The 114,115-nt window shown below is 73.6% G+C and carries 97 protein-coding genes, 2 pseudogenes and 2 riboswitches (1 of these 101 cut by a window edge); of the genes and pseudogenes, 49 read left to right on the top strand and 50 right to left on the bottom strand.

Annotation, left to right across the window (positions count from 1 at the left end; genetic code table 11):
- Positions 1 to 193, top strand: the 3' portion of a protein-coding gene (panD, locus tag HG542_RS05100; RefSeq protein WP_171078815.1) for an aspartate 1-decarboxylase. The gene continues 224 nt to the left of window position 1, outside the view; only the last 193 of its 417 coding nucleotides appear in the window; its start codon lies beyond the left edge, outside the window; its stop codon occupies positions 191 to 193.
- A 228-nt stretch (positions 194 to 421) separates the two neighbouring features.
- Here the strand turns inward: panD and HG542_RS05095 are convergent, their stop codons facing one another.
- The 4 genes from HG542_RS05095 to HG542_RS05080 form a co-directional block, all read right to left on the bottom strand.
- Positions 422 to 1,132, bottom strand: coding sequence for an alpha/beta hydrolase family protein (locus HG542_RS05095; protein WP_171078814.1), 711 nt, complete (start codon positions 1,130 to 1,132; stop codon positions 422 to 424).
- Positions 1,133 to 1,204: 72 nt separating this feature from the next.
- Complete coding sequence (locus HG542_RS05090; protein WP_171078813.1) at positions 1,205 to 2,368, bottom strand: MAB_1171c family putative transporter; 1,164 nt, start codon at positions 2,366 to 2,368, stop codon at positions 1,205 to 1,207.
- A complete protein-coding gene (locus HG542_RS05085) occupies positions 2,365 to 2,904 on the bottom strand; it encodes an ImmA/IrrE family metallo-endopeptidase (RefSeq protein ID WP_171078812.1) in 540 nt (179 codons plus the stop codon). Before HG542_RS05085 ends, HG542_RS05090 begins: the two co-directional genes overlap by 4 nt.
- A 109-nt stretch (positions 2,905 to 3,013) precedes the next feature.
- The gene (locus HG542_RS05080) at positions 3,014 to 3,454 is read right to left on the bottom strand and encodes a helix-turn-helix domain-containing protein (RefSeq protein WP_171078811.1); all 441 of its coding nucleotides are present in this window, start codon (positions 3,452 to 3,454) and stop codon (positions 3,014 to 3,016) included.
- Positions 3,455 to 3,699: 245 nt separating this feature from the next.
- Between HG542_RS05080 and HG542_RS05075 the strand changes: the two genes are divergently transcribed.
- Both HG542_RS05075 and HG542_RS05070 read left to right on the top strand, forming a co-directional pair.
- Positions 3,700 to 4,749, top strand: coding sequence for a ParB/RepB/Spo0J family partition protein (locus HG542_RS05075; RefSeq protein ID WP_227725500.1), 1,050 nt, complete (start codon positions 3,700 to 3,702; stop codon positions 4,747 to 4,749).
- Between the two features lie 308 nt (positions 4,750 to 5,057).
- Positions 5,058 to 7,373 carry an AfsR/SARP family transcriptional regulator gene (locus HG542_RS05070; protein WP_229922618.1) on the top strand — a complete coding sequence of 772 codons (2,316 nt, stop codon included), beginning with the start codon at positions 5,058 to 5,060 and terminating at the stop codon, positions 7,371 to 7,373.
- A 284-nt stretch (positions 7,374 to 7,657) separates the two neighbouring features.
- Here HG542_RS05070 and HG542_RS05065 read toward each other — a convergent pair whose 3' ends face one another.
- From HG542_RS05065 to HG542_RS05045, 4 genes and pseudogenes are all read right to left on the bottom strand, one after another.
- Positions 7,658 to 8,572 (bottom strand): ribokinase, encoded by a 915-nt coding sequence (locus tag HG542_RS05065; RefSeq protein ID WP_171078809.1) that lies wholly within the window; start codon positions 8,570 to 8,572, stop codon positions 7,658 to 7,660.
- A 13-nt stretch (positions 8,573 to 8,585) separates the two neighbouring features.
- Positions 8,586 to 10,453, bottom strand: a pseudogene (locus HG542_RS34725) (ABC transporter permease/substrate-binding protein).
- A gap of 22 nt (positions 10,454 to 10,475) precedes the next feature.
- The gene (locus HG542_RS05050; RefSeq protein ID WP_171078807.1) at positions 10,476 to 12,095 is read right to left on the bottom strand and encodes a sugar ABC transporter ATP-binding protein; all 1,620 of its coding nucleotides are present in this window, start codon (positions 12,093 to 12,095) and stop codon (positions 10,476 to 10,478) included.
- 28 nt (positions 12,096 to 12,123) lie between these two features.
- The gene (locus tag HG542_RS05045) at positions 12,124 to 13,125 is read right to left on the bottom strand and encodes a LacI family DNA-binding transcriptional regulator (RefSeq protein ID WP_171078806.1); all 1,002 of its coding nucleotides are present in this window, start codon (positions 13,123 to 13,125) and stop codon (positions 12,124 to 12,126) included.
- Between the two features lie 291 nt (positions 13,126 to 13,416).
- On the opposite strand from HG542_RS05045, the gene HG542_RS05040 reads away from it, so the two are divergent.
- The gene (locus tag HG542_RS05040) at positions 13,417 to 14,196 is read left to right on the top strand and encodes a SigB/SigF/SigG family RNA polymerase sigma factor (RefSeq protein WP_171078805.1); all 780 of its coding nucleotides are present in this window, start codon (positions 13,417 to 13,419) and stop codon (positions 14,194 to 14,196) included.
- A gap of 51 nt (positions 14,197 to 14,247) precedes the next feature.
- Positions 14,248 to 14,448 (top strand): hypothetical protein, encoded by a 201-nt coding sequence (locus HG542_RS05035; protein ID WP_171078804.1) that lies wholly within the window; start codon positions 14,248 to 14,250, stop codon positions 14,446 to 14,448.
- A gap of 59 nt (positions 14,449 to 14,507) precedes the next feature.
- On the opposite strand, the gene HG542_RS05030 is transcribed toward HG542_RS05035, so the two are convergent.
- Positions 14,508 to 14,747, bottom strand: a complete 240-nt coding sequence (locus HG542_RS05030; protein ID WP_171078803.1) for a chaplin — start codon at positions 14,745 to 14,747, stop codon at positions 14,508 to 14,510.
- Between the two features lie 300 nt (positions 14,748 to 15,047).
- Between HG542_RS05030 and HG542_RS05025 the strand changes: the two genes are divergently transcribed.
- Positions 15,048 to 16,529, top strand: a complete 1,482-nt coding sequence (locus HG542_RS05025; protein ID WP_171078802.1) for an SDR family oxidoreductase — start codon at positions 15,048 to 15,050, stop codon at positions 16,527 to 16,529.
- Here the strand turns inward: HG542_RS05025 and tsaD are convergent.
- Entirely contained in the window at positions 16,508 to 17,572 is a 1,065-nt protein-coding gene (gene tsaD / locus HG542_RS05020; RefSeq protein WP_171078918.1) for a tRNA (adenosine(37)-N6)-threonylcarbamoyltransferase complex transferase subunit TsaD, read from the bottom strand. The two genes, HG542_RS05025 and tsaD, sit on opposite strands and share 22 nt — an antisense overlap.
- A gap of 157 nt (positions 17,573 to 17,729) precedes the next feature.
- Between tsaD and cbiE the strand changes: the two genes are divergently transcribed.
- The gene (gene cbiE / locus HG542_RS05015) at positions 17,730 to 18,974 is read left to right on the top strand and encodes a precorrin-6y C5,15-methyltransferase (decarboxylating) subunit CbiE (RefSeq protein ID WP_171078801.1); all 1,245 of its coding nucleotides are present in this window, start codon (positions 17,730 to 17,732) and stop codon (positions 18,972 to 18,974) included.
- Positions 18,971 to 19,723: a precorrin-4 C(11)-methyltransferase gene (gene cobM, locus HG542_RS05010; RefSeq protein ID WP_171078800.1), complete on the top strand. Its 753-nt coding sequence runs from the start codon at positions 18,971 to 18,973 to the stop codon at positions 19,721 to 19,723. Before cbiE ends, cobM begins: the two co-directional genes overlap by 4 nt.
- A 50-nt stretch (positions 19,724 to 19,773) precedes the next feature.
- Here cobM and HG542_RS05005 read toward each other — a convergent pair whose 3' ends face one another.
- The gene (locus HG542_RS05005; RefSeq protein ID WP_171078799.1) at positions 19,774 to 20,889 is read right to left on the bottom strand and encodes a cobalt-precorrin-5B (C(1))-methyltransferase; all 1,116 of its coding nucleotides are present in this window, start codon (positions 20,887 to 20,889) and stop codon (positions 19,774 to 19,776) included.
- Between the two features lie 149 nt (positions 20,890 to 21,038).
- Here HG542_RS05005 and HG542_RS05000 point away from each other — a divergent pair, with 149 nt between their 5' ends.
- Entirely contained in the window at positions 21,039 to 21,788 is a 750-nt protein-coding gene (locus HG542_RS05000; protein ID WP_229922617.1) for a cobalt-precorrin-6A reductase, read from the top strand.
- A gap of 207 nt (positions 21,789 to 21,995) precedes the next feature.
- Here HG542_RS05000 and HG542_RS04995 read toward each other — a convergent pair whose 3' ends face one another.
- From HG542_RS04995 to cobG, 3 genes are read right to left on the bottom strand one after another with little or no spacing between them, the layout of a single operon-like run.
- Positions 21,996 to 23,504 carry a precorrin-2 C(20)-methyltransferase gene (locus HG542_RS04995; RefSeq protein ID WP_171078797.1) on the bottom strand — a complete coding sequence of 503 codons (1,509 nt, stop codon included), beginning with the start codon at positions 23,502 to 23,504 and terminating at the stop codon, positions 21,996 to 21,998.
- On the bottom strand, positions 23,501 to 24,154 hold the full coding sequence (locus HG542_RS04990; protein ID WP_171078796.1) for a precorrin-8X methylmutase: 654 nt from the start codon (positions 24,152 to 24,154) through the stop codon (positions 23,501 to 23,503). Before HG542_RS04990 ends, HG542_RS04995 begins: the two co-directional genes overlap by 4 nt.
- Positions 24,151 to 25,443, bottom strand: coding sequence for a precorrin-3B synthase (gene cobG, locus HG542_RS04985; protein ID WP_229922616.1), 1,293 nt, complete (start codon positions 25,441 to 25,443; stop codon positions 24,151 to 24,153). Before cobG ends, HG542_RS04990 begins: the two co-directional genes overlap by 4 nt.
- 125 nt (positions 25,444 to 25,568) lie before the next feature.
- A riboswitch (cobalamin riboswitch) is annotated at positions 25,569 to 25,691 on the top strand.
- 35 nt (positions 25,692 to 25,726) lie between these two features.
- Between cobG and cobN the strand changes: the two genes are divergently transcribed.
- From cobN to HG542_RS04940, 9 genes are all read left to right on the top strand, one after another.
- A complete protein-coding gene (gene cobN / locus HG542_RS04980; RefSeq protein ID WP_171078795.1) occupies positions 25,727 to 29,323 on the top strand; it encodes a cobaltochelatase subunit CobN in 3,597 nt (1,198 codons plus the stop codon).
- A 94-nt stretch (positions 29,324 to 29,417) separates the two neighbouring features.
- Positions 29,418 to 30,074, top strand: coding sequence for a Crp/Fnr family transcriptional regulator (locus HG542_RS04975; protein ID WP_171078794.1), 657 nt, complete (start codon positions 29,418 to 29,420; stop codon positions 30,072 to 30,074).
- A 111-nt stretch (positions 30,075 to 30,185) separates the two neighbouring features.
- Positions 30,186 to 31,055 (top strand): hypothetical protein, encoded by an 870-nt coding sequence (locus HG542_RS04970; protein ID WP_171078793.1) that lies wholly within the window; start codon positions 30,186 to 30,188, stop codon positions 31,053 to 31,055.
- On the top strand, positions 31,052 to 33,118 hold the full coding sequence (locus tag HG542_RS04965) for an amino acid adenylation domain-containing protein (RefSeq protein WP_171078792.1): 2,067 nt from the start codon (positions 31,052 to 31,054) through the stop codon (positions 33,116 to 33,118). The genes HG542_RS04970 and HG542_RS04965 overlap by 4 nt, the downstream gene beginning before the upstream one ends.
- A 32-nt stretch (positions 33,119 to 33,150) precedes the next feature.
- Entirely contained in the window at positions 33,151 to 33,999 is an 849-nt protein-coding gene (locus HG542_RS04960) for a hypothetical protein (protein WP_171078791.1), read from the top strand.
- Complete coding sequence (locus tag HG542_RS04955; protein WP_171078790.1) at positions 33,996 to 34,199, top strand: hypothetical protein; 204 nt, start codon at positions 33,996 to 33,998, stop codon at positions 34,197 to 34,199. The genes HG542_RS04960 and HG542_RS04955 overlap by 4 nt, the downstream gene beginning before the upstream one ends.
- Positions 34,196 to 34,855 carry a restriction endonuclease gene (locus HG542_RS04950; RefSeq protein ID WP_171078789.1) on the top strand — a complete coding sequence of 220 codons (660 nt, stop codon included), beginning with the start codon at positions 34,196 to 34,198 and terminating at the stop codon, positions 34,853 to 34,855. The genes HG542_RS04955 and HG542_RS04950 overlap by 4 nt, the downstream gene beginning before the upstream one ends.
- Positions 34,856 to 34,887: 32 nt before the next feature.
- Positions 34,888 to 36,147 carry a VWA domain-containing protein gene (locus tag HG542_RS04945; RefSeq protein ID WP_171078788.1) on the top strand — a complete coding sequence of 420 codons (1,260 nt, stop codon included), beginning with the start codon at positions 34,888 to 34,890 and terminating at the stop codon, positions 36,145 to 36,147.
- Complete coding sequence (locus HG542_RS04940; RefSeq protein ID WP_171078787.1) at positions 36,147 to 36,881, top strand: hypothetical protein; 735 nt, start codon at positions 36,147 to 36,149, stop codon at positions 36,879 to 36,881. The genes HG542_RS04945 and HG542_RS04940 overlap by 1 nt, the downstream gene beginning before the upstream one ends.
- Before the next feature lie 68 nt (positions 36,882 to 36,949).
- On the opposite strand, the gene HG542_RS04935 is transcribed toward HG542_RS04940, so the two are convergent.
- Positions 36,950 to 37,912, bottom strand: coding sequence for a trypsin-like serine peptidase (locus tag HG542_RS04935; protein WP_229922615.1), 963 nt, complete (start codon positions 37,910 to 37,912; stop codon positions 36,950 to 36,952).
- Between the two features lie 190 nt (positions 37,913 to 38,102).
- On the opposite strand from HG542_RS04935, the gene HG542_RS04930 reads away from it, so the two are divergent.
- Positions 38,103 to 38,495 carry a hypothetical protein gene (locus HG542_RS04930; RefSeq protein WP_171078786.1) on the top strand — a complete coding sequence of 131 codons (393 nt, stop codon included), beginning with the start codon at positions 38,103 to 38,105 and terminating at the stop codon, positions 38,493 to 38,495.
- Positions 38,492 to 40,618, top strand: coding sequence for a hypothetical protein (locus HG542_RS35745; RefSeq protein ID WP_171078785.1), 2,127 nt, complete (start codon positions 38,492 to 38,494; stop codon positions 40,616 to 40,618). Before HG542_RS04930 ends, HG542_RS35745 begins: the two co-directional genes overlap by 4 nt.
- 84 nt (positions 40,619 to 40,702) lie before the next feature.
- On the opposite strand, the gene HG542_RS04920 is transcribed toward HG542_RS35745, so the two are convergent.
- Positions 40,703 to 42,511, bottom strand: a complete 1,809-nt coding sequence (locus HG542_RS04920; RefSeq protein ID WP_229922614.1) for a CDP-glycerol glycerophosphotransferase family protein — start codon at positions 42,509 to 42,511, stop codon at positions 40,703 to 40,705.
- 183 nt (positions 42,512 to 42,694) lie between these two features.
- Here HG542_RS04920 and HG542_RS04915 point away from each other — a divergent pair, with 183 nt between their 5' ends.
- From HG542_RS04915 to HG542_RS04905, 3 genes are all read left to right on the top strand, one after another.
- Positions 42,695 to 43,189 (top strand): helix-turn-helix domain-containing protein, encoded by a 495-nt coding sequence (locus HG542_RS04915; RefSeq protein ID WP_171078784.1) that lies wholly within the window; start codon positions 42,695 to 42,697, stop codon positions 43,187 to 43,189.
- A 74-nt stretch (positions 43,190 to 43,263) separates the two neighbouring features.
- Positions 43,264 to 43,869, top strand: coding sequence for a hypothetical protein (locus HG542_RS04910; protein ID WP_373313133.1), 606 nt, complete (start codon positions 43,264 to 43,266; stop codon positions 43,867 to 43,869).
- A complete protein-coding gene (locus HG542_RS04905) occupies positions 43,859 to 45,073 on the top strand; it encodes an MAB_1171c family putative transporter (RefSeq protein WP_227725520.1) in 1,215 nt (404 codons plus the stop codon). Before HG542_RS04910 ends, HG542_RS04905 begins: the two co-directional genes overlap by 11 nt.
- 558 nt (positions 45,074 to 45,631) lie before the next feature.
- On the opposite strand, the gene HG542_RS04900 is transcribed toward HG542_RS04905, so the two are convergent.
- Both HG542_RS04900 and HG542_RS04895 read right to left on the bottom strand, forming a co-directional pair.
- A complete protein-coding gene (locus tag HG542_RS04900) occupies positions 45,632 to 46,219 on the bottom strand; it encodes a YIP1 family protein (protein ID WP_171078781.1) in 588 nt (195 codons plus the stop codon).
- Positions 46,220 to 46,302: 83 nt separating this feature from the next.
- Positions 46,303 to 47,808 (bottom strand): APC family permease, encoded by a 1,506-nt coding sequence (locus HG542_RS04895; protein WP_171078780.1) that lies wholly within the window; start codon positions 47,806 to 47,808, stop codon positions 46,303 to 46,305.
- A gap of 157 nt (positions 47,809 to 47,965) precedes the next feature.
- Positions 47,966 to 48,183, top strand: a riboswitch (cobalamin riboswitch).
- 31 nt (positions 48,184 to 48,214) lie between these two features.
- On the opposite strand from HG542_RS04895, the gene nicT reads away from it, so the two are divergent.
- Positions 48,215 to 49,336, top strand: a complete 1,122-nt coding sequence (nicT, locus tag HG542_RS04890; protein ID WP_171078779.1) for a Nickel transporter NicT — start codon at positions 48,215 to 48,217, stop codon at positions 49,334 to 49,336.
- A 53-nt stretch (positions 49,337 to 49,389) separates the two neighbouring features.
- Positions 49,390 to 50,373 (top strand): NAD-dependent epimerase/dehydratase family protein, encoded by a 984-nt coding sequence (locus tag HG542_RS04885; RefSeq protein ID WP_171078778.1) that lies wholly within the window; start codon positions 49,390 to 49,392, stop codon positions 50,371 to 50,373.
- Positions 50,374 to 51,054: 681 nt separating this feature from the next.
- On the opposite strand, the gene HG542_RS04875 is transcribed toward HG542_RS04885, so the two are convergent.
- Both HG542_RS04875 and HG542_RS04870 read right to left on the bottom strand, forming a co-directional pair.
- A complete protein-coding gene (locus tag HG542_RS04875; RefSeq protein WP_171078777.1) occupies positions 51,055 to 52,167 on the bottom strand; it encodes a sensor histidine kinase in 1,113 nt (370 codons plus the stop codon).
- On the bottom strand, positions 52,164 to 52,892 hold the full coding sequence (locus HG542_RS04870) for a response regulator (protein ID WP_171078776.1): 729 nt from the start codon (positions 52,890 to 52,892) through the stop codon (positions 52,164 to 52,166). Before HG542_RS04870 ends, HG542_RS04875 begins: the two co-directional genes overlap by 4 nt.
- 123 nt (positions 52,893 to 53,015) lie before the next feature.
- On the opposite strand from HG542_RS04870, the gene HG542_RS04865 reads away from it, so the two are divergent.
- Genes HG542_RS04865 through HG542_RS04855 form a run of 3 tightly spaced genes read left to right on the top strand, consistent with a single transcriptional unit; the run spans position 53,016 to position 54,951 of the window.
- A complete protein-coding gene (locus tag HG542_RS04865; protein WP_227725525.1) occupies positions 53,016 to 53,699 on the top strand; it encodes a glycosyltransferase family 2 protein in 684 nt (227 codons plus the stop codon).
- A complete protein-coding gene (locus HG542_RS04860) occupies positions 53,696 to 54,316 on the top strand; it encodes a TIGR04282 family arsenosugar biosynthesis glycosyltransferase (protein ID WP_308111021.1) in 621 nt (206 codons plus the stop codon). Before HG542_RS04865 ends, HG542_RS04860 begins: the two co-directional genes overlap by 4 nt.
- A complete protein-coding gene (locus HG542_RS04855; RefSeq protein ID WP_171078774.1) occupies positions 54,313 to 54,951 on the top strand; it encodes a class I SAM-dependent methyltransferase in 639 nt (212 codons plus the stop codon). Before HG542_RS04860 ends, HG542_RS04855 begins: the two co-directional genes overlap by 4 nt.
- A gap of 76 nt (positions 54,952 to 55,027) precedes the next feature.
- Here HG542_RS04855 and HG542_RS04850 read toward each other — a convergent pair whose 3' ends face one another.
- Entirely contained in the window at positions 55,028 to 55,366 is a 339-nt protein-coding gene (locus HG542_RS04850) for a winged helix-turn-helix transcriptional regulator (protein WP_171078773.1), read from the bottom strand.
- A gap of 104 nt (positions 55,367 to 55,470) precedes the next feature.
- On the opposite strand from HG542_RS04850, the gene HG542_RS04845 reads away from it, so the two are divergent.
- Both HG542_RS04845 and HG542_RS04840 read left to right on the top strand, forming a co-directional pair.
- Complete coding sequence (locus HG542_RS04845) at positions 55,471 to 56,352, top strand: NAD(P)-dependent oxidoreductase (RefSeq protein WP_171078913.1); 882 nt, start codon at positions 55,471 to 55,473, stop codon at positions 56,350 to 56,352.
- A 113-nt stretch (positions 56,353 to 56,465) separates the two neighbouring features.
- Positions 56,466 to 57,299: a MerR family transcriptional regulator gene (locus HG542_RS04840; RefSeq protein ID WP_171078772.1), complete on the top strand. Its 834-nt coding sequence runs from the start codon at positions 56,466 to 56,468 to the stop codon at positions 57,297 to 57,299.
- Between the two features lie 9 nt (positions 57,300 to 57,308).
- On the opposite strand, the gene HG542_RS04835 is transcribed toward HG542_RS04840, so the two are convergent.
- Positions 57,309 to 57,890: a nucleosidase gene (locus HG542_RS04835; RefSeq protein ID WP_171078771.1), complete on the bottom strand. Its 582-nt coding sequence runs from the start codon at positions 57,888 to 57,890 to the stop codon at positions 57,309 to 57,311.
- Positions 57,891 to 57,996: 106 nt separating this feature from the next.
- On the opposite strand from HG542_RS04835, the gene HG542_RS04830 reads away from it, so the two are divergent.
- Positions 57,997 to 58,350 (top strand): VOC family protein, encoded by a 354-nt coding sequence (locus tag HG542_RS04830; protein WP_171078770.1) that lies wholly within the window; start codon positions 57,997 to 57,999, stop codon positions 58,348 to 58,350.
- 18 nt (positions 58,351 to 58,368) lie between these two features.
- On the opposite strand, the gene HG542_RS04825 is transcribed toward HG542_RS04830, so the two are convergent.
- Positions 58,369 to 59,361: an ArsR/SmtB family transcription factor gene (locus HG542_RS04825; RefSeq protein ID WP_227725529.1), complete on the bottom strand. Its 993-nt coding sequence runs from the start codon at positions 59,359 to 59,361 to the stop codon at positions 58,369 to 58,371.
- 83 nt (positions 59,362 to 59,444) lie between these two features.
- Between HG542_RS04825 and HG542_RS04820 the strand changes: the two genes are divergently transcribed.
- A complete protein-coding gene (locus tag HG542_RS04820) occupies positions 59,445 to 60,356 on the top strand; it encodes an oxidoreductase (protein WP_171078911.1) in 912 nt (303 codons plus the stop codon).
- Between the two features lie 184 nt (positions 60,357 to 60,540).
- Positions 60,541 to 60,981 carry a VOC family protein gene (locus tag HG542_RS04815; protein WP_171078769.1) on the top strand — a complete coding sequence of 147 codons (441 nt, stop codon included), beginning with the start codon at positions 60,541 to 60,543 and terminating at the stop codon, positions 60,979 to 60,981.
- A gap of 30 nt (positions 60,982 to 61,011) precedes the next feature.
- Here the strand turns inward: HG542_RS04815 and HG542_RS04810 are convergent, their stop codons facing one another.
- Positions 61,012 to 61,410, bottom strand: coding sequence for a hypothetical protein (locus tag HG542_RS04810; RefSeq protein ID WP_171078768.1), 399 nt, complete (start codon positions 61,408 to 61,410; stop codon positions 61,012 to 61,014).
- Positions 61,410 to 62,573: a molybdopterin-dependent oxidoreductase gene (locus HG542_RS04805; RefSeq protein WP_229922613.1), complete on the bottom strand. Its 1,164-nt coding sequence runs from the start codon at positions 62,571 to 62,573 to the stop codon at positions 61,410 to 61,412. The genes HG542_RS04810 and HG542_RS04805 overlap by 1 nt, the downstream gene beginning before the upstream one ends.
- A gap of 115 nt (positions 62,574 to 62,688) precedes the next feature.
- On the opposite strand from HG542_RS04805, the gene HG542_RS04800 reads away from it, so the two are divergent.
- From HG542_RS04800 to HG542_RS04770, 6 genes are all read left to right on the top strand, one after another.
- A complete protein-coding gene (locus HG542_RS04800) occupies positions 62,689 to 64,083 on the top strand; it encodes a glycosyltransferase 87 family protein (RefSeq protein ID WP_229922612.1) in 1,395 nt (464 codons plus the stop codon).
- A gap of 378 nt (positions 64,084 to 64,461) precedes the next feature.
- Positions 64,462 to 64,821, top strand: coding sequence for a TcmI family type II polyketide cyclase (locus tag HG542_RS04790; RefSeq protein WP_171078764.1), 360 nt, complete (start codon positions 64,462 to 64,464; stop codon positions 64,819 to 64,821).
- Entirely contained in the window at positions 64,818 to 66,341 is a 1,524-nt protein-coding gene (locus tag HG542_RS04785) for a cation:proton antiporter domain-containing protein (protein WP_229922611.1), read from the top strand. Before HG542_RS04790 ends, HG542_RS04785 begins: the two co-directional genes overlap by 4 nt.
- A 72-nt stretch (positions 66,342 to 66,413) precedes the next feature.
- Positions 66,414 to 66,851 (top strand): MarR family winged helix-turn-helix transcriptional regulator, encoded by a 438-nt coding sequence (locus tag HG542_RS04780; RefSeq protein WP_171078763.1) that lies wholly within the window; start codon positions 66,414 to 66,416, stop codon positions 66,849 to 66,851.
- 339 nt (positions 66,852 to 67,190) lie between these two features.
- Positions 67,191 to 68,270 carry a sensor histidine kinase gene (locus tag HG542_RS34710; RefSeq protein ID WP_171078762.1) on the top strand — a complete coding sequence of 360 codons (1,080 nt, stop codon included), beginning with the start codon at positions 67,191 to 67,193 and terminating at the stop codon, positions 68,268 to 68,270.
- Complete coding sequence (locus HG542_RS04770; protein ID WP_171078761.1) at positions 68,267 to 68,950, top strand: response regulator; 684 nt, start codon at positions 68,267 to 68,269, stop codon at positions 68,948 to 68,950. Before HG542_RS34710 ends, HG542_RS04770 begins: the two co-directional genes overlap by 4 nt.
- Here the strand turns inward: HG542_RS04770 and HG542_RS04765 are convergent.
- The 7 genes from HG542_RS04765 to HG542_RS04735 all read right to left on the bottom strand — a co-directional run bounded on the left by HG542_RS04765 (position 68,907) and on the right by HG542_RS04735 (position 74,041).
- Positions 68,907 to 69,365, bottom strand: a complete 459-nt coding sequence (locus HG542_RS04765) for an SRPBCC family protein (RefSeq protein ID WP_171078760.1) — start codon at positions 69,363 to 69,365, stop codon at positions 68,907 to 68,909. The two genes, HG542_RS04770 and HG542_RS04765, sit on opposite strands and share 44 nt — an antisense overlap.
- Positions 69,362 to 69,655: an acyl carrier protein gene (locus HG542_RS04760; protein ID WP_171078759.1), complete on the bottom strand. Its 294-nt coding sequence runs from the start codon at positions 69,653 to 69,655 to the stop codon at positions 69,362 to 69,364. The genes HG542_RS04765 and HG542_RS04760 overlap by 4 nt, the downstream gene beginning before the upstream one ends.
- Positions 69,656 to 69,724: 69 nt before the next feature.
- A complete protein-coding gene (locus HG542_RS04755; protein ID WP_171078758.1) occupies positions 69,725 to 70,972 on the bottom strand; it encodes a beta-ketoacyl synthase N-terminal-like domain-containing protein in 1,248 nt (415 codons plus the stop codon).
- The gene (locus HG542_RS04750) at positions 70,969 to 72,255 is read right to left on the bottom strand and encodes a beta-ketoacyl-[acyl-carrier-protein] synthase family protein (protein WP_171078909.1); all 1,287 of its coding nucleotides are present in this window, start codon (positions 72,253 to 72,255) and stop codon (positions 70,969 to 70,971) included. Before HG542_RS04750 ends, HG542_RS04755 begins: the two co-directional genes overlap by 4 nt.
- Positions 72,255 to 72,650: a cupin domain-containing protein gene (locus HG542_RS04745; RefSeq protein ID WP_171078757.1), complete on the bottom strand. Its 396-nt coding sequence runs from the start codon at positions 72,648 to 72,650 to the stop codon at positions 72,255 to 72,257. Before HG542_RS04745 ends, HG542_RS04750 begins: the two co-directional genes overlap by 1 nt.
- 9 nt (positions 72,651 to 72,659) lie before the next feature.
- Positions 72,660 to 72,992 (bottom strand): antibiotic biosynthesis monooxygenase family protein, encoded by a 333-nt coding sequence (locus HG542_RS04740; RefSeq protein ID WP_171078756.1) that lies wholly within the window; start codon positions 72,990 to 72,992, stop codon positions 72,660 to 72,662.
- Positions 72,989 to 74,041, bottom strand: a complete 1,053-nt coding sequence (locus tag HG542_RS04735; protein WP_171078755.1) for a methyltransferase — start codon at positions 74,039 to 74,041, stop codon at positions 72,989 to 72,991. Before HG542_RS04735 ends, HG542_RS04740 begins: the two co-directional genes overlap by 4 nt.
- Positions 74,042 to 74,156: 115 nt before the next feature.
- Here HG542_RS04735 and HG542_RS04730 point away from each other — a divergent pair, with 115 nt between their 5' ends.
- The 4 genes from HG542_RS04730 to HG542_RS04715 all read left to right on the top strand — a co-directional run bounded on the left by HG542_RS04730 (position 74,157) and on the right by HG542_RS04715 (position 77,765).
- Entirely contained in the window at positions 74,157 to 74,498 is a 342-nt protein-coding gene (locus tag HG542_RS04730) for an antibiotic biosynthesis monooxygenase family protein (RefSeq protein ID WP_171078754.1), read from the top strand.
- The gene (locus HG542_RS04725) at positions 74,491 to 75,783 is read left to right on the top strand and encodes an NAD(P)/FAD-dependent oxidoreductase (protein ID WP_171078753.1); all 1,293 of its coding nucleotides are present in this window, start codon (positions 74,491 to 74,493) and stop codon (positions 75,781 to 75,783) included. Before HG542_RS04730 ends, HG542_RS04725 begins: the two co-directional genes overlap by 8 nt.
- Positions 75,780 to 76,826 (top strand): methyltransferase, encoded by a 1,047-nt coding sequence (locus HG542_RS04720; protein ID WP_171078752.1) that lies wholly within the window; start codon positions 75,780 to 75,782, stop codon positions 76,824 to 76,826. Before HG542_RS04725 ends, HG542_RS04720 begins: the two co-directional genes overlap by 4 nt.
- A gap of 75 nt (positions 76,827 to 76,901) precedes the next feature.
- Positions 76,902 to 77,765: an Fpg/Nei family DNA glycosylase gene (locus tag HG542_RS04715; RefSeq protein ID WP_171078751.1), complete on the top strand. Its 864-nt coding sequence runs from the start codon at positions 76,902 to 76,904 to the stop codon at positions 77,763 to 77,765.
- Positions 77,766 to 77,837: 72 nt separating this feature from the next.
- Here the strand turns inward: HG542_RS04715 and HG542_RS04710 are convergent, their stop codons facing one another.
- Together HG542_RS04710 and HG542_RS04705 are read right to left on the bottom strand one after the other, a co-directional pair.
- The gene (locus tag HG542_RS04710; protein ID WP_171078750.1) at positions 77,838 to 79,280 is read right to left on the bottom strand and encodes an amino acid permease; all 1,443 of its coding nucleotides are present in this window, start codon (positions 79,278 to 79,280) and stop codon (positions 77,838 to 77,840) included.
- A gap of 93 nt (positions 79,281 to 79,373) precedes the next feature.
- Positions 79,374 to 81,707 (bottom strand): GH92 family glycosyl hydrolase, encoded by a 2,334-nt coding sequence (locus HG542_RS04705; protein WP_171078749.1) that lies wholly within the window; start codon positions 81,705 to 81,707, stop codon positions 79,374 to 79,376.
- Between the two features lie 161 nt (positions 81,708 to 81,868).
- Between HG542_RS04705 and HG542_RS04700 the strand changes: the two genes are divergently transcribed.
- Positions 81,869 to 83,425 (top strand): acetolactate synthase large subunit, encoded by a 1,557-nt coding sequence (locus HG542_RS04700; RefSeq protein ID WP_176606240.1) that lies wholly within the window; start codon positions 81,869 to 81,871, stop codon positions 83,423 to 83,425.
- 234 nt (positions 83,426 to 83,659) lie between these two features.
- Entirely contained in the window at positions 83,660 to 84,316 is a 657-nt protein-coding gene (locus tag HG542_RS04695) for a (2Fe-2S)-binding protein (RefSeq protein WP_171078748.1), read from the top strand.
- Here the strand turns inward: HG542_RS04695 and HG542_RS04690 are convergent.
- Complete coding sequence (locus HG542_RS04690; RefSeq protein ID WP_171078747.1) at positions 84,295 to 84,969, bottom strand: PAS domain-containing protein; 675 nt, start codon at positions 84,967 to 84,969, stop codon at positions 84,295 to 84,297. The genes HG542_RS04695 and HG542_RS04690 overlap by 22 nt on opposite strands.
- Positions 84,970 to 85,084: 115 nt before the next feature.
- On the opposite strand from HG542_RS04690, the gene HG542_RS04685 reads away from it, so the two are divergent.
- Positions 85,085 to 88,219: a cytochrome P450 gene (locus HG542_RS04685; protein ID WP_171078746.1), complete on the top strand. Its 3,135-nt coding sequence runs from the start codon at positions 85,085 to 85,087 to the stop codon at positions 88,217 to 88,219.
- A 114-nt stretch (positions 88,220 to 88,333) separates the two neighbouring features.
- Positions 88,334 to 89,155 carry a class I SAM-dependent methyltransferase gene (locus HG542_RS04680; RefSeq protein WP_171078745.1) on the top strand — a complete coding sequence of 274 codons (822 nt, stop codon included), beginning with the start codon at positions 88,334 to 88,336 and terminating at the stop codon, positions 89,153 to 89,155.
- Here HG542_RS04680 and HG542_RS04675 read toward each other — a convergent pair.
- Genes HG542_RS04675 through HG542_RS04645 form a run of 7 tightly spaced genes read right to left on the bottom strand, consistent with a single transcriptional unit; the run spans position 89,152 to position 104,289 of the window.
- The gene (locus HG542_RS04675) at positions 89,152 to 89,904 is read right to left on the bottom strand and encodes an SDR family NAD(P)-dependent oxidoreductase (RefSeq protein WP_171078744.1); all 753 of its coding nucleotides are present in this window, start codon (positions 89,902 to 89,904) and stop codon (positions 89,152 to 89,154) included. The two genes, HG542_RS04680 and HG542_RS04675, sit on opposite strands and share 4 nt — an antisense overlap.
- Entirely contained in the window at positions 89,901 to 90,962 is a 1,062-nt protein-coding gene (locus HG542_RS04670) for a class I SAM-dependent methyltransferase (RefSeq protein WP_171078743.1), read from the bottom strand. The genes HG542_RS04675 and HG542_RS04670 overlap by 4 nt, the downstream gene beginning before the upstream one ends.
- Positions 90,959 to 92,128, bottom strand: a complete 1,170-nt coding sequence (locus tag HG542_RS04665; protein WP_171078742.1) for a glycosyltransferase — start codon at positions 92,126 to 92,128, stop codon at positions 90,959 to 90,961. Before HG542_RS04665 ends, HG542_RS04670 begins: the two co-directional genes overlap by 4 nt.
- Positions 92,125 to 92,913, bottom strand: a complete 789-nt coding sequence (locus tag HG542_RS04660) for an alpha/beta fold hydrolase (RefSeq protein ID WP_171078741.1) — start codon at positions 92,911 to 92,913, stop codon at positions 92,125 to 92,127. Before HG542_RS04660 ends, HG542_RS04665 begins: the two co-directional genes overlap by 4 nt.
- Complete coding sequence (locus tag HG542_RS04655) at positions 92,910 to 93,209, bottom strand: acyl carrier protein (RefSeq protein ID WP_171078740.1); 300 nt, start codon at positions 93,207 to 93,209, stop codon at positions 92,910 to 92,912. The genes HG542_RS04660 and HG542_RS04655 overlap by 4 nt, the downstream gene beginning before the upstream one ends.
- Positions 93,206 to 97,531: a beta-ketoacyl synthase N-terminal-like domain-containing protein gene (locus HG542_RS04650; protein WP_176606248.1), complete on the bottom strand. Its 4,326-nt coding sequence runs from the start codon at positions 97,529 to 97,531 to the stop codon at positions 93,206 to 93,208. The genes HG542_RS04655 and HG542_RS04650 overlap by 4 nt, the downstream gene beginning before the upstream one ends.
- Positions 97,532 to 97,569: 38 nt before the next feature.
- Positions 97,570 to 104,289, bottom strand: a complete 6,720-nt coding sequence (locus HG542_RS04645) for a type I polyketide synthase (protein WP_171078739.1) — start codon at positions 104,287 to 104,289, stop codon at positions 97,570 to 97,572.
- A 189-nt stretch (positions 104,290 to 104,478) separates the two neighbouring features.
- Here HG542_RS04645 and HG542_RS04640 point away from each other — a divergent pair, with 189 nt between their 5' ends.
- Positions 104,479 to 106,575, top strand: coding sequence for a glycoside hydrolase family 3 C-terminal domain-containing protein (locus HG542_RS04640; RefSeq protein ID WP_171078738.1), 2,097 nt, complete (start codon positions 104,479 to 104,481; stop codon positions 106,573 to 106,575).
- 8 nt (positions 106,576 to 106,583) lie between these two features.
- Here the strand turns inward: HG542_RS04640 and HG542_RS04635 are convergent, their stop codons facing one another.
- The 6 genes from HG542_RS04635 to egtA all read right to left on the bottom strand — a co-directional run bounded on the left by HG542_RS04635 (position 106,584) and on the right by egtA (position 111,707).
- The gene (locus HG542_RS04635; protein ID WP_171078737.1) at positions 106,584 to 106,796 is read right to left on the bottom strand and encodes a dodecin; all 213 of its coding nucleotides are present in this window, start codon (positions 106,794 to 106,796) and stop codon (positions 106,584 to 106,586) included.
- 75 nt (positions 106,797 to 106,871) lie between these two features.
- Complete coding sequence (locus tag HG542_RS04630) at positions 106,872 to 107,357, bottom strand: universal stress protein (RefSeq protein ID WP_171078736.1); 486 nt, start codon at positions 107,355 to 107,357, stop codon at positions 106,872 to 106,874.
- On the bottom strand, positions 107,354 to 108,328 hold the full coding sequence (gene egtD / locus HG542_RS04625; protein WP_171078735.1) for an L-histidine N(alpha)-methyltransferase: 975 nt from the start codon (positions 108,326 to 108,328) through the stop codon (positions 107,354 to 107,356). Before egtD ends, HG542_RS04630 begins: the two co-directional genes overlap by 4 nt.
- A gap of 30 nt (positions 108,329 to 108,358) precedes the next feature.
- Positions 108,359 to 109,099, bottom strand: a complete 741-nt coding sequence (gene egtC, locus HG542_RS04620) for an ergothioneine biosynthesis protein EgtC (protein WP_171078734.1) — start codon at positions 109,097 to 109,099, stop codon at positions 108,359 to 108,361.
- A complete protein-coding gene (gene egtB, locus HG542_RS04615; protein ID WP_171078733.1) occupies positions 109,099 to 110,430 on the bottom strand; it encodes an ergothioneine biosynthesis protein EgtB in 1,332 nt (443 codons plus the stop codon). Before egtB ends, egtC begins: the two co-directional genes overlap by 1 nt.
- Positions 110,430 to 111,707: an ergothioneine biosynthesis glutamate--cysteine ligase EgtA gene (gene egtA, locus HG542_RS04610; protein WP_227725554.1), complete on the bottom strand. Its 1,278-nt coding sequence runs from the start codon at positions 111,705 to 111,707 to the stop codon at positions 110,430 to 110,432. Before egtA ends, egtB begins: the two co-directional genes overlap by 1 nt.
- A gap of 159 nt (positions 111,708 to 111,866) precedes the next feature.
- On the opposite strand from egtA, the gene HG542_RS04605 reads away from it, so the two are divergent.
- Positions 111,867 to 113,171, top strand: a complete 1,305-nt coding sequence (locus HG542_RS04605) for a cytochrome P450 (RefSeq protein WP_229922609.1) — start codon at positions 111,867 to 111,869, stop codon at positions 113,169 to 113,171.
- Here the strand turns inward: HG542_RS04605 and HG542_RS04600 are convergent.
- Together HG542_RS04600 and HG542_RS04595 are read right to left on the bottom strand one after the other, a co-directional pair.
- The gene (locus HG542_RS04600; protein WP_171078731.1) at positions 113,149 to 113,904 is read right to left on the bottom strand and encodes a bestrophin-like domain; all 756 of its coding nucleotides are present in this window, start codon (positions 113,902 to 113,904) and stop codon (positions 113,149 to 113,151) included. The genes HG542_RS04605 and HG542_RS04600 overlap by 23 nt on opposite strands.
- A 21-nt stretch (positions 113,905 to 113,925) precedes the next feature.
- Positions 113,926 to 114,115: pseudogene (locus HG542_RS04595) on the bottom strand (hypothetical protein); the annotation flags it as partial.

Genomic DNA, 114,115 nt, shown 5'->3' with positions numbered 1-114,115 from the left:
CGCGCGGCTGGTCAGCCCGGGGGACCTGGTCATCGTCATCGCCTACGGGTCCATGGACGACGCCGAGGCCAAGGCCTTCGAGCCGCGTGTGGTCTTCGTCGACGAGAACAACAAGGTGGCCGACCTCGGCAGCGACCCGGCCGCCGTGCCGGAGGGATCCGGGCTGCTGCGCGGGGACCGGGTCGCCGGCTGACGTCTTACGGGGGCTCCGGGGTGGCTGCGCCCCGTAAGCCGGGCGCCCCGTAAGGGGCGCGGGGAACTGCGCGATCGGCCACGACGCGCCCGCAGCCGGCGTCCCCGGGGCTGCGCCCCGGACCCCAGGGGTGGCGTGTCGGCTGCGGGCCGGTGGGGGCTGGTCGCGCAGTTCCCCGCGCCCCTGACGGGGCGCGGCCCCCCCGGCTAGAGCCCCCGGAAACCTCGCTCAGACCCCCAGCGCCACGTCCGCGATCACCCGCGCCGTCACCGCCGCGGCCTCCCGCACCGCCGGGTCCCGGCTCTCCCGGCAGCGCCGCGCGGCAGGGTCGTATGCGGTCATGATCACCCCGGCGTGGTCGGCGGGGATCTCCGTCAGGTCCGCCTCCCAGCCGTGCTCGGCGAGCGCGGCGCGGAACTTCCGCGAGTACGCCACGTCCTCCAGCGTGTCCTGCGTGCCGTGCACCAGCCGCACCGGAACCGGCGCGTCCGCCGCCCGGCCGGCGGTCAGGTCGTCGAGGAGCACCGTTCCCGTCGTGCGCGCCGGGCGGTCGTACTGGGCCGCGATGCCCACGACCGCCGCGGGCCGCCAGCCCCCGGCCGTCTCCGGGCGCAGCGCGACCCCCACCGCGGCCGGGGCCCCCGCGGACCAGCCGGCGAGGACGAGCCGGCCGCCGGCGGCGTGGTCGCGGGCGAAGGCCAGCGAGTCCAGGAGTTCGGCCCGGCCGCCGTCCGCCGCGTCCGCGCGCCAGTCGGGCACGAGCACGACGACGCCCCGCGCGGCCACCGCCCGTGCCAGCGGCCCCATCACGTCCCGCTCGTCGGGCCCGCTGCCGTGCCACAGCAGCACCGTCGGCGCGGCGGGGGCGGTGACGCCCTCGGGGCGGTGGATGTCAACGGACTTGCCGAGCGAGGTGGTTGCGAGCTGGGGCTCCGGCACTGTGGTCCTCCCGGTCGGATGGTGATCGTCGGCAGGACGCTATCAACGTCCTGCACCAACGTCCCGTCCGCGTCAGCGGAACGCCTCCGCCACCCGCACCAGCCAGGCGGTCTCCGCCGCGAGGTCGGGGTGCGCCGGGCAGTGGTCCAGGGCCCCGGACTCCTCGGCCGGCACGGTGCGGCCCTGCGCCCGGGCCGTCAGCGCCGCCCTGATCCGTACCGCCTCGGCGTGGGCGCTGAGCGCGTCCCCCGACAGGCCCGCCCGGCTGCCCTCGCGCAGGGCCTCGGCCACGGTCTCCGGCGCGGCGTGGGCGCGCAGGGCGAGCTGCCCGTCGCGGATCTCGATGACCCTGCGGTAGAGGCGGAACTCCAGCTGCCGCACCGCCAGCCGGTCGGCGAGCGCACTGCGCGCGGGCGCCAGCGCGATGGAGGGGACGGCCCGGTGCAGCGCCGACCACAGGGGGTACAGCCGGCGGTGGCGCCGGTAGGCCGTCACCCAGCGCCCGGCCGCGGCGACCCGCGGCCCCCAGCCCGGCAGCGTCCAGCCCACCAGGGTCAGCGCGGAGCCGACGTCCCCGCACACCCAGGCCGTGGTCTCCCACGCGCGCAGGTCGAAGCCGAAGGCGATGCCGAGGATGTTCCCGGCCCGGACGGCTCCGTAGCCGAGGGTCAGGAACGCGCCGGCCGCCGTGACCAGCAGACCCCGCCGCAGCCAGGTCCGCCCGGCCACCCGGGCGTAACCCGAGCAGGCGCGGACGACGTTGATCTCCCCGGCCAGGTAGATGCCGATGTACACGGACAAGTAGGCGATGTAGTACGGGTCGTGGACGTAGTAGAGCGTGAAGTCCTTCGGCCGCTGCCGGGCCGGGGTGAGCAGGCAGAAGAGCACGACCAGCGCCGCAATGGCCGTGGCGCAGAAGGCCAGTTGCCAGCGGACCAGCCGCCGTGCGGTCTCCGGCGGGCGCGCCCAGTGGGTGAGTACGGTCTGCTGGCCGACGATCAGGGCGACGACGCAGCTCTGCGCCAGCAGCGCCGCGATGTTGGGCACTCCGGCCAGCCGGTCGACCAGCACCCACACGTACGGCAGCGAGACGAAGAAGCTCAGCCCCGACAGCGCGAAGACCGCGCACAGCGCGAGCAGGGCGCGGTCCCCCGGATTCCGGCGCAGGGCACGGCATTTGTAGAACAGGCCCGCCCAGGCGGCGACGGCGCCGAGCAGGTGGAACGCAGGTATCACAGGTCGTCCTGGGGGGATGGTGCGGTGCCGCGCAGCGACCGGTCCAGGCGCTGCACGCTGTCGGCCGCCTCGCGCGGCACGGTCCAGTTGCGTTCGAGAGGGGGCCTGTTGGCCTCCTGGAGGATCAGCGACGCGACCATCTCGGCCTCCTGTTCCTCGGCCGAGGTGTAGTACGTGCGGGCCAGGACGCCCTGGACCATCCGCGGGTCGAGTGTCGGAAGCAGCAGCCGGGACGTCTCCTCGCCCAGGACCCCGTTCTCCTTGTGCCCGCAGATCACGTGCCCCAACTCATGGGCGATGATGTGTTCTTGGTGGAGCTGGCTGGTGTCCTGCTCGTAGAAGATGTAGTCGACGTCCGTGGCCGAGATCCACAGTCCGCAGGGCCCGTCCACGGGCAGCCGGACCGGTTCCAGGCGGATGGGGCGGCCATGCCGCTCGGCCACACGCCCGCACAGTTCCCAGATGTCGAACGGCGACGGAATGTCCAGGCTGCGGACCAGCTCCAGGCTTCGCCGGTGCAGCCTCTTGAAGTTCACGGCGTGGTCCCCCGTATCTGTCCCATGGCCGCCGTGTCCGTCCCGGCCTGCTCCGCCGGGGCGATCACGGCTCTTCGAGAGGGAGCCCGGGCGGGCCCCGTGGAAGCCGCTAGGAGTGCCTCTCGGGCGGAGCGGTCGGCAGACCCTCCAGTTCCCGTACGCGCTCGATCACTTCGTTGATCGAGTGCAGGCTCTCGGGGGAGAGCCCGGCCGCCCGCAGGGCGACGCGCTGCACCTGGGTGTCCCGCAGCGCCACCAGCAGTCGGAGGTCGGCGTTGACGGCGGCCGTGACCCGGTCGTCGAAGAAGTACGCCGGAGGCACGCCGAAGAACTTCGCGAGCGCCTCCACGTGACGCAATGTCGGGTTGTTCCGCTGGCCCTTGCGCAGCAGCCAGATGTAACTGCCGGAGATCGGCACGCCACCCGCCGTGATCGTGCGGGCCACCTCTTCGGTGGTGTACGGCTCCCGGCCGGCCGGCACCACTGTCCGGAAAAGGTGATTCAGCTTGTCGGCGAGCGTGTGCTCGGCCGTGGTGTCCGGTTCGTTCATGATTCCACCTCCCTCCCCGCGGTCAATCTAGCGTAAGGGTCGCCGGGCAGGTCCATGTGACCGCGTCCGTAATGCGGTTGACAGCGGTGGCGGTCGCTCCATAGCGTCCTGGTGGCGACTGGATCGACTGGTGTTGGACGCCCTGCTCCGGCGATCAATCACCAGTTGGCGGGGGGCGGTTTCCAGGCTTCCCCCCGCCGCGCGGTCCCGTCGCCCGGCAGAGGTTCTTCTGGATGGGGGATGTCGTGACGACGTGTGGACAGACGACGACAGCAGAGACGGCCGGCGAGGCGGAGGACGGGACGGAGGGCGGCTGCACGGGCGGACTGGAGGCGCAGCGGACGGTCGTGCTCCCGATCGGTTCCCTGCGGCCCTCGCACTCGCCCCGGGTGGCGGGCGAGGATCCCCGGCACGTCCAGACGCTCGCCGGGGCCGAGGGCCCGCTCCCGCCCATCGTGGTGCACCGCGCCACCATGCGCGTCGTCGACGGCATGCACCGGCTGCGGGCGGCCCGGCTGCGGGGGGACGAGCGCATCACGGCCCGCTTCTTCGACGGCAGCGAGGACGACGCCTTCGTCCACGCGGTCCGCCTGAACACCCTTCAGGGGCTGCCGCTCACCCAGGCCGACCGCGCGGCCGCCGCCACCCGCATCATCCACACCCACCCGCACTGGTCGGACCGGCTCATCGCCTCGACCGCCGGGCTCTCCGCCAGCACGGTCGCCTCGCTCCGCAAGCGCGCCGCGGGCGAGGCCGTGCAGGTGAACGCCCGCACCGGCCGGGACGGGAGGGTCCGTCCGCTCAACGCGGCCGAGGGCCGCCGCCGCGCCCGCGCCCTGATCGAGGCCAAGCCGCAGGCCACTTTGCGCGAGATAGCCGACGTCGCGGGCATAGCCCTCGGTACCGCGCGGGACGTGCGCGAGCGGATGCGCATGGGCCAGGACCCGGTGCCCAAGAAACTGCGCGACGCGGAGAGCCGGCTCGCCGCCGAGATGACGTTACACGGGCCCCGCCGCCCCGCCCCGGTGACACCGAAGGCCACCGCCGACGGCACGCCGGACGAGAGCGGCGGCGCCCCTCTGCCCAAGCTGCGCAAGGACCCCTCGCTCCGCTTCACCGAGGGCGGCCGGACCCTGCTGCACCTGCTGAGCGCCAACGCCATGGGCGGTGAACGGTGGCGCCGACTGCTGGAGAGCGTGCCCGCCCACCGCCGCACGATGGTGGCCCAGGCCGCCCGGCACACCGCCGAGACGTGGCTGCGGTTCGCCATCGAGCTGGAACGCAGAACCATGTGACGGGCCGTCGGCCAGGGGGTGTTCGGTGGATCATCCATCATGCGGCACCACGGCGCCCCGAAGGGGCGCGGGGAACCGCGCGACCGGCCACGACGCGCCCGCAGTCGAGGTTCTCGGGCTTCGCCCCGGCCCCCTGGGCTGCTGTCGGCTGCGGGTCGCCGGTGGCTGATCGCGCAGTTCCCCGCGCCCCTTCGGGGCGCGAAGGTCCGCCGGACAGGCCCAGGGCACGGGGGAACCACCCCGCGGGTGCGCCGCCCCGCGGGGAACGACGGTGCGCGGCCGCCGGGCCGCGGACGACGGGGGCAGACATGAGCGAACTCGGCGACACCACGGCCGTACGGCGACAGGACGGGCCCCGGCCGCAGGAGGTGAGCGTCACCCTCCTCGGACCGCTCTCCGCACGCGTCGGCGGCAAGCCGGTCGGCATCGGCAGCCGCGCACAGCGCACCGTTCTCGCCCTGCTCGTCCTGGCGGACGGGCGGGAGGTGTCCGCCGCCGAACTCGCGGCCGCCCTGTGGGACGGCCGGCCGCCGGCCTCGGCGCGGACCCGCACCGCCCTGCACGTCCTGGCCCTGCGCGCGGCGTTCCGCGCCGCGGGCCACCACGGCCCGGTCGTCCTGGGCGGCCCCGAGGGCTACCGGATCCCCGCCGGCACCGTCCGCGCCGACGTCGGCACCTTCGACGCCCTGGTCACCGCCGCGCGCGACGCGGCGGGCACGGGCGCGTTCGACGAGGCCGGCCGGCTCTACCGGAGCGCCCTCGACCTGTGGCACGGGCCCGCGCCGGCCGGGGCGGGCCGGTTGTGGGCCCGGCACCTGGAGGTCTGCGCGGCCTGGAGCGGCGCCGAACTCGAAGCCGGCCGCCACCGGCAGCTCGTCCCGGCCCTGACGGCCGCCGTCCGCGACCATCCGCTGCACGAACAGCTGCGGCACAACCTCATGCTGGCGCAGCACCGTTCGGGCCGGCATGCCGATGCGGCCGAGGAGTTCCGCGTCTGGCGGCGCCGCTGCACCGCGGAGCTCGGCCGCGAACCCGGACCGGCCGTACGGGCCCTCTACTACACCGTCCTGCGCGAGGCACCGCCGGCGCCTCGGAGGACCGGGCCCGGACCGGCCGTACGGGCCCGTGTCGCGGCGGCCCAACTTCCGCCGGACGTCGTGGCGTTCACGGGGAGGGCGGCGGAACTGCGAAGCCTCGACACGCTGCTCACCGGCAGCAGCCGCGCGGCGGTGGTCACCGGCCCCGCCGGATCGGGCAAGAGCGGGCTCGCCGTGCACTGGGCGCACCGCTCCGCCCCGGCCTTCCCCGACGGCGTGCTCTCCGCGGATCTCGCGGCATACGACGAGGGCCCGGCCGCCGCCCACGCCCTGATGGGCCGCTTCCTGCGCGCCCTCGGAACTCCTGTCCCGGAGGACCCGGCAGAGCGCGCGGCGTGCTACCGGGCGACGCTGGCGCGCCGCCGCGTCCTCGTCCTGCTCGACAATGCCCCCGATCCCGCCTGGATGTTGCCGTTCCTGCTGGACGGCGGACCCGGCCGGGTCCTGGTCACCAGCAGGCGGCAGGCGGATCACCGGGCCGTGGCCCGGGGCGCCGTCCTCGTCGGTCTCGGCGCGCTGCCCGCATCGGAGGCGGCCGCGCTCGTCGGCCGGATCGCGGGGGAGGAGCGGTGCGCCGCCGAACAGGAAGCGGTGCGGCGGCTGTGCGCGCTGTGCGACGGCCTGCCGCTCGCACTGCGCATCGCCGCGGGCCGCCTGGCCGCCCGGCCGGAGTGGTCCGTCGGCCTGCTGGCAGGCCGTCTGGCGGACGAGAGGCGGAGGCTGGACGAACTCTCCCTCGGCGGGCTCGACTTGCGCACCGGCTTCGGACGCAGCTACCACCGCCTGCCCGCGGAGGCGGCCCGGGCCTACCGCACGCTCGCCCTGCTGGACACGCCGGACGTCACCGCCTGGGCCGCGGGCGTCCTGCTGGGCGTGCCGGCGGCCGCGGCGGAGGACCTGCTGGAACGGCTGGCCGCGGAGAACCTGCTCATGGATACGGGCACCGAGCGCTACCGACTCCCCGGTCTGCTGCGGCTCTACGCGCGCGAACGCGCCGAGACGGAGGACGCGGCCCACGACCGCCAGGAGGCGCGTGACCGCGCCGGCGCCCTGCTGTTCGGGACGCGGGGCGGCGAACGGCGCGAGGCGGTCCGCGCGCTGTGCCGGCTGGCCGGCGCCCACGCTGCGCAGGAGCGTTTCGCCAGGGCTGCGGCCGTGTACCGCCAGGTGTTGCGGCTGGCACGCGAACAGCACGACCCGGCGGGGGAGGCGGCGGCCCTGCTGGGCCTGGGCGAACTCGCGGCGGCGGACGGTCACTTCGGCGAGGCGGACCGCCGCCTGCGGGCGGCGCTGGCGGCTTCGGCGAAGGCGGACGACCTGGCCCTGACGGCCAGGGCCCACCTGGCTCTGGGGCGCCAGTGCCGCACCCTGCACCGCCCGGCCCTGGCGGGCCGCCACCTGGACGCTGCGCTGCGGGCGTACCGCGCACTGGGCTCGCTCCCGGGCGAGCTGGCGGCCTCGGAAGAACTGGCCCTCCTGGACACGGAACCGTCACTGAACCTGGTCCCGCGCCAGGCGGTGCGCTGAGCGCTCGCTGTCGGGCGCGGGGGCGCTGCCGTTCGGCTGCGGGCCGGCTTCGCTTGCTCGCGCAGTTCCCCGCGCCCCTGATGGGGCGCAGAGCGTTGTCGTTCGGCTGCAGGTCGGCCTGCGTTGCTCGCGCAGTTCCCTGCGCCCCTTGCGGGGCGGGGATCCGCGAATCGCGTCCCGAATCGTGCCCCGTCAGGGGCGCGGGGAACTGCGCGAGCAACCACGACCGGCCCGCAGCCGAACGACAACCCCGGGGGCCCCGGGGGCACCGCCCCGGGAAGCGCCTAGGACCGTGAAACCTCCTCCGCCCCCGGATACGACGGCTGGGCCCCCGCCCGCGTCACCGCCACCGCCCCCACCCGCACCGCAAACCGCGCCGCCTCCTCCAACGAGGCCCCCCGGGCCAGCCGCGCCGCCAGCGCGCCCGTGAAGGCGTCACCGGCCCCGGTGGTGTCCACCACCTCGACCTTCACCCCGGGAATGCGGACCGCGTCGGCGACCCCGTCGAGGACGAGCGCCCCCTCGCCGCCCAGCGTCACCACCACCGACCGCGCCCCGGACTCCCGCAACACCCGCGCCCACTCGGCGGGTTCCCCGCCCGATACCCCCGACAACAACTGCGCCTCATGCTCGTTGACCACCAGCGGATCCGCCGCCGCCAGCAGCTCCGCACGCAGTGCGCCCGGCACGGGCGACGGATTGAGCACCACCCGCGCCCCGGTCTCGCCGGCCACGGCCACCGCCGCGGCCACCGTCTCCTCCGGCACCTCCCACTGCAGCGACACCACGCGCGCCGCGGCGACGGCGTCCCGCGCCGCCCGCACGTCCGCCGCCGACAGGCGGGCGTTGGCCCCCGGCGAGACCACGATCTGGTTGTCCCCGTCGGGGCCGACGACGATCAGCGCCGTGCCCGTCCGCGCACCCGGCTCCACCAGCACGTGCCGCAGCTCCGTGCCCGCGGCCCGCTGCGCGTCCAGCAGCAGTTCCCCGAACGCATCGTCACCGACCTTGGCCAGCAGGGCCGTTCGCGCTCCGAGCCGGGCCGCGGCAGCGGCCTGGTTGGCGCCCTTGCCGCCCGCGGACTCGACCAGGTCCGTGCCCGGCACGGTCTCGCCCGGCCCCGGACGGCGGTCCACCCGGACCGTCAGGTCCGCGTTGGCGGAGCCGATCACCAGCACGTCGTAGTCGCGGTCCTGCATACCTCGCCCATCCTCACTTGTCGAACTGCGCCGCGTTCTTCGCCGTCACCAGCACGACCGGCACCTTCACCTGCTGCGGCAGCTTCTCACCCCGGGCCGCCCGGACCGCCCACGCCACCGCCTGCCTGCCGAGCAGCTCCGGCTGCTGGGCGACGGTCGCGGTCAGCGTGCCCGCGCGGACCGCCGCGATGCCGTCCGGGGTGCCGTCGAAGGCCACCACCTTCACCGACGTCCCCGCGGCCCGGCCGAGCGCCTTGGCCGCGCCCAGCGCCATCTCGTCGTTGGCGGCGAACACACCCGTGACGTCCCGGTGCGCCTGGAGCATGTTGGCCATCACGTCCATGCCCTTGGTGCGGTCGAAGTCCGCGGGCTGCCGGGCGACGACCCGGATGCCGGGATAGGCCTTCATGCCCTCCTCGAACCCCTTGCCGCGCTCGCGGGCGGCCGAGGTCCCCGGCTGTCCTTCCAGGAAGGCCACCTTCCCCCTGCCGCCGAGCGCCTCGGCCAGGGTCCGCGCCGCCAGCCGCCCGCCCGCGACGTTGTCGGAGGCGATCGTCGAGTCCGCACCGGGCCCGTTGACGCCCCGGTCGAGGGAGATCACCGGCACCTTCGCCCGGCGGGCCACCCCCACGGCGGGGACGGCAGCGTCGGAGTCGACCGGGTTGATGACGGCGGCCTTCACGTCCTGGCTGGTGAACGTCTCCATCTGATTGATCTGCTGCATGGGGTCGTTCTGCGCGTCCGTGATGTTGATCTTCAGGCCGCGGGCCTTCGCCTCGACCTGCGCGCCCTTCTTGATGCCCACGAAGAACGGGTTGTTCATCGTGGACAGCGCCAGCCCCAGATCCGTGTGCCCGCCCCGGTCGCAGCCCGCCAGGGCGACGGTGCCCAGCAGCACCGCGGCCAGCACACCCGCCCGGCCCCTCACCGCGCGCTCCGGCGGCGCAGCGTGTCCAGGAGCACCGCGACGGCGATGACCAGTCCCGTGGCGACCTGCTGCCAGAAGGCGGAAACGCTCAGCAGGTTGAGGCCGTTGCGCAGCACCGCCAGGATCAGGGCCCCGATGAGCGTGCCCGACGCCTTGCCGGAACCGCCCGACAGGCTCGCCCCGCCGATCACCACGGCGGCGATGGCGTCCAGTTCGTAACCGACCGCGGCCTGCGGCTGCGCCGAGGTCAGCCGGGCGGCCAGGACGATGCCGGCCACGGCGGCGAACAGCCCGGAGAGCGCGTAGATCACGAGCTTCCGGCGCCGCACGTCGATGCCCGACAGCCGGGCCGCCTCCTCGTTGCCGCCGATCGCGAACATCGCCCGGCCCGTGTACGTACGCGCCAGGACCAGCGCCGCGATCAGCCCCATCGCGGCCATCACCAGCACCGGGACCGGCAGCCAGCCGCCCAGCGTGTCACCGAGCCTGCCGACCGACGACGGGACGGCGACGGGGGAGCCGCCCGAGATCACCAGGGCCAGGCCGCGGCCCACCGAGAGCATCGCCAGCGTGGCGATGAACGCCGGGAGCCTGCCGTACGCGACCAGGGCACCCGATATCAGGCCCGCCCCCGCGCCCACCGCGAGCCCCAGCAGCACGGCGAGCCACACGGGCAGGCCGCCGCTTGCGGCGGCCCATGCGACGACGGTCGCCGAGAGCGCGGCCACCGAGCCGACCGACAGATCGATGCCCGCCGACACGATGACGAACGTGACGCCGAAGGCCAGGATCGCCGTCACCGACGCCTGGACGCCGACGTTGAGGAGGTTCTGCCCGTTCAGGAAGTCCCCGGAGAGGGCGGCCATCACCACGACCAGCGCGGCCAGGCCGCCCAGCGGCCCGTTGCGCAGCACCGCCTTCGAGAACCACTGCCCGGGTGTGTTCCCGGGCATCCGCACCACCGCGGCCTGTGCCTCAGCCGACATCCGAGCCCTCCATCGCGCTCTGCATCCGATCGCCTGCGTCCGTGCTGTTCGTACGGTTCATGCCGTCCGTACCGTCCGGCGGCCGCACCGCCAGCTCTATCACCGCGTCCTGCGTGGCCCGTTCGCCCGACAGCTCGCCGACGAGCCGTCCCTGGGCCATCACCAGCACCCGGTCGCTCATACCGAGGACCTCCGGCAGATCGCTGGAGATCATCAGCACCGCGCAGCCCGCCGCCGTGAGGTCGTTGACGAGCCGGTAGATCTCGACCTTCGCCCCGACGTCGATGCCGCGCGTGGGCTCGTCGAGGATCAGCAGCCGGGTCCCCGCCAGCAGCCACTTGCCGATGACGATCTTCTGCTGGTTGCCGCCGGACAGAGTGCGCGCGCTCTGCCCGAGCCCGCTCATCCGCACCTTCAGCCGCCCGGCCACCTCGGCGGCCGCGCGCCGCTGCGCGCCCCGGTCGACCAGGCCGGCCCGGGTGTCGCGGCGCAGCCGGGCGAGGGTCAGGTTGTCCTGCAACGAGGCGTCCAGCACCAGCCCCTGGGCCTTGCGGTCCTCCGGTACGAGCCCGAGCCCGGCCCTCATGGCCGCCTGCACATCGCCCGGGGGCAGCACCGCGCCGTCCACCTCGACCGTCCCGGCGTCGTACCGGTCCACCCCGAACAGCGCGCGGGCCACCTCGGTGCGGCCCGCCCCCACCAGCCCGGCCAGGCCGACCACTTCACCGGCCCGGACCTCGAAACCGACGTCCCGGAAGACCGGCCCCTTCCCCGCGCCGCCGCGCGTCAGCCCGCGCACCCGCAACAGCGGTGCGCCCGGCGCTCCCGGGCGCTCACGCGGATACTGCTCCGCGATGTCACGGCCGACCATGAGCCGGATCAGCTCGTTCTCCCCGGTGGAGGCGGGCACTTCGGCCACCGAGCGGCCGTCCCGCAGGACGGTCACCCGGTCCCCGAGGGCCGCGATCTCCTCCAGATGGTGGGTGATGAAGATGACCCCCGTGCCGCTCGCCCGCAGCTCGCGGACGATGCCGAAGAGGGTGCCGACCTCCTCGGAGGTGAGCACCGCGGTCGGCTCGTCCATGATCAGAACGCGGGCGTCCAGGCTCAGCGCCTTGGCGATCTCCACCATCTGCAGCTGGGCGATGCCCAGTTCGCGCACGGGCACGGTGACCGGCACGTCCAGCCGCACCCGGCGCAGCAGTTGTGCGGCGCGGGTGTGCAGGGCGCGCCGGTCGATCAGACCGAGGCGGGTGCGCGGCTGGCGGCCGAGGAAGAGGTTCTCGGCGACGGTCAGGCCGGGGACGAGGTTGAACTCCTGGTGGATCGTGGCGATCCCGAGCCGCTCCGCGTCCTGTGCCGAGTGGATCGCCGTCTCCTGCCCGTCCACCAGGATGCGGCCCTCGTCGGGGCGGTGGGCGCCGGAGAGCATCTTGATGAGCGTGCTCTTGCCGGCGCCGTTCTCCCCGAGCAGCACGTGCACCTCGCCCGCGCGCAGACTCAGGTCCACGCCGTCCAGGGCGCGTACGCCCGGGAAGGACTTGGTCACCCCCGCCACGCGCAGGAGTTCACGGCCGCCGTCCGGTACGTCGTCGTTGACGCCCGTCATGCGCTGCCCCTCTCTTGGGTGTCGTCTGTCAGTGGACGGGAGGCTCTCCGCAGGAGCGGCGGACCACGAGCCGGGTGGGCAGCAGGACGGACGGGGCCTCGCGGCCCTCGATCCGCTCCAGCAGGGTGTGCACGGCGGCCCGGCCCAGCTCGCGCGTGGGCTGCGCGACGGCGGTCAGCGGGGGATCGAGGTGGGCGAACCAGGCCACGTCGTCGAAGGCCACCAGGGCCAGGTCGGCGGGGATCCGCAGCCCGCGGGCCCGCACCTCGTCCAGGGCGCCCAGGGCCATCAGGTTGTCGGTGGCCAGTACGGCGTCCGGCGGCCCGGGCAGGTCCAGCAGCCGGCGCATCATCTCCCGGCCGCCGGCCGGGCTGAGGTCGGGCGAGGCCGCGATCCGCTCCGCGGGCAGGGCGATCCCGTGCCCGGCCAGCGCGGCACGGAACTGCTCCAGCCGCTCGTCCCCGGTCGGGGTGCCGGCGGGCGCGACGATGACCGCGGGCCGGTGCCGGCCCAACGCGGCCAGATGCGCGGCGAGTTCGCGCAGGGCCGTACCGCCCTCGGCGCGCACGCAGGGCGCGGCGATGCCGGGCAGCGCCCGGTCGAGCAGGACCAGGGGAGTGCCGGAGGCGACGGCCTCGTGCAGCATCGACGAGCCCGTACCGGCGGAGCTGACCATGAGCCCGTCGATGCGGCGGTCGAGGAGGGTGCGGATGTAGTCGTCCTGCTGCCCGGGACTCTCGCCCGCGTTGCCGATGATCAGGCTGTAGCCGAGCCGCCGCGCCTCCTGCTCGACGGCGTCGGCGAGCTCGGTGAAGAAGGGGTTGCGCAGGTCGCTGATGACGAGCCCGAAGGTCCGGGTCCGCGCGGTGCGCAGGGCGCGGGCGACCACGTTGGGCCGGTAGCCCAGCTCCGCGACGGCGGCCAGCACCCGGTCCCGGGTCTCGGCCACCGGGGCGCGGCCGTTGAGCACGCGGGAGACGGTGGCGACGGATACGCCGGCGCGCTCGGCCACGTCCTTGATGTTCGCCATGGGGCCTTAGGTAATCGATTACACGGGCGGTGCGTCAAGACGGCGCGGTTGTAACGCACGTCACGGAATGCACTGTGGGTAATCGTCCGGACGCTCCGAGTCGCGCCGCATTCCGACCGGGCGCATGCTGGGACGACCGCGGCCGTTTGCGGCCGAGCCGCAAGGGCAGCCGCACTCATGCGCCCCGCAGGGGCGCGGGGCTGTTACATCATGCGGCTCCGCCGCGTGGGCGCGACGAGCTACATCCGGCCCGCAGCCGAAACGCCCCGCAGAAGCGAGGGGACAGTGACGATGTCCGAGTCGACACAGGAAGCCTCACCGGAAGCCTCACCGGCCGCCGACACTTTCCGGCGCCTGAAGTCCCTGCCCCCCGGCGCGGAGCGCGACCGGCTGCGCCAGGAGGTGATCGCCGCCTGGCTGCCCATGGCCGAACGCATCAGCCTGCGCTACCGCAAATGCGGGGAGAGCATGGCGGACCTGCGGCAGGTCGCCGCACTGGCCCTGGTGCACGCGGTCGACCGCTTCGACCCGGGTCTCGGCTTCGCCTTCGAGTCCTTCGCCGTCCCCACCATCAACGGGGAACTCAAGCGCCACATCCGTGATCACGTCTGGTCCCTGCACATCCCGCGCCGGGACCAGGAGCTGCGGGCCACGGTCCGCGCCGCCCGCGCCCGGCTCGAGCAGCGGGGCCGCCGGGCCCTGGTCACCCTCCGCGAACTCGCGGCGGAGACCGGGCTGTCCGAGGCGGAGGTGCGGCGCGGGCTCGACGCGGACGGGGTGCACCACACGCTCTCCCTCGACCAGTCGGTCGCCCCCGGCGAGGAGCTCCCGCTCGCCGACACGCTGGGCCAGCGCGACGGAGCCCTGGACCTGGTCGTCGACCGGCAGGCCCTGAAACCGCTCCTGGACGCCCTGCCCGAGCGCGAGAAGTACGTGCTGTACTGGCGTTTCTTCGGCGATCTCACGCAGCAGCAGATCGGCCTGCGCCTGGGGGTCTCCCAGATGCAGATCTCCCGGATCCTCAGCCGCACCTGCGCCGACCTGCGCCGCCAGCTGCTCGCCCCGGCCTGACCGCCGGGCGGACCGGAACCATTCCCACTCCAGACAGGCCAGGCGCACGTCATGGACGAACACCACACGCGGCTGACCCGCGACCTGCCGCCGATCGTCGACATACCCGACCTGCCCGGCGCCAAGCGGCCGGAGCCGTCCCGCGCCGCCGGCGGGGACCGCGAGCCGGCGGCCGGGCCCGGACATGCCAGTGGCGCCCATCAGGAGGTCGATGGGCGCCACGAACGCGCGGGAGAGGGCTCCGGCGGCTGACTGTGACCCTCTCCCGCGCGGTGCGCGCGCCCGGCTGTGACGCGCGCTCGGTGGGTGGCTCAGCTGTTGACGCAGGTGTTGCCGAAGGTCGGGTTGAGCAGACCGACGATGTCGATGGCGTTGCCGCAGATGTTCAGCGGGATCTGGATCGGCACCTGGATCACGTTGCCGGAGACGACGCCGGGGGAGCCTACGGCCGCACCCTCCGCGCCGGAGTCGGCGGTGGCGATGCCCGTGGCGCCGGTGACGGCGACGCCTGCGGCGGCGGTCAGCAGGGCTGCCTTGGCGATACGCGACATGGTTAAACCTTTCTAAGGGGTGTTGAGAGGCAATTGTGACCGGCGATTCCGGACGAGTTGGTCCAATTTGTGCTCTACAGCGCCTAATTAACCCGGAGAGCCCAATAAGTCTGATGTGATGCACGGGGTTTGAGAACCGTGTGGTGGGGGTGGGGCGGAGGGGTGTGCGGAGCCGGGGTGGTCGCATGGAGTGACATGAGCCTGTCATCACCTTCGGCGGGTTTGGCGCTCCCGCGCCTGCCTACGTACCCTGCACAGAAGCTTTGATTCGAACAAACGGACTGGGATAAGACAGCGGCGATGACGGTCACTGAAGAGAGCCGCGGCGGGGCGCACGGGGCAGCCGGGCAGGCGGGCATCGACCCGGAGCGGATGGCGATCTGCCTGAGCGTGCTCGAGGAGCTCGACGAACTGCCCGTCGACCACCCCGACGCGATCACGGTCCGCCGGGCCACCTCCGGGATCTACCGGACAGTCAAGCAGCGCCGCCGCCAGGAGCGCCGGGCCGCCAAGACCGCCCACGACAAGGCGGTCACCGAGGCCACGGCCACCGGCGCCGCCGACCGCATCGACGACGAGACCCGCGGCATCCCGCTCGCCGCCACCGCCGCCACGCAGATCGTCGGCATCCTGGAGCGCCCCCGCTCCTGCTACATCTGCAAGGACCGGTACACCGAGGTCGACGCCTTCTACCACCAGCTGTGCCAGCCCTGCGCCGCGGAGAACCGCGCCCGCCGGGACGCCCGCGCGGACCTGACCGGCAAGCGCGCCCTGCTCACCGGCGGCCGCGCGAAGATCGGCATGTACATCGCCCTGCGGCTGCTGCGGGACGGCGCGCACACCACCGTCACCACGCGCTTCCCCAACGACGCCATCCGGCGCTTCAAGGCGATGGAGGACAGTGCGGACTGGCTGCACCGGCTGAAGATCGTCGGCATCGACCTCCGCGACCCCGCGCAGGTCGTGGCGCTGGCCGACTCCGTCGCCGCCGAGGGCCCGCTCGACATCCTGATCAACAACGCGGCGCAGACCGTGCGCCGCACCAACGCCGCCTACAGCGAGCTCATAGCCGCCGAGTCCGCCCCGCTCCCGGCCGGCGAGCTGCCGGCCCGCGAGATCTTCGGCGCCTTCGGCAGCGGCGCGCAGCCCGAGCTGCCCGGCCCCGCGGGCGGCAACCACGACGGCCTGACCCCGCAGTCCCTCACCGAGCTCGCCCTGACCAGCGGCTCGGCCTCCCTGGCCCGGGTCGAGGCGGGCACCGCGATCGACGCGGGCGGGCTCGTCCCCGACCTGGACGCGACCAACACCTGGATCCAGGCGGTCGGCGAGGTCGACCCGGTCGAGCTGCTCGAAGTGCAGCTGTGCAATGTCACGGCACCGTTCGTCCTGGTCAACCGGCTGCGGTCGGCCATGGCGGCCTCCCCGGCGCGCCGCAAGTACGTGGTCAACGTCTCCGCGATGGAGGGCGTCTTCAGCCGCGGCTACAAGGGCGCCGGCCACCCGCACACCAACATGGCCAAGGCCGCGCTCAACATGCTCACGCGCACCAGCGCGCAGGAGATGTTCCAGACCGACGGCATCCTGATGACCAGTGTCGACACGGGCTGGATCACGGACGAGCGGCCGCACCCGGACAAGGTCCGGATGGCGGAGGCGGGCTTCCACGCCCCGCTCGACCTGGTCGACGGCGCGGCGCGGGTCTACGACCCGATCGTGCGCGGCGAGCAGGGCGAGGACCTCTACGGGTGCTTCCTGAAGGACTACCGGCCCGCCAACTGGTAGGAGCCGGGCGCCGCCGGGTGCAGCGACGCGTACTCCAGCGGCGCCGACGGGTCCACCGTCAGGTCCAGCGGCGCCGGTTCCGCACCGGCGCGCACCAGCAGGTCGCCCACGGCCGCGATCATCGCCCCGTTGTCGGTGCACAACCGCAGCGGCGGGACGCGCAGTTCGACCCCCGCGGCGGCGCACCGCTCCTCGGCCAGCGCCCGCACGCGGGAGTTGGCGGCCACGCCGCCGACCACCACCAGGGTGCCCACCCCGTGCTCCGTGCAGGCGGCCACCGCCTTGCGTGTGAGCACGTCGGCCACCGCCTCCTGCAGGGAGGCCGCCCCGTCCGCGACGGGCAACGGCCGCCCGGCGGCTCGGTGTTCCTCGGCCCAGCGGGCGGCGGCCGTCTTGAGGCCCGAGAAGGAGAACGTGTAACGGTGCTCGCGCCGTGTGGTGAGCGGCCGCGGGAACGGCACCGCCCGCGGGTCGCCCTCGCGCGCGGCGCGGTCGACGGCGGGGCCGCCCGGATAGGGCAGGCCGAAGACGCGGGCCGCCTTGTCGAAGCACTCGCCGGCCGCGTCGTCGAGGGTGTCGCCGAGGTGCACGATCGGGTCGCGCGCCAAGTCCCGTACGAGCAGCAGCGACGTGTGGCCCCCGGAGACGATCAGCACCATGCAGGGGTTCGGCAGCGGGCCGTGCTCCAGTGTGTCGGCGGCCACATGCCCCGCGAGGTGGTGCACCCCGTACAACGGCACGTCCAGCGCGTAGGCCAGGCCCTTGGCGGCCGCGACGCCGACCTGGAGTGCGCCGGACAGGCCGGGGCCCGCCGTCACCGCGACCGCGTCGATATCGCTCATCGCCAGACCCGCGTCGGCCAGGGCGGCGCGGACCACGGGCGCGGCGGCGTGCACATGGGCCCGGGCCGCGATCTCGGGAACGACCCCGCCGAAGCGCGCGTGCTCGTCCATGCTGGACGCGACCGCGTGCCCCAGCAGCCTGCCCTCCCGGACGAGACCGGCGCCGGTCTCGTCGCACGACGACTCGATCCCCAGCACCACCGGTGCACGCTTCACGCCAGACCTCCTGCTCAATGCTCGTAATTGCACATCATATGCAACAAGGGGGTGACAAGGTGCCCGGCTGTGGCTCCGTCGCCGCAGGTCAGTAGAGTTCCCGTGCCCGTCCTGCCCGCAGCCGTACCCGAGGTGAGCCCCCGTGAGCCAAGTCCCCGTCACCGTCGTGGGCATCGGCGCCGACGGCTGGCCGGGCCTGGCCGCCGCCTCGCAGGAAGCCCTGCTCCGGGCCGACGTGCTCGTCGGCGGCCCCCGCCAGCTCGATCTGCTGCCGCCCGGCTGCGCGGGCGAGCGGGTCGCCTGGCCCTCGCCGCTCCGCCCCGCCGTGCCGGGCCTGCTGGCCGCGCACGCCGGGCGGGAGGTGTGCGTGCTCGCCAGCGGCGACCCCATGTTCTTCGGCATCGGCCGCACCCTCGCCGAGATCGTCGGCGCCGAGCGGCTGCGCGTGCTGCCCCACCCCTCCTCCGTCTCCCTCGCCTGCGCCCGGCTCGGCCGGCCGCTGGAGGAGACCGAGGTGCTCAGCCTCGTCGGCCGCCCGATCGGCGCCCTCTCCGCCGCCCTGCACGAGGGCCGCCGGCTGCTCGTGCTCAGCGCCGGCGCCGGCACCCCCGCCGACGTCGCCGCGCTGCTGCGCGAACGCGGCTTCGGGCCGAGCCGGTTGACCGTGCTGGAGCAGCTCGGCGCCGCGTCCGAACGCCGCCTCGACGGAACCGCCGACGACTGGCCGCACCCGCCGGGCGATGCGCTCAACGTCATCGCGGTGGAATGCCGCCGTGCGCCCGGGGCACAACGGCTGCCGCTCACCCCCGGCCTGCCGGACGAAGCCTTCGAGCACGACGGGCAGTTGACGAAGCGTCATGTACGGGCCGTGACGCTCGCGGCGCTGGCCCCCGCCCCCGGCGAGCTGCTGTGGGACATAGGCGGCGGCTCGGGATCCATCGGCATCGAGTGGATGCGCGCCCACCGCACCTGCCGGGCCGTCACCGTGGAACGCGACCGCGTACGGGCCGCGCGCATCGCCCGCAACGCCGAGACGCTCGGCGTCCCGGCGCTGCGGGTCGTCACCGGCGCCGCCCCGGAAGCGCTCGCCGAACTGCCCGTGCCCGACGCGGTGTTCATAGGCGGCGGGCTCACCGCACCCGGGCTGCTGGAGGCCTGCTGGGACGCGCTCCCGCCCGGCGGAAGGCTGGTCGCCAACACCGTCACCCTCGAGTCCGAGGCGCTGCTGACCACGTGGTACCGGCGCCACGGCGGCGAGTTGACACGCATCGCCGTGTCCCGTGCCGTCCCCGTCGGGGGGTTCACCGGCTGGCGGCAGGCCATGCCGGTCACCCAGTGGTCGGTGGTCAAGTCCGCATCACCCGAACAAGGAGAGACCGACGCATGACCGTGTACTTCATCGGCGCCGGCCCCGGTGCCGCCGACCTGATCACGGTGCGCGGCGTGCGAACGCTGGCGCGGTGCGGGGTCTGCCTGTACGCGGGCAGCCTCGTGCCGCGCGAACTCCTCGCCGAGTGCCCGCCGGACGCCCGGCTCGTCGACACCGCCCGGCTCGATCTCGACCGGATCACCGAGGAGTTCGTCCGCGCCCACGAGGCCGGCCACGACGTGGCCCGGCTGCACTCCGGGGACCCGTCGGTCTTCAGCGCCGTGGCCGAGCAGATGCGGCGGCTGGACGCTGTGGGCATCCCGTACGAGATCGTCCCCGGCGTCCCGGCGTTCGCCGCCGCGGCGGCGGCCCTCGGCCGTGAACTGACCGTGCCGACCGTCGGCCAGACCGTCATCCTCACCCGCATCGCCCGCCGGGCCACCCCGATGCCGCCCGGCGAGGACCTCGCCACCCTCGGCCGCAGCGGCGCCCTGCTCGTCCTGCACCTCGCCGCCCGCTACGCCGACGAGGTCGTCGCCGAGTTGCTCCCGCACTACGGGCCCGACTGCCCGGCGGCCGTCGTCGCGATGGCCAGCCGGCCGGACGAACTGGTGCTGCGGGGGACCCTGTCGGGGATCGCGGACCAGGTGAAGGCCGCCGGTGTCCTGCGGACCGCGGTCATCATCGTCGGCCGCACGCTGGGTGCGGAGCAGTTCCCGGACAGTTACCTGTACTCGACGGACCGGGAGCGGTGCGGGCAGGACTGACGCCCCGTAAGGGGCGCTGGGGGGACCCCCAGAGGTGCCCCCAGCGCCCCTTACGGGGCGCGGCCCACGATCGTGCCGGCGCGGTCGATGCAGATGACGTCCACCGCGACCGGTGCACCCCGCAATACCGCCAACGCCTCGTCGCGGGCCGTGGCGGCGACGAGGTCGCCCAGCGGGATGCCGCGGGCCGCGCACTGCTGCAGGGCGTCCAGGCCCGTGTTGGCGGCGGCGACCGACTCCGCCAGGGCCTCGTCCGCACCGCCCCGGCGGGCGAGTTCGGCGAGGAAGCCCTTGTCGACCTGGGAGCGGGACGAATGCAGGTCCAGGTGACCGGCCGCCAGTTTGGACAGTTTCGCGAAGCCGCCCGCGATCGTGAGCCGGTCCACCGGGTGGCGCCGGATGTACTTGAGCACCGCGCCCGCGAAGTCGCCCATGTCCAGCAGCGCGTCCTCCGGCAGGCCGTGCACGGCCACCGCGACCTTCTCCGAGGTCGAGCCCGTACACCCCGCCACATGCCGGCGGCCCGCCGCGCGGGCGACGTCCACGCCGCGCCGGATGCTGTCGATCCAGGCCGAGCAGGAGTACGGCACGACGATGCCGGTCGTGCCGAGGATGGACAGCCCGCCCAGGATGCCCAGGCGCGGGTTCCAGGTGGAACGGGCGATCTCCTCGCCGTCGTCGACCGAGATCTCGATCTCGACGTCGCCGGTGCCGCCGTGCCGCTCCGCCACGGCCGCCACGTGCTCGCGCATCATCTGCCGGGGCACGGGGTTGATCGCGGGCTCGCCCACGGCCAGCGGCAGCCCGGGCCGGGTGACCGTGCCCACGCCGGGACCGGCCCGGAACACCACGCCCGAACCGGTCGGCAGAGCACGGACGGTGGCGCGCACCAGGGCGCCGTGCGTGACGTCCGGGTCGTCGCCGGCGTCCTTGACGACGGCCGCCATCGCCCGGCCCGCACTCTTCTCCTCCCTGGCGAGCGCGAACGCCGGCGTCTGCCCCTTGGGCAGGGTGATCGTCACGGGGTCGGGGAACTCCCCGGTGAGCAGCGCCGTGTACGCGGCCGTGGTGGCCGCGGTCGCACAGGCACCGGTCGTCCAGCCGTGCCGCAGCCCGGTGTGCTGCAGCTGCGCGGTGCGCCCGCCCTTTGCCTTGCCGTCAGCCACGGGGGCCTCCCGAGCCCCGGAGGGGCGCCGGGGGTACCCCCGGCGGTAGTTGGGGGAGGAACTGCGCGACCAGCCACAACCGGCCCGCACCGGACCGCTTACGCTGGGGCGCCGACCCAGCACCCACGGAAGGGCAAAGTGTGAACGGCGTGCGCCACGTCCTGATCCTCGGCGGTACCACCGAGGCGCGGCAACTCGCCGCCGAGCTGGTCGCAGACCCCACGCTGCGGGTCACCAGCTCGCTCGCCGGCCGCGTCGCCCGGCCCCGGCTGCCGGCGGGCGAGGTACGGATCGGAGGGTTCGGGGGACCGGAAGGCCTGGCCCGCTGGCTGCGCGAGCAGCAGGTGGACGCGCTCATCGACGCCACCCATCCTTTCGCCGGCACGATCAGTTTCAACGCGGCGCAGGCGGCCGCGGAGGTCCATGTTCCCCTGCTGGCCCTCCGCCGCCCCGGGTGGGTCGCGGGGCCGGGGGACGACTGGCACGACGCCGCCTCCCTGGAGGAGGCGGCCGATGCGCTGCCCGCGCTGGGGGAACGGGTGTTCCTGACCACGGGGCGGATGGGACTGGCGGCTTTTGCGCACCTCGAGGATATGTGGTTCCTCGTGCGCTCCGTGGACCCCCCGGAGGGTACGGTGCCGCCGCGGATGGAGGTGCTCCTGGACCGGGGCCCGTTCACGGTGGAGGGGGAGCGGGAGCTGCTGCGACGGCACCGGATCGATGTGCTGGTGACGAAGGACAGCGGGGCGGCGGCGACGGCCGCGAAGCTGGTGGCTGCGCGGGCGGCGGGGGTGCCGGTGGTCGTGGTGAGGCGGCCGCCGGTGCCGGCCGGGGTACCGGTGGCCACTGACGTGGCCGGGGCGGTGGGGTGGCTGCGCCCCGTCCCCAGCGCCCCGTAAGGGCGCGCCCCGTACCCAGCGCCCCGAAGAGGCGCGGGGAACTGCGCGACCAGCCACGGACTGCCCGCAGGTGACGCACCACCTTTCGGGTCCGGGGCGGAGCCCCGGGGACGTCGGCTGCGGGTGTGTCGTGGTTGCTCGCGCAGTTCCCCGCGCCCCTTACGGGGCGCACCCGTGACGGGGCGCCCACGGGGGGCGGAGCCCCGGCTATCGTTCGGGGTACCGCCTCGGGGTCCACACGATTTCCTCGCCGGAGGCGCCGGCGCCCCGCCGGACTGTCCGCGTCTGCGTCGACCCCACGATCAGAATCGTCCGCATGTCCACCTCCTCCGGCACCAGTTCGCCGAGGCGGACGATCCGTACGCTCTCCTCGGGGCCGCCCACGTCGCGCCCGAGGACCACCGGGGTCTCGGGCGCCCGGTGCTCCAGGAGGACGTCCCTGGCCTTGCCCACCTGCCAAGTCCGGCTGCGCGAACCGGGGTTGTACAGCGCCAGCACCAGGTCCGCGGCGGCCGCCGCGCGCAGGCGTTCCGCCACGACCTCCCACGGCTTGAGGCGGTCGGACAGCGAGACGACCGCGTAGTCGTGGCCCAGCGGGGCGCCCGCCCGGGACGCCGCCGCGTGGGCGGCCGTCATGCCGGGGACCACGCGCACCGGGACCTCGTGGTACGGACCCTCCGAGGCGACCTCCAGGACCGCGGTGGCCATGGCGAAGACGCCGGGGTCGCCGGAGGAGACGACCGCGACCCGGCGGCCCTGCCGGGCCAGGTCCAGGGCGAACTCGGCGCGTTCGGACTCCACCTTGTTGTCCGAGGCGTGCCGCTGCTGCCCGGGGCGCACCGGCACCCGATCCAGGTAGGTCGTGTAGCCGACCAGGTCCTCCGCGGCCGCCAGCGCGCCCCGCGCCTCCGGCGTCAGCCACAGCGGCCCCGCCGGGCCGAGCCCGACGACGGTGACCTCGCCCCGGCCGCCCCCGACAGGCTCAGCGCCCACGCGACTCGGCAGCACCGCCACCGAGAAGTACGGCACCGACTCCGGGTCCACGTCCGCGACCCGGCCCGTGCGCTCCCCGCTCATCGTCGCGCGCTCCACGTACCGCGCCTCCGCCAGGCGGCCCGAGCGCTCCAGCGCGCCCTTCACCGCGGGGAAGGTGCGGCCGAGCTTCATCACGACCGCCGAGTCGGTGGCGGCCAGGCGGGCCGTCAGCTCCTCCTCGGGCAGGGTGCCCGGAAGAATCGTCAGCACCTCCTCGCCCTCCACCAGCGGCTCGCCGAGCCGGGCCGCGGCCGCGCTCACCGAGGTGACGCCGGGGACGACCTCGGTCGGGTAGCGGTGGGCCAGCCGCTTGTGCATGTGCATGTACGAGCTGTAGAAGAGCGGGTCGCCCTCGGCGAGCACGGCCACGGTGCGCCCGGCGTCCAGATGCGCGGCCAGCCGCGCGGCGGCCTCCTCGTAGAACTCCTCCATCGCGCCCCGGTATCCGCCCGGGTGGTCGGTCGTCTCCGTGGTGACGGGGTAGACGAGCCGTTCCTCGATGTGGTCGGGGCGCAGGTGGCGTTCGGCGATGGTGCGCGCGATCGAGCGGCCGTGCCGGGCGCTGTGGTAGGCGACGACATCGGCGGCGGCGATGACCTCGACCGCCCGTACGGTCATCAGGGACGGGTCGCCGGGGCCGAGGCCCACTCCGTAGAGCCGTCCGGGCTTGTGCTCGCTCACTCTTCCTCGCTCGCTATCGCATTGATCGCGGCCGCGGCCATGGCACTGCCACCGCGCCGCCCCCGCACCACCAGGTACTCCAGCCCCAACTGGTTGTCCGCCAGCGCGTCCTTGGACTCGGCGGCACCGATGAAGCCGACGGGTATCCCCAGCACGGCCGCCGGGCGCGCTGCGCCCTCCGCGACCATCTCCAGCAGGCGGAACAGCGCGGTCGGCGCGTTGCCGACGGCCACCACCGCGCCGTCCAGCTTCCCGCGCCACAGCTCCAGGGCCGCGGCGCTGCGCGTGGTGCCCATGCGCCGGGCCAGTTCGGGCACCGACGGGTCGGCGAGGGTGCACAGCACCTCGTTGTCCGCGGGCAGCCGCTTGCGGGTGACCCCGCTGGCGACCATGTTGGCGTCGCACAGGATCGGCGCACCCGCGCGCAGCGCCTCGCGGGCGCGGGCCACGACCTGCGGGGACCAGGCCAGGTCGCGGACGAGATCGGTCATCCCGCACGCATGGATCATGCGCACGGCCACCTTGCTCACATCCGGCGGCAGTCCGCCGAGGTCGGCCTCGGCGCGGATGGTGGCGAAGGACTGGCGGTAGATGGACGCGCCGTCCTTGTCGTAGTCGAACACTGTGCCCTCGTCGCCCTCGTCGTTCATCGTGTGGTGGTACGGGCCGTCGCCACCGCGCCGGCCAGGTCTGCTGACGGCACCGTCACCGGTGCCGTCTCCGTCGCCCCGTCGCGTATGGCGATCCGGTAGCCGTCGTCCGTCGCCAGGACGTCCACCCACCGGCCGTCGGTGGGGTGGCCGCAGCGCCGCTCGCACCCGGACCAGTACACGGGCAGGGGCTGCCCGGACGCGGAGTGCGCGAGGCAGGCCGCCGCGTCCGCCCGTACGTCCGCACGGGACTTGGCGCATCCGGGACGGCCGGCGCACGCGCCCGCGCGGTGCCAGGCGGAGTCGGGGGACGTGACGAGTCCTGCTGCCGCGAGGGCCGCCAGGCGGGCGGGGGCCTCGTCGGAGGGGAGGCCGGGGACGACGATGCCGCGCCAGGGGGTCACCCGGAGCTCGCCCGTGCCGGCGGCGTCGGCCGTCTCGTGCAACAGCCGCCACTGACCGGTGCTCAGGCGGCCGAGCGGGGCCGTGACCGACAGCGCGGTCCGGCCGCCGGGGCCGGGGACGAGCCCGGGGGCCGTGGGGGCACCCGGCCGCGGAGTCCTCTCGGCCGGCTCGGCGGAGATGCCTTCGGCGATGAGCCGCTGTCCCAACTCGCCGAGGCGCGGCCGCTGTCCGGCGGGGAGTTCGGCGATGCGCCAGGCGGTGCTGCCGGTGCGGCGGCGTTCGTCCAGGAACCACTCGGCCGCGAGCACGGCCGCGCGCGGGGCGTGTGCGGCGGGGATGCGCAGGCAGGAGCCGGCCGCCGCGTAGGAGAGCAGGGCGTGTCCGTCGTCCGTTGCGATCAATGTCACATCGGGGGCGAGGGCGGCGATATCGCCGCGGCCGTCGTCCAGACCGAAGAGGAAACGTCCGGAAAGTTGAGTGATGTTCGGGTTCGTACAGAGGAGCCGGTCCAGTTCGCGGACCCAGGCCTGGACGTCGGCGGAGGCCGGGCCGTCGAGGCCGCAGAGGGGGGAGGCGGCCACGTTCCGTACCCGGTCGTGCTGTTCGGAGGGCAGCAGGCCCGCTTCGCGGAGGCGGTTGCCGAGTTCGGCGCCGCAGGCATCGGGGAGGCCGCGGAGCTGGATGTTGCCGCGGGAGGTGAGGTCGAGGTGCCCGTCGCCCAGTTCGTCGGACAGCCGTGCCAGGGCAGCTGCCTGACGGGACGTCAGGAGTCCGCCCGGCAGCCGGACGCGGGCCAGGGCGCCGTCGTCCGCGGTGTGCAGCCGGACCGCACCGGGGCAGCGGTCGTCGCCGGTGCGGGCAGGGGGAGCGGAGGGGGCGGGCATGGCGGCGAGCATACCCACGGCGGGGGGTGCTGACGCGGTGCCGGTCGGCTGCGGGCCGGTGGGGGTGCTCGCGCAGTTCCTGTGCCCCTTACGGGGCGCCCCCGTTCGCGGCGCGCCCCCGCTAGTATGACCACGCCAGCGACGGCGACAGAGGAGGAAGCCGGTGTGATTCCGGCACGGTCCCGCCACTGTGAGCGCGGCGGTGAGACGCCGGGCGAGTCAGGAACTCCCGCCGTCCACACGACCACCCGGGGCGCGGACCCCGAGGAAGGCCCGCCGCAGCATGCGCATCCTCCTCCTGTCGACGTCCGACACCGACCTGCTCAGCGCCCGCGCGGCCGACGGCCCGGTCACGTACCGGCTCGCCAACCCCGCACGGCTCGCGCTCGAAGAACTGCCCGCACTGCTGGAGGGCACCGACCTCGTCGTCGTACGGCTTCTCGGCGGTGTCCGCGCCTGGCAGGAAGGGCTGGACCTGCTGCTCGCGGGGGACCGGCCCGTGGTCGTCCTCACCGGTGAACAGGCGCCCGACGCCCAGCTGATGGAGCACTCGACCGTGCCCATCGGCATCGCCGCCGAGGCCCACGCCTACCTCGCCCATGGCGGGCCCGCCAACCTCGGCCAGCTCGCGCGGTTCCTGTCCGACACCGTGCTGCTCACCGGCCACGGCTTCGAACCGCCCGCCGCCGCCCCGTCCTGGGGCGAGCTGGAGCGCACCCCGAAGGCGGCGAACCCCGACGGCCCGCTCGTCGCCGTGCTCTACTACCGCGCCCACCACATGAGCGGCAACACCGCCTTCGTCGACGCCCTCTGCGGCGCCGTCGAGGACGCCGGCGGCCGGGCGCTGCCGCTGTACGTCGCCTCGCTGCGCGCCCCCGAGCCCGAACTCCTCGACGCCCTGCGCGCGGCCGACGCCGTCGTCACCACCGTGCTCGCCGCGGGCGGCACCCGGCCCGCCGACGCCTCGGCCGGCGGCGACGACGAATCCTGGGACGCCGGCGCCCTCGCCTCCCTGGACGTGCCCGTCCTGCAGGCCCTCTGCCTGACCGGGCCGCGCAGCGCGTGGGAGGAGAACGACGAGGGCCTCTCCCCGCTCGACTCCGCGACCCAGGTCGCCGTGCCGGAGTTCGACGGGCGCATCATCACCGTCCCGTTCTCCTTCAAGGAGGTCGACGAGGATGGCCTGCCCGCCTACGTCGCCGACCCCGAGCGCGCCGCCCGCGTCGCCGGCATCGCCGTGCGCCACGCCCGCCTGCGCCACATCCCGGCCGCCGAGAAGCGGATCGCCCTCGTGCTCTCCGCCTACCCCACCAAGCACTCGCGCATCGGCAACGCCGTCGGCCTCGACACCCCCGCCAGCGCCGTCGCCCTGCTGCGCCGACTGCGCGCGGAAGGCTACGACTTCGGTGACGAGGAGGTCCCGGGTCTCGCGTCCGGCGACGGCGACGAGCTCATCTACGCCCTCATCGAGGCCGGCGGCCACGACCAGGACTGGCTCACCGAGGAGCAGCTCGCCCGCAACCCCGTCCGCATCCCGGCCGCCGACTACAAGCGCTGGTACGACCGACTCCCGGCAGAACTGCGGGAGGCCGTCGAGGAGCACTGGGGCCCCGCGCCCGGCGAGATGTTCCTCGACCGCAGCCGCAACCCCGAGGGCGACATCGTGCTGGCCGCACTGCGCCGCGGCAACCTGCTGATCCTCATCCAGCCGCCGCGCGGCTTCGGCGAGAACCCCATTGCCATCTACCACGACCCCGACCTGCCGCCCTCGCACCACTACCTGGCCGCCTACCGCTGGATCGCGGCCTCCCGCGAGGACGGCGGCTTCGGCGCCGACGCGATGGTGCACCTCGGCAAGCACGGCAACCTGGAGTGGCTGCCCGGCAAGAACGCCGGCCTCTCAGCCGCCTGCGGACCCGACGCCGCCCTCGGCGACCTGCCGCTCGTCTACCCCTTCCTCGTCAACGACCCCGGCGAGGGCACCCAGGCCAAGCGCCGCGCCCACGCCACCCTCGTCGACCACCTCGTGCCGCCCATGGCCCGCGCCGAGTCCTACGGCGACATCGCGCGCCTGGAACAACTTCTGGACGAATACGCCCAGATCTCCTCCATGGACCCGGCCAAGCTCCCGGCCATCCGCGCCCAGATCTGGACCCTGATCCAGGCCGCCCGGCTCGACCACGACCTCGGCATGGAGGAGCGCCCCGGGGACGACGGCTTCGACGACTTCCTGCTGCACGTCGACGGCTGGCTGTGCGAGGTCAAGGACGCCCAGATCCGCGACGGCCTGCACGTCCTGGGCAGCGCCCCCACCGGCCCCGAGCGCGTCAACCTGGTCCTGTCCATCCTGCGCGCCCGCCAGATCTGGGGCGGCACGGCGGCCCTGCCGGGCCTGCGCGAGGCGCTCGGACTCGACGAGTCCGCGGCGACGCGGACGGGCGCGGACGAGGCGGAGGCGCAGGCGCGCGCGTTGGTGGAGGCGATGGAGGACGCGGGCTGGGACCCGGCGGCCGTGCCGGCCGGACACGGTGAACAGGTGGCCGCCGTCCTGGACTTCGCGGCTCGCGAGGTGGTCCCGCGGCTGGCGGCGACAACCGCCGAACTCGACCACGCCGTCCACGCGCTGAACGGCGGTTTCGTCCCCGCAGGCCCGTCGGGGTCCCCCCTGCGCGGCCTGGTCAACGTCCTGCCGACCGGCCGCAACTTCTACTCCGTCGACCCCAAGGCCGTCCCCAGCCGTCTCGCGTGGGAGACCGGACAGGCCCTCGCCGACTCCCTGCTGGAGCGCTACCGCACCGACAACGGCGACTGGCCGATGTCGGTCGGCCTGTCCCTGTGGGGAACGAGCGCCATGCGCACCGCCGGTGACGACATCGCCGAGGCTCTCGCCCTGCTGGGCGTCCGGCCGGTGTGGGACGACGCGTCGCGCCGTGTGACGGGCCTGGAGCCCGTCCCGCTCGACGAGCTGGGGCGTCCCCGCATCGACGTCACCCTCCGCATCAGCGGCTTCTTCCGCGACGCCTTCCCGCACGTCGTCGGCCTGCTCGACGACGCGGTACGGCTGGCCGCCTCGCTGGACGAGCCCGAAGGGCGGAACTTCGTCCGCGCCCACGCCCAGGCCGACCTCGCCGAGCACGGCGACGAACGCCGCGCCACCACAAGGATCTTCGGCTCCCGGCCGGGCACCTACGGCGCCGGGCTGCTCCAGCTCATCGACAGCCGCGACTGGCGCACCGACGCCGACCTCGCCGAGGTCTACACGACCTGGGGCGGCTACGCCTACGGCCGCGGTCTCGAAGGCCGCCCGGCCCGGGCGGAGATGGAGAGCGCGTACAAGCGCATCGCGGTCGCCGCCAAGAACACGGACACGCGCGAGCACGACATCGCCGACTCCGACGACTACTTCCAGTACCACGGCGGCATGGTGGCCACGGTCAAGGCGCTCAGGGGCACCGCCCCCGAGGCCTACATCGGCGACTCCACCCGCCCGGAGACGGTCCGCACCCGCACCCTCGTCGAGGAGACGTCCCGCGTCTTCCGCGCCCGCGTGGTCAACCCCCGCTGGATCGAGGCCATGCGCCGCCACGGCTACAAGGGCGCCTTCGAACTCGCCGCCACCGTGGACTACTTGTTCGGCTACGACGCCACCACGGGTGTCGTGCCCGACTGGATGTACGACAAGCTCGCCCAGACGTACGTCCTCGACCCGGAGAACCGAGCCTTCCTCCAGGAGGCCAACCCCTGGGCCCTGCACGGCATCGCGGAGCGGCTGCTGGAGGCCGAGAGCCGGGGGATGTGGGCCAAGCCGGACCCGCAGACCCTCGCGGGTCTGCGGGAGGCGTTCCTGGAGACGGAGGGGGACCTCGAAGAGGGTTCGTGACCGGTGTGGTTGCTCGCGCAGTTCCCCGCGCCCCTGACGGGGGCGCGAGCAACCACGACGAGCCCGCAGTCGACGCACTCTAGAGTGCTGCCCCATGGAGGTACTGGGGGTTGCGCTCGCACAGTTGACGGGGGACGTGCTGTGGCGGGCTCTCGTCGGCGAGGGTTCGTTGCGCCGGCACCGAGCCGGGGACGTGCTGCTGAGGCAGGGCGACCCCGGTACCCACGTCCTGGCCGTCGTCGAGGGCGTGGTTAAGGTCGAGCGCACCGAGCGGGACGGACGGAGGCGGGTGCTGGCCTTCCGCGGCGCGTCCGACGTGGTCGGCGAGGCGGCGGTGCTGGAGGACGGCGAGGCCCGGCTGGCCTCCGTATCGGCCATCTCCGGCTGCACGGTGTCCGTCATCACCAAGAACCGCTTCACGCGCTTCGTGGACGAGCACGGATTGTCCACGACCCTGACCCGGCACGCCCTGACCCGCCTGCGCGAGGCCGACCGGGCCCGGGCCTGCTACGGCGGCTCGCGCGAGCGCATGGCCGAGGCACTGCTCGCATTGGCCGCCGCCGCGGGCGACAGTGTGCCCGAACTGGCCGTCACCAGGGAGGACCTGGCCCTGTATCTGGGGGTCTCCCGCAACACGGTCAGCGTCCGGCTGCGGGAGATCGGCTCCGGCATCGTCAGCGCGGAGCGCAAGAGCATCGTCATCCACGATCCGGCCGGCCTGCGGGCGGTGGCGAGCGGCCACGACCGCTGACCGCGTGACGACCGTCACGTGCACTGTGCACGCGCAGTGCACTCCGCAGACCTCTGCCGCAGCAGCCTTGAGGGCGCCCGACAAGGCCCTTGAGCAGCAGAGGAGTTGCCCGTGTCCGAGAATGTCACGTCCCATCCCACCCCCGCGCCGTGGAGCGTCAGCCGTGACCTGCCGCCCTACCGCGGCATCCTCGCCGTGGACGCCAAGGACTTCACCGGACGGCCTGCCGTCGAGCACGTCGCTCTCACCACGATCATCCCCGAACTCCTCGGCCAGGCCTTCGAGCGGGCCGGGCTCGGGCAGGTCTGGCAGGACCGGAAGTTCGCGAACAACACCGGCGACGGCTACGTCCTCGGCTTCGACCCCGTGGTCCTGCCGCGGATCATCCATCCCTTCCTGGCCGAACTCCAGGAACTCCTCACCGACTACAACATCCACGCCACCGGCACCCGGCGCCTGCGCCTCCGTGCCAGCCTGCATGTGGGCCCGCTGCCGGACTCCGGTGCCCCCGGCGACGGCAACGGCACCCCGCGCAACGACACCCACCGGCTGCTGGACTCCCGCCCGGTCCGGGCCATGCTCGCCGCGTCGAGCGAGAGCATCACCCAGGTCGCCGCGATCCTCTCCCACCGGGTCTTCGAGGACGCCGTGCTGTCGGGCTACACCCGCCGCCATCCCGACCACTTCCTCGAGGTACCGGCCACGGTGGAGGGCAAGGACTTCCGCCAACTGGCGTGGCTCTACGTGCCCACGCCCTCCGGCAGCCTCTACGACCGGCGGATCCTGGGCGAGGCCGGGCCCGGCGCGCCCGCGCCCGCGCCGGCTCCCGACAAGCGGGGCGCCGAACCGGAGCCGGAGCCTCGCCGGCAGGGCAACACGATCAACAGCCACAACAACCGTGGCTTCTTCAACACCGGTGACGTACAGGGCGGTCAGCACGCCCACTTCGGGCGGGACGCGGGCGACGAGGCGGGCCGATGACCACGACGGCCGAGGCCGAGCAGACGCAGGCGGACCGCGACTTCGTCCAGCGTTACACCAACATTCACATCTGGAATCGCGGATTCGTCAGCGTCGCGGACCTGGTGCAGGGCGGACAGCACCTCGGAACGGGCGGCGACGGCCTCACGGCCGGAGTGTTCGCGCAGACGGAGTCGGTCGAGCTGCGGGAAGGCCCCATCTCCGCAGAGCAGACGGCACTGGCCATGAAGGGCTTCGCCGAACCGCCCTGGTTCGCCGCGGCCGTGGAGAGGCTGGACAGCCGCGTGGTCTTCCTCGTCGGCGAGGAGGGAACCGGACGGCGGACCGGAGCGCTCAACCTCCTGCAGAGGTACACCAGAAGCTTCGACCTGCGCGCTGTCGAGGCCGACGCGGACCTGACCGGGTGGGACGCCGGGAGCACGCAGGCCCGTGGCTACCTTGTCGACGGCCTTCTGGAAACGAGAGTCACCGGCCTGGACGCCATTGCTCTGGACAGGCTGAAGGCCGAACTCCGGCGCGCCGACGCCTGCATGGTCATCGTCGTCCGGACGACGCCGGGCATCCTCGCCCACGTCGGCGACCGACTCCACACCGAGCCCGTACGCGTCGTGCCGCCGCCCTCGCGCATGGTCTTCGATGCGTGGCTCGCTGCGACCCTCCCCGGCCCCGGCCAGGCCGAGGCGGCTCTCGCCGCCCTGCCGGACGGGCTGTTGGACGAGATCCTCAAGCCTCATCTGGCCCCCGCCCAGGTCGTCGAGATCGTCACCGAAGTCGTCCGGACCGCACAGGGCGAGACACGTGCCGGCAGTCTGCGGGAACGCCTGAGTTTCAACGCGGCCGAACGGGCACCGCAGTTGCTCGGTGCGGTCCGGGGGCGTCCGGAGGACCTTGCCCTGCTGCTGTCGACGTGTGTCTTCGAGCACTTTGACCAAGCGATCGTCGAGGAGGAGGCGGAACGTCTGCTGGCGCTCGCCGCAGGTCGGCTGCACGCGAGCGGCTGGGACCCCGAGCCCGACCTGCCGTCCGCCGCAGGCGGTTTCGCGTTCGCGCGGACACAGCGGGAACGCCTGACGGCCATCGAGGCCTACCGGGCACGCGAGCACGTGCGCAGCACGTCGACGTACAGCTATGTCACCGAGCCTGTGGTCTTCGTCCGCCACCTGCAGGGCCGGGCCCTCCTGGAGCACGTCTGGCGCGAATACCGGGAGGCGAGCGGCCTGCTGGTCGAATGGCTCCGGCAGACACCGGCCGCGGACGGCCGTGCCGACCGTGCAGGATTCATCCTGGGGCAGTTCGCACAGTGGAGCTCAGGCCACCGGGCGCTCGAACCCGCCGAGGAGCTCGCACGATCCGCAAAGCCGGGCGACTGGCGGATGGCGGCCCGTGCGCTGGGCGCCGCTTCGACCCACCCCGTACTCGCCACCGCCATCAAGGCCCGGCTGCGCGGCTGGAGCCGCAGCCCCGTCGTGGCCCGGCGCTGCACCGTCGCCCTGGCCTGTGCCACCGAATTCGGCCTGGCGCGGCCCGAGACCGCGCTGCGACTCCTGCACGCCGTCCTCACCGGGGCAGGTGAGGAGTCCTCCGCCGTCGAAACCGCCGTCCGCAGCGCGCTGGTGGCCCTCTTCGCCGAAGAGGCGAACCGCACCCGGTTGATCACCACTCTCCTCCAGTGGTCGCGCTCGCAGAGCACCGCCGAACGCCGCGCGGCCAGTGCCACCGTCGCCCAACTGCTGCGCGCTGCCGCGCCATCCGGGGAAGCCGGGGAGTGGTGGACCCGCCACCTGCTCTCCGACAGCACACAGTCTCCGGGTCTGGAGCTCATCCGCACCGCCCTCATGGAGCCCGCCGCCTTCGAGACCGCCCGCGCAGCGCTCCTGGACTGGCAGCGGCGCGCCGGCACGGACCCGCAGCGTGCCCGCGTCGTGGAGCACCTCACCGACCGGCTCGCGCCGCACCTGCGCGGCGGGGTCCTCCGCCTCTTCGCCGACCTCGAGCGGGCACAGCCGGCACCCGGCAGCCGCAGAGCGGCCCGGGCCCTGGCCGACTGGCGCGCCTCCTTGTAGCGACCGTAGCGACCGACAGAGAAAGGCCGACCATGGCCACCATCACCTACCTCCCTGCACCCGCAGATGCCGCAGGCCAGTTGTGGACCCGGGCGTCGCACGGCCCCCTCCGCGAGCTCCTGCGCTTCCGGCTCTCGCGCCGCCGGCACACCGCCCTGGTCCTGACCGACGGTGAGCACCGCGCCGTGTCCGAACCCGGCGGCCGCATCCCGCTGCTGAAGACCGTCTTCGGCGGCTACACCGAGGCCTACCTGGTCGACACCGCGCCCCGGACCGGCAGCTGGCAGATGCCCGTCGGCACCGACCCCGTCGCCCTGGAGATCGCCTGGTGGGTGGCCGACCCCGCTCGCGCCGTCGTCACCGGCCACCGCCCGGCGGACCCCTGGGGAGCCGTCAGGCATCACCTGGACCGTCTGATCGAGGACACGGTCATGCGCGGCGGCGCCACCGGGCAGGACCTCACTCCGCAGTACGTGCTCGAACTGCTTGCCCAGCCGCGGGTGCTGGAGGATTCGGGCCTGGCCTGCTGCGCCGCAGGCACCCAGAGCGCCGATGTCTTCGCCGGAACCGGCGCGGACCGGGACGCCCCGCCCCTGCTGTGGTCGCCGCAGCGCCGCGAGGAGTACGAGTTCTACCTCCAGGCCGTCCGCACCGGCCCCGACGCCCTGGCCGCCCTGTGGCTCCTGCGCCACCCGGACGAAGTGCGCCAGGTCCTGGAATGGGTGACCGCCCACCCTCGCCCCGCTCCGCACGGAGGCGGGCACGACGCGACCGTCCTGGCCCTTCTCGAACAGCTCTCCGAGGAGGAGCGCGCGCAGCTGGCCAAGGCCACAGCCGAACGCGTCCGGGCGATGACGGCACCGGAAGGAGACATGGGATGAACAAGGACGGCTACTACTACCGCCGGGGCCACTGGGTCCGCGTCCCCAGCGGTCCGCCGCAGCGCCGGCCGGGCGGCGCCTGGATCGCGCTGGCCGTCGCGGCCGTCGTGGGCTGGGGGCTGCTCAACGGCGGTACGGAGGACGGAACCCCGCACGCCCCGGCCCCGCAGCCGTCCGCCCCTGCGACGGCGTCGCCATGACCGGCCGCCTGTGGCGGATACGCCCCCGCCTGCCCCGCACCGGTACCGAGACCACTGCGGCGCTTGTCGCTCTCGTCTTCCTCGCCTTCATCGTCCGCCGGACGGCGAGCATCGTCGCGGAATCGGGGCCGGGCGTCTGGCTGTTGCTGCTCTGCGGTGTCGGCTGCTGCGGTCTGGCCGTGGCCGTCCGCAGGTCCCGCCGCCGTGCGACCGACCGGGAGCGGGCAGGCCGGCTCGGCCGGTTGCGGCTGCCGCTGGCCGTCATCGACGCCCTGACGCCGACGGAGTTCGAGCTGGCCGTCCGGGACTTGATGATCCGTGACGGGATCAGCGCCCGGCACGTCGGCCGTCAGGGCGACCAGGCCGCCGATGTCATCGGCAGCGATTCCGCAGGGCGGGTGATCGTCGCACAGTGCAAGCACACCACGCGCGGCGGGCGGGTCGGTTCGCACGTGTTGTACGAGGTGAAGGGCACCGCCACACCCGTGCACGGTGCCGACGTCGCCGTCGTGGTGACCAACGGGGGCCTCACACGCGACGCCAGGGAATGGGGCGACCGGCACGGCGTGCACTGGATCGACCGCGACCGGCTGCGGGCCTGGGCCGAACACGGGAGTTCCCTGCAGGAGGTGCTGGGGGCCGCGCACCCGTTTTGAGTGCGCCCGCCGCCCGCCCCTAGGATCCTCGGATGATCATCACAAGACGGCTCGCGGCGGGTGCGTGTGCCCTGCTCGCCGCCCTGGCCGGGGGCGTGGTGCCGGCGCACGCCGCCGACGGGCCCCCGAAGGACTCACCGAAGGTCGAGCTGGTCCTCGATGTCAGCGGCTCGATGAGCACGCGTGACATCGACGGCGGTTCCCGCATGTCCGCCGCGCAGCAGGCGTTCGACGACGTCATCGACGCGCTGCCGGACGGCGTGCGGCTCGGTATCCGGACCCTCGGTGCCACCTACCCCGGTGACGACAAGGAGATCGGCTGCAAGGACAGCAAGCAGCTCTACCCCGTCGGCAAGGTGGACAAGACGGAGGCCAAGACGGCCGTCGCCACCCTGCGGCCGACCGGATGGACGCCCATCAGCCTCGCGCTGCGCGGCGCCGACCAGGACCTCGGCACCGACGGCGGCACCCGCCGCATCGTCCTCATCACCGACGGCGAGGACACCTGCGGCCAGCCCGACCCCTGCGAGGTGGCCCGTGAACTGGCCGCCAAGGGGAACCACTTGACCGTTGACACCCTCGGCCTGGCCCACGACGACAAGACGCGTGAGCAGCTGAGCTGCATCGCCGAGGCCACCGGCGGCACGTACACCACGGTGCGCCACCGCAAGGAGCTCACCGGCCGCGTCAAGCAGCTCGTCCGCCGGTCCGAGACCCCTGTCGAGACCGTCAAGCCCGTCCAGGGCGCCAACGAGTGCGCCACCGCGCCCGAGCTCGGCGCCGGTGTCTTCGCCGACCGCGAGCAGTTCGCCGAGCACCGCTGGTACCGCGTGAAGGTGAAGTCCGGTCAGGAGCTGCGGGCCTCGGCCAGTGTGGCGGCGGACCGGCAGGTCGACCGGGACTACGGCGTGCTGCTGAGAGCCGTCGGGGAGGACGGGCAGGAGCTCGTCCGGGGATCCGACGCCGGTAGCGGCCGTACCGATGTGATGGCCACAGGTCTGCGCTACGCGACGGGCAAGGCGAAGAAGAACGGTGACCAGGGCGCCAGGACGGTCTGCCTGGAGGTCTCCAACTCCTTCTCGGCGCCGCCCTCCGTCAAGCGTGACCCGGGCCTGCCCGTCGAACTCGCCGTGGATCTGGTGAAGTCCCCCGACAACCCCTCCGACCTGGCCGCCTTCGGCCTGGGCCGGGGCTGGATCCTGCTGGCCGTGCTCGGCGTCACCGGTCTGCTCGCCGGACTGCTGTGGGGCTGGCTGGCCCGCTGGCGCGTCGCGGTGTGGAGGGAGAACTGATGACTCGGCAGATCTTCGGGCGCATGCGGCGGACTGCGGCCGCCGCGCTGGTCGCCGGAGCGGCACTGTGCACCGCTGCCCCGGCCGCCGTCGCCGACGACGGTGCGCCGTCCGAGGCCGGTACGTCCTTCCGTACCGCCACGCCCGTCAAGCCGGGCGTGAAGGCCACGGCCCAGGGCACCACCGGCGACTATCTCTACTGGCAGTTCCCCGCCGGGGCCGGCCAGCAGGTCACGGCCACCGCGACCGTGACACTGCCGGAGGCGTCCGTGCGGACCGGCGCGGCCACCTGGCAGCTCGACGTCTTCGACGGACTGCGCCGCCGCCAGGCCTGCGCCTCCGGCGAACCGACGAAGCGCGCGCAGCGCCAGGACGCCACGGTGACCCTGACCTGCACGCTGCGGACCGTACGGCCGTGGGCCGAGCGCTGGTCCAACGACCCGCTGCCCGGCGCCTACTACGTGCGGCTCACGGTCGGCGACGCGCCCGCCCCGGACATGGGTACGCCCGTGCGCGCCGAGCTCCAGGCGACCGCGAAGGACGCCGGGGGAGCCGAGGCCGGGGGCGGTGAGCTGGGTGCACCGCTGCACGCCGCGGCCGTGGCCGAGCCCGACGGCGGCTGGAACGGCAGCTGGTGGTCGGACCGCTGGGCGTGGACCGTCGGCGGTGCCGTCCTCGCCGCGCTCGCGGCCGTCGGCGGCTACACGCTGACGCGCCACCCGCACCGGCGCTGAGGGCGTCAGGCTGTGAGGGGGTGAGGGGCAGTGCCGGTGCGGCACTGCCCCTCACCTCTTTCACGGCGTCACGCGTGAGCCGGCGGTGCGCCGTCGACCGCGTCCAGGTACAGGTCGAGCAGCGCGTCGTCGAAGTACGAGCTGTAGGAGATGTCCGGGGTGTCACCGCCGGTGTGGTACCCGCCGATGACCCCGATCAGCTCGTAGCCCCAGGAGCCCCGCACCAGGAATGGGCCGCCCGACGTGCCGCCGACGTACCCCGCGCACGCGATCTCCAGGAAGTCGCCCGGCGCGGCCGGGTCGGTGCTGGTGTAACGGTGCGTCGAGGAACGGCAGTCGAGGGGTTTGGGGTACTTCGCATCGCTGCTTCCCGGGTATCCGATCAGCCGGACGTCCTCGTGCCGGTACCCGGGGTGGAAGGAGAGGTCGAACCCGCCGACGGCCTCCTGCACGTCCTCGCCGTCCTCGCGCTCCCCGAGCCGCACGACCGCGAAGTCCCAGCGCGCACCGCCGTTCGTGCCGAGGTCGTAGTAGCGCTGGTCGATGTAGATGAGCTCGACCGGGAAGATGCCGTGCGGCTTGAGGCCGTCGTGGTACTGCGGCACGAACGAGAAGTGCTTCTTGGGATCGGGCGAGCGCAGGCAGTGGGCGGCGCTCACGACCAGGTCGCGGTGCGGACTGCGCACCACGGTGCCGCCGCAGAACCGGCCGGTGTTGTGGCCGTCCGTCCAGAAGAACGTGCCCACTTGCGGAATCCCGTTGAAGGGGTGGCTGGGCGGTACCGGCTCCGCGGCGCCGGTGCCGGTGTGCTCCGCGCGGCGCCCGTCGAGGGCGGGGAGGGCGGCCTCCATGCGCTCGGCCGTCCAGTAGTCGCCGGCCGCGCGGGCGGCCGCACGCGTGTGCGGCGCCCCGCCGGTGGTCTGCGCGGCCGGGGCGGCCTGCGCGGCCGGGGCGAACGGGGCCGTCAGCAGCAGGCCGAGGAACAGCGCGGTGAAGCCGCGTATGGCCATGGGTCTTCCGGTGCGTCTCATGAACGGTTTCCTCCCTGGTGCGAGGACAGTCGGATGAGGCGAGCGTGCCATCGTCCTACGCGGGGGAGGCGGGTGACGAGAGCCCGGCACGACAGGATTCACCGGGACGCCGCACAGGGCCTGTCCGAGGGGCGCGGTAGCCTGAGCCCGACAGGAGCTGTTCGGGCTGCTCGGGTGGGGGAGTTGACTGATGGTCGATCCGGTGTCCTTGGGCGCGGTGACCACTGCGGTGACGGCTGCGGCGGGTTCCGTGGGGACGGAAGCCGGCCGCCAGGCGTGGGAGTCCCTGACGGGCCTCGTCCGCCGCGCGTTCGGCCGCGGCCGCGAGGATGAGGGCGACAGCGGCACGCTGGTGCTGCCGCTCGACCCGCAGGACCGCGAGCAGGTGCAGGAGCTGTCGGCACTGATCTTCGGTCAGGCCCGGCAGGATCCGCGGTTCGCCGCGGAGTACCGGGAGTGGGAGGAGCGGGCGGCGCGGCTGCAGGTGTCGGTGGACAACAGCCGGGTGACGAACACGGTTTCGCGGTCGCGGGTCGGCGGGCCGCTGATCCAGGGGAAGAACGTCACCTGGAACGGCAAGTGAAGGACGTACCGTCCGTACAGTCCTGCAATCACGTCGAGGGCAGCACGGCGGAAATCATCGTGCAGGCAGGCGGAGACGTCGTCCTCTACGACCAGCGCGGTACCGCCGAGCCGCCGACACCACATGAAGTGCCCGGCTGTACACCGCTGTTCGTCAACCGTGACGGCGAACTCCTGGACCTCGGCGAATGGCTGGTTCCCGGCAGCGGGCCGACCCGGATCATCGTCGTCAGCGGCCTGAAGGGCATCGGCACCAGCAGTGTCGTACGGCGCTGGGTGGAGCTGCAGCCCGGCCGCTATCCCGGCGGGGAGGTCTACGTCGACTTCGCCGCGCTGCGCGGGCCGTCCGGCGCCTGCGACGTTTCGGAAGGGCTCGCGCAGTGCCTGCGCACGGCCTTCGGCGTGACGAAGGACTTCCTTCCCGCGACGCTGGCCGAGCGCACGAACCTCTACCGCACCCATGCCGCCCGGGGCGGGCCCCTTCTGGTCGTCCTGGACGACGTCACCCAGCCTGCGCAGATCAGGCCCTTCATACCGGCCGCGCCCGGCAGCGCGGTGCTCGTCACCAGCAGCCGACGGCTCGACGAACTCGTCGGGGACGGCGCCCGGCTGATGCCGCTCAAGCCCCTCGACGCGGCAAGCGGCGTGCTCCTGCTGGCAAAGGTGTGCGGCGAGGACAGGGTGGCGGCCGAACGCGAGGCTGCCGAGCGGCTCGTGGAGCTCTGCGGCGGGCTGCCCATCGCGCTGACGATCGCGGGCACGAGGCTGGCGCGGCGCCGTCGGCTCGGTCTCGCCGCGCTGGCGGACGAACTCGCCCAGGAGGACGGCCGGCTGGCCGCTCTCACGGGCGGCGAACGCAGTGTCTCGGCCGCAGTCTCCTTGACGTGCAGCGACCTGCCGGCGGAGGCGCTGCGGCTGTACCGCAGGCTCGCCCTGCTCCCGGGCCGGGGCTTCGACGCGGAGACCGCGGCCGCGCTGAACGGGTGTTCCGTCGCCACCGCGGAGGCCCTGCTGGAAGAGCTCGACGACGCAAGCCTCTTGGAGGATGCCGTGGGCGATTTCCGGTACACCCTCCACGACCTCGTGCGCCTGCACGCGCGCAGCCTCGCGGAGCAGGACGAGCCGGAAGAGGAGCGGCACGCCGCGGTGCGCCGGGTCATCGACCTCCACGTCGTCCGGGCGGCATTCGCCGACCGCGCGATCATGGGCAAGCGGCTGCGGATCACCGACCACGACATCGTCCTCGCAGGGCACGAAGACCCTTTCACCGGGCCGGGGGCACGCGATGCCGCGCTCACCTGGCTGGAGGCCGAGCGTGCGGACCTGCTCGCCGCGGTACGGGTCGCCCACGCCCGCGGCCTCGACCAACAGGCCTGGCAGCTCGCGGAATCCCTCACCGCGCTCTACTTCCACCACCGGCACCTCGCCGACTGGATCGAGTCCGGCACCCTGGGCGCCGACTCCGCCGCTCGCCTCGGCGCCCGTGACGCCGAGGCGAGGCTGCGCAGCCTGGTGTCCCGGCCGTTGATGGACGTCGGCGATGCGGACCGAGCCCGGGAGCAGATCGAAAAGGCCGTCGAACTCGCCGAGGAATCCACGCATCCGGTACTCCGTGCATCCGTCCCCGAGTTCGCCGGACGGTACTGGGACCACGTCGACCAGGCCCGGGCGCTGGGCTGGTACGAGCTCTCCCTCCAGCGCAACATCGAGGCCGACGAACCCCGGGGCGCCGCCCTCGCCCGGCTGTTCATGGGCAGCACGCTGCTCGCCTCCGGTGAGCACGAACGGGCCGTGGCCACCCTGCAAGAGGCCTACGGGCAGCTCGACGGGCTCGGGGACGCCCGCATGGCCGGCCGGGCGCTGGCGGCTCTGGGCCATGCATACGACAGCCTGGGGCGGGAGGACGAGGCCGTGCGCGCCCTGGAGCGCGCGGCGGACATGCTGAACGCGACGCAGGCCGTGTACTACGAGGCCCAAGTCCGCGAGGAATCGGCCGACATGGCCCGGCGCCGTGCCGACCGTGCGGCCGAGCGTCGCCATGTGGCGCGGGCGCTGGAGATCCATGAGGCGGGCGGCAGCCGTCGCGCCGGCGAGCTGCGCAAGCGGTTGGACGGTTTGGCGTAGTGCGTCGACTGCGGGCTCGTTGTGGCTGGTCGCGCTCACGCGGCGGAGCCGCATGTGTAACCGCCCCGCGCCCCTTCGGGGCGATCACTCCCGAAGTGTTACGTCCACCCCATGCCGGCCCACACGCAGCGTCACCGTTCCCGCGAGGGGACGCTGTGCCCGGAACCGGGCATAGACCACCGCCCCCGCCAAAGACGCATCCGCGGTCGTCGACTCCACCACGCGGCCGTCCCGAAGCACCGCCACCGAGCAGCCGTCCGGTGCCGGCACGCACGCCAACAAGGCGCCCGGCAGCTCGTCCAGCAACCGGCGGGCCCGCTGCACCGCAGCGTCCGCCGACCCGGCCCGTACCCGTGACGTGATCACGGACGCGTTGGTGAGCTGCCGCAGGTCCCGTTCCTCCTCGTCGCAGGAGAGGTGGCCGAACTCCGCCTCCCCTTCCCCCTCGTCCTGGTCGCCCCCGGCTGCTACAGGCCATCGCCGTACCGTGACGGCCTGTTCGGCACCGGATGTGCGGACCCACATCGCCGTCACCTCACCCGGACCGGTCTCCGGTACCGGCCACCGGTGCAGCGGCGGCGCGCCCGCCGCATCCGGTTCGGGCAGCTTCATCAGTTCGTACAGCGCCGACCGCAACTGCTCGAGGGACCGGCCCGGTTCGGCGAAGGCCCCGTTCGCCACCTTCGTGATGCGCTCCGCATCGTGCTCCGCCACCGCCCGTTCCAGCTGGGCCGCGAGCGGGGCGTGCGGGTCGAGGCGCGGGGTGATGCGGCCCAGTTCCGTCATAGGGGTGCCGGGCACGGACTCCTCGCCGAATGCGGCGAGGAACAGTGGAGTGCCGAGTGCCGCTCCGTAGAAGGTGACCGAGCCGTGGTCGCCCACCAGCACGTCCGCCGCGAGGAGTGCGGCCTGCCAGCCGCGGTGGGGCGGTATCAGCAGCAGCCCGGCGTCCAGCGCCGCCGCCTCCACGGCGCGGATCTGCCATGTGCCGTGTGCGGACCAGATGTTGGGGTGCAGCACGGCGGCCACACGGTACTCGTCCAGCGGCAGTTCGCCCAGCAGCCGTTGCGGAAGCAGCGGGTCCGTGCCCAGCAGGGACTGTTCTCCCCACGTGGAGCTGACGAGCACCAGCTTCCGACCGTCCTGCAGCCCGAGCTCCTCGCGGTACCGGGTGCGCAGCATCCGTGACGCCAGAAGGCGGTCGTGGCAGGGGTCGCCGATCAGGAAGGTGCGGTCCGCCAGCGCCGGGTGGTGTTCGGCGAGTTGGCGTATCTGGTCGGGGTGGGAGACCGCGTGCCAGGCGCGGTCGTCGTCCATCACCCCGGAGAGCCGCCGTCCGGTTCCCCGGGCGTCGGGCACGAGCTTGTGGAAGCCGACGCCGTGCGGGAGTACGAGGACGGGGCAGTCGACTCCGGTCAGGTCGATGTTCTCGCTCGCGGAGACGACGAGGTCGCACGCGGTGCGCGAGAGCTGGCTCCAGGGCATGACCCGGGCGCCTGCCGCGTGGAGGAGGCCGAGGACGCCGTCACCGAAGGCGGAGGTGGGGTCGAAGGCGAAGACGACGTCGACGCGCGGGTCGGAGCGGAAGAGTGCGGGGAGCACTTCGAGGAGCCGTACGGCCGAGGTGACCGTGCGCGCCGCCGCGACCAGGACGCGGCGTCCCCCGAAGGTCCGCCACCGCCGGGCGTCGGCGCCCACCGGCACCCGCAGGTCGCCCGGCTCGCGGCTCGCGGCTCGCGGCTCGCGGCTCGCGGCTCGCGGCTCGCGGCTCGCGGCTCGCGGCTCCTGCATGCTGCCTATACCGTCCTGCACGGTGACCCGCAACCCCTTCCGCCCCGCCCCGCCGCGCTGCCCGGCGTCCTGCGGCTCACCGTAGACGAATCCGGCCCGCACCCATCCTCGGCCCCCGCCCTCAACCCCCGGTTAAGTCCTTCACCTGCTCGTAACCAGGGGCGGGCTAGTGCTCCCCGCGCATCCCGTGGCACGATGCCCATCGCGGCCTGTCCGGGCTTAACTGGCCGTGAAAGACGGTAGGGCGGCAGGACAGCAGGGCTCGCACGAACGGGGACGGGGCAGATGGCAGTCGGGGGGGAAAGGCCGGACAGGACGGCACGTGAAACGGGCAGTCCGCTCGCGCAACGGCTCAACTACCTGTTCGCGAACATGCACCCGCCGGGGGCGCCGTACACCAACGGGCACGTGGCCGAGGAGATCAGCCGCGGGGCCGAGGAGTACGGCGGCGTCACCCTGACCGAGCAGTACTTGTCGATGCTGCGCAACGGCAAGCGGGCCAACCCGAGCCCGGACGTGCTGCGGGCGCTGGCGAAGTTCTTCGCCGTGCCCGTCGGCTATCTGATGGGCGACCTGTCGGCCTCCCAGGCCGCGCGGGTCGAGGAGGAGGTCCGCTTCCTCGTCGCCATGAGGGATCAGCGCGTACGGGCGATCGCCCTGCGGTCGGTGGGGCTCCCGCCGGAGGTGCAGGACAGCCTGACCACCATCATCTGCCAGTTCCGGCAGCAGATGAACCTCCCCGCCGACCCGCCGGGCACGGGGGGAGGGGAACACCCTTGACCGTCACGGCAGAAGCGCACGAGGAGCGGCTCTTCACGTACTGGCGGCGTACCGAGGACGAGGACGGTGCAGGCATGCGAGTGGGGCGGATACGACGGCGGTGCAAGCAGCTCATCCATGAGCTCGCGCTGCCCGCGTCGGCCGATCTCCAGGGCATGTGCGATGCCGTCGCGCGCCATGTGGGCCGGCCCATCCACCTGGTGCCGATGAGCCTCGACGGAGTCGTCTCCGGCATGACGGCCACCACGGACGACGCGTTCTGGATCGTCTACGAGCAGAAGACCTCCCCCTGGCACCAGGTGCACATCGTGCTGCACGAGATCGGCCACCTGCTGCTGGGCCACGACCAGGACCCGGCCGTCACCGAGGACGCGCTCAAGGTATGGACCCCGTCCGTCGACGTCGCCACCGCCATGCGCCGCATGGGCCTGACCATGGGCCTCGCCCGCCACCACTGCTACGACAACCTCACCGAGCGCGAGACCGAGATCCTCGGCACGCTGCTGATGGAGCGCGTCGTGCCCCCGCCGCCGGGCCAGGAAGCCCTGTTGGAGGGGCCGGCGGCCGAACTCGCCGCCTCGCTCGGACCCGCCCTGCAGCACGTGCGCAAGCAGCTCCGCGAGACCGGCGGCCGCGAGACCGGCGGCCGGGGCACGGAAGGCGGTGCCGGTGTTCTTTGACGCGCTCTACCTCACCTTCAGCGCCGTCACCTGGGCCATCGTCGGCTACAAGGCCCGCGCCTGGTTCCGCGACCGCGGCAACGTCGACCTGGGGCTGACCGCCCTGATGACCGCGGGCGTGCCCGTCGTCTTCCTGTTCTCGGCGCCCAGCGTCTACCGTGCCTTCGACCGGCTGACCGGCGTGGCCAACCTGGCCATGGTGTTCCTCTATTCGGCCGTCGTGCTGTTCGCCTCCGGCGCCACCGTGCTGCTGCTGCGCTGGACCAGCCGCGGCGACGAGGAGGCCCACACCCGCGCCGCCGCCCGGTCCTGGTTCGCCGTGGCCGTCGTCGCCGTGGCCTGGGCAGCTGCCATTGTGTGCTTTGCGGTCGGACGCCCCGACGCCGTCGAGCACCCGCGCGACTTCAGCACCGCCTACGCCGACGCCCCCGGCGTCGTCGCCTTCCTGGTGCTGTACCTGGCCGTCTTCGGGACGAGCCTCGCCGGACTCGGCTGGCTGTGCCCGCGCTACGCCCGCCGCATCGGCCGCTCCTGGCTCTCCAAGGGGCTGCGGACGCTCGCCGCCGGCTGCTGGCTGGGCCTGCTGTACTGCCTGTGCAAGCTCACCGGCTTCGTGCTCAGCTGGGCCGGTCACGAGGCGTACTGGCTCTCCAACGGCGTTGCGCCGATGAGTGCTTCGGTCGCCGCACTCCTGGTCCTGCTGGGCTTCTCGCTGCCGGCCCTCGGCCCCCGGGCGGCCGCCTGGCGCCGGCTGCGCCGGCTGCAGCCGCTGTGGGAGGAGGTCACCGCCCATGCCCCCGAGGTCACCATCGAGGAGTCCCGCTGGTCGGGCCGCTGGCCGTTCGCCGATCTGGAATGGCGCGCCAACCGGCGCATGGCGGAGATCCGGGACATCCAGCGCGGCATCCGGCGCCATGTCGAGCCCATGACGCTCGACGTGGCCCGGCGTCAGGCGCAGGACGCCGGGCTGGACGAGCGCCGGCTCGCCGCGGTCGTGGAGGCGGCGGCGCTCCGCCGCGGCCTGGCCAACCAGGTCACCGGGCACGTCGCGACGCCCCACGCGGAGAGCGTGGTGATGACCGTCAGCGCCGATCCGGCCGAGGAGCACGAGCATCTGGCCCGCGTCGCGGACGTCTACCACGACCCGCTGGTGGACTCCGTGCTCGCCGAACTGCGGGAGATCAGCGCGGCCCGCCGTCCCTGACGGCGCGGCACCTGGACGAGGCGGCCCTGGACGGGGGTCAAGGCCGCCTGCGCCACAGGCCGGTGCCGGGGTTCGTACGCACGTGTACGGATCCCGGCGCCGGTCGGTGCGCCTCCGCGCCCGACCCGTTGCGAGGCCGCCCGGAACCGCTGCCGGAGCTGCGAACGAATCCGGACGGTCTCTGAGCGGCTGTCGAGGAGTCGGCCCGCCGGTGAGGGCCCGTTGCGCCGGCCGGCTGCCGCTTCTCGCCGGAGGGCGTCGAGAACGGCGGCGTTCCCCGTTTTGGCCGGTGAGACGGTGCTGCCGTCACTCGACCCGGCCGATCCGGAATGCTTCCGGAAGCCGGAACTCGGCGTTCCGGGAGATCAGTTGAGACGGCGCCCGGCCATCCGGACGTGTGGCCTGATTTCGCTCCCTGTCCGCCGGTTATCGACAAAGCGAACAGGTTTTTGGTGCATAGCCCATCCTTGATGAGGTAGAAATGTTCTCGAGCCCGCCCGGTGTGCATCCCCCGTCGCACCGGGCGGGCCTTCGCGCACCGGACCGCCGCACGGTCCGTCAGGCGCTTCCCGGCGGGAACTTGAGAAGGGCCACCGCCGCCACCATCTGGATCGCCACCGAGGCCACGGCCTTGTGGGTGGGCAGGTGGTGCTGACCGCGGATCAGCAGCGTCGCGATCACACAGCCGAAGGCCGCGGTGACGGACGCCGCCGCCCGCACCGGCACGGAGTCCACCGGCAGCCAGGTGCTGAGGAACAGTCGCGGCAGGTCCGTCGCCCAGAAGACGACGGCGAACAGGCCGGTGGTCGGCGCGAACCGGCCGTTGCCGCCCAGGCGCCGCGCGATGGCGTGGGTGACGGCGCCGAGGAACAGGGTGGCCACCAGCGTCACCCCGGAGGCGATGGCCATGGCCTCCAGGGCGAGGACGGGGCTCACGCCCCACTGGACCCAGAAGGAGTCCTTGCCCAGCGTCCCCAGCGCCCCGCACAGCAGGCTGAGGAACATGGCCGCCCCCCAGACGCTCCGGTCCCGGGCCTCGTCGAGAACGTCGACGGGCCGGTACCAGAGCCCGAATATGAGGCGGTGCCAGAGCAATCGGCGCGGGGAGGCAGCGGGTTTGGCGGCAGGAGCGGAGGTCACGGGCATGGGTGCCGTTTTATCACCGTTCGGCCACGAAGCCGCTGTCGGGCCGGACAAAGGTGATCAAGGCGGGCGGCCGGCGCGCCTCTTCAGGCCTGAGCGGGTTCCGTGGTGCCGGGCTCGTCCTCGGGATCCGTACCCGCGGCGGAGGAGTCCAGGTACTCCTCGCTGATCTCCCGCGGCCCGAACGGCCACACCTTCTCGTACGCCGCCCACAGCACGAACGCCACACAGCCCGCCGCGACCCACACCAGGGACCACTCGATGGGGTGCCGTCCCGGGGAACTGCGGTCCGCGTAGCCGTAGATGACGATCCAGCCCACCGCCGCGACCACGCTGGGCAGCGGGTAGAGCCACATCCGGTACGGCCGCCGCAGGCCCGGCTGGCGGCGGCGCAGCACGGTGGCGGCCAGCACCTGCGACAGCGCCTGCACGATCACCATGACGGTGGTCAGCAGCTGGATCAGCGTGTTGAGGTCGGTATGACGCCCGATCAGGAAGCCGATCGCGCCGATGATCCCCATCGTCACCAGCGGCAGCACGGGGAAGCGGTGCCGCGGGTGCAGGGTGCCGAAGGGGCGGAAGAAGACCTTCTCCCGCGCCGCGTCGTAGGGCACCCGGGAGCCGCCGAGCAGCCCGGTGAAGACCGAGGCGAAGGCGGTGACGAGGATCAGCACGGTGACGGCGTCCGCGGCGCGCCTGCCCCAGGTGCGTTCCAGCACCGCCGAGGCCACGGAGGAGCCGGCCGTGGAGTTCGGGTCCAGCATCTCGTGCCAGTCGACGACCCCGAGAGTGCCGATCTGCAGCAGCAGATAGACCGTCATGATGCCGAAGATGGACCACACGATGGCGCGCGGCAGGGTGCGCCCGGGGTCCTTGATCTCGGCGCCCATGTACGCGGCCGTGTTGTAGCCGCCGTAGTCGTAGATGCCGATCGTCAGGCCCGCGGCGAAGCCCAGCCAGAAGTGATTGGTCGTCACGGCGAAGGCGTGGGCGGGGTAGGTGAAGGCGAGATGGGGGCTGAAGTGGCTGAAGGCCGCGATGATGACGAGGATGATGGAGAGGAGCATCACGGCCCACAGCACGGCGGTGATCCGCGCGATGTTCTCCACCCGCCGCCACAGCAGCGCGACGACCACCGCGATGAACACCAGCCCGGTGACGTCCCCTTGGGTCTGCGTCATCCCGGGCCACAGGTAACCGAGGTACTGCACGAAGCCGATGACACCCGTGGCCATCGCGAGCGGGATGAAGAGCATGGCCGTCCAGACGAACAGGAACGGCATCAGCTTGCCGGTGCGGTACTGGTAGGCCTGTCGCAGATACACGTAACTGCCGCCCGCGCCCGGCAGCGAGGCCCCCAGCTCGGCCCAGATCAGCCCGTCGGCGAGGGCCAGCACGGCGCCCGCGACGAAGCCGATGACGGCCTGCGGCCCGCCGAAGGCCGTGACCATGAGCGGAATGGTGACGAACGGTCCTATCCCGCACATCTGGCTCATGTTGATGGCCGTCGCCTGGAACAGCCCGATGCGGCGCTCGAAGCCGGGCTCCGGTGCGCCGGACCTGGACCTGTGGTCTCTGTCTCCTGCTGCCATGGCTGATCAGCCTCTCTCGTCGCCCACTGCTGCACTCGTAGCACCGGCCTCCGTGACCGTCCATCACCTGCGGACCTCCGCACAGAAGTGTCGGTACCCGTTCCGCTGCATGGGCATGGCAATTCCCACATCTTTGCCACCGCGTGAGGTCAGGGCGCTAGGGTGGCCCGGCCGTGGTGTTCGGGAAGACCGGTGACGGGCCCTTGTGGTCCCACTCCGGAGCGGCCCTCGCCACTGTGATCGGGGAGCTTCCGCCCCCTTCCGCACGCCCCTCGGGGCGCGCGGTGCCACTGGCCGCATCCGGCGGCCGGGAAGGCAGGGGCGGGCGCGTGCGCACCCGTAAGCCAGGAGACCGGCCACGGCATCTCACGAACTGATCCACGAGGTGCTGGAGCGTGACCCGCAGATGACTCTGCCCACCGGAACCACAGAAACCCCCCGTACCGCGCCACCATCCTTCGCGTGGCGCCGCCAGGACACCGTGCGCACCGCCGCACTGCTGGCCGTCATAGCCGGCCTGCACGTCGCCGCCTTCGGCGTGCTCTTCCTGCTCGTCGCCCCCCACCACTACACGGTGGACTCCAAGGTCTTCGGCGTCGGACTCGGCATCACCGCCTACACCCTCGGCATGCGGCACGCCTTCGACGCCGACCACATAGCCGCGATCGACAACACCACCCGGAAGCTGATGGCGGACGGCAAGCGTCCGGTCTCGGTCGGCTTCTGGTTCGCACTCGGGCACTCCAGCGTGGTCGTCGTGCTGGCCGCCCTGGTCAGCGGCGGCACGCACCTGGCCGGCACGCTGATGAACGAGAGCTCCACCACCCACCAGACGCTGGGCGTGATCGGCACCAGCATCTCCGGCGGCTTCCTCTACCTCATCGCCGCCCTCAACCTCATCGCCCTCGCAGGCATCCTGCGCATCTTCCGCGCCATGCGCGAGGGCCGCTACGACGAGGCCGAGCTGGAACAGCAGCTGGACTCGCGGGGCTTCATGAACCGCATCCTCGGCCGCTTCACGCGCTCCATCACCCGCCCCGGCCAGATGTTCCCGCTGGGTTTCCTCTTCGGGCTCGGCTTCGACACCGCCACCGAGGTCACCCTCATGGTGATGGCGGGCAGCGGTGCGGCCGCCGGCCTGCCCTGGTACGCGATCCTGTGCCTGCCGCTGCTGTTCGCGGCCGGGATGAGCCTGTTCGACACGCTCGACGGCACGTTCATGAACTTCGCCTACCAGTGGGCGTTCTCCAACCCCGTCCGCAAGGTCTACTACAACCTCACCATCACCGGACTGTCCATCGCCGTCGCCTTCCTCATCGGCACCATCGAACTCGTCGGCGTCCTGCACGAGAAGCTCGGCCTCGACGACGCGGTCACGGGCTGGATCTCGGGCCTCGACCTCGACAACGTGGGCTTCGTCATCGTCGGCCTGTTCGTGGTGGTGTGGGCGGCCGCGCTCGCGTACTGGCGCTTCGGCAAGGTCGAACAGCGCTGGGAGGCGCGGGGCGCGGGTCTTACGGACCTGTGACGGAACGCCCCGGGGCGGTGCGCGGCCGGTGATCGGCTTCTAGCGTCGACGCCATGCGTGTACTCGTCACCGGAGGCGCGGGCTTCATCGGCTCGCACATCGTCAGTGCCCTCACCGCCCGTGGGCACGAGCCCGTCGTCATGGACACCGGGCTCGTGCCTGCGGACGACGTCCGCGATCCCGCCGCCGTGGCACGGGCGTTGAAGGGCGTCGACGCCGTGTGCCACCAGGCCGCGATGGTCGGCCTCGGCAAGGACTTCGCGGACGCGCCCGCGTACGTCGCCTGCAACGACCTCGGCACGGCGGTGCTGCTGGCCGGCATGCACGAGGCGGGCGTACGGACCCTGGTGCTCGCCGGGTCGATGGTCGTCTACGGCGAGGGTCGCTACGAGTGCGCCGTGCACGGCCCTGTCCGGCCCGGCCCGCGGGATCCCCGGGCCCTGGAGGCGGGGCGCTTCGAACCGCCGTGCCCGCGCTGCGGGCGGGAGTTGGCACCCGGCCTCGTCGCGGAGGACGCGCCGCCGGACCCGCGCAACGTGTACGCGGCGACCAAGGTGGCCCAGGAGCACCTGGCGGCGTCCTGGGCCCGCGCGACGGGCGGCAGCGCGGTGGCGCTGCGCTACCACAATGTGTACGGGCCCGGGATGCCGCGCGACACGCCGTACGCGGGTGTCGCGTCGTTCTTCCGCTCGTCACTTGCGCGGGGAGAGGCGCCGCGCGTCTTCGAAGACGGCTGTCAGCGGCGGGACTTTGTGCATGTGCGGGATGTGGCGGGGGCCAATGTGCTTGCGCTGGAGGCGGATTCGCCCGGCGGTGAGCTGCGCGCATACAACTGCGGCAGCGATGATCCGCGCACGATCGGGGAGCTGGCGCATGCGTTGTCCGCGGCGTGCGGGGGTCCGGAACCGATGGTGACGGGGGAGTACCGGCTGGGTGACGTGCGCCATGTGACGGCGACGTCGCGGCGGTTGCGCGAGGAACTGGGCTGGCGCCCGACCGTCCCCTTCGGGGAGGGGGTGGCGGAGCTGGCGGGGTGAGCCGCGGGCCGGGGGGGGGGGGGGGGGGGGGGGGGGGGGGGGGGGGGGGGGGGGGGGGGGGGGGGGGGGGGGGGGGGGGGGGGGGGGGGGGGGGGGGGGGGGGGGGGGGGGGGGGGGGGGGGGGGGGGGGGGGGGGGGGGGGGGGGGGGGGGGGGGGGGGGGGGGGGGGGGGGGGGGGGGGGGGGGGGGGGGGGGGGGGGGGGGGGGGGGGGGGGGGGGGGGGGGGGGGGGGGGGGGGGGGGGGGGGGGGGGGGGGGGGGGGGGGGGGGGGGGGGGGGGGGGGGGGGGGGGGGGGGGGGGGGGGGGGGGGGGGGGGGGGGGGGGGGGGGGGGGGGGGGGGGGGGGGGGGGGGGGGGGGGGGGGGGGGGGGGGGGGGGGGGGGGGGGGGGGGGGGGGGGGGGGGGGGGGGGGGGGGGGGGGGGGGGGGGGGGGGGGGGGGGGGGGGGGGGGGGGGGGGGGGGGGGGGGGGGGGGGGGGGGGGGGGGGGGGGGGGGGGGGGGGGGGGGGGGGGGGGGGGGGGGGGGGGGGGGGGGGGGGGGGGGGGGGGGGGGGGGGGGGGGGGGGGGGGGGGGGGGGGGGGGGGGGGGGGGGGGGGGGGGGGGGGGGGGGGGGGGGGGGGGGGGGGGGCTCGCGCAGTTCCCCGCGCTCCCGCGCCCCTTACGGGGCGCGGCCCGCACCGTGTCACGCCCGTGCGGCCGGCAGCACGATGTCGAACCGGCACCCGCCGGGAACGTTCCGCACCGTCGCCCGTCCCGCGTGCGCCTCCACGATGCCCCGCACAATGGCGAGCCCCAGCCCCGCCCCCGCCGGAGGCGTGCGTGCCTCCGTCCCCCGCCACCCCGTGTCGAAGACCCGCGGAAGGTCCTCCTCCGGAATCCCCCCGCACCCGTCCGTGACGGACACCACCACCGTGTCCGCCTCCCGCTGCGCCGCCACCGCCACCGTCCCGTCGGCCGGCGTCCGCCGGATCGCGTTGACGAGCAGGTTGCCCAGCACCCGGGTCATCTCCTTCCCGTCGACCTCGACGGGAAGCGCCTCGACCGCGTCGCCCACGAGCCGCACCCCGTGCTCCCGTGCCAGCGGCCCGACCCCGGCGAGGGCGTCGCCCACCAGGTCGTACACCGACATCCGCCCGATGCTCAGCGGCAGCGCCCCCGCATGGATGCGCGACAGCTCGAAGAGGTCGCCGACCATGGAGTTGAGCCGGTCCACCTCGGTGCGGATCTGGCGGAAGTAGCGTTGCGGGTCCTCCGCCACGCCGTCCTCCAGCGCCTCGGACATGGCCCGCAGCCCGGCCAGCGGCGTCCGCAGGTCGTGCGAGATCCACGCGACGAGCTCGCGCCGGGACGCCTCCAGCGCCTGCTCGCGCTCCCGCGACCGCGCCAGCTTCTCGCTCGTGGCCGCCAACTCGCGCCCCAGAGCGGCAAGTTCCGCCGTCGCGCTGCCGCCCGGCGCGGCGAAGCTGCCGCCCTCGCCGAACGAACGGGCCGCCTGCGTCAGGGCGTTGCTGCGGGCGACCACCCAGCGTCCGAGCAGCAGGGCCGTCGCCAGCGAGACCACGGCGGCCATCGCGCACACCGTCGTCACCACCGTGAGGTCGTGCGAGGACAGGAACATGGCCCACGCGACGGCCAGCGTCCCGGCCAGCATCGCCGTCACCGACACCACCGCCACCACGGTCAGCGACACCGCCACCGACCGGTGGCGCAGTGCCCGCAGGGCGACGGCCCCGAGCAGCCCGGCCGCGGCCGCGCCGAGGAAGGCGTACAGAGCGATCAGCAGGACATCCTTCATGAGTGTGACCGAGCCTCCCCACCCTCGAAGCGGTATCCGACGCCCCATACGGTCCGGATCAGTTGCGGCTGCGCGGGGTCGTCCTCGACCTTGGCGCGCAGCCGCCGTACGTGCACGGTCACGGTGGACAGGTCACCGAACTCCCAGCCCCACACCTCGCGCATCAGCTCCTCGCGGCTGCAGGCCCGCCCCGGATGCCGCAGCAGGAACGCCAGCAGGTCGAACTCGCGGAGGGTGAGGGCGAGTTCGGTGCCGTCGCGGCTGGCGCGGCGGCCGACAGGGTCGAGCGTCAGCCCGGCGGCGCGCAGCGGGGCGGCGGACGCGGGCACGGCGGCCTCGGCGCGGCGCAGCACGGCCTCCACGCGCAGGACGAGTTCGCGGGGCGAGAACGGCTTGGTGACGTAGTCGTCGGCGCCGACCTCCAGGCCGAGGATCCGGTCGTCCTCGTCGCCGCGTGCCGTCAGCATGACGACCGGCAGCGTTCCGTGGTCGGCGCGCAGTCGCCGGCACACCTCCAGCCCGTCCATGCCGGGCAGCATCAGGTCGAGCACGACGAGGGCGGGCGGGGCGGCCGCGGCCCGCTCCAGGGCGGCGGGGCCGTCGGCGGCGCGGTCGACGGCGAAGCCGGCGCGGTCGAGGTATCCGGCGACGACCTCGGCGACGGTGGGGTCGTCGTCGACGACGAGGACGCGCCGAGGGGGCGGGGGCGGGGGCTGCTGCTGCATGCGGCAAGCCTCGCACTGTCGCGCCCGCGATGCCGTGCGGAGAGCTCTCACCAGGAGTGATGTCCTTGTTCTGTAAGGACCGTGGATCCGGATTGCCGGAATTGTCTTCGTAAGGTGAGAGGGGTGACCCAACCCTCGACCACGCCGCCCACGGTGCCGGCTCCCGTGGACGTCGTCCTCCCCTGCCTCGACGAGGCCGCCGCCCTGCCCTGGGTGCTGGCCCGCATCCCCGACGGCTGGCGCGCCGTCGTCGTCGACAACGGCTCGTCCGACGGCTCCGCGGACGTCGCCCGCTCGCTCGGCGCCACCGTCGTCCACGAACCGCGCCGCGGCTTCGGCGCCGCGTGCAACGCCGGGCTGCAGGCCGCGACCGCGGACCTCGTGTGCTTCTGCGACTGCGACGGCTCGCTCGACCCCGGCCTGCTCACCGGGCTCGTCGCGGCCGTCCGCGACGGCTCCGCCGACCTCGTCCTCGGCCGCCGCCGCCCGCAGGGCCGTGGCGCCTGGCCCCTGCACGCCCGCGTGGGAAATGTCGCCCTGGCCCGCATGCTCCGCCGCCGCACGGGCCTGTCCCTGCACGACCTCGGCCCCATGCGGGCCGCCCGGCGCGAGCCGCTGCTGGCCCTGGGCCTCACCGACCGGCGCAGCGGCTACCCGCTGGAGATGGTCGTCCGCGCCGCCGCCGGGGGATGGCGGGTGACGGAGACGGACGTGCCGTACCTGCCGCGCACGGGCCGGTCGAAGGTGACCGGCACCTGGCGCGGCACGTGGTGCGCGGTGCGCGACATGCGGGCGGTGCTGCGGTGACGACACTTCTGGTGATCGCCAAGGAGCCGCGGCCGGGCCGGGTCAAGACGCGCCTCACTCCGCCGTACACCCCCGACGAGGCCGCGGCACTGGCCGAAGCCGCCCTCGCCGACACCCTGCACGCCGTACGCGCCATGCCCGCCGCCCGCCGCGTTCTCGCCCTCGACGGCCGCCCGGGCCCCTGGCTGCCGCCGGGCTTCGACGTACTGCCGCAGGGCACGGGCGACTTGGACGAACGCCTCGCGAACGCCTTCGCACGCTGTACGGGTCCGACCGTCCTCCTCGGCATGGACACCCCGCAGGTGACGGCGGGGCTGCTGGCCCCGGTGCTGGCGGACGACGCCTGGCGCGCGTGCGACGCGTGGTTCGGCCCCGCGGCCGACGGCGGCTTCTGGACGCTCGGTTTGGCGGACCCCCGGCCGGAACTCCTGCGCGGCGTACCGATGTCGACGCCGCGGACGGGTGCGCACCAGCGCGCACGCCTGTCCGCCGCCGGACTGACCGTCCGCGAACTCCCCGAACTCCGCGACGTCGACACCGCACCGGACGTGCCCCGCGTGGCCGCGGCCGCCCCGCACAGCCGCTTCGCGGCCCTGGCCGCCCGGCTCGCCCGATGACGGCGTGGTGCGCGGACCCGTACGCGGACGCGGTACGGGCCGGCAGCGGCCCGCTGTTCCTGCGCCGCCCGGACGGCTGGCTGCTCCCACTGGAGGTGGAGCGCTGGTGCGCCGCGGCGGACCCGGCCGACATGACCGTCCTGCACCGCTGCCACGGCCCCGTCATCGACATCGGCTGCGGCCCGGGCCGCCTCGTCACGGCCCTGGCCGCCCTGGGCCACCCGGCCCTGGGCGTGGACCTCAGCCCCGCGGCCGTCACCCGCACCCGCCGCGCCGGAGGAGTGGCCCTGTGCCGCTCGGTCTTCGACCGCCTTCCCGGGGAGGGCCGTTGGGGAACGGCCCTGCTGGCCGACGGCAACGTGGGCATCGGCGGCGACCCGGCGGCGCTGCTGGCCCGTATTGCCGAAGTCACTGCTCCGTGGGGCCGGTTGCTCGCGGAGGCGGCGCCGGAGGACGTGGACGAACGGGTGGAGGTCCGGGTGGACGACGGCCGCGGACGCCTGGGCACCTCGTTCCCGTGGGCCCGGGTCGGCGTACCGGCGCTGCGGCGGTACGCGGGGGAGACGGGGTGGGTGGTGGCGGAGCAATGGGGCGCGGAGGGGCGGGCGTTCGTGGCGTTGCGGCGCCGGGGCTGACCTTGTGCTGCGTCGCCGGTCAGGACGCGTCGGAGTCGGCGGGTAGTGGACGGCGGCATCGCCGTCGAGCAGAAGACTAGGTGATCGACCGCTCACGCCCCCAGTCGGCCAGTGGCTGGAGCGCCTTGTTGAGGCGGGTGCCGTCCTCGGTCAGCGAATACTCGACGCGGGGTGGCACCTCGTCGTAGGACACGCGGCGCACGACGCCGTCCGCTTCCATCTCGCGCAGGTGAGAGGCCAGCACCTTCTCCGTGATCCCCGGAATGAGCCGCCGCAGCTCGCCGAAGCGCCGGCAGGGGTGCTCGTGCAATTCCCAGAGAATCAGCACCTTCCACTTGCCTCCGATCACCTCCATCGCCGTGTCGATCCCACAGACGTGTCCGTCCGGTGCGCCCGGCCGGTTCAGTGTCGCCATGTTCCCCCCTCGAACCCTGCTGACGTGCTTGCTCACCCTAGGGTAAGCACCCACCTCGAAGTGCGTACTTGATCATCTTCGAGCCGATGACCAGCATCTTCGACATGACACAGCACACTGTTGAGAAGACCTCGGTCACCCTGCTGGGCCTCGGCGCGATGGGTACCGCCCTGGCCCGCGCCTGGCTTGCCGCAGGCCACCCGCTCACCGTCTGGAACCGCACCCCGGCCCGCGCCGCCGTGCTCGCCGCAGAGGGCGCGGGTGTCGCGGACAGCGCCGTCGAGGCGGTCGCGGCGAACACCCTGATCGTTGCCTGCCTGCTGGACGACGCCTCGGTCGAGGAGGCGCTGGCCGGTACCGACCTGGCAGGCAAGGACCTGGTCAACCTGACCACCAGCACCCCTGCCCAGGCCCGCGCCCGCGCCGAGTGGGCCCGCGAGCGCGGCGCCCGCTACCTGGACGGCGGGATCATGGCCGTCCCCCAGATGATCGGCGTCCCGGAAGCCGGCGGTTATGCCTTCTACAGCGGCTCGCCGGAGCTGTTCGAACAGCACCAGGAGACCCTGGGCGTTCCGGCCGGCACCACCTACGTCGGCAAGGACGCCGGCTTCGCGGCCCTGCACGACGTGGCCCTGCTCAGCGCCATGTACGGGATGTTCGCCGGTGCCGCGCACGCCTTCGCCCTGATCCGCAAGGAGGACATCGACCCCACGTCGCTCGCCCCGCGGCTCGCCGACTGGCTCGTCGCGATGGCACCGGCAGTGCACCAGACCGCCGACCAACTGCGGAGCGGCGACTACACCCAGGGGGTCACCTCCAATCTCGCCATGCAGGTGGCCGGCACGCCGACCTTTCTGAGCACTGCCGAACAGCAGGGCGTCAGCACGGAACTGCTCCGCCCCTACTTCGAGCTGATGCGCCGCCGCCTGGCCGAGGGCAGCGGCGAGGAGGACCTGACGGGCGTGATCGACCTGCTTGTGCACTGACCGGCCGCTTTCGTCTGCACGTGTGCGGCGCCGTCGAAGGCCCACCGCTTGTGGGCGGGCCTCCACGCCCCCTTGACCATGACACCGTGTGAGGCCCTCGACTCGGAGACATCATGTTCGGCATCGGAGACTTCGCCCGGCACGGACGCGTATCCGTCCGCATGCTCAGGCACTACGACGCCATCGGGCTGCTGCGCCCGGCCCGGGTCGACCCCGTCAGCGGCTACCGCTTCTACGAGGCCGGCCAGCTCGCCCGGCTCAACCGGGTCATCGCCCTCAAGGAGCTCGGGTTCACGCTCCAGCAGGTGCAGGTGATCCTGGACGAGCAGGTGAGCACCGAGCAGTTGCGCGGCATGCTGCGGCTGCGGCGGGCCGAGCTCGAAGCGGCCGTGGCCGCTGCCGCGGTGCGGCTGGCGCAGGTCGAGGCGAGGCTCCGGACGATCGAGAGTGAGGGACGTATGAGCACCGACGATGTCGTCGTCAAGCGGATCCCGGCCGTCCGTGTGGCCGAGTTGACGGGCGTGGCCGCCGGGTACGCGCCGGAGCAGATCGGTCCGGTCGTCGGGCCGCTCTTCGCCGAGCTGTGCCGGAGGCTGGCCGAGGCGGGGGTGAACCCTGTGGGGCCGGGGATCGCCTACTACGAGAGCGCGCCGGATGCGGACGGCGGCGACGCGATCCTCGTGCATGCCGCCCTGCCGGTCGCCACGGCTGTGACGGCGACCGGCGACAGCTTCGCCCTCGTCGACCTGCCCGCGATCGACAGTGCGGCGACCATCGTCCACCGCGGTGCGATGGACGACGTCATGCCCACCGTCCAGGCCCTGGCCCGCTGGATCGACGCCAACGGTCACCGGTCCGCCGGCTTCGCCAGGGAGCTCTACCTGGAGGTGCCGGAGGACCGGGCCAGGTGGGTGACCGAGCTGCAGGAGCCGATCACCGCCGGGTGAGGGGCCGGGTCAGGCGAGGTGAGTCCGGACCCAACCGGCCAGTATCCGCGCGCAGTCGTCGACGGACTCGCGCCAGCTGCGCGCGGCACCCTCGTCGGCCTCGTCGCTGACGTGCTTGATCAGCCGGATGGGCACCCCGGCCTGCTGGGCCACCGAGGCCAGCGCGTAGCCCTCCATGTCGACGAGGTCGGCGCGCGCGGCGAGCCGCTCGCGGGCCGCCGACTCGGAGACGAAGGTGTCGCCCGTGGCCAGCGTGGGGCCGGTACCGGAACCGGCGAGCTTGAGCGGCCCCCCGAAGGAGTCGCCGGTCAGCGTGTGCAGCAGATCGGTGTCCAGGTCGTGCTGGATGACGATCGCCACCTCCTGCGTGCTGCCGGCCCAGCCCGCCGTCAGGGCACCGGCCGTGCCCAGATTGACGATCGAGGAGGGCCGGGGCCCGCGGGCGAGCACGGTCGCCAGTGCGGTGGCCGCGTTGACCTTGCCCATCCCCGTCAGCAGCACGGGAAGCGTGCCGTCGAGGTGGGCGGCCTCTTCCTTCACCGCGAGCACGAGCAGGGGGCGGTCGGCGGATATGTCTCCGATGAGCTGCATCCGGCCAGGTTACGGGGCGCTTGTGACGGTGATCAATTCCCCGGTGCGCGGGCGGCGTCGGGGGCGGTTCCGGCGCCGCCGCGGGTGCCGGGTAGCCTCGGCCGACATGGCGAACCGCTGGGTCGGAGTGACGGTCGACTGCGTCGACGTGGAACGCGTGGCAGGCTTCTGGAGCACGCTGCTGGACCGCCCGCAGGGGCCGTCCCAGCCCGGCTGGGTCTACCTGGGTCAGCACGGCGACCCGCAGCCCCGGCTCATCTTCCAGCCCGTGACCGAGCCGAAGCGGGGCAAGGTGCGTCTGCATCTCGACGTCGGAGTCGACGACATCGACGAGGGGATTGCGCAAGTCATCGCGCTCGGCGGCAGGTTCACCGGTGAACGGCACGACTACGACGAGGGTGTGGTCGTGGTGATGGCCGACTGCGAAGAGCACGAATTCTGCCTGGTACAGCACTACTGACCCGTCCGGTCGGCCACGTCACCGGCTGGTGGCGAGGACGGATTCCGCCACCGGCGTGCGTGCGTAGAGCACCGAGCGGCCGGCCCGGTGGGCGGTGACGAAGCCGGCATTGCGCAGTGCGGTGAGGCTCTGGGAGACCCCGGCCATGGACATCCCCGTGCGGTGGGCCAGTTCCGTCGTGGTCGCCGGAGTGTCCAGTTCCGTGAGCAACAGGGTCCGCGAACGGCCCAGCACGGCGACGAGAGCTGCCGCCCCGGTGACGGACCGGCGTTCCCACAGCGTGCCGACGCCCCGTGCGCGGTAGGCGAGTTGAGGAGGGTCCGGCGGGGCGACCCGCGTGGACAGGCCCGGCCCCTTGAAGGCCGAGGGGATCAGGAGCAGCCCTGCGCCCGACGACTCCCGGGGCAGGGTCCGCTGCCGGCGGGCCAGCCGCAGTACGTTGTCGTCCCAGCCGACCAGCGGGTGCAGCTCGTTGAAGAGGCGCCCGGCCCCGTGCTCGGCAACCTGCCGGGCCCGGTGGAAGATGTCGGCGTCGAGCACGGTGCGGATGCGGGCCCAGTAGGGGGCGAGCGCCAGATCCCAGTAGGCCTCGATCTCCTCGGCGACCCGTCCCAGGCGGGCCGGCGGGTCGGCGTACAGGGACCGCAGGCGGGGGCCGAGGCTGCCGCGATGGTGCGCGAGGTGATCGAGGTCCTGGCGGACGCGGCCGGCCGGAGCGGCCTTGATCGCGGCCAGCTCCTCCCGCAGCGTGGGAGCCGGCCCCGTGGGGGCCGGGTTGAGGAAGTCCGGGCAGTAGCCCGCGGACGGGATCAGTTCGGCCAGCCAGCCCCGGTCCAGCCCGGCAGCCGCGACCCGTGGCCGCACCTGCTCCAGCCAGCGCCGGTGCACGGGATCCGCGGCGCCGGAGGCCAGCAGCCGGAAGCTGGTCCCGACCTCCCACATCGGCGAGGCGGCGAACCGCATCCGCGCCAGATCACCCGCCGAAAGCGCCAGCTCTGCCAGGGCAGTCATCCCCCCAGGATTCATCTGTGCCTGAATCAATGGCGGCCACCCTACCGCCTGCTGATCATTCCGGCATGACCTCCATGACCTCCATGACCTCAGAGACGATCAGCGCCGCCGCATCCGGTACCTGGAAGCTGGGAGACCTGACGGTCAATCGGCTCGGCTTCGGGGCGATGCGCCTGCCGCAGGCCGGCGGCAAGGCGCTTGTGGCCGACGCCGTTCCGCGCGACCGTGCCGAGGCGATCGGCGTGCTGCGCCGCGCCGTCGAGCTCGGCGTGAACCATATCGACACCGCCGCCTTCTACTTCTCGCCGCTGCGCTCGGCCAACGAGCTGATCAACCGGGCCCTGTCCCCCTACCCGGACGACCTCGTCATCGCCACCAAGGTCGGGCAGCCGCGCGACCCGTCGGGTGCGTGGCTGCCCCACGCCCGCCCGGAGCAGCTGCGCGGACTCGTCGAGGAGAACCTGCGCCAGCTCGGCCGTGACCACCTGGACGTGGTGAACCTGCGCATCGTCGGAACCGATTCCATCGCCGAGCGCTTCGGGGTGCTGGCCGAACTGCGCGAGGCCGGGCTCATCCGCCACCTGGGCCTCTCCAACGTTCACCCCCACCAGCTGGCCGAGGTCCGGGCCATTGCGCCGGTGGTGTGCGTGCAGAACATGTACGGCATCGGAGTGCGGCCCGACCAGGACGCGTTCGTCCGCACCTGCGGCGAACTCGGTGTCGCCTTCGTGCCGTTCTACGCGGTCGCCGGGTCCGGGCGCCAGGCCGGGGCGAGCGGCAGCGACCACCCGGAGATCCTGGCCGTCGCCCGGGCGCACGGGGTGCAGCCGGCCCAGGTCCGGATCGCCTGGACACTGCACCGCGGCCCGCACGTGCTGGCCATCCCCGGCACCGGCAATCCGGACCACCTGGCGTCCAACGTGGCCGCCGGTGCCCTCCGGCTCACCGAGGACGAGCTTGCCCGCCTCGACTCCGTTCACCGGCACGGCTTCTGATGCCACATCGTCCATGCAGCGGGACGCCGAAGCCGGACGCCCCCTCGCCACCCGTCCGATGGCCGAACTCGCAGACCAGCAGCCCCGGGGCAGGGGAGAGCGGTAGTCGCCTAGGACCAACGGCCCACCGCCTTCCCTGCGCCAGCCCGAAGCACCCCCTCCCCACCCGTGCCAGGCTGCCCCCATGACCACCACCTGGCCCGATCATCTCGCCGTCGGCGCCGTGCGGTTCGCGCGGCCGACCGCCCGGTACGACGACGTCCTCTCCTTCTACCGCGACGACCTCGGCCTCCCTGTGCTCGCCGACTGGCGTGGTCACGCCGGGTACGACGGGGTCGTGTTCGGGCTCCCCGGCGCGCCCGTGCAGATGGAGATCACGCAGCACGGAGCTCCGCCGCGGATTCCCGAGCCGCATCCCGAGAACCAGTTGGTGCTGTACCTCAAGGGGGCCGAGGCCCGCGACGCGGTCGTGCGGCGCATGGAGCAGCGCGGGCACCGGCCCGTGGCGGCGGCCAATCCGTACTGGCCCGAGCGCGGGGCGGTGTTGTTCGAGGACCCGGACGGGTGGCTCGTCGTGCTGGCGCCGTGGGTGTTCGGTACGGACCCGGTGCCCGGTCCCCGCTGACGAGGGGGCCACCCTCGCCCGCCCCCCGCATCACCTCCGCGGACGCCCACGCCGCCACCACCGCAGCCACCCCACGCCCACCCCCACCAACACCGTCACCGCCATCACCACCGCCCAATTCCGCCCGTAATCCAGCGGCAGAACCGACGCGTTCTGCCGCGGACCGGGCCGGAAGAGCACCGGATACGCCACCGCCGTCAGGCCGGCCATCACCAGGAGCGTGCCCCGCACGACCCGCCGTGCGGGCAGCCGGGTCACCGCCCACCCCACCGCAAGCGTCAGCGGTGCCACGATCCCGTCGTGCACGACCACCGCCCCGGCCAGCCACCGCACCACCGGCCACGGATCCTGCGGTGCAGCCCCGTACAGCAGGGACCACACCCCCACGCCCATCAGCACCACCCCCGCCACGCCGGCCGTCACCCGCATCACAACACCTCCAGCCGGGCAACCCACTTGGTCTGCAGCACCCCCGGCCGGTTCGGCGCGATGATGCGGGCGGGGTGGCCGTGGTCGAAGGAGAGTTCCTCGCCGTTGAGCCGCAGTGCGAGAAGCGTGAGCGGGTCGCGGGCGTACGTATGCGGCATCACCATCACGCGGTACGCCCCGTGCCGCTCCAGCGACGTCACACGGATCAGCGCTCCCGGCGGTGCGCCCGCGCGGTCCAGCAGGTCCCGTATCCGCACGCCCGTCCACCGCGCCGACTTGCTCCAGCCTTCCACGCACGCAATCGGCAACTCCACGTCTTCCTGCGGCAGTTCACGCAGTTCGTCCAGGCTCAGTGCGTACGGGCGCGGGCCGTCGACCCGTAGCCGCCAGCCCTGCACGGTCTGCGCGTTCACCCCCGCCAGCGCGGCCGTCCGGTTGACCGGCAGGCCCTGCGGACCGTGGCCGGGGTGCCGCGGCGCCAGCAGGTCCAGCCGGGACAGCGGCGGGAAGGACTGGCCGGCCGTCGTCACCGTCACCGCCCCCACCGCCGCGCCGAGCGCCCCCAGCAAGGCGCGCCGGTCGACGGCGTCCTCGGCGGGCAGCGACAGCGTGCCGGGGGAGCGGCGGCGCCAATGGGCGCGGATCTCGGGGGCCTTCACCGCCACGTGCAGCAGCAGGGACCCTGTCAGCACCCAGGCCAGCGCGAAGTGCACCGGCACGAACGAGAACGGCCACGGATACCACTGGGCCGCGTTGAGCAGCCCCGTGAACAGTTCCAGCAGCGCCGTCGCGACCAGCACAGCCACCGACAGCCGCTCCAGTGCATGCCGCACCGAGCGCAGCGGGGGCCACACGAAAAGGCGGGGATAGACCGCCCAGAGCTTCGCGAGCAGCAGCGGTACGGCCGCCGTGCCGCTCGCCACGTGCAGGCCCTGGCGCAGGCGGTAGCCCCAGGCGGGGCGGCTGGGAAGGGAGTTCGGCAGCCAGGCGGGCGGGTGCTGCTCGTAGTGGCTGACGAGGCCCGTGACGAAACAGACCGCGAGCGCCGCTCCCAGCCAGCGGCCGATGGCGGTTGCCGTGCGCGCGTCGTGCAGTCGCCCGGAGAGGACGGGGAAGCAGGGGAGGCCGCGGAGGCCGCGGAGCGGGGGCCGGGGGCGTTTCATGTCCCCCATCACACCCCGGCCCGCGGCCTCCACGGGCGGTCCGGCACCTTACGAAACGCGGACGGCCGAGCCGCGCGGCCCCGCCGGGCACCCCTCCGGTGCCAGGCTGAACGGCGTGATCAACCGCGCCTCCCTCGTCACCGTCTCCCTCCTCGCCGCCCTCACCGCCGTCCTCGCGACGGCGGTCCGCAGCGACGCGTACGACACCGACCCCGCCGCGCTCGCCGGCTGGTACGCCGCGGCCTGGGCCCTGTTCGCCGGGGCCGCCTGGACGTTGCGCCGGGTGCCCGCGCGTTGCGTGGTGCCGCTGGTGCTGACGGGAGCAGTCGCGATGGCGGTCACCGGGCTGTTGGCCGAGCCTCGGACGAGTACGGACTCGTACCGCTACGCCTGGGACGGCCGGGTGCAGGCCGCCGGGATGTCGCCCTACGACCACGCCCCGGCCGACCCCGCGCTCCGGCCGCTGCGCGACCGCTGGCTCTTCCCCGAGGGGGCGGCGGAGTGCGCGCGGCCCGGGCGCGCCCGCATTCCTGCGGGCGATCCGGGTTCCTCCGCCTGCACACGCATCAACCGCCCTTCCGTGCACACCATTTATCCGCCCGTCGCCGAGGGCTATTTCCTCCTCGTGCACCAGCTCTCGCCGCCCGGCGCCCGGCACAAGCCGCTGCAGACCGGCGGGGCGCTGCTGGCGGTCGGTACATCGGGACTGCTGCTGTACGCGCTGCGGCGCCGCGGCGGCGGGCGGGAGCGGTGGGCCGCGTACTGGGCGTGGTGCCCCGCCGTGCCCGTCGAGGCCGTCAACAACGCCCATGTCGACGCGCTGGGGGCGCTGTTGACGGCCGCTGCCTTCGCCGTCCTCGCCCGGCGGCCGGCCTCCGGCGGTGCGCTGCTCGGTGCCGGGATCGCCACGAAGCTGCTGCCCGCGGTGACGCTGCCGGGGGCGCTGAGCGGGACCCTGCGCAAGGGACACCGGCGGCGCGGGGCCGTGGTGCTCCTGGCCGCTGCCGGAGTCGTGGGGCTGGGCTACCTGCCGTACGTGCTCGTCTCGCACTCCTCGGTCTTCGGCTACCTCGGCGGCTACACGGAGGAGGAGGGCTACGACGACGCGTCCGCGCGCAACCGGTACGCGCTGCTGCGGCTCGTCCTGCCGGACACGTGGGCGTTGCCGGCCGCGCTCGTCGTGCTGGCGGTGGCGGCAGGCCGGGTGCTGTGGCGCGGGGATCCCGAACGGCCATGGCGGGGCGCGCTGGTGGTGACGGGGACGGCGTTCCTTCTGCTGACCCCCGGGTACTCGTGGTACGCGCTGCTGCTCGTGGTGCTGGTGGCGCTGGACGGGCGGTGGGAGTGGCTGGGGGTCGCGGTGGCGGGCGCGGCGAAGTATGTGGGCGGACGGGCCGTGGGGGATCCGAACCTGCTGGGGACGGTGGCGTACGGGGTGGCTGCGGGTGTGGTGGTGGCGATGTGGCTGGTGAGACGGTTTCCTCGGCGCGTGAGGGGAGTCACGGCCTGAACGGCGTGCAGCCGGTGGCCAGAAGGCCGTTGAAGTTGTTGTGCGCGCGGACGAGGGGTTTCCCGCTGCAGTTCCGGGCGGGGTCCACCGGGTCGTCGGGGTGGCAGTGAAGGCCGACCGTGCCGACCGCCTTGGACAAGTCGGCACCCGCCGGCCCGGCGACTTTCCGAGCCGTGGGATCGTTCGCGTCCACCGCCTGGGCGCAGCAGAGGAGCTGGTCGGCGGCGTACGCCGGGGCGGCGGTCGCATCACGCGAACGAGGTCTGGAAGGAGGCCAGTTCGACAAGAGGGGTTGTGCCGTCCCCGAGAATTAATAGACTTGCTCAAGTATGGAGTAGGTCAATGACCTGTTGAGGGACGCCGAGGGGGACTCCCGTCATGCACACCACACTGATCGTCGCCCGCCATCTCCCGGGCAGTGAGGGCGAGATCGCCCGGCTGTTCGCCGCATCGGACGCCACCGGGCTGCCTGCGGAGATCGGGGTGCACACCCGCAAGCTCTTCACCTTCCACGACGTCTACATCCACCTGGTGGAGTCGCCCGCACCGGTCGGCGCCGCCATCGACAAGGCGCACGGGAACCCGGAGTTCCAGCGTCTGAGCACCGCCCTCGACGCCTATATCCAGCCCTTCGAGGGGAGTTGGGGCACCGCGGAGCGCGCCTCGGCCCGGCAGTTCTACCAGTGGGAGCGCGGCCGCGGCGTCGTGCTCGCCCCGCAGGCCGACCCCGGCAGGTGAACGCCCTGCCGCCGTCCCGGACGGCACCGGAGCCCGTCCGCACGGGCGGGGCGCAGCGGCCGGGCCGGGTCCCGCGCCTGGGTCTGGTCCTGCTGCTGGGCGCGGGACCGGTCGTCCTCGCGGGCCTGCTGCTGCGCCACGGCGCCCAGTGGCCCGCGCATCCCGGTGCCGCGCGGGGCGGCGGCCGCGGCGGCGGTGCCGCGAAGGCGCCCGAGCCGTGGCGGCTGCTGCTCGCCCTCGCGGTGGTCGTCGCCGCGGCCCGGGCCGTGGGCGGGGTGTTCGCCCGCTTCCTGCGGCAGCCGCGCGTGGTCGGCGAGATGGTCTCCGGCATCGTGCTCGGCCCCTCGGTCCTGGGGGCCGTGGCGCCGCACGTCCACCGCACGCTGTTCCCCGCCGGGCTGCTGCCCTGCATCGATGCGTTCGCCCAGATCGGCCTCGCGCTGTTCATGTTCCTCGTGGGGCTGGAGTTCGCCGGCGAGTCGCGTGCGGCGCGCCGGCCGAGGGAGATATCCGGGGTGCCCGGCTCCGGCGGCGGCTCCGGCGGCACCGGCGGCCGGGCCGGCACCATGATCGTCCTCTGCGGCACCGCCCTGCCCTACAGCCTCGGCGTCGCGCTGGCCTGCGCCCTGTACGGCACCCGCGCGCCGGACGGCGTGGGGTTCCTGCCCTTCGCCCTCTTCCTGGGCGTCGCCATGAGCGTCACCGCGTTCCCGGTGCTGGCGAGCATCCTGATGGAACGCGGCATGATGCACACGCGGGCGGGGCGGCTGGCCGTGCTCGCGGCGGCCGGTGCCGACCTCCTGTGCTGGCTGCTGCTGGCCGTCGCGGTCGCCCTGCTGCGCAACGCCTCCCTGGCCGGCGTCGCGCGCACCCTCGCCCTGACCACGGCCTTCTGCGCCGCCATGGTGCTGCTCGTCCGGCCGCTGCTGCGCACCATGCTGCTGCGGCCCGCGCGGTGGCTGCCCGACGGGGCGTTGCTGGCGCTCGTCCTGGTGGGGGTGCTGCTGTCCGGGGTGGCGACGGACCGGATCGGTGTGCACCTGATCTTCGGGGCGTTCCTCTTCGGCGCGCTGTGCCCGGCGGACGCCCCCGGACTGCGCGCCGTGCAGGGCCGGATGCAGGAGTTCACCACCTCGGTCCTGCTGCCGCCGTTCTTCGCCTCGGTGGGCCTGAAGACCGAACTGGGTCTGCTGGGCGGCGACTCGGCGCTGTGGCTGTGGTTCGCCGCCGCCCTGGCCGTCGCCGTCGCCGGCAAGCTGGCCGGCAGCGGTCTGGCGGCCGCGCTGACCGGCGTCGGCGGGCGCGACGCCCTGCGCGTCGGGGTGCTGATGAACTGCCGTGGCCTGACCGAGCTCGTCATCCTCGGCATCGGGCTGGAACTGGGCGTGCTGACGCCCTCGTTGTTCACCGTGCTCGTCCTGGTCGCGCTCACGGCCACGGCCATGACCGCGCCGCTGCTGGACCTGCTCGACCGCGGGGAGACGGCCCGGAACCGCACCCTTCTGTCCGACCACCACTGACCTCTGCCATGATTGACTCGATCCTGTATCAGGACAGGGGTCAGTGACGGACCAGGGCAGAGGTGACCGACCATGACCACCCAGCAACTGCCTCCGGCGGGCACGCTCCCGCGCGAGGACAACCTCCTACTCAGCACCCTCCTCAACTTCGCGCAGTCGCACCACGAACGGCTGGCGGACCAGGCCGCCGATCTCGGGCTGACGGTTCCCCAGGCGAAGGTGCTGTACTTCGTCGAATCCGCACCGACCGTGCGGAAGCTGGCGGTCAAGCTTCGTTGCGACGCCTCCTATGTGACGGGCCTGGTGGACCGCCTCGAGGAGCAGAAGCTCATGAAGCGGCAAGTCGATCCGGCGGACCGGCGGGTGAAGATGCTCACCCTCACCGCGGCCGGCCGCAGGCTGCGCGGCAAGGTGATCCGCATCATGGACGATGCGCCGGGCCTGGAGCTGCTCACCGAGAAGGAGAAGCTGCTCCTCGGCGAACTCCTCAAGAAGGCCTCCGCGAACTGACCGTCCCTCCGCATCCCCCGCACTTCCGTACCTCCGCGCACGACGTTATCCGGCGCACCGCCGCAGCTCAACGCCATCGTCCCCAACGGCAGATCCCGCCCCGGCCGGAAGAGCGGCCCGGGACCTGTCCCACGGGGGAGGGGACATGGCACTTCCGGCACATGCCGGAGAACCGGTCGGCACCAATGACGCGTTGAGGACTTACCGGCCCAGTCCCGGCACGGCTAGGCTGGCGGGAGGTCCGGCCTCCCCCGGCAGGGGCGGTCCGGGGGATTCCGCCGCCGGGCCGCAACGGGGAACAACACGACTCACGTTGGGGGACCTGAGTTGGACGGAGTTGTGGCCGAGGAAGTGCCCGGGGGCCCGGCACTCGCCCGCCTCCTCGCAGTACAGTCCGACAGCATCGTGGCCGGTTACGAACAGCGCCTCGGCGCCATCGGCGTCGGCGCAGACGATCCGGGCGTCCGGCGCTTCTGCGTCGGGCAGGCCCGCGCGGTCCTGGAGGACGTCCTGCTGGCCCTCCTGAGCGAGGGCAGCTTTCTGGGGATGCGCAGCGTGGGGCCGGCCCACGGTGCGGTCCCGGACTATCCGCCGGCATGGAATCCGGATGACGCCCACCGGGCGATCATCACGCTCTTCGACGTCGTCATCGAGGCCGTGACGCATGCCGTGGACGGCAGTTGTCCCGGCGGTTCGCGGATGATCGCCGAGGGCGCCGTCTCGCTGCACCACAGCATCATGGCCCGCTTCAAGGCGGCCCTGGAGGCCAAGGCCAGGGCCCTGCTGCAGGAGACGGCCCAGGCCTGCATGGACGACCGGCGCAGCGTCTCGCGCGACCTGCACGACCGCGTCGGCTACTCGGTCAGCGTGGCCAAGCAGAACCTGGAGCTCTGCGAGCTCTACCAGTACCAGGGCAATGCCGCCGCCGGGCACAAGATGCGCGTCGCACACCAGGCCCTGCACGAGGCGCTGGACCAGGTGCGCGAACTCGCGTCGGAACTGCGCGCCTACGGCGGCACGGACAGCCTCGCCCGCGCCCTGCAGGCCTGCACCGAGGGCATCCGCACGCCCGGCACGGCGATCGAGATCTCGGTCTCCGGGCACGAGTCCTGGATGCCCGCGGACGCGCTGGACGAGTTGTACCTGGCGCTGCGCGAGGCACTGCGCAACGCCTTCGCGCACTCCCGCGCGCGCACGGTCACGGTGCACGTGGACATCGCACCCCACCAGACGCGGGCCGTGGTCAAGGACGACGGGGTCGGCTTCGATCCGGCGGCCGCACCCGAGGGCGTGGGGCTCGTGTGCATGCGGGAGCGGATCGAGCGGCTCGGCGGCGCGGTCTGCGTCACGGGCTTCCCCGGGCGCGGGGCCTCGGTGGAGTTCCTGCTGCCCGCACGCCGCAAGGGCCTTGTCGCGTGACCGGGGACCGCGCGGGCACGCCCACCCGGATCGTCGTCGTGGACGACCACACGCTCTTCCGCGAGGGCCTGCGGGAAATACTGGAGGCCGAGCAGGAGTTCGTCGTCGTCGGCGAGGCGGGCTCCCACGCCGACGCGGTGCGGGTCGCCGGGGAGACACAGCCGGATGTGGCGCTGCTGGACGTCGGCCTGCCGGACAGCGGTGCGGTGGAGACCGTCCGCCGCATCCTGGACGTGGCCCCCGACACCCGCGTGATCATGGTGAGCGTGTACGACGAGCCGCGCACCGTGCAGGAGTTGCTGGCCTGCGGGGTGCGCGGCTATCTGCTGAAGTCGGTGGGCCGGCAGGATCTGCTCGCCGCCGTGCGCTCGGTCCTCGCGGACGACGAGCGGATCGTCCTGTCCGTCTCCCGGGCCAGCATGGTGCAGGTGCACGCCGTCTCCGCGCCGGCGGGGCTGCTGTCGGCCCGGGAGCGGGAGGTCATGGGCCTGGTGGCCCAGGGCATGACCAACGGTCAGGCGGCCAGCAGACTGTCCATCACCGAGGGCACCGTGAAGCACCACCTGCGGAACATCTTCGGCAAGCTCGGCGCGACGTCCCGGCTGGACGCGGTGAACAAGGCGATCTCCGCCTCGCTCATCGACCCGCGGGACCCAGTGCCTCGATCCGGTCGCGGATGAGGGCCATCTGCACCTTGCTGTTGCGCTCGATGTTGGCCCGCATCCACGCGTCGTCCACCGGGGCCTCCGGCTTCATGGCGAAGTCCTGCACCCAGCGCATCCGGGTGCCGCCGGACACCTCCTCGTAGGTCCAGCGGATGTCCATGTGGGCGAAGGGCCCGGTCTCTATGCGGCGGGCGGTCACGGTCCTGGCCGCCCGGTCCGCGTGCCGCTCCGAGACCCAGCTCCAGACGTTGCCGTCCCGGTCCGGGTGCATGGTCAGCCGGAAGCGGACCCGGTCGCCCTCGCGTTCGAGGATCTCCGCCGCGCTGTACTCGCTGAACAGCTCGGGCCAGTGCTCCACGTCGTTGGTGCGCTCCCAGACGAGGTCGAAAGGCGCACGGATGACGATCTCGTTCTCGGTGTGGGCGGTCATGGCCGGTCCCCCCTCGCGAGCTGTGCGTTGACCAGGTCGTACAGGGCGCGCGGCGAGACGGCCTGCTCGGCCTCCGGGCCGAGCAGCACCGGGTAGCGCCGCTCCAGTTCGGCGACGACGCCGAGCAGCCCGAGCGAGTCGACGCCGAGCGCCTTGAGCTCCAGTTCCGGATCGTCCAGCCCCGCGGCGTCGAGCTGCACCCCCGTGCACGCACGGACGATCACGACGAGCTGTTCGTAGGTGAGCCGGTCCGATGTCGAGGGCGTCGCCGCCCCCGTGCATTCCCCCATGATGTCCTCCTGTTGGTGGCGCATTTCGTGCAGGTGCAGGTCTTACGGATGCAGGGCGGGCGGCGGGTGTCAGGGCCCGTCCCCGGCGCGCTGCAGCACCAGGGCCGAGCAGCTGCCCGAGAGTCCGCGGGCCAGCAGCAGTGCGGTGCGCGGCCGCAGCGGCCGGGCCCGCCCGGTGACGAGGTTCAGCGGCAGCGCGGGCTCCGCGCCGTCCAGATGCGGTGCGGGCGGTACGAGGCCCTGCTCCAGGCTCAGCACGGCCAGCGTCACGTCCAGGGCCCCGGCCCCCGAATAGGCGCGCCCGGTACCGGCCTTGGGCGCGGTGACCGGCACCTCCTCCGCGCGGCGCGCCCCGAACAGCAGCCGTAGAGCCCGGACTTCGGCCGCATCGGCCTCCGGCACGCCGAGCGCGTCGGCGAAGACCACGTCGACGGCGGCGGGCGACAGCCCGGCCTCCGCCAGCGCCATGCGGGCGGCGGCCGCGAGCGCCTCGGCCGAGCGGTCGAAGCGCAGCATGCCGGCGAACGCCGTGCCGTGGCCCAGTATCACCGCGCGCGGCACGGCCCCCCGCGCCCGGGCGGCCCGTTCCTCCTCGACGACGGCCATGGCGCCGCCCTCGGCGGGCACGAAGCCGGACGCCGCGCGGGTGAACGGCAGATACGCCCGTTCGGGATCCCGGGCGGTGCTGAGCAGGCCGTGGCCGAACTGGCAGGCCATCGAGAAAGGGGACAGCGGCGCCTCGGCACCGCCCGCCAGCATGGCGGCCGTACCCCGGGCGATCTCCCGCCCGGCGCAGCCGAGCGCGTCGAGCCCGCCCGCCTCGTCCGTGACCAGCACCCCGCTCGGGCCCTTGAGGCCGTGCCGGATGGATATCTGGCCGGTGCTGGCCGCGTAGAACCAGGCGATCGACTGGTACGGGCCGACGTGCGAGGGACCCCGGCTCCACAGCCGCTCGATCTCCTTCTGCCCGAACTCCACGCCACCGGCGCAGCTCGCGGTCACCACGCCGAAGGAGTAGGGCGCGAGCTCCGCCGGGGTCAGCCCGGCATCCTTGAGGGCCATGTCCGAGGCAGTGAGCGCGAGTTGGGTGAACCGGTCGGTCTGGGCGACCACCGGGCCCTCCAGGTGCTCCAGCGGATCGAAGTCCGGGATCTCGCCGGCGAGCGACAGCGGGGTGCCCGCGGCCGGGTAGCGGGTGATCGGCCCGATGCCGGACAGGCCCTCGCGGGCGGCCCTGCCGACCACGTCGGCCCCGATGCCCGTGGACGCGAGCGCGCCCATCCCCGTGATCACCGGTCGTCGTGTCGTGCCGGTCATGACGGCTGCAGCACCTTCCGGTCGGGTCGGTCGAGGACCACGGCCGACTGGAAGCCGCCGAAGCCGCTGCCCACGGACAGCACGGTGTCCAGCCGCTGCGAACGGGCCGTCATCGGGACGTAGTCCAGGTCGCACTCGGGGTCCGGGTGCTCCAGGTTGGCCGTCGGCGGGACCATTCCCTCGTCCATCGCCAGCACACAGGCGGCCAGTTCGATGGCGCCGATCGCGCCCAGGGAGTGGCCGACCATGGACTTGACGGAGCTGACCGGCACGCGCCGGGCGTGCGCGCCCAGGGAGCGCTTGAAGGCGGCCGTCTCGTGCCGGTCGTTCTGCTGGGTTCCCGAGCCGTGGGCATTGACGTAGTCGACCTCCTCGGGGCGGCGGCGGGCCTGGGCCAGGGCCTGCTCGACGGCCTCGGCCATCTCCAGGCCCTCCCGGGTGAGCCCCGTCATGTGGTAGGCGTTGCTGCGGGTGGCGAACCCGCCGATCAGGCAGTGCACTTCGGCGCCGCGCCGGCGGGCGTGCTCCAGGTCCTCCAGGACCAGCGCGGCGGCCCCCTCGCCGAGGACGAAGCCGTCGCGCTCGCGGTCGAAGGGCCGCGAGGCGCTCTCCGGCGCGTCGTTGCGGGCGGAGGTGGCCCGGATGGCGTCGAAGCAGGAGACGGTGATCGGGGAGATGGGGGAGTCCGCCGCGCCGGCCACCATCACGTCGGCGCGGCCCTCCCGGATGCACTGGAAGGCGTAGCCGATCGCGTCCAGTCCGGAGGTGCAGCCGGTGGAGACGGTGTGCACCACGCCCCGCGCGCCCAGGAGTTCGGCGACCTCGCCCGCGAGCGGGCCGGGGGAGAAGACGCGGTAGAGGAACGGCGAGACGTAGCGGTGGTCGACGACCCAGTCCCGGCCGCGGTCGGAGGCGACGACGTAGTCGGCCTCCAGCCGGGTGGTGCCGCCGACGGCGCTGCCCATCGACACCCCCGTGCGCCAGGGGTCCCCGGCGGCGGTGTCGAGCCCGGCGTCCGCCACCGCCTCGCGCACGGCGGCCACGGCGAACTGCACATACCGGTCCATGCGCCCGGCCTCGCGCGCCGACAGGCCCGCGGCCTGCGGGTCGAAGTCGCACTCGGCCGCGATGCGGGAGCGGAAGCCGGAGGCGTCGAAGAGGGTGATGGCCCGGGTGGCCGTGCGCCCGGCGGCCAGCAGTTCGCGGAAGGCGGCCCGGCCCGTGGCACCGGGGGCGACCACCCCGGTGCCGGTGACGGCGACGGGCCGGGCCGCGGAGCGCATCACCGCTGCTCCCGCTGCTCGGTGTCCACGTGCCCGAGGTCCGGGCGCGGGGCCAGCGGGGAGAGGTGGAAGACGATGCGCAGGTCCTCGCGGCCGGTGTTGCAGACGCGGTGGCGCACGTCGATCGGGATCATCAGGGCCTGGTCCGGGCCGATCCGATGCGGCACGCCGTCCAGTTCGGCGACGGCCTCGCCGGAGACGACGTAGAGGAACTCCTCGGAGTACGGGTGGTAGTGCTCGGCGATCCAGTCTCCCGGCCGGATCAGGGCCGTCCCCATGAAGCCCGAGGTGGCCGCGACCGTGGAGGGGGCGAGCAGGGTGCGCAGCTCGCCGCCGCGCCGGGTGTTGGGCGTGATGGCCCCCGCGTCCACCACGCGGAACGTCTGTACGGACATGGTGCTCCTTCACTGCCGTCCGCCGGCGCGCGTGGTCAGACTGCGCACGGCGAACGGTTTGTGGATGCGGCTGCTGGTGGTGGCGACGACGGGGGCCGCGAGATCGCGGTGGCCCTCGTGGCGGGCCCAGGCCGCGTAGTGGGCGGCCGACTCCCATTCGCTGGTGATCAGCCACTCGTGCGGCTCCACCGTCGACTGGCAGAGCTCGTCGGCGATGTGGCCGTCGGCCGCGGCGACCGTCCACCGGATCTGCTCGTAGGCCTTGCGGAAGTCCTCCTCGCCGCCGTCCTCGACGCGGACGAGGAACAGGATCCGCAGGCGCCCCTCGGCGGCCGGGCTCATGCCCTCTCCTCCCCGGGCCGCGGCACGCCGCCCTCGACCACGTGCAGGCTGGTGCCGGGCACCGGGCGGTAGCCGTCGAAGCGCAGGCCCGCGCGGTCGAACAGGGCGGCGAGCCCGGCCGCGGTGTGCTTCTTGCCGCCCACGTTGAGCAGCAGGAAGAGGTCCATGGCCGTGGTCACCTTGATCTCGGAGCTGTCCTCGATCAGGTTCTGCACGAGGGAGACCCGCGCGCCCGGGCCGCCGTGGGTCACCACGTTGCGCAGGGCGGCCAGCGTGCTCTCGTCGTCCCACTCCAGGACGTTCTTGAAGATGTACAGGTCCAGGCCGTCGGGCAGGGTCTCGCGGCAGTCGCCGCCGGTGATCGTGCAGCGCCCGGCCCGCTCCAGCTCGCGCAGCCCCTCCAGGGCGCCCGGCACCACGGTGGGCAGGTCGAACAGCGTGCCGTGCACGGCAGGGTGACGCTTCATCAGGGTCCTGAGCAGGTGGCCCTGCCCGCCGCCGATGTCGACCACGCCGGTGACGCCGGTCAGGTCGAGGGCGTCGGCGACCGGGGCCGAGGTGATGCGGCTGGACTGCGTCATGGCCCGGTCGAAGGTCTGCGCGGCCTCGGGGTCGTCCTCGGCGAGGTAGCCGAAGAAGTCCCGCCCGTAGAGGGGCTCGAAGACGTTCTCCCCGGTGCGCACCGCCTCCTCCAGGCGGGGCCAGGCCTCCCAGGTCCAAGGGGCGGTGGCCCACAGGACGATGAAGCGCATGCCGCCGGGCTCGTCCTCGCGCAGCAGCCGGGACAGTTCGGTGTGGCCGAAGCGGCGCTCGTCCAGCTCCTCGAGGACGCCGTGCACCGACAGCGCCCTCAGCAGGCGCTCCAGGGTGCCGGCGTGGGCGCCGATGCGGGGCGCCAACTCCTCGGCGGTGCAGGGCTTGTCGCCGATGGCGTCGGGGACGTGCAGCCGGACGGCGGCGCGCAGGGCGCCGGCGAAGCCCAGGCTCATGCCCAGTTCGCGCAGGCGGGTGGCGGCCCGGGGATCCGGGCGGCCGGAGTTCACGGTCATCTGTCTGTTCCCCTCGGGCAGTTGCTTTACGGGACCATCCATTGACTTACTCAATGACAGACTCTACATACTGGGGGTGACAGCGCAAGAGGCGCGAACGGAGGGGCGGCGGAAGATGGCCGAGATCTCGACCGGAGCTCAACTCGCAACGTTCATCAACGTGTTCCCGACAAAGCCACGTGACCAGCAGCGTCTCGTGGATCTCATCGTCAAGGCCCACGAGGAGCTGATCCGCCACCGCCCCGGCTACATCTCGGGCAACGTCCACCGCAGCACCGACGGCTACCAGGTCGTGGACTACACCCAGTGGGACCGGCGCGAGGACTTCGAGGCGATGGTCCGCGACCCCGCCGTGGCCCCGCACTTCGCACCCATCGGCGAACTCACCCAGGGCAGGCAGTGCGCCTACGACGTGGTCTACAGCCACGTCGCCGAAGGAGGAACGACGCATGAATGACGAACCCGCCACCGTGTACGACGTCATCGTGGTCGGCGGCGGCCCCGCCGGAGCGTCCACCGCAGGACTGCTGGCCCAGGGAGGGCGCAGCGTGCTCGTCCTGGAGCGCGAGAAGTTCCCCCGCTACCACATCGGCGAATCCCTCATCCCCGGCGTGTGGCCCACCCTCGACCGGCTCGGCCTGCGCGACAAGCTCGACGCCATGGGCTTCACCAGGAAATACGGCGGCAGCCTCGTATGGGGCAAGGGCCGCCCGTCGTGGAGCTTCTCCTTCGAGGACGGCGGCCCGTACCCGTACGCCTACCAGGTGCGCCGCGCCGACTTCGACGCCCTGCTGCTCGCCCACGCCCGCACCCTGGGCGCGGATGTCGTCGAGGAGGCGGTCGTCAAGGAACCGCTCTTCACCGGGGAACGCCTCGACGGCGTCCGCTACCAGCGCCGCGGCACCGCGCGGACCCTGGAGGCACGGGCCCGGGTCGTCGTCGACGCGAGTGGCCAACAGCGCTGGCTGGGCCGCCACTTCGGGATCACCGAGTGGCACGAGGACCTGCGCAACATCGCCGTCTGGGCCTACTACCAGGGCTGCGAGACGCTGCCCGGCCGGGAGGCCGGCAACATCCTCGTCGAGCACGTCCCCGACGGCTGGCTGTGGTTCATCCCGCTCGGCGACGGCACCACCAGCATCGGCCACGTCACACAGACCGCCCTGCTCGCCGCCTCCGGCACAAGCCCCGAGCAGCTCTTCGCCGACCGCGTCGAGGGCTCGCGCGGGGTCGCCGGCCTGATGAAGAGCGCGACCCGGGTCAGCGGCCACCGCACGACCAAGGACTGGTCCTACCACCTGCGGCGGCTCCACGGCCCCGGCTGGATCGCCGTCGGCGACGCCGCGGCCTTCGTCGACCCGCTGCTCTCCACCGGTGTCACCCTCGCCCTGCGCGGCGGCTCCACCGCCGCCGACACCGTCACGGCCCTCCTGGACGACCCCGCCTCCGCCGACGCCGTGCTGGAGCAGTACGAGCGGGGCTACCGCCGTTTCCTCGACGGCATCCTCGACTTCGTACGCGCCTTCTACGACCAGAGCAAGCGCCGCGAGGACTACTACGACGAGGCCCAGCAGATCTTCGACCCCGCCGCCGAGATGCCCGCCCACATCGACTTCGTCACCCTCGTCTCGGGCCTCATCGCCGGCGAGTTCACCGACGACATGTCCGACGTCGCGGACTTCCTGGCGAAGACCCGCGAGCGCGGCGCCACTACGCCGCCCCTCCCGGGCACACCCCGGTGAGCGCGGCCGACCGGCCGGCCCACGGCCGGGAACGGCAGGCGGCCGCCCAGCTGCTGGCACGGGTCGTCACCGGCGTCTGGACCGCACACGCCGGCCACGCGGCCGTCAGGCTCGGCATCGCCGACCGCCTGACCGAACTCCCGCGCCCCGCCCAGGAGATCGCCGCCGAGGTCGGCGCCGATCCCGGGGCCCTGGCCCGGCTGCTGCGCACCCTCGCCGCCCTCGGCGTGTTCGCCGAGGGCCCTGCGGGGCACTTCGCGCTCAACGACGTCGGACGGCAGCTGCGCTCGGACTCCGCGAGCCCGCTCGCCCCGTTCCTCGAACTCCACCACGAGATCTTCCGCCCCTGGCACGCGGAGCTGCTGCACACCGTGCGCACCGGGCAGCCGGCCGCCGAGAAGGTCTACGGCATGCCCTTCTTCGCCCACCTGGAGCGGGACCCGGCCGTCGGCAAGGTGTTCTACGACGCCCTCGCCCGCAGCCTCCCGCTGCTGATCCGGGCGGCCCTGGCGGACGGGGTGTTCGAGGACATCGGCTCGCTCGCCGACCTCGGCGGCGGGGACGGCGCCCTGGTGGAGCTCGTCCTGCAGCACGATCCGGCCCTGCGGGCCACCCTGCTGGAACGCTCCGAGGCCCTCGCGGCCGCCCGGGAGCGGCTGGCGGCCGCGGGGGTCGCCGACCGCTGCACCCTCGCGGAGGGCAGCTTCTTCGAGACGGCGCCCGAGGACCACGACGCGTACGTCATCGCCCGGTGCCTGCACAACTGGCCGGACGAACGGGCGGCGCGGATCCTGCGGACGGTACGCGCCGTGATGCGGGACGATGCGCGGCTTCTGCTCTTCGAGCAGGTGGTGTCCGGGGAACCCGGGTTCGACATGGGCAAGTGTGCGGACCTGACGATGATGCTCATCGGGGGGCGGGAGCGGACCCGTGCGGAGCACGAGGCGCTGCTGGCCTCCGCCGGGTTGCGATTGCGGGAGGTGCGGGGTATTTCGGTTGCCGGGACCCCCAAGTCCCATGTGCTGGTGGCGGTGCCCGACTGAGTGCGGGTTGTTCTTGGTCGATCGCGCGGTTCCCCGCGCCCCTTCGGGCGCGGGGGGTGCCGCTAAACTTATGTTATGCCGGAATTGCCCGAGGTCGAGGCCCTTGTCGAGTGGCTGGGCTCGCGGCTCGCGGGCCGGACCGTCGAGCGCGTCCTGCCCGTGGCCGTGAGCGTCCTCAAGACCTACGACCCTCCGCCGAGCGCCCTCGAAGGGCGCACGGTCGCCGCCGTGCGACGGCACGGCAAGTTCCTCGACATCGCCACCCACGGCGGCCCCCACCTGGTCGTCCACCTCGCCCGGGCCGGCTGGCTGCGCTGGCACGAGCAGGTGCCCGCCACCCCGCCGCGCCCCGGCAAGGGGCCGCTCGCCCTGCGGGTGCGGCTGGCGGACGGCGCGGGTTTCGACCTCACCGAGGCCGGCACCCGGAAGCGGCTCGCCGCCTACTGCGTCCACGCCGCCTCCGACGTGCCCGGCATCGCCCGGCTCGGCCCCGATCCGCTCGACCCGGGCTTCACCCCGGACGTCTTCGCCGGACTGCTGCGCGGCGAGCGCCGGCAGATCAAGGGGGTGCTGCGCGACCAGAGCGTCGTGGCCGGCATCGGCAACGCGTACTCCGACGAGATCCTGCACGCGGCCCGGATGTCCCCCTTCAAGCTCGCCGCGAGCCTGACCGATGCCGAGACCGCCGCCCTTTACGAGGTGCTCGGCACGACCCTGCGGGAGGCCGTCGAGCGCGCCCGCGGGCACGCGGCCGCCGAGTTGAAGACGGAGAAGAAGAGCGGCCTCCGGGTGCACGGCCGCACCGGGGAGCCCTGCCCGGTCTGCGGCGACACCATCCGGGAGGTGTCCTTCAGCGACTCGTCCCTGCAGTACTGCCCCACCTGTCAGACGGGCGGGAAGCCCTTGGCCGACCGGCGGTTGTCCCGCTTGCTCAAGTAGCGGGCGTCCTCGACTGCGGGCCGGTGGGGGCTTGTCGCGCAGTTCCCCGCGCCCCTTACGGGGCGTTGCCCGCTATGCCTGCGGGACGCCCCTGGCGTCCGCCGTCGCCAGCTCCGAGTGCTTGTAGGAGTAGGTGAAGTAGACGGCCAGGCCGATGACGAACCACACCGCGAACCGCACCCACGTCTCCCACGCGAGGTACGTGATGAGCCAGATCGAGGCGGCCACCCCGATGCCGGGCACGACCGGTACCCACGGGCAGCGGAAGCTGCGCGGCAGTTCGGGCTGCTTGTAGCGCAGCACGATCACGGCGGTGCACACCACGGCGAAGGCCAGCAGGATGCCGATGTTGGTCAGCTCCGCGGCCTGGCCGATCGGTACGAAGCCCGCGATCAGCGCCGATCCGGCGCCCACGATCCATGTCACCCGCGTCGGTACGTGCCGCGTCGGGTGCGTCTTGGCGAACCAGCGCGGCAGCAGCCCGTCCCGGCTCATCGCGAACCACACGCGCGTCACGCCGAGCATGAACGTGAACATCACCGTGAGGATGCCGATGATCGCGCCGACCGCGATGACGTCCGCGATCCCGCTCAGGCCCACGGACTTGAACGCCGTGGAGAAGCCGCTCGCCTTGTCGATGCTCCGGTAGTCCTGCATGCCCGTCAGCACCAGGCAGGCCAGCACATACAGCACCATCGAGATGCCCAGCGAGTACAGGATCGCCCGCGGCATATGGCGCTGGGCGTCCTTGGACTCCTCGGCCGCCGTCGACATGGCGTCGTAGCCGAACACCGCGAAGAAGACGGTGGCCGCACCCGTGAACGCACCGCTGAGCCCGAAGGGGAAGAAGGGTGTGTAGTGCGCGGTTTTGATGTGGAAGAAGCCGACGCCGATCACCAGCAGCACCACAAGGACCTTCAGCCCCACCACAATCGTCTCGAACCGTGCCGCGCTCTTGATCCCCAGCGTGAGCAGATAGGCGATCAGCAGGCACAGCACCGCCGCGAACAGGTCCATCCGGTGCCCGTGCCCCGTCCCCGGCGCCCCCAGCATCCACACCGGCAGGTGCGCATGGGTCTCCCCGAGCAGGAAGTTGATGTACCCCGAGATGCCGATCGCCACGACGGCCACGATCGCCGTGTACTCCAGCAGCAGGTCCCAGCCGATGAACCAGCCGCCGATCTCGCCGAGCACGGCATACCCGTAGGTGTAGGCGGAGCCAGCCCGCGGGATCAGGCCCGCGAACTCCGCGTAGGAGAAGGCCGCCGCAGCGCTCGCAACTCCCGCGATCAGGAAGGACACCAGCACCGCAGGGCCCGCCACGCCGTTGGCGATGGTGCCCGCGAGGCTGAAGATGCCGGCGCCGATGATGCCGCCGACCCCGATCGCGGTCAGCTGCCACAGCCCGAGGGAACGGTTCAGCGCCGGCCCCACCGCCTCGGCCGACTCGGCTTCCTCGATCGTCTCGATGGGCTTGCGCCGCAGGATTCCCTCGCCCACCCGGAGCCCGGCCATGCGTTGTCCTCTCGTCGACCCTGACGGGGATCGCTCATCATCGCCGAGCGGGGGGCGGCGACGGAAGACGCCGCCCCGCGCCGGACCGGCGGATCAGCCGATGGCGGGTGCCCCGGCCCGCACGCCCGTACCCCATCCGGACGGTTCCGGGCCGACCGTGAAGTCCAGCCGCTCACCGCCCTTGAGGGCCGCCGTCGTCAGATACGTACGGTCCAGCCCGCGCCCGTCGAGCTGCACGGACCGTACGTACCGGTCCCGGTCCGAGGTGCCCTGCGCGGTCACCGTGAACCGCCCGTGCGGATACCAGTTCCGGTCCAGCCGCAGGTCCACACGGTCGAACACCGGCGTGCTCAGCCCCCACACGTCCGTCCCGGGCTGCACCGGGAACACCCCGATCGACGACAGCACCATCCACGCCGACATCGTGCCCAGGTCGTCGTTGCCGGTCATCCCCGTCGGGGTGTCGGTGAACAGGGTCAGCGCCGCGTGCACCACGTCCGTCGTCTTCCACGGCCGCCCGGTGGCGAGATAGGTGTACGGGGCGATCAGGTCCGGCTCGTTCTGCGGGTTGTACTTGTCGGCGTTGTAGTAGTCGTACGGGCCGTTGACCCACACCTCGCGCGCGGTGCGCTCCGGGTCCCGCAGCAGCTGGTCGTAGGCGAAGAAGGAGTCCAGCCGCCGGTCCGCGGCGTCCCGGCCGCCGATCAGCTCCATCATGCCCGGCAGGTCCTGCGGCACCAGCCACTGGTACTGCCAGGCCGTGCCCTCGTGGAACCCCGGGCTCTTCGCCGGGTCGGCGGAACCGGTGAACGCGCCCTTGGCATCGCGGGGACGGAAGAAACCGGTGCTGCGGTCGAAGATCTTGCGGTAGTTGCGGGACCGGGCCGCATAGCGGTCGGCATCCGCGCGGTGCCCCAGCGCCCGGGCCATCCGGGACAGTGCACCGTCCGCCACCGCGTACTCCAGGGTCGCCGAGGCGCCCTGCCGGAAGTCCGAGTCGCCGGGCTTCTGTTGCTGCCGGTCGGGCAGGTACGGCACGTAACCGTCCCTGATGTACTGCGCGTTGCCCTCGCGCCCCACCGCCGGGGACGACGCCGGGGGCACCCCGTCCGCGTTCTTCTTCAGCGCCCGGTACGCCTCCTCCTCATGGCCCGTCAGCAGGCCCTGCTCGAAGGCGTTGGTGAGATAAGGGGTCACCGGGTCACCGGTCATGATGTTCGTCTCGACCGTCCCGTAACCCCACTTGGGCAGCCAGCCGCTCTCCGCGTCGATCCGCAGCACCGACAGCGCCATGTCCCGCGCCTCGTGCGGCGCGAGCAGCGACAGCAGCTGCGCCTGTGTGCGATAGGTGTCCCACAGCGACCAGTTCTGGTAGTACGTGAAGCCCTTGGCCTGGTGGACCCGCTGGTCCCAGCCGGTGTAGCGGCCGTCGGTGTCGCTGCCGACGTTGGGGGAGAGGAAGGACCGGTAGAGCGAGGAGTAGAAGGTGCGGCGCAGCGTGCGGCTGCCGCCCTGCACGCCCACGTCGGACAGCCGCCGCTCCCACGCGTCGCGTGCCGCGTCGGCGATGCGGTCGAAACTCCCCTCCTCCGCACGGAGGTTGCGCTCGGCGCCGTTCGCGTCGACGTAGCTGACGGCCGTGGACGCCTCGACCGTGCGGTTCCGCGTGGTGTCGAAGCGGACCCAGGCGCCGTTGCGGCCGGGGGAGCTGGAGGCCCGGGTGCCGGTGCTCACCCGGTCGTCCTTCCACGTCCCGTAGGCGGTGAAGGGCCGGTCGAAGCGGGTGAGGGTGTAGACGGTGTACGGCTTGGTGTCCTGGCAGAAACCGCGGCCGGTGATGGTGGTGCGCACCGTGCGGTCGTCGACGACCTGTACGGAGCTGGAGACCGTCCGGTGCAGCGACTGCCCCGCGTCGAACAGGACGTTGGCCTTGCCGGTGGCCGGGAAGGTGTAGCGCTGCCGCCCGGTGCGGGCGGTCGCCGTCAGTTCGGCGGTGATGCCGCTGTTCAGCTTGACCTTGTAGTAGCCGGGTCTCGCGGTCTCGTCGCGGTGGCTGAACCCGGCCGCGTACCGGGCGTTGTCGGTCTGCGTCACGTCGCCCGTGGTGGGCAGCACCGGCAGGTCGCCGCCGAGGCGGCAGCCGACGCCGGACAGGTGCACGGTGCTGAAACCGCGGATATGACCGTCCTTGTAGTCGTAGCCGGTGTCGTGCCCGGTGTCCGGGGAGAACTGCACCATGCCGAACGGGACGGCCGCCCCGGGAAAGGTGTTGCCCTCGTTCTCGGTGCCGATGAACGGGTTCACCAGGTCCGTGAGCCGGCTCTCCGCCCGGGCCTGGGGTGGTACGAGTGCGGTGCCGCCCAGCGCTGCCGCGAGGGCGAGCGCGGCGGCGCCCGCGCGCAGCCGCGTCCTTCCGGTGCATCTCATGGTCCACGCCCCTCGGATGTGCGTCGACGTCGACGTCGGGCTCTCGGGTTGTCGGGCAGAGGCTCGCGTGGGCGGTACGGGGTGTCAAGGATGCGTCGGATGGTGGGCGTGGTGGTCCGGTGTCGCTTCCCCGGGAACCGGCGTGCCGTCAGACTGACGCCATGCCCCCTTCGGTGAACGGCGCCCACACCCTTCTGCAGGCACTCCTCGACAACGGAGTCGACGTGTGCTTCACCAACCCCGGCACCTCGGAGATGCACACCGTCGCCGCCCTGGACCGGGTGCCCGGCATGCGGCCCGTCCTCTGCCTCTTCGAAGGCGTGGCCACGGGCGCCGCCGACGGCTACGGGCGGATGACCGGCCGCCCCGCCTGCACGCTCCTGCACCTCGGCCCCGGCCTGGCCAACGGCCTCGCCAACCTCCACAACGCCCGCCGGGCCCGCACCCCCGTGGTCAACGTCGTCGGCGACCATGCGCTGCTGCACAAGCCCTACGACAGCCCGCTCGAATCCGACATCGACGCGCTCGCCGGCGCCGTCTCCGGCTGGGTGCGCCGCACCCGCGACGTGGCCGCCCTGGGCTCCGACGTCGCCGAGGCCGTCGCCCGCGCCGAGGAGGGCCAGGTCGCCACGCTCATCGTGCCCGCCGACGTGACCTGGGAGCACACCCCGCCGCAGGAGGCGGTACCGGCCGGGCCGGGCACGTTCCCCGATGCCGGGGAGGACCGTATCGCGTTCGTGCTCGCCACCGGCGAGCCGACCGTCATCCTGCTCGGCGGCGACGCCACCCGGGAACGGGGACTGCGCGCCGCCGCCCGCATCGCCGCGGCCACCGGGGCCCGGCTGCTGTGCGAGACGTTCCCCGCCCGGCTCGAACGGGGCGGCGGACTGCCGGAGATCGAGCGGCTCGGCTACCTCCCCGAGACGGCCGACGCCCAGCTCGCCGGCGCCCGGCACCTGGTGCTCGCGGGCGCCGCCTCGCCCGTCAGCTTCTTCGCGTACCCCCACAGGGCCAGCGACCTCGTGCCGGAGGGGTGCGACGTCCACCAGTTGCTCGGCAAGGGCGTGGGATCACCGGCCGACGCGCTGGAGTGGCTGGCCGGACAGCTGGAAGGGATCGGCGCGCCCGCCGCTCCCGAACTCCCGCGCCCCGAGCGGCCCGGCCGGCCCACGGGCGCGCTCACCGCCGAGTCCGCCGCCCAGGCCGTCGGCGCGCTGCTGCCCGAGGGCGCGATCGTCGTGGACGAGGCCAACACCTCGGGCCTCTGGCTCCCGGCCGCCACGGCCGGAGCGCCCCGGCACGACTGGCTCGCCCTCACCGGCGGAGCCATCGGCCAGGGCCTCCCGGTCGCGACGGGCGCGGCCCTCGCCTGCCCGGACCGGCCGGTGCTGTGCCTGGAGTCCGACGGCAGCGCCATGTACACGCTCCAGGCGCTGTGGACCCAGGCGCGGGAGGGGCTGAACGTGACGACGGTCGTCTTCGACAACCGGGCCTACGCGGTGCTCGGCATGGAACTGCGGCAGGCGGGCGGCGGCGAACGGGGCGGCGCCCTGTTCGACCTCTCCCGGCCGCCGCTGGACTTCGCGGCGCTGGCGGAGGGAATGGGCGTTCCCGCTGCGCGGGCGGCCACGGCAGACGAGTTCGGGGCGCTCCTGGAACGGGGGTTGGCGGAGCCGGGGCCGTTTCTGGTGGATTGCGTGGTGCCGCGGGTCGTTTAGCACCCCGCAGGGGTGCGCCCCGTCAGGGGCGCGGGGCTGCTCACTTATGCGGCACCACGGCGCCCCGTCAGGGGCGCCGGGAACTGCGCGATCGGCCCCCACCGGCCCGCAGTCGACGCACAACCCCGGGGGGTCCGGGGCGCAGCCCCGGGTACGTCACCTGCGGGCGCGTCATGGTTGCTCGCGCAGTTCCCCGCGCCCCTGGCGCGGAGCCCACCCTGGGACACTGCTGCCATGCGTCTTCACCGGCTCGCCGACATAGGCCCCTTCTTCGGCCTGACCTCCGCCGGGGGCGGCTTCCCCCTCCTCTCCGGTGACGCCCTGCGTCACCGGATCCGCCTCGTCGGCGACCGGCTCGGCACCGACGACCGCCGCGTTGCCGCCTCCGTCGCCTACCAGGGCATCGCCGGGCGGCTGTTGTCCGTCGCCCTCGGGGCCGCCGTGCTCACCGGGGAGATCCCCGACCTCGCACCGGTGCAGTGGGATCCGGCCGGCACCGCCCCCGACGACCTGCGGCTGCCCGACCCGGCACCGCTGCCGCCCTCCCGGATCGCGCCCGCCGTGCTGCACGGCCTCCTCGTTCCGCTGCACGACACCACCCGCGCCCTCGTCCCCGTCTCCTCGCAGCTGCTGTGGGGCAACGCCGGCTCGTCGCTGGCCGGTTCACTGCGTGTGCTGCACACGTGGTGCATGCAACAGGGGCGCGTGGCGGACGGGGAGCGCGCGCTCGCCCTGGCGCGCGGGCTCTTCGAGGACCCGCTGCTGCGGGACACCGGGACGTTCACCGCCCGCGGCTTCGTCCGCCGCACGTGCTGCCTCTACTACCGCGTGCCCTCGGGCGGGGGCACGTGCGGGGACTGCGTGCTGCGTCACCCGCCGCGCGCCGCCTGAGCCGCGGGCGGCCACCGGTCGGGAGCGAGCACCCCGAGGACGTACGCCTTGGCCACCAGGGCCGTACGGTTCGGCACCCGCCAGCGGCGTGTGAGACGGCTGAGGTGGTAGTTGACGCCGTCGACGGTCAGCCCGACCGCCTTGCCGATCGCGGCCGTCGTGGCCCCGGTGGCCGCCAGGGCGAGGATGCGGCCCTCCACCTCGCTCACGCATGCCGCCGGTTCCGGGGCGGGCGGCGGCACGTCGGCCCGGACCCGCAGCACCGCGAGCAGCATCGGATAGGCCGTGGGCGAGGCCTCCCCGACCAGGTCCACCAGCAGGTCGCCCGCCCGCTCGGCGCCGTCCCGGCCCGTCGGCCAGCGCACCTCGAAGGCGTAGCGGGAGCGGCGGCCCAGGCGCAGGGCCTCGGTCAGCCGCCGGAGCTGGGTGCTGTCCTGGGGCACGAAGAGGTCCAGCAGGTTGCGGCCGCGCAGCCGGCCGGGGACCGTTCCCCACTCGGCCGCCATGGCCGGGTTCGCCACCGTGATCTCACCGTCCGCCCGGCAGACCGCGATCGGCACCGGGAGCCGGTCGAGCAGTGCCAGGAAGTGGTTGCGCCACGCGAACCACTCGGCACTGCGGTCATCGTGTTCATGGTCCTCGTCCACCGGCATCCGCCCCCCTTGCCCATGCCGCGCCCGTGCGCAAGAGCGACGCGCCGTGCTTTCACTGCACAATCATGCAGTCCCCGGCCCCGCGGTCCGGCCCCGGGGCACCCACCCTTGCTGTATGAACCGAACGACCGAGGCTCTTGCGGCTGTTCCGACGGTGGACGTCTCCGCCGTGGGCGCCACCGACACCCCGATGCAACAGGTCATGCGACTGGCCCGGCGGCACGGACCCGTCTTCCGGCGCCGGCTGCACGGCGGCGAGCGGCTCTTCGTCTCCTCCCTCGACCTGGTCGCCGAGCTGTGCGACGAGGAGCGCTTCACCAAGCATGTCGGCCCGGCGCTGGAGAACGTCCGCGAGTTCACCGCCGACGGACTCTTCACCGCCTACAACGACGAGCCCAACTGGGCCAGGGCGCACGACATCCTGATGCCCGCCTTCGCCCTCGGCTCGATGCGCGCCTACCACCCGGCCATGCTGCGGGTCGCCCGCCGTCTGACCGACTCCTGGGACGCCCGGCTCGCGGCCGGCAGCCCGGTCGATGTCGCCGAGGACATGACCCGGATGACGCTCGACACCATCGGACTGGCCGGGTTCGGCTACGACTTCGAGTCCTTCGCCCGCGCCGAGCCGCACCCCTTCGTCGGGGCCATGGTGCGCTGCCTGGACTGGAGCATGACCCGGCTGGGGCGTGACCCCGACGGCGACTTCACCGTGCAGGACGAGGCCTTCCGCGCCGACGCCGACTTCCTCGCCGGTGTCGTGGACGAGGTCATCGCCGCCCGCACCGCCTCCGGCGACACCCGCACCGACGACCTCCTCGGGCTGATGCTCGGCGCGGTGCACCCGGACGGCACCTCCCTCGACGCGGCCAATATCCGCCACCAGGTCATCACGTTCCTCATCGCCGGTCACGAAACCACCTCCGGCGCCCTGTCCTTCGCGCTCCACCACCTCCTCAAGAACCCCGTCGCCCTGCGCCTGGCCCAGCAGGAGACCGACGAGCTGTGGGGCGGCACGGAGGACCCCGAGCCGACGTTCGAGGACGTCGGACGGCTGCGCTGGATACGCCAGGTCCTCCTGGAGGCCCTGCGGCTGTGGCCCACGGCGGCCGCCTTCAGCCGCGAGGCCCGGGAGGACACCCTGCTCGGCGGCCGCTATCTGCTGCGCGCGGGGGAGGGTGTCTCCGTCCTCACTCCGATGCTGCACCGCGACCCGGTCTGGGGCGACAACCCCGAACTCTTCGACCCCGCACGCTTCGACCCCGAGGCGGAGGCCGCCCGCCCGGTGCACGCCTTCAAGCCCTTCGGCACCGGCGAACGCGCCTGCATCGGGCGGCAGTTCGCGCTGCACGAGGCCACCATGCTGCTCGGCCTCATCGTCCACCGCTACCGCCTCATCGACCACACCGGCTACCGGCTGCGCGTCAAGGAGACCCTCACCCTCAAGCCGGACGGCTTCACGCTCACGCTCGCCCGCCGCACCCCGGCCCGCCGCGCGGCTCCGCGGCCGGCCGCGGAGTCCGTGTCCGCGTCCGCTGTGCCGCCCGGCCGCGTCCGGCAGGGCACCGGGCTGCTGGTCCTGCACGGCTCCAACTACGGCACCTGCCGCGACCTGGCCAGCGGCCTCGCCGACGGAGCCGAACGCCTGGGCTGCACCACGACACTGGCCCCGCTGGACGCGTACGCGGACGGACTCCCCACGGACATGCCCGTCGTACTCGTCGCCGCCTCCTACAACGGCCGCCCCACGGACGACGCGTCGGCATTCGTCCGCTGGGCCGCCGAAGCCGCGGAGCCGGGCGCCGCCGACGGAGTCCCGTACGCCGTCCTCGGCGTCGGCGACCGCAACTGGGCCGCCACGTACCAGCGCGTCCCCACCCTGCTCGACGAACGGCTCGCCGCCCTCGGGGGCACCCGCCTGCTGCCCCGCGCGGAGGCGGATGCCTCGGGCGATCTCAACGGCACCGTCGAGGGGTTCACGCGCGCGCTGCGCACCGTACTCCTGGAACGCTACGGCGACCCGTCGGCCGCCGCCGGGGAGCCGGACGTCGAGCCCGACGGCCCCGCCTACACCGTCACCGAGGTCACCGGCGGACCGCTCACCGCACTCGCCGCCCGGCACGGCATGCAGCCCATGACCGTCACCGAGGCGTACGAGCTCACCGACCCCGCCCACCCGCGCACCAAGCGCTTCGTGCGGCTGGCCCTCCCCGACGATGTGGAGTACCGCACGGCGGACCACCTGACCGTCCTCCCCGCCAACGAACCGCGGCTCGTGGACCGCGCAGCGGACCTCTTCGGCCTGGACCCGGACACGGTGCTCGCCATCCGGCCCCGCGTCCCGGGACGGGACACCCTCCCCGTCGACCGGCCGCTGACGGTACGTGAACTCCTCACGCACTACGTCGAGTTGCAGCATCGGCCCACCTCCCGGCAGCGCGAGGCCCTGGCCGCGCACAACCCCTGCCCGCCCGAACAGGCCGCCCTGCGCGCGATACCCGACGACGACCCGCGCACCGTGCTGGACCTGATCGAGGCCCACCCCGCCCTGCGCGGCACGCTCGGCGCAGCGGACCTGCTCGACCTGCTGCCCCCGCTGCGGCCGCGGCACTACTCCATCTCCTCGTCACCGGCACGCGATCCCCGCCACGCCGACCTCATGGTCTCGCTGCTGGAGACCCCGGCCCGCACGGGCACGGGCTCGGGCCACCTCTGCCGCGTCCGCCCCGGCGACACCGTCCTCGCCCGCATCCAGCCGTGCCGGGAGGCGTTCCGCATCGACCCCGCCGACCCGGCACCGGTGATCATGGTGGCCGCCGGCACGGGCCTGGCCCCCTTCCGCGGCGCGGTCGCCGACCGGGCCGCCGCGGCGGCAACCGGCACCGAACTCGCCCCCGCCCTGCTGTACTTCGGCTGCGACGACCCCGACGCGGACTTCCTGCACGCGGCCGAACTGCAGGCCGCCCCGGTCTCGGTGCGCCCGGCGTTCAGTCACCGACCCCGGGAGGACCACGGCCCGTTCGTCCAGCACCGCATGGCCGCGGAAGGCGACGAGCTGTGGGAGCTCCTGAAGTCCGGCGCGAAGGTGTACGTCTGCGGTGACGGCAGCCGCATGGCCCCCGGCGTCCGGGCGGCCCTGCGCGACCTGTGCGCACGCAAGACGGACGTCGACGCGGGGGCGGCGGACGCCTGGCTGCGCGAACTGACCGATGCGGGACGGTACGTGGAGGACGTCTACGCGGCGGGTGCCTGACGGCACGACCGCCGGGGGCCGGAGCGGCGCAACCGCCCTCCGGCCCTCAGCAGTTGGAGTGAAGATCCGGCCCGACGTCTCCGGACACCGGCCGTATTCCCTAGAGTCCGTGGCGTGACGACTGTCAAGCCCGAGCTGACCGGCCTGCCGGAGACCCTGCTGTGGACCCTGTGGAACCGGGCCTGCGAAGCACAGCACACCGATCCGGTACTGGACGACCCGATGGCGGGGGAACTGGTCCGGGCCCTCGACTACCCCTTCGAGCAACGGCTGGGCCCTCCCCACCCGCTCTTCTCCCAAGTGCAAGGACTGCGTTCGCTCACCTTCGACCGAGCCGTCCGGCAGTACACGGACCGGCATCCCGAGGCGACCGTCGTCGCGCTCGGCGAGGGTCTGGAAACCGGCTTCTGGCGCGTCGACAACGGACGGCTGCGCTGGATCGGCGTCGAGCTTCCCGAGGCTGCGGCGCTGCGGGGCGAGTTGTTGCCGGAACATCCACGGGTGCGGATCCTCGCCCGGTCCGCCGCCGACCTGGGCTGGCTGGACGAGATCGAGGCCCCGGAGAAGGGCGTCATCGTCACCGCGCAGGCACTGATGATGTACCTGCGCCCCGAGGAAGTGAGGGGCATCATCGCCGCGTGTGCCGAGCGGTTGCCGGGCGGAGCCATGGTGCTGGACTCGATGCCCCGCTGGATGACCCGGCTGACCCGTGAGGGAAGGATCCGCATCGGGAGGCTGACCATCCCGCCGATGCACTGGTCGATGGCACCCGGCGAACGCCGCAGGCTGTACGAGGTGCACCCGCGCATCGCGGAGGTGAAGGCACTCACCATGCCGCGCGGCCGCGGGATGACGGGCCGGTGGATCCGGTACCAGCACCTGGTGCCGCTCTTCCGGTCCGTCTCCCCGGCGGTGACGCGTTTGCAGTTCGCCTAGCGGGCCCCGTAACCGCCGTCCACCGGATGGAGGCCGCCGTGCAGGAAGGACGCCCGGTCCGACAGCAGGAAGGCCGTCAGCTCCGCCACTTCCTCGGGCGCACCGAGCCGTCCCGCCGGATGCAGGGATGCCAGCATCTTCCGCACCCCCGCACCGGCATCGGCGATCATCGGGGTGTCGACGAACCCGGGGCCGACGGCGTTGATGCGGACGTTCCGGGCCGCGTACTCGATCGCGGCCGTCCTGGTCAGCCCGATCACCGCGTGTTTGGCCGCCGTGTAGGCGGCGGAGCCCAGGAAGCCCTTGGTCCCGAGAACCGATGCCATGTTGACGATCGCGCCGCCACCCGCCGCGAGCAGCGCCGGGATCTCGTACCGCAGGGAGTTGAAGACCCCGGTCAGATTGGTGTCGATGACACGGCGCCACTCCTCGGGCGAGAGGTCGCCGGTGAGGGCCGTCCGCCCGGCGACGCCCGCGCAGTTGACGGCGAGCCGGAGGGCGCCGAAGACCTCCTGCGCCGTGTGGACCGCGTGCTCGACCTGTCCGGGGTCGGCGACGTCGACGGTGAGGGCGTGGGACCGGGCACCGGTCGCCGCGAGTGCCGCGGCGGCGGCCGCCGCGGCCTCGGTGTTCCGGTCGGCCACCACGACGGCCGCTCCACCGGTCGCGAGACGATGGGCGACGGCCAGGCCGATGCCGGACGCTCCTCCGGTGACCAGGGCCGTGCGGCCGGTGAACTCGCCGGTCATTCCGCCTCCTTGCGGGCCAGGATCCGGTAGGCGTTGGAGAACCGGGTACGGCTGACGAGCGGGGCGATGAGCCGCTCCAGGCAGCACAGGCCGAGCAGAAAGGGGGCGGCCGACAAGAGCAGAGGCGCACGGCACCACCGCTGGAACGGGGTGGGCGGCTGTGCCCGCCACGGGTCGTCGGCGGGCGGCCCGTAGTGGCCAAAGGCGAGAGCCAGTGCGCCGGTGAGATCGAACGGGATGTGCGGTTCCCGCCGGTCGACGGCCACGACGGTGTAGCCGAGCGACTCCAGCTCGCGGCGCAGATTGCCGAACGGCATGAGGTGTACGTGCTGAGGCTGGAAGTACCCCATCCACCAGCGGCCGAGGACCTTGCTCATCGCGCAGTCGGGGTCGGGAACTTCGATGATCAGGTGACCGCCGGGAGCGAGCACGGTCCGGGCGGCGGTCAGTTCCCGGCGCGGGTCGGGGGAGTGCTCCAGGTAGTGGAACATGCTGACCGTGTCGTACGTGCCTTCCAGCTCGGGCGCGAGGTCGGTCAGCAAGCCGCGGTGCGCTGCGTCGATCCGGCCGTGGCGCTCGGCCTCCTCCACGCCCTCGCTGATGTCGAGGCCGTCGAAGACGGTGTCCGGATGGACTGTCCTGGCCACTTGCGGGAAGTACCCGTGCCCGGTGCCGACGTCCAGCCAGCGCCGGGGCGTACCGAACGGGAGGAGCGCACGGGCGCCGGCAAAGTAGCGCCTGCGGCTGCCCGTGATGCCGAAGATCAGCTCGGCCCGGTCCCCGCCCAGTCCGTCGTAGAAGTCCCGATAGTGGAAGTCCAGCCCCTGGGTGCTCAGTTGCGGGTTCTGGAAGGAGTGCGAACAGTCACCGCACTGGTCGATCACGAAGGTGCCCGGCTTGTGCTGGAGCAGATCGACGGTGCGCAGCCGGGTCCGCAGCCGTGAGGAACCGCACCAGGGGCAGTCCGTGCGCTTCGGCCCGAAGAAGCGGTCGGTGCCGAGGGCGAGTTCGCTCTGGTAGGCGGTGCGGAGCCGGGCGATCTCCTGGGTCTGGTTCATGGCCGTCCTCGTTGTTGTCCGGTGGCGAATGCTTCGAGGTGTGTGGCTGCCGAGGCGGCGCCTCCCGCAGCGCGGAAGGACTCGCGCACGCGCTCGGCGGCGGCCCGGTACCGGGGATCGCCGAGCACGGCATCCAGTGCGGCGCCGATCGTGCGGCGGTCGCCCCGGCCGAACCGGACGCGGATCCCGGCCCCTGCCGTCACCACCTGGGCGGCGACGACGGGCTGGTCGTCCCGGATGGGGGCGACGACCAACGGCACACCGTGCAGCAGCGACTCGGCGACGGTGTTGTGCCCGGCGTGGCAGACGACGGCCGACATGCCGGACAGCAGGGCAAGTTGGGGAACGCGCGGCATGGTCAGGATGTCGGGATCCGAGACGCCGCCGAGCACCCCGCCCGGGTCGGCGATCACGGCCTGGACGCGCCGGGCCCGGTCCCGTACGGCCGCCGCGCACTCGGCGAGGAAGTGCCCGCCGAGACCGGTGTTGGCGGTGCCCAGGGAGACCAGGACGGTGTGCCGGCCGCCGTCCCGCCACTCCCACGGGAAGGGGGCCGGAACGGCCCGGTGGGCGAGAGCGGGGCCCACGAAGCGGGTCTGCGGGGGTACGGCGCAATCACCGGTCAGGGCGCGCGTGGTGAAGGCGAGGACGAGATCCGGCGAGAACCGGAAGTCGTGGGTCTGCAGGGGGTTGCCGAACGCAGCGCGCAAGCCGTCCAGTTGCCGGCCGATCCATTCCTCCACCTTCGGCATCCCGGCCAGGGCCGCGGAGAACTCGGCGGACGTCGTGGCGGACGTGGCATGCGGAATGCCCAGCCGCTCGGCCACCAGGGCCCCGGCGAGCGCCTGCTGGTCCGCGACGATCACGTCCGGGCGGAAGGCGGCGACGGCCCGTTCCACCCCGGGCGCCATGGCCCCGGCGAGCGGCGCGAGGAAGTCCTGCCACAGGTAGCGCAGTGCCGCCATGCCCCGGAGGCCGGGGGGCCGCTGCAGATCACGGGGGACGTCGCAGGCATGGATCTCGGCGCGGCCCGCCAGCTCCCCGACGATGCCGGGGAGCCCGGCCCAGGCCACCTGGTGGCCGCGCCCGCCGAGCTCCGCGGCGACCGCGACGGCCGGGTTGATGTGCCCCACGAGCGGCGGGACGACGAAGAGGAACCGGCTCATGTCCGGGCGGCCTTCGCCCGATGGCCCGTACCGACCCAGTCGAGCATGAGCGGCCCGACCGTGTGCGGGGTGCCCACGAGCACGGAGTGGCCGTGGCCCGCGACCTGCCGGGTGCGGCAGTCGGGCAGCAGGCGCTCCAGCCGGGGCGCCATGGCGGCGAGGTCCGAGTACTCCCCGTACACGGCGCACACGGGAACTTCGAGATCGCGCCAGCGTTCCTCGGCGGGTATACGGCTGGCCGCGATGTCCTCGGCGATGGTGGTCCCGTGCAGCAGCGGGGTGGCCCAGCGGACGAGCCGGGCCTCGTGCCGGCCGTAGGTCCGCTCGATCCAGGGCAGCGTGCGCTCGTCGCGGAGCCGGTGTGCCGAGCCCGCGAGCAGGCCGCTCATCTTCGCGGCCCACGCGTCGGTGGGCGGTTCGGACTCCACGACCAGGACACTGGCGATCCGGTCGGGATGGCACAGCGCGAAGTCGAGGGCGACGGTGCCGCCGAAGGAGTTCCCGACGAGATGGACCGGCCCGGTGATGTCCGGCCGGTCGAGGAGGGCGGCGAGGTCCTGGGTGAAGTGTTCGAGCCGGTAGCCGGTGGGCGGGCGTTCGCTGCGGCCGTGGCCGCGCTGGTCGTACATCATCACGCTGTACCCGGCCGCCGCGAGCGCCGGGGCCACGGTGAAGTAGTAGCTGGTCAGGTTGTCCGTGGCGATGCCGTGCACCAGCACGACCGTCTCCCGGCCGGCGGGTCCGATGCGTTCGACGTTCAGGTGGGGGAGGCAGGCCGCCGTCATCGCAGGCGGCCGGCGATGTAGCGGACGACCTGCCCGACGGTCAGCCCGATGATCTCCGGCAGTTCGAGCGAGGCGAAGAAGCCCGGGAAGTCGACGTGGCCGCCGTACCGGCGCCCCAGTTCACCGGTGAGGGTGACCAGGTCGATCGACTCCAGGTCCAGGTCCTCGACGAAGCGGGTGTCCATGGTGACGGGCGTGTCCTCGAACCCGATCTCGGGCAGCACATGGTGCAGCGCCTCGGTGAGCTCGGTGAGCACAGCGGCTTCGTCGGCCCGGGGAGCCGGGGTGGTGGTCATGAGGGATTCTCCTGATGAGGGTGCGGGCTGTCGTCCTCGGTCCACGCGACGACGTACTGGCGGGGCCGCAGGCCCGGCGGATTGCCGGTCTCGGCCCAGGACACGCGGTGAAGGCGGCCGGAGGGTGCGCGGACCGTCAGCCGGCCGCCGTCGGCGCTTCCGACGGTGAAGTCCCGTGGGCGGCCCTGCAGTCCGGTGCCCTCGGCCTTGGCCGCGGCCTCCTTGGCCGCCCAGAACCGGGTGAAGACAGGGGCCCCGCCGCCGAGTCGGCCGAGGAGCGCACGTTCGTCGGCGGTGAGAGCCGCATCGTGGGTCACCGCCGGCCGCTCGGTGATCTCCTCGATGTCGATGCCGGCCGGCGCGGTGCCGGCCGGCCGGACGAGCGCGACGGCGGCTTCCCGGCAATGGGCGAGGGACAGGTCGAGAGGCGGCAGTTCCCTCCCGTGCACGCCTTCCGGGTGCGGCCGGCCGCTCTCCTCGTTGCGCACCCGGATCTCGGCGGGGAAGACCGGGCCCGCACCGTGCTGCCACAAGTGGCGGCGCACGGCATCCTTCGCGGCGATCCGGCCGAGCAGCCACTGCCGCCTGCCCTCCGGTGCCCGGGCCGCGTAGGCCTCCCGTTCGGCACCGCCCAGGAGGTTGCGCATCGCCAGCTCGCGCGAGGCGGGATCGGGCCAGTAGTCGAAGGCCAGGTGCCAGCCGCCCGGTTGGGCGACGGACACGGTGCTGTGCTCCGGCCACCGCGTGATGGCCTCGGTGGCGGGCGGCGAGTCGAACCGGCGGTCCTCCCAGCCGCGGATCTCGCACCAGACGGTGCCGCCGTGGCCGATCTGCATGTCCGCCGCCAGCAGGGTCTCGGTGAGAGAGCTGATCCGGACGTGGCAGTCGAGAGTGCTGCCGACGGCGGGTGCCGGGCCGTGGAAGCGCATCTCGCGGATCCGGGACGGCAGTACGACGGTACGGTCGGTGTGGGTGGCCATGAGCCAGTAGCCGAGCAGCTGCCCGGCGTTGTCGAGAAGCGCGCCCGGGGACGGCAGCGCGGTGAGCATGCCCCTGACGTGCCGGGCGCCGAGCGCCGTGATCGCGGTGACGCCCCGGAACCGCGGCCCGTGGAACATCCAGCGCTCGTCGTACATCTGCCGGGCCGACACGGCGGGTGTGCGCTCGCCGTCCGGAACGGGCCAACGGGCCGGCGGCATCGGGTAGGTGGCCGCTGTCCGGATCTCCGCGCGGGCGTGCCGGCCCAGTTCGACGGCGCTGCGGCCCGGCCGGTCCGGGAGGGTGCGCAGCGTCAGGGGGACGTCGACGGCGGGCTCGGCGACCAGCCAGGCGAGGAACCGGGCGTCGCGAACGGCCACCGGCGTGCCGCCGGGCGTGGCGGCCGCGTCGGCCATCTGCTGGATCATGGTCGTCGCCGGCATCACCGGCCAACGGTCGCCGGCATCCGGCCAGTCCGGCCGCTGGCGGTAGAAACAATGGTCGGCGAGGTAGGGCATGGTGGCGAGGGACACCCGGACCGTCGCCTCCCGGACCGTCGCCTCCCGGGGCGCACCCAGCGCCGTGAAGACGGTCGCCGCCGCATCGGCGGTCTCGGTGAGCAGCGCCCGCAGCTGTGCCGCCGCCGGGAACCGCTCGGCCACGGTGTCCAGTCGACCGACCCCGGACGGGACCGCCCCCGGGGTGTCGCGCAGTGCCGTGCGGAGCCGGTCCCGGGTGGCGGGCACGAGAGCGACCGGTCCGGCGTCCAGGCCGAGTCGTACGCCTCGCTGTACGACGCGGCCATGCCGCGGCCCCGGAGCGGCGAGGTCGGGCTCCGCCCCGTACGCCCACAGCCCCGCCACGGCCCGCCGCAGCGCGCCGAGACCGTCACCGCCTGCGGAGCCGGCCGACACCGCCACGTGGTCCCGGTCGGCGAGAATGTCGGCGACCAGGGCCGGCAACTGACCGTGGCCGGCCTGGACGAAGGCCCGGAAGCCGGCCGCGTGGAGGGAGTCGACGAGCCCGCGGAACCGGACCGGCTCCAGGAGATGCCGCACGGCCAGTTCGCGGATGTCCGCCTCCGCTCCGGGGAACGGCGCGCAGATCGTCGCCGACCAGACCGGCACCGAAGGGCGGTGCACGGTGAAGCGCCCCATCGCCTGCCGGATCGGCCCTAGATAGGGCTCCAGCATGGGCGTGTGGAAGCCCGACTCGAAGGGGAGCTCCTGCCCGAGCACACCCTCGCCTCGCAGCAGTTCCTTCACCTTCGCCACCCGGTCCGCCGGGCCGCAGACCACGGACTGGTGCGGGGCGTTGTCGTGCGAGAGCACCACTCCGGGAACGCCGGCCAGCACCGCCTCCACCCGGGCGGCCGGTGCTCCGAACGCCGCGAAGACCAGGCCCGGCACGCGGAGCCCGGCGGGATCGAAGTCCCGCAGGAACGCGTCCACTTCGCCGTCGGCGAAGATCCCGCCGACGGCCATGGCCGTCCACTCGCCCACGCTGTGACCGGCCAGCGCATCAGGGGCGACACCGGCTCGGCGCAGCGCGGCGGCCAGGAGCCGTCCCGTGTCGACGACGGCGGCACCGTGTTCGGCCACCTGGCCCACCCGGGCCTGCTGCCAGCGCGGACGGGGCAGCCCGAAGTGCCGGGCGACGTCCTCGCCCTGCGGCTCGAATCCGGCCTCCAGGCCCGGGAAGAGGAAGGCGGTGCGCCCGCCGCCGGCCGGCCCCAGCAACGGGCGCGGCGCGAACCAGATGTCCCGGCGCCCGCCCCAGGCCCGGCCGCGTGCGACCGCCTTCCGGGCCAGCGCGAGGCGTTCGGCCCCGGGGGCCGCGACGGCCAGGCGCACGGCGCCGGTCCCGGTGTGTCCGCCGGTGCGCAGTCGCACGTCGTCCGTCTCCAGCAGCGTGCGCAGCCCGTCCACGCTCTCCGCCGCGATCCGCAGGACCGGTTCGGGTTCGGCGACACGCAGCTTCGCGGTGCGCCGGGGCCTTGCCGACGGCGCGAACTCCTCGAGGACCACATGGGCATTGATGCCGCCGAACCCGAACGCGTTCACCCCGGCCCGCCGCACCTCCGCCGCCCAGGGGCGGGCCGCGGCGGCCGGGCGGAAGCGGGTGGCGAGGAGCTCCGGGTGCGGGTCCTCGCAGTGCAGGGTGGGCGGGAGCACCTGGTGATGGAGGGCCAGGGCGGCCTTGACGATGCCGGCCGCGCCGGCCGCCGGCATCGTGTGCCCGATCATGGACTTGACCGACCCGATCACCGCGTCCGGGGCGCTGCCCGGCGCCCCGAACACCCGCTGCAGCGTGGTGATTTCGGCCGCGTCGCCGTTCGGCGTGCCCGTGCCGTGCGCCTCCAGCAGACCGATCGCCCCGGGGGCCGCCGGGTCGACACCGGCCTCCTCCCAGGCGCGCCGGACGGCCCGGACCTGGCCGTCCGGGTCGGGGTTCACCAGGGTCGCGGCCCGCCCGTCACCGGCGATGCCGATGCCGCGCACCACCGCGTACACCCGGTCGCCGTCGCGCACCGCGTCGGCGAGCCGCTTGAGGACGACCACGCCGGTGCCCTCGCCCATCAGCACGCCGTCGGCGTCCCGGTGGAAGGGCCGGATCCGCTGCGTCGGGGAGAGCGCCCGCAGCCGGGCGAACACGGACCACAGGGTCACGTCGTGGCAGTGGTGCACGCCCCCCGCGAGCATCATGTCGCAGTCGCCCCGCGTCAGTTCCGCCACCGCCTGGCCGATGGCCACCAGCGAGGAGGCGCAGGCCGCGTCGACCGTGTACGCGGGGCCGCGCAGATCCAGCCGGTTGGCGATGCGCGAGGCGGCGAAGTTGGGGACGAGCCCGATGGCCGCATCCGCACTGTCGGGCCCCAGGGCCTCCTCGAAGGCGGTACGGACCTGGGCCAGCCGCCCCTCGCCGAGCCCGGGCAGCAGCTCCCGCAGCGTATGCACCAACTGCCCGGCGGTGCGGACCCGTTGGTCGAGCCGCGCGAGCCCCGGGGTCAGGTAGCCGCCCCGCCCCAGCACCACGCCGACCCGTGTTGGGTCCACCGCCGTGAGACCGCCCGCATCGGCGATCGCGGCAGCAGCGGTGTGCAGCGCGATCAGCTGGTCGGGTTCGGTGCCCGCGACGGAGCCCGGCATGATGCCGAACGAGGCGGGGTCGAAGTCCGCGAGCCGTCCGTCGACGAATCCGCCGCGCCGGCAGTAGACGGCGTCGGGCCGGTACTCCGCCGGGTCCCAACGGCCCGGCGGTACTTCGGAGATGGCGTCCACACCGGTGACGATGTTGTGCCAGTACTCTTCCAGGCCCGCGGCACCGGGCAGGGTGACCGCCATGCCGACGATGGCGACGGGCTGCTGCCGGAGGTCCACACTCACCGCCCGGGCGCGGTGTAGACGACCTCGTCCGTGCCGTCGTCACCCCACGTCAGCTCGCGCAGCAGGGCGAGCACGCCCTCTTCCGGGTCGATCAGGCCGATGCCGCGCCGGGCGTAGTGCCGGCCGAGTTCCGGGGCGACCATCCCGCTGTGGAGACCGTTCGGGGCCCACGGGCCCCAGTGCACGGTCAGTGCCCGGGCCCCCGTGTCCCGCTGCCACTGCCGGCCCAGCACGGCGAGGGCGTCGTTGGCGGCGGCGTAGTCGGCCTGGCCGCGGTTGCCGTGCACGGCGGCCACGGAGCCGAACAGGACGGTGAAGCGCGGCGGTTCGGGGGCCCGGCGCAGCGCGGCGAACAGCGCGCGGGCGCCGCCCGCCTTGGTGTCGTACACCCGGGTGAAGGAGGCCGGATCCTTGTCGGCCATGAGCCGGTCCTCGATGATGCCGGCGGCGTGCACGACGCCGTCGATACGGCCGTACCGCGCGTACGTCTCCTTGACCGCCTGCTCGACGGAGTCCGCGTCCCGCAGATCGACTGTGCGGTACTCGGCCCGGCCGCCGGCACCGCGGATTTCGGCGAGGGTCGCCTCGATCTCCCGGCGGGCCAGGACGAGCCCCGCTTCCCGGTCGGCCTCCGCCGGGCGGAGCGTTCCGTGGGCGGAGAGCGCGGCGCGCAGAGCGGTGCGTCCGGTCAGGCCCGCGACGGCGGGCGGTTCCGGGGCGTCGGACAGGGTGGTGCGGCCGAGCAGTTCGACCCGGCAGCGGGCGGCCGTCGCGAAGGCGACGGCGAACCGTGCGGCGATGCCGCGGGCACCGCCCGCGAACAGCAGGACGGACTCGGGCCCGAGCCCGAGGACTTCGGCCGCCCGTTCCGCGGTGGATTCCCCGTCGACGGCCGGAGCGCTCAGCGGGGACTCCTGGGGCTCGGCGGTGAATCGCAGGCCGCCCCCGGCGCGTTCGACGACGGGCGCCCGGTCCCGGGCGAGCAGTTCCCCGACGATCTCCGCCACGGCTCCGGCGTCGCACGGCCCGCCGGGGAGGGACACGACGCGGGCGACCGTGTCCGGGTACTCGTGCGCGACGGTGCGGAAGAAGCCGCCCAGCCCGGCGCCCCGGTCACCGTCCTCGGCCCACCGGACGTACAGCAGCCGGCGCGGCCCGCGTGCGAGCAGATCCCGGAGGGCGGGGAAGGCCTGCGGCAGCGTGGGCCCCGTCTCCTCCTCCGCGGGCCCGGCCAGCCAGACCGCTCCGTCGAGTTCCCCGGTGCACCGGTCCCGCACGGTCTCCGCCCCGAGTTCCCGGAGCCGGGCGGCCAACGCCTCCGCCGCGGGGGCGCATTCGCCTTCGCCGAGCACGAGGAAGCGGGCACCCCGCAGGGCCGCTGCGTCCTCCGGTTCGCTGTCCAGTGCCACGTTCCGCAGCACGTACCGCCGGGGGGCGACCCCGGCGAAGTCTGCGGCCGGGGCGCTTTCCGGCTCCCGGTCCCGGGGGGAGGGGACGGAGGGAGTGCCCGTGCGCGCCGTCAGCCATGCGGCGACGGCCGCTGCGGTCCGGGCCCGGGTCAGGGTCTCGAGTTCCTCGTCCGCCAAGGACGGCAGGGCTCCGCCCGCGCCTCCCAGCCGCTCGGCCAGCTCGGCGGCGATCTCCGTCCGCTTGATCGAATCCACGCTCAGGTCGGCTTCGAGGTCCAGGTGCGGCTCGATCATCTCCACCGGATATCCGGTCCGTTCACTGATCACCGACAGCACCGTGCGCAGCACGTCGGGTTCCTCGGCCGGCCGCTGTTCTTCCGGTGCGGCCGCCGGGACGGGAACGGGAGACGGCGCGGGAGCCGGAGCCGGAACAGGAGCCGTTGACGGGGGCGCCGGCTCGCCGAAGCAGGCGAGCAGCACATCACGCTGTGCCGCGATCAACTCGCGGCTGCTCTGCAGGAATTCCTGGAGCAGGGCCTCCCGGCCGCCGCCTCCGCCCGCGCCGGAGAGCGCCCCGCCCGCGCCCGCCGTGATCCGCCGCGCCGGCTGCAGCGCTCCGGGGACGGGGCTGCCGTCCGCGGTGCGGATGCGGTGGCCGTCCACGATCCAGCCGGGCTGTTGCGGCACCCGTTCCGGATCGGCCACGACCGCGTCCCGCCCTGTGAACAGCGCTTCGGCATCGACCGGGACGCCGCCGAGGACCGCCAGCCGGGCCAGGGCCTCCAGATGACCGTGCAGCCCTGCGTCGGGACGTGGCTCGAAGGGCACGGCCAGGTGCGGCCGGTCGCCGAGGACGGCACGCACCAAGCCGGTGAGCACGGTCCCCGGTCCCGCTTCGACGAAGATCCGCGCACCGGCGGCGTACATCGCCTCGATCTGCTCGGCGAACCGCACCGGCGCCGCGAGCTGCCCGGCGAGGCGGGCCCGCAGCTCCGCGCCGTCCGCCGGGTACCGGTCCGCCGTCGCGTTGGACCACACCGGAAACTCCGGGGCCCGCACGGAACGGGCGGCCAGCACTTCGGCGAAGGCATCCGCCGCGCCGGCCACCACCGGGCTGTGGAAGGCGCAGGCCACGTCGAGCGGCCGGACGCCGAAACCGGCCGCCTCCAGTGCCGCCACCGCCGTCCGTACCGCCTCCGAGGGGCCCGAAATCGTCGTCTGGCGGGGTGAGTTGCGGCCCGCGATCACTACGTCGGCAGTGCCGTCCAGCACGCTGTCCACCGCGGCGGGCGCCGCCGCGACCGCCGCCATGATGCCGGGGTCCGGGCCGGCCGCCGCCAGTACGGCCTCGGCGCGGAGCGCGCTCAGCTCCGGCAGCGTCTCCGCGGGGAACGCGCCGGTCGCGCACAGTGCCACGAGCTCCCCGTAGGAGTGCCCGGCCGCCATGTCGGGACGGACTCCCAGCTCCGACAGCACGTCATGGGCGGCCATGCAGGCGGCCCCCAGGGCCGGTTGAGCGCTGCGGGTGTCGGTGAGCCGGGCACGCTGCGCGTCCCGCTCCGCCGGGCCGAACGCGGCCGGCGGGAACATCGCGGAGACGGGGGCGCCCTGCAGATGCCGTTGCGTCTCGGGGAAGGCGGCGAACAGGTCCGCCAGCATTCCGGTCCGCTGGCTGCCCTGGCCGGGGAACAGGAAGGCCAGCTTCCCTTCGGTCCGCCCGGTGTCGGCCGTGAAGACGCCCGGCGCGGCCCGGCCGTTCAGCGCGGCTCGCAGCAGCCCCGGCAACTCGGTGAGCGAGGACGCGACCACGGCCGCGGTGACGGGACCGGCACCCGGAGCCGAGGCCCGGTGTGCCGCTGTCAGCGCCAGGTCCCGCAGCCGCCACGGCCGTTGGTGGGATGCAGTCGCTCCGCCCGCCGCGCGGGACTCGTTCGCCTCCGTCAGCCGGAGCAGATCCTCGATCGCGGCCCTGCCGCGGAACAGGAACAGCTCGGCGGGCCAGGCGTCGGCGGCCCGGCGCGGCGGCGCGGCATCCGCGCAACCCTCCAGCACCACATGGAAGTTCGTGCCGCCGAATCCGAACGCGCTGACCCCGGCGGCGCGTTCGCCGCCCGGAGTGCCCCAGGGCAGGGCCCGGTCGTGGAAGACGAACGGACTGCTGCCGCTCCGCCAGGCAGGGCTGGGCCGCCGGACGTGCAGGGTCGGCGGCCGCACCCCGGTGTACAGCGCCAGAGCGGCCTTGATCAGCCCCGCCATGCCGGCGGCGCACTTGGTGTGGCCGATCTGCGACTTGACCGAGCCGAGCACACAGGAGGCGGGCTCGGCGCCCGCCTCGGCGAACACCTCGGTGAGCACGCCGAGTTCGGTGCGGTCGCCGATCGCGGTGCCGGTGCCGTGGGCCTCCACCAGGCCGACCCGCGCGGGTGACGTCCGGGCCTGGGCGTAGGCCCGCTCCAGCGCCGCGCGCTGGCCCTCCGGCCGCGGTGCGGTCAGACCCAGGGACCGTCCGTCGCCGGCCGCCCCGACGCCCTTGACGACGGCGTAGACCCGGTCCCCGTCCCGCCGGGCGTCGGCCAGGCGTTTGAGCACGAGACAGGCGACCCCCTCGCCCAGCACGATGCCGTCCGCATCGGCGTCGAAGGTCCGGCAGCGGCCGGTGGGGGACAGTGCGTGCACGGAGGAGAAGAGCAGGTAGTCGTTGATCCCGTTGTGCAGGTCGGCTCCGCCGCACACGGCGACGTCCGCCGCGCCCGTCACCAGTTCCCGGCACGCGGCGTCGACCGCGGCCAGGGACGAGGCGCAGGCGGCGTCGACGGTGTAGTTGGCCCCGCCGAGGTCCAGCCGGTTGGCGATGCGGCCGGAGACGACGTTGGCGAGCATGCCGGGGAAGGAGTCCTCGGTGAGAGCGGGAAGCTGCTGCTCCAGCTCGTCGGGGAGCCGCCCCAGGTAGGACGGCAGGACGGTGCGCAGCGCGGTCGCGTGGGAGAGTTCGCTCCCGGCCTCGGCGCCGAAGATCACGCAGGTGCGCGAGCGCGGAAAGTCCCTGTGCTCGTACCCGGCGTCGGCGATGGCCCGCCGGGCCGCCTCCAGGGCGAGCAGCTGCACGGGTTCGACGGAGGCGAGCGAGGACGGCGGAATCCCGTAGCGCAGCGGGTCGAAGGGGATGCCCGGCAGGAAGCCGCCCCACTTGGACACCGACACGTCGTGTGCGGACGCCTCTTCGCCGTAGTGGAGCGCCGGGTCCCAGCGGTCCTCCGGTACTTCGGTCACGGTGTCCGAGCCGGCGAGCACGTGCGCCCAGAAGGCGGGCAGGTCGGGGGCGTCCGGGAACATGCAGGCCATGCCGACGATCGCGACGTCCAGTGGTTCGGGCACAGCGGCCGGGGCATCCGCCGCCCCGGCCCGTCCGGCGGACTGCCGCCCGTGGAACGCGGCCGCCCCGTCCGTCACGGCCCGGTGCAGTGCGGCGACGGTGGTGGTCGCGTCGCGCAGCACCGCGACCTCACCGGCCATGAACAGGCCTTCGTCCGCCTGCCGTTGCTCGCCCACCTCGCGCAGCTCGGCGCCCACCCGCTCGACGCCCTTGCTCGCGATGCGCAGCCGCCCGACGTTGAGCTGCTCCAGCTTCTCCCACGCCTGCCGCCCGGGAACACCCTGTCGGCGCAATTCTTCCTTGTGCGTCGCGTAGGCGTCGGTGAACCGGCTCGGCACGCAGCGGGTGACGTGGCCCGGTGCGGTGTCCAGCAGGACGGTGCGGTCCGCTGCGAGCATCCTGCGCTGGAAGAGCGGCCGGACCGCGGCGCACTCCACCGCCTCCCGCGTGAAGAGATACGCGGTGCCCATCAGCATGCCGACGGCCACGCCCCGCGCGGCGACCCCGGCGGACAGGGCGGCGACCATCGCCGCCGAGCGCTCGTCGTGCACCCCGCCCGCGAACAGCACCTCGATGCCCGGCGGTGTGCTCCCGGCCGGCTGCGCGTCCAGGAAGTCCTCCAGGACGGCCAGTTGGGCCTCCCAGAGCGGGAACGCGTTGCTCGGGCCGACGTGGCCGCCGCACTCCGCGCCCTCGAAGACGAACCGCCTGGCCCCTGCGGCGAGGAACCGGCCGAGCAGCCCGGGCGTCGGGACCTGCAGGAAGGTACGGATGCCGTGGGCCTCCAGCGCGGCCGCCTGTGCGGGCCGGCCGCCGGCGAGGACGGCGTGGGTCGGCCGGATCTCGCGCACGGCTTCCAGCTGGGCGGTCCGCAGGTGTTCGGGCGCGAAGCCCAGGATGCCGACGCCCCAGGGCCGTCCGCCGAGCGCGTCCCTGGTCTCCTCCAGGACGGACCGGGTCCGTTCGGGACCTGCCAGCGCGAGGGCGACGAACGGAAGACCGCCGCCGTCCGCCACGGCGGCGGCGAAGCGCGCCTGGTCGCTGACCCGGGTCATCGGCCCCTGCACCACGGGGAGTTCGGTGCCGAGGGCGCGGCTCATCGCCGATCCCGGGCGGAGTGCCTGCGCCGCGCCGGGATTCCGCAGTGCCTGGTCCATGGCCTCGCGCACCGACCGCACGGCGGCGCCCACCGTGCGGTGCACGCGGGCGAACCGGGCCGCGAGGAAGGCGTCCTGCCCGAGCGGTACGGGGTGGTCGCGCAGGCCGGCGGGGAGGCCCGGGCGGCGGCTGTCCAGCAGGCGCTCTCCGTCGGCGAGGACCGTGCCGGTGCCGTCCGCGGTGCGCAGCAGGTGACCGAGCGCAGGGGGCAGGGCCGCTTCCGTCAGCAGCGCGAGCTGCACGTCGAGCACCACGCCTGCGGCACCTGCGACGACTGCCGCCGCGGCGGTGTTCGGCCCGATGCCGCCGCACGCCCAGACCGGAACGGTCAACTGCGGGTCGGCGAGCAGGTGTTGCAGCAGGACGAAGGTGGACAGCTCGCCGGCCGGGCCCCCGCATTCGCTGCCGCGCGCGATCAGGCCGGCCGCTCCCGCCCGTACCGCCGCGCGGGCCTCCGCCCGGGATCGGACCTCCGCGACGACGGACACGGCCCGGCGCCCGTCGACGGGCCAGGCGACGCCGGGAGCCAGGACGACGGTGTGCGGCCCCTCGCCGGCGCCCGGACCCCATAGGTCGTCGGGGCGGATCGAGCAGCCGGCCGGAATGCGGACACCGAACGCGCCGGAGGTCCACTGCCGGGCCAGTGCGAGGGCTTCGCGGGCGCGGCGGTCCCCGCTGCCGAGATCGAGGACACCGAGCCCTCCTGCTCTGCCGACGGCTGCGACGATCTGCGCATTGGCTTCACCGAAGGGACTTACGCCGATCACGGCTTGCATCAAGAGGGAAACACCCCGAAAAGGCTGGCATTGGTGCCGAGTTGCGGATCACGATGTCAGGGGCGCGCTCGGGGCGGCAAGGATCTTCACCCCTTCCGGTGAAGCTCAACTTCCAGGTCTTTCAAAAGGAGTTGTAGCAGCCAATCATGTCGGTTTCCGGTCCGCCTGCTCCCGCAGAGAGGAACACGCATGGAGATGAGCCGGAGGCTGGCGGTCAAGCTCGCCGGTGCCGCAGTCGTGGCGATGCGCCCGGGGGCGGTCGCCCTGCCGGCTCCGGCGCACCGCCCGCACGCCGGCGACCAGGCGCGGCACAAGGCCGAGGAGCTGGTGCGGCGGATGACCCTGGACGAGAAGGTCACCCAACTGCACGGCACGGGGCCCCAGTTCCCCGGCGCCGGGTACAACGGAAGCATCCCCGGCAACTCCCGGTTGGGCATTCCCGCCCTGTATCTCGCCGACGGCCCGAACGGGGTGGGCAACGGGGCCACGGGCGTGACCCAGTGGCCCGGTGCGAAGGCCCTGGCCGCCGCCTGGGATCCCGGACTGGCCCGGCGCTACGGTGCCGCGTACGGCGCCGAGCAGGCGGGCAAGGGGCACAACGTCGCCCTGGCGCCCTGCGTCAACATTCTCCGGGTGCCGAACTGGGGGCGCTCCGCGGAGGCCTTCACCGAGGACCCGCACCTCAACAGCCGCCTGGCGGAAGCGGTGGTCGAGGGCATCCAGAGCCAGTACGTCATCGCCACCGTCAAGCACTTCGCCGCGAACAACCAGGAGACGGACCGCATGTCCGTCGACGTCGTGGTGTCCCGGCGCGCCCTGCACGAGATCTATTTCCCGGCCTTCCGGGCAGCGGTGCAGCAGGGCGGTGCGGCCGCCGTCATGACGGCGTACAACAAGATCGACGGCAGTTACGCGAGCGAGAACGCCTACGCCGTCGGCCAAGTGCTGCGCGGCGAGTGGGGGTTCGACGGGATGGTGGTGTCCGACTGGGGCGGCACCCACAGCACCGTCGCTGCCGCGAAGGCGGGCTCCGACGTGGAGATGCCGGGCGGCACGTACTTCGGCACCGCACTGAAGAACGCCGTCCGGAACGGCGAGGTCGCCGAATCCGTGGTGGACGGCATGGTCGCGGACGTGCTCACCGCGATGTTCCGGGCCGGGCTGTTCGACCACCGTCTGCCGGACCCGCGCAGTGCCCTCCGGACCGTCGTCAGCTCACGCGAACACCTGGCGCTCGCGCGCAGCATCTCCGTGCAGGGCAGCGTCCTGCTGAAGAACCAAGGGGTCCTGCCGTTCTCCGGGGCGGTGCGGTCCGTCGCCGTCATCGGGGAAGCCGCGCACCGGATTCCGCAGCCGACCTACGGCTCCGCGACGGTCAACCGCACCGGGACCGCGATCACACCGCTGGCGGGCATCGAGGCCCGGGCGGGCACGGTCAAGGTCGTCTCGTCCCACGACCTGCTCGGCCGCACCACCGACGCGGCGGCGGTCGCGGCGAAGGCGGACCGCGCCGTGGTCTTCGTGGCCGACACGGCCGGAGAGGGAACGGACCGGAGCACGCTCGCCCTTCCCGCCGGCCAGAACGAGCTGATCGAGGCCGTCGCCGCGGCCAACCCGAACACCGTGGTGGTGCTCAACACCAGCGGCGCGGTCCTCATGCCCTGGCTGGACAAGGTGCGGGGCGTCATCGCCAACTGGTACGCAGGACAGGAACAGGGAGCCGCGATCGCCGCCCTGCTCTTCGGCGACGCCGAGCCGGGCGGCCGCCTGCCCGAGACCTTCCCCGCCACCGACCGCCAGGGCCCTGCCGGTTCCGGCGACCGGTACCCGGGTGACGGCGTCTCTGTCCACTACGACGAGGGGCTTGCGGTCGGCTACCGCCGGTACCACCGGTCGGGACAGAAGCCCCTGTTCCCCTTCGGCTTCGGGCTCTCCTACACCCGCTTCACCCTCGGGGACCTCGGCATCCGGACCGGTGCCGACGGCGGGGCACAGGTCCGGGTCACCGTCCGCAACACCGGCTCCCGGACCGGCAGCGAGGTCGTGCAGCTGTATCTGGAGCACCCGGATGCCGCAGGCGAGCCGTCACCGGTGCTCAAGGCGTTCGCCAAGGCGACCCTGGCGCCCGGGGGCAGCCGGACCGTGGAACTCCCCGTCCCGCGCGACGCGTTCGCCGTCTGGAGCGAGGAACGGCAGGGCTGGACGGTCCTCCCCGGCCGCTACGGGATCCACGTCGGCCGCTCCAGCGCGGATCTTCCGCTGAGCGCGGAGTTCCACGTGCCGTGAACCGCGGGTCAGGTGTCCTCCAGTCGGAAGCCCACCTTCATCCCCACCTGGTAGTGCGCGATCGCGCCGTTCTCGAGGTGACCGCGGACCTGGGTCACCTCGAACCAGTCCAACTGCCGCAGGGTCTGTGCGGCGCGGTCGATCCCGTTGCGGATCGCCGCCTCGACGCTCTCGTCCGACGAGCCGACGATCTCCGTCACCCGGTAGGTGTGGTTGCCCATGGTCCAACCGTGACCGGTGGGAGACGCCGACGCGAGGCGGAAGAGGCCACCCGGGTGCCGCGCCCCTTCGGGGCGCTACGGCACAACCGTCACCGGCCACCGCCCCGCCTTCACCAGCCGTACCGCCACCGACCCGACGAAGCGGTGCCCCGCCTGCTCCGAGGCCCCGACGACCACGGCGTCCGCCCTCAGGTCGTCGGCCGCCTTCACCAGGCCCGTGTACGGGTCGCCGGGGAAGGTGTGGAACTCCCAGCGCAGGCGGTACACGTCCTGCAGGCGCTCCGCCGTGGCGCGGATCTCGGCCAGCAGTTCCTCGGCGACCTCCTCCGTCATCCCCGCGACGGGCGCGCCCAGTGCGGCGCCGCCGGTCAGCATCGGCTGCACGTAGACGAGCGCGAGCAGCGCGTTCTGCCGGCGGGCCAGGCCCGCCGCGTAGGCCGCGGCGCGCCAGGACGAGTCCGAGCCGTCGACGCCCGCGACGATCACCTTGGGGCCGTCCGTGCCGCGCTCGAAGCCCGCCGGCAGGGGGATGTTCTGTGTTTCGTTGTGCTCCTTGCTCACAGGGGGAGGCTAGCCGGGACGGACAGGGACAGCGCGAAGCGGCCCTGCTCGTCCGTCCACCAGTGGGTCAGGTCCAGGCCCGCCGATGCCAGCTCGGCGCGCACGCCCTCGCGGCGGAACTTGGCCGAGACCTCGGTGCGCAGGTCCTCGCCCGCCGAGAAGGAGACGGCGAGGTCGAGGGACGGGATCTTCACGACGACGTCCCTGCGGGCCCGCAGCCGCATCTCGATCCACTCGTGCCGGGCGTCCCACAGCGCGACGTGGCCGAAGTCGTCCGGGTCGAAGTCCGCTTCCAGTTCGCGGTTGATGACGGTCAGGACGTTCTTGTTGAACGCGGCCGTCACCCCCTGGGCGTCGTCGTAGGCCGCGACGAGGGTCCGCTCGTCCTTGACCAGGTCCGTGCCCAGCAGCAGCGCGTCGCCGGGGGCGAGCGCCGCGCGCAGGGCGCGGAAGAACACGGCCCGCTCGTCGGGGAGCAGATTGCCGATCGTGCCGCCCAGGAAGGCGAGCAGCCGCGGCCCGGGCGTTTCCGGCAGGGCCAGGCCGTACTGGAAGTCGGCGACCAGGGCGTGCACGGACAGGTCCGGGTGCTCGGCGAGCAGCGTCTGCGCGGCGCCCCGGAGGGCGCTCTCGCTGACGTCGACGGGCACGTAGGTGTCGAGGGCGGGCAGCGCGCGGATGAGGTGGCGGGTCTTCTCGGACGAGCCCGAACCCAGTTCGACCAGGGTGCGGGCGCCCGTCGCGCGGGCGATGTCGCCGGAGCGGTCGACGAGGATCTCGCGTTCGGCGCGCGTCGGGTAGTACTCCGGCAGCAGGGTGATCTCGTCGAACAGCTCGCTGCCGCGGGCGTCGTAGAACCACTTCGGAGGGAGCTCCTTGGGCGTACGGGTCAGCCCTGCGGAGACGTCCGCGCGCAGGGCTGCGGCGGTGGCGTCGAGGGGAAGGGCACGGGTGAGGACGAACGGGCTCACGGACGGGGCTCCTTGTGCCGATTGTGCCGGTTACAGCGGGGACAGCGAGACGTCGGTGCGGTCGGCGGTGAGAAGAGTGTGGTCGGGGACCTCGGCCCAGCGGGGGTCGTCGTCGTACGGCTCGGAGGCCACGACCGTGCGGCCGTCGGGGCCGCGCAGATACCAGAGGGTGTCGCCCCACGCGGTGGCGGCTATGCACACGCCGTCGGTGAGCAGGAAGTTGAGGCGGGAGCCGGGCGCCGCGCCGGCGAGGCCGGCCACGGCGCCCGCCAGCGCGGGCCCCGGTGCCTCGCCCTCGCGCAGCCGGTGCTCCACCACGGCCCAGGCGAACGCCGAGTCGGTGCGCGCGGCCAGCCGCAGCAGCGTGCTCGCGGGCAGCCGGGAGGCGAGCGGGGCGACGGAGTCCGGCCACCCGGTCAGCGCCCCGTTGTGGCTGAACAGCCAGCGCCCGGCGGCGAAGGGGGCCGCGGCCGCCTCCGGGTCGGCGCCCGGTGCGGTCGCGTCCCGCACCGCGGCGAGCAGTGCCCCGGTGCGCACGACCCGGGCCAGGTCGGTGAAGGAGAGATCCGCCCACACCGGGCCCGCCCGCCGGTAGCGCGCGGGCACGGGGTCGCCGGGCGCGTACCAGCCGACGCCGAAGCCGTCCGCGTTGACCGTGCCGTGCTGCTGCCGGCGCGGCGCCCAGGACTGGCGCAGGAGGGAGTGCGACGGTTCGACGAGGAGCTCTCCGAGCGGTGACTCCGGTCCCAGATAAGCGAGATGACGGCACATCAGACGGGCTCCGCGTCCCGCGCCGTGCGGAAGCCGGAGAAGATCTGCCGGCGCACCGGCAGGTCCCAGTTGCGGAAGGTCCCTCTGCAGGCGACCGGGTCGACGGCGAACGAGCCGCCGCGCAGCACCTTGTACGAGCTGCCGAAGAAGACCTCGGAGTACTCGCGGTAGGGGAAGGCCCGGAATCCCGGGTAGGGCAGGAAGTCGCCGGACGTCCACTCCCACACGTCGCCGATCAACTGCCGGACACCCAGCGGCGATGCGCCCCGCGGATACGCCCCCACGGGTGCCGGGCGCAGATGGCGCTGGCCGAGGTTGGCGCGGTCGGGGGCGGGGTCCTCGTCGCCCCAGGGATAGCGCAGGGAGCGGCCCGTGCGGGGGTCGTGGCGGGCGGCCTTCTCCCACTCGGCCTCCGTGGGCAGCCGCCGCCCGGCCCAGGCCGCGTAGGCGGCGGCCTCGTACCAGCTCACGTGCAGAACCGGTTCCCCGGGCGGTACGGGCTCGACGGTGCCGAACCGCCGCCGGAACCAGGCACCGCCCTCGCGGCGCCAGAACAGCGGGGCGGTCAGCTCGTACCGGCGCACCTGCTCCCAGCCCTCGGGATGCCACCAGCGCGGCTCGGTGTAGCCGCCGTCCTCGATGAACTGCAGGTAGGCGCCGTTGCTCACCGGCACGGTGTCGATGAAGAACGACGGCACGAAGCGCTGATGCGCGGGCCGCTCGTTGTCCAGCGCCCATGGCTCGGTGGACGTGCCCATCGTGAACGGGCCGCCCTCCACGAGGACTTCGGGGGGCAGCAGTGCCGCATCGGGGGCGGCCGGCGGCGGCTCGGGGGCGGTGAGCGCGGCGGGGCCCTGGCGCAGCTGGTGCGTGATGAGCATCGTCTCGTCGTGCTGCTGCTCGTGCTGGGCGATCATGCCGAAGGCGAAGCCGCCCGCCAGCAGCGGGTTCTCGCCGTCCACGGGGGCGCGCTCCAGCACGTCCAGCACCCGGCCGCGCACGTCGGCGACATAGCCCCGCGCCTCCTCCGGCGGGAGCAGCGGCAGCGCGGGCCGGTCGGCGCGGGGGTGCGCGAAGGCGTCGTACACCGCGTCGATCTCCGGGCGCAGCGCCTCACGGCCGCCGACGGTGCGCAGCAGCCACTGCTCCTCCTGGTTGCCGATGTGCGCCAGGTCCCACACCAGCGGCGACATCAACGGGGAGTGCTGTTCGGTCAGTTCGTGCTCGTCCACGCAGCCCGTGAGCGCCTGGGTGCGCTCACGGGCCGCCAGCAGGGCATGCGCTGCGCGCTGCCGCTGTGCTTCGGGCCCGGGCCCGGGGGCAGCGTGCATCAGTGGCTCTCCTTGCCGTTCACGTGGTCGAGCAGGTCGTCGGCGGGGCACCGGCGGCGTTCCACGTACCGCTCGGTGAACTCGTCGACGGCCGCCAGGACGCGGGGCGGCGCCCCGAGTCTCGGCAGGGCCTCGCGGGCGGCCGCGAAGCAGACCACCGCCGCCGCGTGCAGCTCCGGGTCGGACAGCCCGTGCCGGGCGGCGTTGAGCCACAGCGGATTGCGCGGTGCCGTCCGCATCCCCGCCGTGCCGGCGAGGGCCTGCACCACGCGGTGCGCCGTTTCGGCCGCCGTGGCGTCGTCGAACAGGGCCGCCGTGACGGCGACCGGCACCAGCCAGCCGTCCTCGCCCGGCTGCGCGTCGATCATGCGCAGCTCCAGGTGCCCGCGCGGCCTTATCGGCGGGAACAGCGTCGTCAGGTGATAGTCCACATCACCCCTGGTGACCGGCCGGGGCCGCCCGGTGCGGACCCAGCGGCGCAGGGCCAGCCCCTGCGGCACGGACCACGGGCCGGCCTCGGACCGTACGAACATCACCGGCGCGTCCAGCGCGTACGCCGCCCACGCCGAGCGCGGTTCGAGGTCCTCGGCCGGGGCCAGGGTGCGCCCCGGGTCCATCCGTGAGTAGCAGGCCTGCCGGGTGGACCGCCAACCGGTCGGTTTCCCCAGGTGCAGCGGGGAGTTGGCGAAGGCCGCGGCGAGCACCGCACCCAGCAGGTGGGCCAGCCGCCAGCGCCGCCCGTACCCCATCGGCCCCGGCTCCTCGTACCCCGCGTCCACGCAGACCTGGACGGACGCGGTGCGGCACATCACGGTGCTCCCGGCGTCGTTGATCCGGTCGTAGTAGATCTCCATCGCGTCGTAGCGGGGCTTCATGAGCACCCGGTCGGGCTCGTACCAGGGCTCCTTGCCGTAACCGGCCAGGACGAGCCCCAGGTCGCGCAGGGCGGAGCGGGCGAGGGAGAGATCGGCGGAGAGATCCGCCACGCAGGAGGCGAGGGACTCCGCGGGCCGCGAACTGAGTTCGATCTGGCCGCCGGGTTCGATGGTGAGCCAGGACCGCAGCGGCAGGGACCGCAGCCGGTCGGCCGCGGCGGCCAGCCGGGGCGCGGAGACGGGGCGGGCGGGATCGGAGAGATCGTGGACGAGCCATTCGAGTTCGACCCCCAGCAGCCTGGGCGGCCCGGTCTTGAAACAGATACCGCGCAGGTACGCCTCCGCCTCGGCCTCGTCGATCGGCCGTGCGAAACCTTCCGTCTCCAGTCGGCTGTACGTCACGCTCCGTACCTCCCGTTCGAGGGCCATGGCCCACCCGAGCAAGGCCCTTGCCCGAAAGCCCCGGACGGGAAACGCACAGAGCTGCAACGGAGCCCTCACCGGTCAACATTCTGTCGGCCTCTTGACGCAGCCGCCAGGTGAGCGCCTACGGTCCCTGGCGTGACCGACCGTGCCCCGGCCTCCCAGGTGTTCGACCCCGCGACCTACGCCCGCGGCGTCCCGTACGCGCTCTTCCGCGAGCTGCGCGACCACAGCCCCGTGTGCCGGGTGCCCGAACCGGTCGTCGGCCCCTGGCCCGCCGGCCCCGGCTACTGGGGCGTCTTCCGGCACGCGGACGTCAAGTACGTCCTGCGCACCCCGGAGCTGTTCTCGTCGTCCCTGGGCGCCACGCAGATCCGCGACCCCGACACCGCGGACGACCTGGAGTTCCTCCGGTCCATGGTGCTCAACCAGGATCCGCCCGCGCACAGCCGGCTGCGCCGCATCGTGGCCGCGGCCTTCACGCCGCGCGCGGTACGGGAGTTGGAGGCGGCGATCGAGGAACGCACCCGGGCGCTCGTCGACGGCGTGGCCCACCGCGGTGCGGCGGATTTCGCCGAACTCGCCGCCGATCTGCCCGTGCAGACCCTGGCAGATGTGCTGGGGGTGCCGCAGCAGGACCAGCGGCTGCTGTTCGACTGGGCGAACCGGGTCATCGGCTACCAGGACGCCGACTACGCGCAGTCCAGCACCGCCGACCCCGCCTCGCTCACGCCGATGGGCCGCGCGGCCCTGGCCCTGCGGCCCTCCGCCCCGCCGGTGCGGCCCGACGGCTCCCCGGTCAACCCCCGCTCACGCCATGGGCTGCCCGACATGTTCCACTACGCCCACGCCCTGGCCGAGGCGCCGCGGCCGGGCAGCGTGATGGCCACGATGGCCGCCGAGGGGCTCGCCCGCGAAGAGTTCGAGAACATGTTCTTCATCCTGGTGGTGGCCGGGACCGAGACCCTGCGCAACTCGCTGCCCGGCGGCCTGCTGACCCTCCTGGACCACCCCGACCAGTTCGAACTCTTCCGCACCCGGCCTGACTTGACCGGACCGGCCGTCGAGGAGGTGCTGCGCCACTGGTCGCCCGTCGTGCACATCCGGCGCACCGCCGCCCGGGACACCGAACTCGGCGGCGTCCGCATCCGGCGCGGCGAGAAGGTCGTCGTCCACCACCCCTCCGCCAACCGCGACGAACGCGTCTTCGCGGACCCCGACCGCTTCGACATCACCCGCACGCCCAACGACCACGTCAGCTTCGGCTTCGGCCCGCACTACTGCCTGGGCGCCCACCTCGCGCGCGCCCAGCTCAGGGCCATGCTGCGCACGGCGGCGGACCGGCTCCCCGGCCTGGAGCGGGCGGGGGAACCGGTCCGGCTGACCTCGAACTTCCTGAACGGGCTCAAGCACCTGCCGGTCAGATGGAGAACAGATCGGTGAACGGGCCCGACGCCTCGGCCACATGATGGCCGAACGGCGAGTTGAAGTCCCAGATGAGGAACAGGAGGAACGCGATCAGCGCACTGTAGAGGCCCGCGAGCAGCAGCTCGCGCGGTGACCTCCTGATCTGCAGGGTGAAGATGATCCCGACGGCCACGAGGGCCCCGGCGATCAGACCGAACCACACCACGCCGGGCATCGTGTCGCCCGCGTTCGCCGCGCGGGCGTTGCGCGCGGCGTTGGCCGCACCCACCTGGTCCAGCAACGGCTGGTACGACTGGGCCTCGTGGTCGTTGCGTGGCTGGTACGAGGTGACATCGTCCCGCACCTTGTCCAGCAACTGCGCCCCGTGCTCGGTGAGTTTCTGGTCCTCGAGCATCACGGGCCACTCCTTGTGGACCACATAGCTCGCGTATGCGGTGACGTCCTTGCGCGTCTGGTCACGGGCGTCCGGCGCGTACACCTGCACCCGCTCGTACACCTCGTGCAGCGCCTGCGCCTCGGCCTGCACCGCGGTCTGCGCGCCGTTGCGGGCCTCCCACACGCCGGCGATGGCCAGGCCCAGCACGATGGCGTAGACCACGCCGACCATCATCGTCATGTACTCGATGACGTCGGGGGTCTCGGACGGGTCGTCGTCCTCGCCGAGCCTGCGCTCCCTGAGCACGGTGATGGTCAGGACCACCACGCAGGCGGCGGCCATGGCGATGGCCAGAACCAGCCATTCGGACAAGGGGGAACCTCCGGTTCGGGATCAGCGGCCGCGCCCGCCCGGGCGCGGACGCAGGGCGGCGGCAGCCAGGACGGCCGGGGCGGTGAGCACGAGCATGAGCGTGACGGGCGATGCCCCGCCCTGCGCCGGCGGCGCGGCGACGGACGGGCGGTAGGCGGCGACGTGCCGGGCCGGCTGCGCCGGGGGCCGGGGGGAGGGCGGGGGTGCCGGC

This window comes from Streptomyces morookaense (assembly GCF_013030945.1).
Classification (GTDB): domain Bacteria; phylum Actinomycetota; class Actinomycetes; order Streptomycetales; family Streptomycetaceae; genus Streptomyces; species Streptomyces morookaensis.
This window is presented reverse-complemented; position numbering and strand designations above follow the sequence as displayed.

Coding starts and splice junctions, on each gene's coding strand:
- HG542_RS05080 (WP_171078811.1), bottom strand. CDS start 3,454: ATGAACGAACCGGACACCACGGCCGAGCACACGCTCGCCGACAAGCTG.
- HG542_RS05070 (WP_229922618.1), top strand. CDS start 5,058: ATGAGCGAACTCGGCGACACCACGGCCGTACGGCGACAGGACGGGCCC.
- HG542_RS05065 (WP_171078809.1), bottom strand. CDS start 8,572: ATGCAGGACCGCGACTACGACGTGCTGGTGATCGGCTCCGCCAACGCG.
- HG542_RS05050 (WP_171078807.1), bottom strand. CDS start 12,095: ATGACGGGCGTCAACGACGACGTACCGGACGGCGGCCGTGAACTCCTG.
- HG542_RS05045 (WP_171078806.1), bottom strand. CDS start 13,125: ATGGCGAACATCAAGGACGTGGCCGAGCGCGCCGGCGTATCCGTCGCC.
- HG542_RS05040 (WP_171078805.1), top strand. CDS start 13,417: ATGTCCGAGTCGACACAGGAAGCCTCACCGGAAGCCTCACCGGCCGCC.
- HG542_RS05035 (WP_171078804.1), top strand. CDS start 14,248: ATGGACGAACACCACACGCGGCTGACCCGCGACCTGCCGCCGATCGTC.
- HG542_RS05030 (WP_171078803.1), bottom strand. CDS start 14,747: ATGTCGCGTATCGCCAAGGCAGCCCTGCTGACCGCCGCCGCAGGCGTC.
- HG542_RS05025 (WP_171078802.1), top strand. CDS start 15,048: ATGACGGTCACTGAAGAGAGCCGCGGCGGGGCGCACGGGGCAGCCGGG.
- cobM (WP_171078800.1), top strand. CDS start 18,971: ATGACCGTGTACTTCATCGGCGCCGGCCCCGGTGCCGCCGACCTGATC.
- HG542_RS04990 (WP_171078796.1), bottom strand. CDS start 24,154: ATGAACGACGAGGGCGACGAGGGCACAGTGTTCGACTACGACAAGGAC.
- cobG (WP_229922616.1), bottom strand. CDS start 25,443: ATGCCCGCCCCCTCCGCTCCCCCTGCCCGCACCGGCGACGACCGCTGC.
- cobN (WP_171078795.1), top strand. CDS start 25,727: ATGCGCATCCTCCTCCTGTCGACGTCCGACACCGACCTGCTCAGCGCC.
- HG542_RS04975 (WP_171078794.1), top strand. CDS start 29,418: ATGGAGGTACTGGGGGTTGCGCTCGCACAGTTGACGGGGGACGTGCTG.
- HG542_RS04965 (WP_171078792.1), top strand. CDS start 31,052: ATGACCACGACGGCCGAGGCCGAGCAGACGCAGGCGGACCGCGACTTC.
- HG542_RS04960 (WP_171078791.1), top strand. CDS start 33,151: ATGGCCACCATCACCTACCTCCCTGCACCCGCAGATGCCGCAGGCCAG.
- HG542_RS04955 (WP_171078790.1), top strand. CDS start 33,996: ATGAACAAGGACGGCTACTACTACCGCCGGGGCCACTGGGTCCGCGTC.
- HG542_RS04950 (WP_171078789.1), top strand. CDS start 34,196: ATGACCGGCCGCCTGTGGCGGATACGCCCCCGCCTGCCCCGCACCGGT.
- HG542_RS04945 (WP_171078788.1), top strand. CDS start 34,888: ATGATCATCACAAGACGGCTCGCGGCGGGTGCGTGTGCCCTGCTCGCC.
- HG542_RS04940 (WP_171078787.1), top strand. CDS start 36,147: ATGACTCGGCAGATCTTCGGGCGCATGCGGCGGACTGCGGCCGCCGCG.
- HG542_RS04935 (WP_229922615.1), bottom strand. CDS start 37,912: ATGAGACGCACCGGAAGACCCATGGCCATACGCGGCTTCACCGCGCTG.
- HG542_RS04930 (WP_171078786.1), top strand. CDS start 38,103: ATGGTCGATCCGGTGTCCTTGGGCGCGGTGACCACTGCGGTGACGGCT.
- HG542_RS04915 (WP_171078784.1), top strand. CDS start 42,695: ATGGCAGTCGGGGGGGAAAGGCCGGACAGGACGGCACGTGAAACGGGC.
- HG542_RS04910 (WP_373313133.1), top strand. CDS start 43,264: ATGCGAGTGGGGCGGATACGACGGCGGTGCAAGCAGCTCATCCATGAG.
- HG542_RS04900 (WP_171078781.1), bottom strand. CDS start 46,219: ATGCCCGTGACCTCCGCTCCTGCCGCCAAACCCGCTGCCTCCCCGCGC.
- HG542_RS04895 (WP_171078780.1), bottom strand. CDS start 47,808: ATGGCAGCAGGAGACAGAGACCACAGGTCCAGGTCCGGCGCACCGGAG.
- nicT (WP_171078779.1), top strand. CDS start 48,215: ATGACTCTGCCCACCGGAACCACAGAAACCCCCCGTACCGCGCCACCA.
- HG542_RS04885 (WP_171078778.1), top strand. CDS start 49,390: ATGCGTGTACTCGTCACCGGAGGCGCGGGCTTCATCGGCTCGCACATC.
- HG542_RS04875 (WP_171078777.1), bottom strand. CDS start 52,167: ATGAAGGATGTCCTGCTGATCGCTCTGTACGCCTTCCTCGGCGCGGCC.
- HG542_RS04870 (WP_171078776.1), bottom strand. CDS start 52,892: ATGCAGCAGCAGCCCCCGCCCCCGCCCCCTCGGCGCGTCCTCGTCGTC.
- HG542_RS04855 (WP_171078774.1), top strand. CDS start 54,313: ATGACGGCGTGGTGCGCGGACCCGTACGCGGACGCGGTACGGGCCGGC.
- HG542_RS04850 (WP_171078773.1), bottom strand. CDS start 55,366: ATGGCGACACTGAACCGGCCGGGCGCACCGGACGGACACGTCTGTGGG.
- HG542_RS04845 (WP_171078913.1), top strand. CDS start 55,471: ATGACACAGCACACTGTTGAGAAGACCTCGGTCACCCTGCTGGGCCTC.
- HG542_RS04840 (WP_171078772.1), top strand. CDS start 56,466: ATGTTCGGCATCGGAGACTTCGCCCGGCACGGACGCGTATCCGTCCGC.
- HG542_RS04835 (WP_171078771.1), bottom strand. CDS start 57,890: ATGCAGCTCATCGGAGACATATCCGCCGACCGCCCCCTGCTCGTGCTC.
- HG542_RS04830 (WP_171078770.1), top strand. CDS start 57,997: ATGGCGAACCGCTGGGTCGGAGTGACGGTCGACTGCGTCGACGTGGAA.
- HG542_RS04825 (WP_227725529.1), bottom strand. CDS start 59,361: ATGACTGCCCTGGCAGAGCTGGCGCTTTCGGCGGGTGATCTGGCGCGG.
- HG542_RS04820 (WP_171078911.1), top strand. CDS start 59,445: ATGACCTCAGAGACGATCAGCGCCGCCGCATCCGGTACCTGGAAGCTG.
- HG542_RS04815 (WP_171078769.1), top strand. CDS start 60,541: ATGACCACCACCTGGCCCGATCATCTCGCCGTCGGCGCCGTGCGGTTC.
- HG542_RS04810 (WP_171078768.1), bottom strand. CDS start 61,410: ATGCGGGTGACGGCCGGCGTGGCGGGGGTGGTGCTGATGGGCGTGGGG.
- HG542_RS04805 (WP_229922613.1), bottom strand. CDS start 62,573: ATGAAACGCCCCCGGCCCCCGCTCCGCGGCCTCCGCGGCCTCCCCTGC.
- HG542_RS04790 (WP_171078764.1), top strand. CDS start 64,462: ATGCACACCACACTGATCGTCGCCCGCCATCTCCCGGGCAGTGAGGGC.
- HG542_RS04780 (WP_171078763.1), top strand. CDS start 66,414: ATGACCACCCAGCAACTGCCTCCGGCGGGCACGCTCCCGCGCGAGGAC.
- HG542_RS04765 (WP_171078760.1), bottom strand. CDS start 69,365: ATGACCGCCCACACCGAGAACGAGATCGTCATCCGTGCGCCTTTCGAC.
- HG542_RS04760 (WP_171078759.1), bottom strand. CDS start 69,655: ATGGGGGAATGCACGGGGGCGGCGACGCCCTCGACATCGGACCGGCTC.
- HG542_RS04755 (WP_171078758.1), bottom strand. CDS start 70,972: ATGACCGGCACGACACGACGACCGGTGATCACGGGGATGGGCGCGCTC.
- HG542_RS04750 (WP_171078909.1), bottom strand. CDS start 72,255: ATGCGCTCCGCGGCCCGGCCCGTCGCCGTCACCGGCACCGGGGTGGTC.
- HG542_RS04745 (WP_171078757.1), bottom strand. CDS start 72,650: ATGTCCGTACAGACGTTCCGCGTGGTGGACGCGGGGGCCATCACGCCC.
- HG542_RS04740 (WP_171078756.1), bottom strand. CDS start 72,992: ATGAGCCCGGCCGCCGAGGGGCGCCTGCGGATCCTGTTCCTCGTCCGC.
- HG542_RS04735 (WP_171078755.1), bottom strand. CDS start 74,041: ATGACCGTGAACTCCGGCCGCCCGGATCCCCGGGCCGCCACCCGCCTG.
- HG542_RS04730 (WP_171078754.1), top strand. CDS start 74,157: ATGGCCGAGATCTCGACCGGAGCTCAACTCGCAACGTTCATCAACGTG.
- HG542_RS04725 (WP_171078753.1), top strand. CDS start 74,491: ATGAATGACGAACCCGCCACCGTGTACGACGTCATCGTGGTCGGCGGC.
- HG542_RS04715 (WP_171078751.1), top strand. CDS start 76,902: ATGCCGGAATTGCCCGAGGTCGAGGCCCTTGTCGAGTGGCTGGGCTCG.
- HG542_RS04710 (WP_171078750.1), bottom strand. CDS start 79,280: ATGGCCGGGCTCCGGGTGGGCGAGGGAATCCTGCGGCGCAAGCCCATC.
- HG542_RS04705 (WP_171078749.1), bottom strand. CDS start 81,707: ATGAGATGCACCGGAAGGACGCGGCTGCGCGCGGGCGCCGCCGCGCTC.
- HG542_RS04700 (WP_176606240.1), top strand. CDS start 81,869: ATGCCCCCTTCGGTGAACGGCGCCCACACCCTTCTGCAGGCACTCCTC.
- HG542_RS04695 (WP_171078748.1), top strand. CDS start 83,660: ATGCGTCTTCACCGGCTCGCCGACATAGGCCCCTTCTTCGGCCTGACC.
- HG542_RS04690 (WP_171078747.1), bottom strand. CDS start 84,969: ATGCCGGTGGACGAGGACCATGAACACGATGACCGCAGTGCCGAGTGG.
- HG542_RS04685 (WP_171078746.1), top strand. CDS start 85,085: ATGAACCGAACGACCGAGGCTCTTGCGGCTGTTCCGACGGTGGACGTC.
- HG542_RS04675 (WP_171078744.1), bottom strand. CDS start 89,904: ATGACCGGCGAGTTCACCGGCCGCACGGCCCTGGTCACCGGAGGAGCG.
- HG542_RS04670 (WP_171078743.1), bottom strand. CDS start 90,962: ATGAACCAGACCCAGGAGATCGCCCGGCTCCGCACCGCCTACCAGAGC.
- HG542_RS04665 (WP_171078742.1), bottom strand. CDS start 92,128: ATGAGCCGGTTCCTCTTCGTCGTCCCGCCGCTCGTGGGGCACATCAAC.
- HG542_RS04660 (WP_171078741.1), bottom strand. CDS start 92,913: ATGACGGCGGCCTGCCTCCCCCACCTGAACGTCGAACGCATCGGACCC.
- HG542_RS04655 (WP_171078740.1), bottom strand. CDS start 93,209: ATGACCACCACCCCGGCTCCCCGGGCCGACGAAGCCGCTGTGCTCACC.
- HG542_RS04650 (WP_176606248.1), bottom strand. CDS start 97,531: ATGGCGGTCACCCTGCCCGGTGCCGCGGGCCTGGAAGAGTACTGGCAC.
- HG542_RS04645 (WP_171078739.1), bottom strand. CDS start 104,289: ATGCAAGCCGTGATCGGCGTAAGTCCCTTCGGTGAAGCCAATGCGCAG.
- HG542_RS04640 (WP_171078738.1), top strand. CDS start 104,479: ATGGAGATGAGCCGGAGGCTGGCGGTCAAGCTCGCCGGTGCCGCAGTC.
- HG542_RS04635 (WP_171078737.1), bottom strand. CDS start 106,796: ATGGGCAACCACACCTACCGGGTGACGGAGATCGTCGGCTCGTCGGAC.
- egtC (WP_171078734.1), bottom strand. CDS start 109,099: ATGTGCCGTCATCTCGCTTATCTGGGACCGGAGTCACCGCTCGGAGAG.
- egtB (WP_171078733.1), bottom strand. CDS start 110,430: ATGCACGCTGCCCCCGGGCCCGGGCCCGAAGCACAGCGGCAGCGCGCA.